The organism is Neobacillus sp. BF23-41 (assembly GCF_041106275.1).
In genome coordinates, this window is the sequence record NZ_JBGBPR010000014.1 from 1 (window position 1) to 115,343 (window position 115,343).

At 37.7% G+C, this 115,343-nt stretch carries 105 protein-coding genes, 2 pseudogenes and 1 riboswitch (1 of these 108 running past the window's edge); of the genes and pseudogenes, 22 read left to right on the plus strand and 85 right to left on the minus strand.

Annotated elements, in window-relative coordinates:
* From AB7942_RS19735 to AB7942_RS19750, 4 genes are all read right to left on the minus strand, one after another.
* Nucleotides 1-227 (minus strand): HTH domain-containing protein (locus tag AB7942_RS19735; RefSeq protein WP_369448186.1); only part of this gene is annotated, 227 nt, incomplete at its 3' end.
* A 191-nt stretch (nucleotides 228-418) separates the two neighbouring features.
* A complete protein-coding gene (locus AB7942_RS19740) occupies nucleotides 419-1,681 on the minus strand; it encodes a sensor histidine kinase (RefSeq protein WP_369448187.1) in 1,263 nt (420 codons plus the stop codon).
* Between the two features lie 9 nt (nucleotides 1,682-1,690).
* A complete protein-coding gene (locus AB7942_RS19745; RefSeq protein WP_088086808.1) occupies nucleotides 1,691-2,362 on the minus strand; it encodes a response regulator transcription factor in 672 nt (223 codons plus the stop codon).
* Between the two features lie 128 nt (nucleotides 2,363-2,490).
* Complete coding sequence (locus AB7942_RS19750; protein ID WP_369448188.1) at nucleotides 2,491-3,456, minus strand: efflux RND transporter periplasmic adaptor subunit; 966 nt, start codon at nucleotides 3,454-3,456, stop codon at nucleotides 2,491-2,493.
* A gap of 279 nt (nucleotides 3,457-3,735) precedes the next feature.
* On the opposite strand from AB7942_RS19750, the gene AB7942_RS19755 reads away from it, so the two are divergent.
* Nucleotides 3,736-5,217 carry a TerD family protein gene (locus AB7942_RS19755; RefSeq protein ID WP_369448189.1) on the plus strand — a complete coding sequence of 494 codons (1,482 nt, stop codon included), beginning with the start codon at nucleotides 3,736-3,738 and terminating at the stop codon, nucleotides 5,215-5,217.
* A gap of 44 nt (nucleotides 5,218-5,261) precedes the next feature.
* On the opposite strand, the gene selB is transcribed toward AB7942_RS19755, so the two are convergent.
* Nucleotides 5,262-7,145 carry a selenocysteine-specific translation elongation factor gene (gene selB, locus AB7942_RS19760; RefSeq protein WP_369448190.1) on the minus strand — a complete coding sequence of 628 codons (1,884 nt, stop codon included), beginning with the start codon at nucleotides 7,143-7,145 and terminating at the stop codon, nucleotides 5,262-5,264.
* A gap of 448 nt (nucleotides 7,146-7,593) precedes the next feature.
* On the opposite strand from selB, the gene AB7942_RS19765 reads away from it, so the two are divergent.
* The 3 genes from AB7942_RS19765 to AB7942_RS19775 all read left to right on the plus strand — a co-directional run bounded on the left by AB7942_RS19765 (nucleotide 7,594) and on the right by AB7942_RS19775 (nucleotide 10,247).
* Nucleotides 7,594-8,040, plus strand: coding sequence for a DUF6897 domain-containing protein (locus AB7942_RS19765; RefSeq protein WP_088086804.1), 447 nt, complete (start codon nucleotides 7,594-7,596; stop codon nucleotides 8,038-8,040).
* 199 nt (nucleotides 8,041-8,239) lie between these two features.
* Complete coding sequence (locus AB7942_RS19770; protein WP_369448191.1) at nucleotides 8,240-9,895, plus strand: FAD-binding dehydrogenase; 1,656 nt, start codon at nucleotides 8,240-8,242, stop codon at nucleotides 9,893-9,895.
* Nucleotides 9,896-9,929: 34 nt separating this feature from the next.
* Nucleotides 9,930-10,247, plus strand: coding sequence for a putative quinol monooxygenase (locus AB7942_RS19775; protein ID WP_369448192.1), 318 nt, complete (start codon nucleotides 9,930-9,932; stop codon nucleotides 10,245-10,247).
* A 106-nt stretch (nucleotides 10,248-10,353) separates the two neighbouring features.
* Here the strand turns inward: AB7942_RS19775 and AB7942_RS19780 are convergent, their stop codons facing one another.
* The 5 genes from AB7942_RS19780 to AB7942_RS19800 all read right to left on the minus strand — a co-directional run bounded on the left by AB7942_RS19780 (nucleotide 10,354) and on the right by AB7942_RS19800 (nucleotide 17,486).
* Complete coding sequence (locus AB7942_RS19780; protein ID WP_369448193.1) at nucleotides 10,354-13,491, minus strand: SbcC/MukB-like Walker B domain-containing protein; 3,138 nt, start codon at nucleotides 13,489-13,491, stop codon at nucleotides 10,354-10,356.
* Nucleotides 13,488-14,633, minus strand: a complete 1,146-nt coding sequence (locus AB7942_RS19785; RefSeq protein ID WP_088086800.1) for an exonuclease SbcCD subunit D — start codon at nucleotides 14,631-14,633, stop codon at nucleotides 13,488-13,490. Before AB7942_RS19785 ends, AB7942_RS19780 begins: the two co-directional genes overlap by 4 nt.
* A 199-nt stretch (nucleotides 14,634-14,832) precedes the next feature.
* Complete coding sequence (locus tag AB7942_RS19790; RefSeq protein WP_007083969.1) at nucleotides 14,833-15,033, minus strand: cold-shock protein; 201 nt, start codon at nucleotides 15,031-15,033, stop codon at nucleotides 14,833-14,835.
* Nucleotides 15,034-15,362: 329 nt separating this feature from the next.
* Nucleotides 15,363-15,716: an ArsR/SmtB family transcription factor gene (locus AB7942_RS19795; protein ID WP_088086799.1), complete on the minus strand. Its 354-nt coding sequence runs from the start codon at nucleotides 15,714-15,716 to the stop codon at nucleotides 15,363-15,365.
* Between the two features lie 21 nt (nucleotides 15,717-15,737).
* Nucleotides 15,738-17,486 carry a SulP family inorganic anion transporter gene (locus tag AB7942_RS19800; protein ID WP_369448194.1) on the minus strand — a complete coding sequence of 583 codons (1,749 nt, stop codon included), beginning with the start codon at nucleotides 17,484-17,486 and terminating at the stop codon, nucleotides 15,738-15,740.
* Nucleotides 17,487-17,838: 352 nt separating this feature from the next.
* Here AB7942_RS19800 and AB7942_RS19805 point away from each other — a divergent pair, with 352 nt between their 5' ends.
* Complete coding sequence (locus AB7942_RS19805) at nucleotides 17,839-18,633, plus strand: TIGR00266 family protein (RefSeq protein ID WP_088086797.1); 795 nt, start codon at nucleotides 17,839-17,841, stop codon at nucleotides 18,631-18,633.
* A 241-nt stretch (nucleotides 18,634-18,874) separates the two neighbouring features.
* On the opposite strand, the gene AB7942_RS19810 is transcribed toward AB7942_RS19805, so the two are convergent.
* From AB7942_RS19810 to AB7942_RS19850, 9 genes are all read right to left on the minus strand, one after another.
* The gene (locus AB7942_RS19810; RefSeq protein ID WP_369448195.1) at nucleotides 18,875-19,363 is read right to left on the minus strand and encodes a DinB family protein; all 489 of its coding nucleotides are present in this window, start codon (nucleotides 19,361-19,363) and stop codon (nucleotides 18,875-18,877) included.
* A gap of 66 nt (nucleotides 19,364-19,429) precedes the next feature.
* Nucleotides 19,430-20,497, minus strand: coding sequence for a DUF3900 domain-containing protein (locus AB7942_RS19815; protein WP_369448196.1), 1,068 nt, complete (start codon nucleotides 20,495-20,497; stop codon nucleotides 19,430-19,432).
* Nucleotides 20,498-20,571: 74 nt separating this feature from the next.
* Complete coding sequence (locus tag AB7942_RS19820) at nucleotides 20,572-21,564, minus strand: ABC transporter permease subunit (protein WP_369448197.1); 993 nt, start codon at nucleotides 21,562-21,564, stop codon at nucleotides 20,572-20,574.
* The gene (locus AB7942_RS19825) at nucleotides 21,561-22,436 is read right to left on the minus strand and encodes an ABC transporter permease subunit (protein WP_369448198.1); all 876 of its coding nucleotides are present in this window, start codon (nucleotides 22,434-22,436) and stop codon (nucleotides 21,561-21,563) included. The genes AB7942_RS19820 and AB7942_RS19825 overlap by 4 nt, the downstream gene beginning before the upstream one ends.
* Before the next feature lie 149 nt (nucleotides 22,437-22,585).
* On the minus strand, nucleotides 22,586-24,046 hold the full coding sequence (locus AB7942_RS19830; RefSeq protein ID WP_369448199.1) for a DUF4153 domain-containing protein: 1,461 nt from the start codon (nucleotides 24,044-24,046) through the stop codon (nucleotides 22,586-22,588).
* Between the two features lie 69 nt (nucleotides 24,047-24,115).
* Nucleotides 24,116-24,751 (minus strand): HAAS signaling domain-containing protein, encoded by a 636-nt coding sequence (locus tag AB7942_RS19835; RefSeq protein ID WP_369448200.1) that lies wholly within the window; start codon nucleotides 24,749-24,751, stop codon nucleotides 24,116-24,118.
* On the minus strand, nucleotides 24,732-25,079 hold the full coding sequence (locus tag AB7942_RS19840; RefSeq protein WP_168243163.1) for a PadR family transcriptional regulator: 348 nt from the start codon (nucleotides 25,077-25,079) through the stop codon (nucleotides 24,732-24,734). The genes AB7942_RS19835 and AB7942_RS19840 overlap by 20 nt, the downstream gene beginning before the upstream one ends.
* Nucleotides 25,080-25,197: 118 nt before the next feature.
* Nucleotides 25,198-25,371, minus strand: a complete 174-nt coding sequence (locus AB7942_RS19845; protein ID WP_369448201.1) for a hypothetical protein — start codon at nucleotides 25,369-25,371, stop codon at nucleotides 25,198-25,200.
* A gap of 136 nt (nucleotides 25,372-25,507) precedes the next feature.
* The gene (locus AB7942_RS19850; protein WP_369448202.1) at nucleotides 25,508-26,950 is read right to left on the minus strand and encodes an amino acid permease; all 1,443 of its coding nucleotides are present in this window, start codon (nucleotides 26,948-26,950) and stop codon (nucleotides 25,508-25,510) included.
* A 492-nt stretch (nucleotides 26,951-27,442) separates the two neighbouring features.
* Here AB7942_RS19850 and AB7942_RS19855 point away from each other — a divergent pair, with 492 nt between their 5' ends.
* Nucleotides 27,443-28,861: a sigma-54 interaction domain-containing protein gene (locus tag AB7942_RS19855; RefSeq protein WP_369448203.1), complete on the plus strand. Its 1,419-nt coding sequence runs from the start codon at nucleotides 27,443-27,445 to the stop codon at nucleotides 28,859-28,861.
* 578 nt (nucleotides 28,862-29,439) lie between these two features.
* Here the strand turns inward: AB7942_RS19855 and AB7942_RS19860 are convergent.
* A complete protein-coding gene (locus AB7942_RS19860; protein ID WP_369448204.1) occupies nucleotides 29,440-30,471 on the minus strand; it encodes a VanW family protein in 1,032 nt (343 codons plus the stop codon).
* A 361-nt stretch (nucleotides 30,472-30,832) separates the two neighbouring features.
* Here AB7942_RS19860 and AB7942_RS19865 point away from each other — a divergent pair, with 361 nt between their 5' ends.
* On the plus strand, nucleotides 30,833-31,996 hold the full coding sequence (locus AB7942_RS19865; protein ID WP_369448205.1) for a polysaccharide deacetylase family protein: 1,164 nt from the start codon (nucleotides 30,833-30,835) through the stop codon (nucleotides 31,994-31,996).
* Between the two features lie 280 nt (nucleotides 31,997-32,276).
* Here the strand turns inward: AB7942_RS19865 and aspA are convergent, their stop codons facing one another.
* Together aspA and AB7942_RS19875 are read right to left on the minus strand one after the other, a co-directional pair.
* The gene (gene aspA / locus AB7942_RS19870; protein ID WP_369448206.1) at nucleotides 32,277-33,695 is read right to left on the minus strand and encodes an aspartate ammonia-lyase; all 1,419 of its coding nucleotides are present in this window, start codon (nucleotides 33,693-33,695) and stop codon (nucleotides 32,277-32,279) included.
* A 312-nt stretch (nucleotides 33,696-34,007) separates the two neighbouring features.
* On the minus strand, nucleotides 34,008-34,430 hold the full coding sequence (locus AB7942_RS19875) for a MarR family winged helix-turn-helix transcriptional regulator (RefSeq protein ID WP_369448207.1): 423 nt from the start codon (nucleotides 34,428-34,430) through the stop codon (nucleotides 34,008-34,010).
* 195 nt (nucleotides 34,431-34,625) lie between these two features.
* Here AB7942_RS19875 and AB7942_RS19880 point away from each other — a divergent pair, with 195 nt between their 5' ends.
* Complete coding sequence (locus tag AB7942_RS19880) at nucleotides 34,626-35,081, plus strand: CBS domain-containing protein (protein WP_335440255.1); 456 nt, start codon at nucleotides 34,626-34,628, stop codon at nucleotides 35,079-35,081.
* Nucleotides 35,082-35,137: 56 nt separating this feature from the next.
* The gene (locus AB7942_RS19885; RefSeq protein ID WP_369448208.1) at nucleotides 35,138-36,382 is read left to right on the plus strand and encodes an MFS transporter; all 1,245 of its coding nucleotides are present in this window, start codon (nucleotides 35,138-35,140) and stop codon (nucleotides 36,380-36,382) included.
* 48 nt (nucleotides 36,383-36,430) lie between these two features.
* Here the strand turns inward: AB7942_RS19885 and AB7942_RS19890 are convergent, their stop codons facing one another.
* The 10 genes from AB7942_RS19890 to AB7942_RS19935 all read right to left on the minus strand — a co-directional run bounded on the left by AB7942_RS19890 (nucleotide 36,431) and on the right by AB7942_RS19935 (nucleotide 50,125).
* Nucleotides 36,431-37,315 carry a YitT family protein gene (locus AB7942_RS19890; protein ID WP_369448209.1) on the minus strand — a complete coding sequence of 295 codons (885 nt, stop codon included), beginning with the start codon at nucleotides 37,313-37,315 and terminating at the stop codon, nucleotides 36,431-36,433.
* Between the two features lie 238 nt (nucleotides 37,316-37,553).
* A complete protein-coding gene (locus AB7942_RS19895; protein ID WP_369448210.1) occupies nucleotides 37,554-38,279 on the minus strand; it encodes a sirohydrochlorin chelatase in 726 nt (241 codons plus the stop codon).
* Between the two features lie 28 nt (nucleotides 38,280-38,307).
* Complete coding sequence (cysC, locus tag AB7942_RS19900) at nucleotides 38,308-38,907, minus strand: adenylyl-sulfate kinase (RefSeq protein WP_369448211.1); 600 nt, start codon at nucleotides 38,905-38,907, stop codon at nucleotides 38,308-38,310.
* A gap of 16 nt (nucleotides 38,908-38,923) precedes the next feature.
* On the minus strand, nucleotides 38,924-40,072 hold the full coding sequence (gene sat / locus AB7942_RS19905; protein ID WP_369448212.1) for a sulfate adenylyltransferase: 1,149 nt from the start codon (nucleotides 40,070-40,072) through the stop codon (nucleotides 38,924-38,926).
* A 5-nt stretch (nucleotides 40,073-40,077) separates the two neighbouring features.
* Complete coding sequence (locus tag AB7942_RS19910) at nucleotides 40,078-41,094, minus strand: sulfate permease (protein ID WP_483310889.1); 1,017 nt, start codon at nucleotides 41,092-41,094, stop codon at nucleotides 40,078-40,080.
* A gap of 89 nt (nucleotides 41,095-41,183) precedes the next feature.
* Complete coding sequence (locus AB7942_RS19915) at nucleotides 41,184-41,900, minus strand: phosphoadenylyl-sulfate reductase (protein ID WP_369448213.1); 717 nt, start codon at nucleotides 41,898-41,900, stop codon at nucleotides 41,184-41,186.
* Nucleotides 41,901-41,979: 79 nt separating this feature from the next.
* Nucleotides 41,980-42,135 carry a YezD family protein gene (locus AB7942_RS19920; RefSeq protein WP_285289242.1) on the minus strand — a complete coding sequence of 52 codons (156 nt, stop codon included), beginning with the start codon at nucleotides 42,133-42,135 and terminating at the stop codon, nucleotides 41,980-41,982.
* Between the two features lie 249 nt (nucleotides 42,136-42,384).
* Complete coding sequence (locus AB7942_RS19925; RefSeq protein ID WP_369448214.1) at nucleotides 42,385-44,412, minus strand: YhgE/Pip family protein; 2,028 nt, start codon at nucleotides 44,410-44,412, stop codon at nucleotides 42,385-42,387.
* A 136-nt stretch (nucleotides 44,413-44,548) separates the two neighbouring features.
* The gene (gene ltaS / locus AB7942_RS19930) at nucleotides 44,549-46,501 is read right to left on the minus strand and encodes a lipoteichoic acid synthase (protein ID WP_369448215.1); all 1,953 of its coding nucleotides are present in this window, start codon (nucleotides 46,499-46,501) and stop codon (nucleotides 44,549-44,551) included.
* Between the two features lie 459 nt (nucleotides 46,502-46,960).
* Nucleotides 46,961-50,125 carry an efflux RND transporter permease subunit gene (locus tag AB7942_RS19935; protein ID WP_369448216.1) on the minus strand — a complete coding sequence of 1,055 codons (3,165 nt, stop codon included), beginning with the start codon at nucleotides 50,123-50,125 and terminating at the stop codon, nucleotides 46,961-46,963.
* A 153-nt stretch (nucleotides 50,126-50,278) separates the two neighbouring features.
* Here AB7942_RS19935 and AB7942_RS19940 point away from each other — a divergent pair, with 153 nt between their 5' ends.
* Together AB7942_RS19940 and AB7942_RS19945 are read left to right on the plus strand one after the other, a co-directional pair.
* A complete protein-coding gene (locus tag AB7942_RS19940; RefSeq protein WP_369448217.1) occupies nucleotides 50,279-51,139 on the plus strand; it encodes a TetR/AcrR family transcriptional regulator in 861 nt (286 codons plus the stop codon).
* A gap of 111 nt (nucleotides 51,140-51,250) precedes the next feature.
* Nucleotides 51,251-52,855, plus strand: coding sequence for an MDR family MFS transporter (locus tag AB7942_RS19945; RefSeq protein WP_369448218.1), 1,605 nt, complete (start codon nucleotides 51,251-51,253; stop codon nucleotides 52,853-52,855).
* Between the two features lie 34 nt (nucleotides 52,856-52,889).
* On the opposite strand, the gene splB is transcribed toward AB7942_RS19945, so the two are convergent.
* Both splB and AB7942_RS19955 read right to left on the minus strand, forming a co-directional pair.
* Complete coding sequence (splB, locus tag AB7942_RS19950; protein WP_098932074.1) at nucleotides 52,890-53,918, minus strand: spore photoproduct lyase; 1,029 nt, start codon at nucleotides 53,916-53,918, stop codon at nucleotides 52,890-52,892.
* Nucleotides 53,911-54,159 carry a transcriptional regulator SplA domain-containing protein gene (locus AB7942_RS19955; RefSeq protein WP_369448219.1) on the minus strand — a complete coding sequence of 83 codons (249 nt, stop codon included), beginning with the start codon at nucleotides 54,157-54,159 and terminating at the stop codon, nucleotides 53,911-53,913. Before AB7942_RS19955 ends, splB begins: the two co-directional genes overlap by 8 nt.
* Nucleotides 54,160-54,357: 198 nt before the next feature.
* Here AB7942_RS19955 and AB7942_RS19960 point away from each other — a divergent pair, with 198 nt between their 5' ends.
* Complete coding sequence (locus AB7942_RS19960) at nucleotides 54,358-54,693, plus strand: hypothetical protein (protein WP_088086773.1); 336 nt, start codon at nucleotides 54,358-54,360, stop codon at nucleotides 54,691-54,693.
* A gap of 38 nt (nucleotides 54,694-54,731) precedes the next feature.
* On the opposite strand, the gene brnQ is transcribed toward AB7942_RS19960, so the two are convergent.
* From brnQ to AB7942_RS20040, 16 genes are all read right to left on the minus strand, one after another.
* A complete protein-coding gene (gene brnQ / locus AB7942_RS19965) occupies nucleotides 54,732-56,060 on the minus strand; it encodes a branched-chain amino acid transport system II carrier protein (protein ID WP_369448220.1) in 1,329 nt (442 codons plus the stop codon).
* A gap of 147 nt (nucleotides 56,061-56,207) precedes the next feature.
* Nucleotides 56,208-57,419 (minus strand): GNAT family N-acetyltransferase, encoded by a 1,212-nt coding sequence (locus AB7942_RS19970; RefSeq protein ID WP_369448221.1) that lies wholly within the window; start codon nucleotides 57,417-57,419, stop codon nucleotides 56,208-56,210.
* A gap of 362 nt (nucleotides 57,420-57,781) precedes the next feature.
* On the minus strand, nucleotides 57,782-58,552 hold the full coding sequence (locus AB7942_RS19975) for a L,D-transpeptidase family protein (RefSeq protein ID WP_369448222.1): 771 nt from the start codon (nucleotides 58,550-58,552) through the stop codon (nucleotides 57,782-57,784).
* 591 nt (nucleotides 58,553-59,143) lie between these two features.
* Nucleotides 59,144-59,992, minus strand: coding sequence for a tryptophan 2,3-dioxygenase (kynA, locus tag AB7942_RS19980; protein ID WP_369448223.1), 849 nt, complete (start codon nucleotides 59,990-59,992; stop codon nucleotides 59,144-59,146).
* A 55-nt stretch (nucleotides 59,993-60,047) separates the two neighbouring features.
* Nucleotides 60,048-61,475, minus strand: coding sequence for an amino acid permease (locus tag AB7942_RS19985; RefSeq protein WP_369448224.1), 1,428 nt, complete (start codon nucleotides 61,473-61,475; stop codon nucleotides 60,048-60,050).
* A gap of 24 nt (nucleotides 61,476-61,499) precedes the next feature.
* Nucleotides 61,500-62,771 carry a kynureninase gene (gene kynU / locus AB7942_RS19990; protein ID WP_369448225.1) on the minus strand — a complete coding sequence of 424 codons (1,272 nt, stop codon included), beginning with the start codon at nucleotides 62,769-62,771 and terminating at the stop codon, nucleotides 61,500-61,502.
* A 50-nt stretch (nucleotides 62,772-62,821) separates the two neighbouring features.
* Nucleotides 62,822-63,613 carry a 2-keto-4-pentenoate hydratase gene (locus AB7942_RS19995; RefSeq protein ID WP_369448226.1) on the minus strand — a complete coding sequence of 264 codons (792 nt, stop codon included), beginning with the start codon at nucleotides 63,611-63,613 and terminating at the stop codon, nucleotides 62,822-62,824.
* A gap of 45 nt (nucleotides 63,614-63,658) precedes the next feature.
* Nucleotides 63,659-64,438 carry a 2-keto-4-pentenoate hydratase gene (locus AB7942_RS20000; RefSeq protein ID WP_369448227.1) on the minus strand — a complete coding sequence of 260 codons (780 nt, stop codon included), beginning with the start codon at nucleotides 64,436-64,438 and terminating at the stop codon, nucleotides 63,659-63,661.
* Nucleotides 64,439-64,509: 71 nt separating this feature from the next.
* On the minus strand, nucleotides 64,510-65,988 hold the full coding sequence (locus AB7942_RS20005; protein ID WP_369448228.1) for an aldehyde dehydrogenase: 1,479 nt from the start codon (nucleotides 65,986-65,988) through the stop codon (nucleotides 64,510-64,512).
* On the minus strand, nucleotides 65,969-66,442 hold the full coding sequence (locus tag AB7942_RS20010; RefSeq protein WP_369448296.1) for a RidA family protein: 474 nt from the start codon (nucleotides 66,440-66,442) through the stop codon (nucleotides 65,969-65,971). The genes AB7942_RS20005 and AB7942_RS20010 overlap by 20 nt, the downstream gene beginning before the upstream one ends.
* Before the next feature lie 22 nt (nucleotides 66,443-66,464).
* Nucleotides 66,465-67,469, minus strand: a complete 1,005-nt coding sequence (locus AB7942_RS20015; RefSeq protein WP_369448297.1) for an amidohydrolase family protein — start codon at nucleotides 67,467-67,469, stop codon at nucleotides 66,465-66,467.
* Nucleotides 67,460-67,999 carry a 3-hydroxyanthranilate 3,4-dioxygenase gene (locus tag AB7942_RS20020; protein WP_369448229.1) on the minus strand — a complete coding sequence of 180 codons (540 nt, stop codon included), beginning with the start codon at nucleotides 67,997-67,999 and terminating at the stop codon, nucleotides 67,460-67,462. Before AB7942_RS20020 ends, AB7942_RS20015 begins: the two co-directional genes overlap by 10 nt.
* A 35-nt stretch (nucleotides 68,000-68,034) precedes the next feature.
* Nucleotides 68,035-68,601, minus strand: coding sequence for an NADPH-dependent FMN reductase (locus AB7942_RS20025; protein ID WP_369448230.1), 567 nt, complete (start codon nucleotides 68,599-68,601; stop codon nucleotides 68,035-68,037).
* A 61-nt stretch (nucleotides 68,602-68,662) separates the two neighbouring features.
* Nucleotides 68,663-69,187: an FAD synthetase gene (locus AB7942_RS20030; RefSeq protein WP_369448231.1), complete on the minus strand. Its 525-nt coding sequence runs from the start codon at nucleotides 69,185-69,187 to the stop codon at nucleotides 68,663-68,665.
* A gap of 32 nt (nucleotides 69,188-69,219) precedes the next feature.
* Complete coding sequence (locus AB7942_RS20035; RefSeq protein ID WP_369448232.1) at nucleotides 69,220-70,698, minus strand: 4-hydroxyphenylacetate 3-hydroxylase family protein; 1,479 nt, start codon at nucleotides 70,696-70,698, stop codon at nucleotides 69,220-69,222.
* A gap of 173 nt (nucleotides 70,699-70,871) precedes the next feature.
* Nucleotides 70,872-72,185: an MFS transporter gene (locus tag AB7942_RS20040; protein WP_369448298.1), complete on the minus strand. Its 1,314-nt coding sequence runs from the start codon at nucleotides 72,183-72,185 to the stop codon at nucleotides 70,872-70,874.
* Between the two features lie 372 nt (nucleotides 72,186-72,557).
* On the opposite strand from AB7942_RS20040, the gene AB7942_RS20045 reads away from it, so the two are divergent.
* Together AB7942_RS20045 and AB7942_RS20050 are read left to right on the plus strand one after the other, a co-directional pair.
* Nucleotides 72,558-73,193 (plus strand): Crp/Fnr family transcriptional regulator, encoded by a 636-nt coding sequence (locus AB7942_RS20045; RefSeq protein ID WP_369448233.1) that lies wholly within the window; start codon nucleotides 72,558-72,560, stop codon nucleotides 73,191-73,193.
* Entirely contained in the window at nucleotides 73,190-73,846 is a 657-nt protein-coding gene (locus AB7942_RS20050) for a Crp/Fnr family transcriptional regulator (protein ID WP_369448234.1), read from the plus strand. The genes AB7942_RS20045 and AB7942_RS20050 overlap by 4 nt, the downstream gene beginning before the upstream one ends.
* Nucleotides 73,847-74,175: 329 nt before the next feature.
* On the opposite strand, the gene AB7942_RS20055 is transcribed toward AB7942_RS20050, so the two are convergent.
* From AB7942_RS20055 to AB7942_RS20065, 3 genes are read right to left on the minus strand one after another with little or no spacing between them, the layout of a single operon-like run.
* Nucleotides 74,176-74,574, minus strand: coding sequence for a DoxX family protein (locus tag AB7942_RS20055; RefSeq protein ID WP_369448235.1), 399 nt, complete (start codon nucleotides 74,572-74,574; stop codon nucleotides 74,176-74,178).
* A gap of 53 nt (nucleotides 74,575-74,627) precedes the next feature.
* Nucleotides 74,628-76,499, minus strand: coding sequence for a DHA2 family efflux MFS transporter permease subunit (locus tag AB7942_RS20060; RefSeq protein WP_369448236.1), 1,872 nt, complete (start codon nucleotides 76,497-76,499; stop codon nucleotides 74,628-74,630).
* An 8-nt stretch (nucleotides 76,500-76,507) separates the two neighbouring features.
* Complete coding sequence (locus AB7942_RS20065) at nucleotides 76,508-77,161, minus strand: HlyD family secretion protein (RefSeq protein WP_369448237.1); 654 nt, start codon at nucleotides 77,159-77,161, stop codon at nucleotides 76,508-76,510.
* A 319-nt stretch (nucleotides 77,162-77,480) separates the two neighbouring features.
* Here AB7942_RS20065 and AB7942_RS20070 point away from each other — a divergent pair, with 319 nt between their 5' ends.
* Nucleotides 77,481-78,389 carry a TetR/AcrR family transcriptional regulator gene (locus AB7942_RS20070; protein ID WP_369448238.1) on the plus strand — a complete coding sequence of 303 codons (909 nt, stop codon included), beginning with the start codon at nucleotides 77,481-77,483 and terminating at the stop codon, nucleotides 78,387-78,389.
* Nucleotides 78,390-78,437: 48 nt separating this feature from the next.
* Here the strand turns inward: AB7942_RS20070 and AB7942_RS20075 are convergent, their stop codons facing one another.
* From AB7942_RS20075 to AB7942_RS20115, 9 genes are all read right to left on the minus strand, one after another.
* The gene (locus tag AB7942_RS20075; RefSeq protein ID WP_369448239.1) at nucleotides 78,438-79,361 is read right to left on the minus strand and encodes an AEC family transporter; all 924 of its coding nucleotides are present in this window, start codon (nucleotides 79,359-79,361) and stop codon (nucleotides 78,438-78,440) included.
* A 146-nt stretch (nucleotides 79,362-79,507) separates the two neighbouring features.
* On the minus strand, nucleotides 79,508-79,663 hold the full coding sequence (locus tag AB7942_RS20080) for a hypothetical protein (RefSeq protein WP_369448240.1): 156 nt from the start codon (nucleotides 79,661-79,663) through the stop codon (nucleotides 79,508-79,510).
* Nucleotides 79,664-79,716: 53 nt separating this feature from the next.
* Nucleotides 79,717-81,009, minus strand: coding sequence for a CitMHS family transporter (locus AB7942_RS20085; protein ID WP_088086746.1), 1,293 nt, complete (start codon nucleotides 81,007-81,009; stop codon nucleotides 79,717-79,719).
* Nucleotides 81,010-81,200: 191 nt separating this feature from the next.
* Complete coding sequence (locus tag AB7942_RS20090; RefSeq protein ID WP_369448241.1) at nucleotides 81,201-81,884, minus strand: response regulator; 684 nt, start codon at nucleotides 81,882-81,884, stop codon at nucleotides 81,201-81,203.
* A 4-nt stretch (nucleotides 81,885-81,888) separates the two neighbouring features.
* Nucleotides 81,889-83,421 carry an ATP-binding protein gene (locus AB7942_RS20095; protein WP_369448242.1) on the minus strand — a complete coding sequence of 511 codons (1,533 nt, stop codon included), beginning with the start codon at nucleotides 83,419-83,421 and terminating at the stop codon, nucleotides 81,889-81,891.
* A gap of 208 nt (nucleotides 83,422-83,629) precedes the next feature.
* The gene (locus AB7942_RS20100) at nucleotides 83,630-84,019 is read right to left on the minus strand and encodes an iron chaperone (protein ID WP_369448243.1); all 390 of its coding nucleotides are present in this window, start codon (nucleotides 84,017-84,019) and stop codon (nucleotides 83,630-83,632) included.
* Nucleotides 84,020-84,042: 23 nt separating this feature from the next.
* Nucleotides 84,043-84,780 carry a rhamnogalacturonan acetylesterase gene (locus AB7942_RS20105; protein WP_369448299.1) on the minus strand — a complete coding sequence of 246 codons (738 nt, stop codon included), beginning with the start codon at nucleotides 84,778-84,780 and terminating at the stop codon, nucleotides 84,043-84,045.
* 485 nt (nucleotides 84,781-85,265) lie between these two features.
* Nucleotides 85,266-86,063: a hypothetical protein gene (locus AB7942_RS20110; protein ID WP_369448244.1), complete on the minus strand. Its 798-nt coding sequence runs from the start codon at nucleotides 86,061-86,063 to the stop codon at nucleotides 85,266-85,268.
* A 237-nt stretch (nucleotides 86,064-86,300) separates the two neighbouring features.
* Nucleotides 86,301-87,305, minus strand: a complete 1,005-nt coding sequence (locus tag AB7942_RS20115; RefSeq protein ID WP_369448245.1) for an asparaginase — start codon at nucleotides 87,303-87,305, stop codon at nucleotides 86,301-86,303.
* A 181-nt stretch (nucleotides 87,306-87,486) separates the two neighbouring features.
* On the opposite strand from AB7942_RS20115, the gene AB7942_RS20120 reads away from it, so the two are divergent.
* Nucleotides 87,487-87,828, plus strand: a complete 342-nt coding sequence (locus AB7942_RS20120; protein WP_369448246.1) for a helix-turn-helix domain-containing protein — start codon at nucleotides 87,487-87,489, stop codon at nucleotides 87,826-87,828.
* 32 nt (nucleotides 87,829-87,860) lie between these two features.
* On the opposite strand, the gene AB7942_RS20125 is transcribed toward AB7942_RS20120, so the two are convergent.
* The 8 genes from AB7942_RS20125 to AB7942_RS20160 all read right to left on the minus strand — a co-directional run bounded on the left by AB7942_RS20125 (nucleotide 87,861) and on the right by AB7942_RS20160 (nucleotide 96,401).
* Nucleotides 87,861-90,233, minus strand: a complete 2,373-nt coding sequence (locus AB7942_RS20125) for a polyprenyl synthetase family protein (RefSeq protein WP_483310890.1) — start codon at nucleotides 90,231-90,233, stop codon at nucleotides 87,861-87,863.
* A gap of 317 nt (nucleotides 90,234-90,550) precedes the next feature.
* Nucleotides 90,551-91,510: an aldolase catalytic domain-containing protein gene (locus AB7942_RS20130; RefSeq protein ID WP_088086728.1), complete on the minus strand. Its 960-nt coding sequence runs from the start codon at nucleotides 91,508-91,510 to the stop codon at nucleotides 90,551-90,553.
* A gap of 173 nt (nucleotides 91,511-91,683) precedes the next feature.
* Complete coding sequence (locus AB7942_RS20135; RefSeq protein WP_369448248.1) at nucleotides 91,684-91,848, minus strand: hypothetical protein; 165 nt, start codon at nucleotides 91,846-91,848, stop codon at nucleotides 91,684-91,686.
* A gap of 393 nt (nucleotides 91,849-92,241) precedes the next feature.
* Entirely contained in the window at nucleotides 92,242-92,946 is a 705-nt protein-coding gene (gene chbG / locus AB7942_RS20140) for a chitin disaccharide deacetylase (protein WP_369448249.1), read from the minus strand.
* A gap of 98 nt (nucleotides 92,947-93,044) precedes the next feature.
* Nucleotides 93,045-93,353 (minus strand): PTS lactose/cellobiose transporter subunit IIA, encoded by a 309-nt coding sequence (locus tag AB7942_RS20145; RefSeq protein WP_369448250.1) that lies wholly within the window; start codon nucleotides 93,351-93,353, stop codon nucleotides 93,045-93,047.
* 25 nt (nucleotides 93,354-93,378) lie between these two features.
* On the minus strand, nucleotides 93,379-94,692 hold the full coding sequence (locus AB7942_RS20150) for a 6-phospho-beta-glucosidase (protein ID WP_369448251.1): 1,314 nt from the start codon (nucleotides 94,690-94,692) through the stop codon (nucleotides 93,379-93,381).
* A 27-nt stretch (nucleotides 94,693-94,719) separates the two neighbouring features.
* Nucleotides 94,720-96,087 carry a PTS sugar transporter subunit IIC gene (locus AB7942_RS20155; RefSeq protein WP_369448252.1) on the minus strand — a complete coding sequence of 456 codons (1,368 nt, stop codon included), beginning with the start codon at nucleotides 96,085-96,087 and terminating at the stop codon, nucleotides 94,720-94,722.
* 5 nt (nucleotides 96,088-96,092) lie between these two features.
* Nucleotides 96,093-96,401 (minus strand): PTS sugar transporter subunit IIB, encoded by a 309-nt coding sequence (locus AB7942_RS20160; RefSeq protein WP_088086723.1) that lies wholly within the window; start codon nucleotides 96,399-96,401, stop codon nucleotides 96,093-96,095.
* A gap of 323 nt (nucleotides 96,402-96,724) precedes the next feature.
* Between AB7942_RS20160 and AB7942_RS20165 the strand changes: the two genes are divergently transcribed.
* The gene (locus AB7942_RS20165; protein ID WP_369448253.1) at nucleotides 96,725-97,453 is read left to right on the plus strand and encodes a GntR family transcriptional regulator; all 729 of its coding nucleotides are present in this window, start codon (nucleotides 96,725-96,727) and stop codon (nucleotides 97,451-97,453) included.
* A 117-nt stretch (nucleotides 97,454-97,570) separates the two neighbouring features.
* Here the strand turns inward: AB7942_RS20165 and AB7942_RS20170 are convergent, their stop codons facing one another.
* The 5 genes from AB7942_RS20170 to AB7942_RS20190 all read right to left on the minus strand — a co-directional run bounded on the left by AB7942_RS20170 (nucleotide 97,571) and on the right by AB7942_RS20190 (nucleotide 102,740).
* On the minus strand, nucleotides 97,571-97,942 hold the full coding sequence (locus tag AB7942_RS20170) for a hypothetical protein (RefSeq protein ID WP_369448254.1): 372 nt from the start codon (nucleotides 97,940-97,942) through the stop codon (nucleotides 97,571-97,573).
* A gap of 230 nt (nucleotides 97,943-98,172) precedes the next feature.
* Entirely contained in the window at nucleotides 98,173-99,390 is a 1,218-nt protein-coding gene (locus AB7942_RS20175) for an MFS transporter (protein WP_369448255.1), read from the minus strand.
* Nucleotides 99,391-99,624: 234 nt separating this feature from the next.
* Nucleotides 99,625-100,989, minus strand: coding sequence for an amino acid permease (locus AB7942_RS20180; RefSeq protein WP_369448256.1), 1,365 nt, complete (start codon nucleotides 100,987-100,989; stop codon nucleotides 99,625-99,627).
* A gap of 165 nt (nucleotides 100,990-101,154) precedes the next feature.
* Nucleotides 101,155-101,235: riboswitch (glycine riboswitch) on the minus strand.
* A gap of 270 nt (nucleotides 101,236-101,505) precedes the next feature.
* Complete coding sequence (locus tag AB7942_RS20185; protein WP_369448257.1) at nucleotides 101,506-101,766, minus strand: hypothetical protein; 261 nt, start codon at nucleotides 101,764-101,766, stop codon at nucleotides 101,506-101,508.
* Between the two features lie 176 nt (nucleotides 101,767-101,942).
* Nucleotides 101,943-102,740: a DUF2935 domain-containing protein gene (locus tag AB7942_RS20190; protein ID WP_369448258.1), complete on the minus strand. Its 798-nt coding sequence runs from the start codon at nucleotides 102,738-102,740 to the stop codon at nucleotides 101,943-101,945.
* Nucleotides 102,741-102,989: 249 nt separating this feature from the next.
* Between AB7942_RS20190 and AB7942_RS20195 the strand changes: the two genes are divergently transcribed.
* Nucleotides 102,990-103,544, plus strand: coding sequence for a hypothetical protein (locus AB7942_RS20195; RefSeq protein ID WP_369448259.1), 555 nt, complete (start codon nucleotides 102,990-102,992; stop codon nucleotides 103,542-103,544).
* A 353-nt stretch (nucleotides 103,545-103,897) separates the two neighbouring features.
* On the opposite strand, the gene AB7942_RS20200 is transcribed toward AB7942_RS20195, so the two are convergent.
* From AB7942_RS20200 to AB7942_RS20210, 3 genes are all read right to left on the minus strand, one after another.
* Nucleotides 103,898-104,818: a patatin-like phospholipase family protein gene (locus tag AB7942_RS20200; protein ID WP_369448260.1), complete on the minus strand. Its 921-nt coding sequence runs from the start codon at nucleotides 104,816-104,818 to the stop codon at nucleotides 103,898-103,900.
* Between the two features lie 101 nt (nucleotides 104,819-104,919).
* Nucleotides 104,920-105,354, minus strand: a complete 435-nt coding sequence (locus AB7942_RS20205; protein ID WP_088086715.1) for a hypothetical protein — start codon at nucleotides 105,352-105,354, stop codon at nucleotides 104,920-104,922.
* Between the two features lie 428 nt (nucleotides 105,355-105,782).
* A complete protein-coding gene (locus AB7942_RS20210) occupies nucleotides 105,783-107,003 on the minus strand; it encodes a glycosyl hydrolase family 18 protein (protein ID WP_369448261.1) in 1,221 nt (406 codons plus the stop codon).
* A gap of 90 nt (nucleotides 107,004-107,093) precedes the next feature.
* On the opposite strand from AB7942_RS20210, the gene AB7942_RS20215 reads away from it, so the two are divergent.
* From AB7942_RS20215 to AB7942_RS20230, 4 genes are all read left to right on the plus strand, one after another.
* A complete protein-coding gene (locus AB7942_RS20215; protein ID WP_369448262.1) occupies nucleotides 107,094-107,339 on the plus strand; it encodes a benzoate/H(+) symporter BenE family transporter in 246 nt (81 codons plus the stop codon).
* A 67-nt stretch (nucleotides 107,340-107,406) separates the two neighbouring features.
* Complete coding sequence (locus AB7942_RS20220; protein WP_369448263.1) at nucleotides 107,407-108,537, plus strand: ElyC/SanA/YdcF family protein; 1,131 nt, start codon at nucleotides 107,407-107,409, stop codon at nucleotides 108,535-108,537.
* Nucleotides 108,538-109,107: 570 nt separating this feature from the next.
* Entirely contained in the window at nucleotides 109,108-109,905 is a 798-nt protein-coding gene (gene bacA / locus AB7942_RS20225; RefSeq protein WP_369448264.1) for an undecaprenyl-diphosphate phosphatase, read from the plus strand.
* A 144-nt stretch (nucleotides 109,906-110,049) separates the two neighbouring features.
* Entirely contained in the window at nucleotides 110,050-111,168 is a 1,119-nt protein-coding gene (locus AB7942_RS20230; RefSeq protein ID WP_369448265.1) for an AbrB family transcriptional regulator, read from the plus strand.
* 109 nt (nucleotides 111,169-111,277) lie between these two features.
* Here the strand turns inward: AB7942_RS20230 and AB7942_RS20235 are convergent.
* The 7 genes and pseudogenes from AB7942_RS20235 to AB7942_RS20265 form a co-directional block, all read right to left on the minus strand.
* Nucleotides 111,278-111,495: pseudogene (locus AB7942_RS20235) on the minus strand (1,4-alpha-glucan branching enzyme); the annotation flags it as partial.
* Between the two features lie 374 nt (nucleotides 111,496-111,869).
* Nucleotides 111,870-112,043 (minus strand): hypothetical protein, encoded by a 174-nt coding sequence (locus tag AB7942_RS20240; protein WP_369448266.1) that lies wholly within the window; start codon nucleotides 112,041-112,043, stop codon nucleotides 111,870-111,872.
* A gap of 193 nt (nucleotides 112,044-112,236) precedes the next feature.
* Complete coding sequence (gene sda, locus AB7942_RS20245; protein ID WP_369448267.1) at nucleotides 112,237-112,410, minus strand: sporulation histidine kinase inhibitor Sda; 174 nt, start codon at nucleotides 112,408-112,410, stop codon at nucleotides 112,237-112,239.
* Nucleotides 112,411-112,619: 209 nt separating this feature from the next.
* The gene (locus AB7942_RS20250) at nucleotides 112,620-113,252 is read right to left on the minus strand and encodes a hypothetical protein (protein WP_369448268.1); all 633 of its coding nucleotides are present in this window, start codon (nucleotides 113,250-113,252) and stop codon (nucleotides 112,620-112,622) included.
* Between the two features lie 347 nt (nucleotides 113,253-113,599).
* Entirely contained in the window at nucleotides 113,600-113,971 is a 372-nt protein-coding gene (locus tag AB7942_RS20255; RefSeq protein WP_369448269.1) for a hypothetical protein, read from the minus strand.
* A 333-nt stretch (nucleotides 113,972-114,304) separates the two neighbouring features.
* Nucleotides 114,305-114,901, minus strand: a pseudogene (locus tag AB7942_RS20260) (MFS transporter); the annotation flags it as partial.
* Nucleotides 114,902-115,121: 220 nt separating this feature from the next.
* Nucleotides 115,122-115,343, minus strand: partial view of a flavin reductase family protein gene (locus AB7942_RS20265; protein ID WP_369448270.1) — the final stretch only. It continues 282 nt past the right edge of the window; 222 of the gene's 504 nt are visible here — the last part of the coding sequence; its start codon lies beyond the right edge, outside the window; it ends in the stop codon at nucleotides 115,122-115,124.

A 115,343-nucleotide genomic window follows, 5' to 3' on the forward strand; every position in this document is an offset into this window, starting at 1 on the left:
GCACGCCATCTCTTGCCTGATGCTCTAACTCTGTCAATTCCAATAACGTCTATATCAAATCCACATTCCTCAAATATCTGCCTAGGTAATTTCCCCTTATCATTTTCTACAATAAAAATACGCTTAAATTCATCGGTGTAAGTAATCCCCTTTGGACTAACTGACTTAACAAAAGTGTTATTTGAAAGTAACTTAACTTCTTTTTCTGTAAATACTTTTTTACTCATTTCTAGCTATTCCCCAATCCCCATTTTTTCTTAATTATACAAAAAAGTACCCGATAGGTAGACTTTTTTATAAGTGTCTACACTATCGGGTACATTTTATAAGTAGCCAGATTTTTTATTTTTTAATCTGTCTACCTATTGGGGAGCATATCACTTCATTCGTGTGCTTTTTGTTTATAAAAAAACTAAATTCAATTTTTTTGGGTTTTTGGAAAAGTAATTTCAATTGTTGTCCCTTTACCAAGGGTGCTTTGTACCTTTGCTTTTCCATGATGTTTCTCAATAATCCATTTGGCAATCGACAGGCCCAATCCTGTTCCCTCGGCAGCAGTTCTAGCTTTATCGCTTTGATAGAAGCGGTCAAAGATTTTAGGGATATCCATTTCAGGAATACCAATTCCGTTATCTTTTACTTTAAGGAAAATAGACGAATGAGTATGTCCGCACGAAAGCAGGATCTCTCCTCCTTCAATCGTATTTTTCATCGCATTGTCCAGTAGTATGACAATAAGTTGATGAATTCTCGCTTTATCACCAAAAAAGGTAACAGGTTCAGCTGCTTCTAACCGAAGTGATTTTTCTTGATACATAACAATTTCTTCGTATTGTTGATGGATTTCTTTTAAAAGTTCATTTAGATGGAACGTTTCCTTTTTCACTTCTATTTGGTCAGAGTCCGATCTCGCCAGTGTCAATAAGTTGGTGACTAATTTGGAAAGTCGCCTAGATTCATTTGAAATCGTTGATACATCAAGAATTTTGTCCTGTATCGTTGCAGCGGGAGACCGAAATAGTAAATCCGTTTTTGCTTGGATGACGGCTAATGGGGTTCTTAACTCATGCGAAGCATCGGAAACAAACTCTGTCTGCTTTTGCCAAGCCTTTTTAATCGGGACAAGTGCCTTTCCCGCTAAAAAATAACCAGACGCAACTGCACAAATGATTCCAACTCCCATTCCAATCAGCATTATCAACAATAGTCTTTCGAGTAATTTTTGTTCAGAGTTTACATTACGGATGAATTGAACAGTGATTTTTCCTAATTGAGGATGATCCACTTCGAAAGCAATATACCTAAACGAAAAATCTTCTACATCAACATCCTTAAGGGTATTTAATGTTTTGGGGCGAATCAGCTTCTCATTATCTTGAAAAATTTCAGAATCACGGTTTTGATCCGACATGAGCTGATTATTTTCATCCCAGATTAGGGTTAATATCCGGGGATCTCTCCTTATAAATCTTGGAATTGGCCCCCCATCGTCCCCACGAATTTCGCCTGGTCCCCCCGGCTGCTTTTGAAAATGTTCAATCGATTCATGGAGCGATTGGTTTACATCTCTATATAATTTATTCTCTGTGTAAAAATAAATAACGCTTCCGAGTGCGCTGATAAGTACAATAAAGACTAATGAATTTAAAAATGTCAGCTTAATAAGTGTTTGCCGAAACATGAGATGCCCCTATTCTTCGTTCAACATATAGCCTACGCCACGAATGGTTTTAATATCGGTATGATAGCCTGATGGTTCTAATTTTTTACGGAGGTGGTGCATGAATACCTCAACTATAGCGATTGTTGTATCCGAATCAAAGCCCCATACACGGTCATAGATTTGCTCTTTCGTTAGGATGGCGCCTTTATTCTGAATCAGAAATTCTAATAACTCATATTGCTTGGCCGTGAGTTTTAACTGCTCATCATCGACGACAATATCTCTTTCCTTCCCTAACAATTCAATGCCGCGAAATTGAATGGTTTGATTGGTTGTTAAGCTGCCACTTCTTCTTAATAAGGCACGGATTCTGGCTTTCAATTCTGCTGCTTGAAATGGTTTAACTAAATAATCATCTCCCCCGCTATCTAAGCCTTTGACACGATCTTCGAGGGAATCCCTTGCAGTAAGGAATAGGACAGGAATCTTTAATCCTTCCTTTCGAATCGTACGTAAAACTTCGAACCCATCAATCTCAGGAATCATGACATCTAATACAATAACATCATGGATATTCTGCATCGCTAAAAATAAGGCATCCTCACCATTGGATGCTTGATCCACTTCAAACTCATCTGATAAAAGCTGAACAATCGATTCCAATAAAGGAAGATTATCCTCCACAACTAATAAGCGCATAGTCGATCTCTCCTAAGTTTGTATCTAAAAATAATTATATAGCAAATAAAGCAATCGTAACAAAGGACATGTCCGCTGTTTACCTTTCATTTAAAAGAGATGTTTGGGAAGCTAAAATTACCTCCTGCTTAGTTTCCACCCCTACCGCCAAATTGTCCTTGACCTCCAAAGTTCCGGTTCATTCCGCCCACGTTTCCGATTCCACCAAAAACACTGCTTTGGGAATTACTACTTGAATTATTTGACGAGCTCGCTTTTGCTAATTGAGGTAATTTTACTGTTTCTCCTTCCGATACTCCTTTTGTTATTTCCACATAATCTTCATTTGCTATGCCCGTTTGAACTATATTTTCCTCTGTTCCTGAGGTGTCACTATCTGTACTCTTCGAATTGACTATGACATATTTCTTCTTGTTTGATGTGTATACAGCATCAAGTGGAACATAAAGGGCATTAACTTTACTTTCTGTTAAGATTCTTGCTTCCGCACTCATCCCGACTTTAAGCTGATCTGGTTTGTCAATATGAATGGTAACATCGAAAGTGGAGACTCCGTTCGATGATGTTCCGTCTTCAGAAATGGCAGATACTTTACCAGTAAATACTTGATCAGGAAATGCATTAATGGTTAGGTCAACTGGCTGGTTCTTTTTAATTTTGGATATATCAAGCTCATCAATTTGGACCACGGTTTGTAATTGCTTATAGTTTGTTACATGGGCAACAACTTGTCCATTTGTTACTGGCTCTCCTGCGGAAACTGCGAATGTCGTAAGAACACCAGTGGCGGGAGCTGTTATAGGGTCACTTCCATCCGAAAAAGTAATTAATTCATCTCCTTTGGTTACGTTCTCCCCCACAGCTGCAAGTACTTCATCAACTTCATTATTATTAAACGTTGATTTAATATCTTCACTCGTTACCGCTTGAACTGTCCCCGAACCACTAATGTTGACGTTTAACGTCCCTTTTTGAACAACCGCTGTTCTGACTTGAGCTGACACCGTTTGTGTACCTAACTTTAATGAATCCCATCGATAACCAACGAAACCAACAACGAGTACACTGCCTACAATAATTATCCATTTTTTCATCTATACTTGCTCCTTTTCCCTCCTGAATTCCTCCCAGGAAGCCAAATAATCTAATCTACACCCATTATTATGTTTATTTCTTAACTTTTCCTTAATTGAGAGTAAGATTGACCAGCATGCTTTTTTATGGCTTTATATATTTTTGAAACTTTTTCACTCTTGTCTCGTACATAAAGTAGGGTATAAACAATGAAGATACTTATCTGTTATGAAATTTTTCCCTTTTTCAAAAATACATTTATAATGTACATATGAAATTAATCAAGAGGAGTGAAAAAAGTGGGTGTTACACTAAGCAAGGGGCAAAAAGTAGATTTAACAAAATCTCACCCTGGACTGCAAAACGTCGTTGTCGGCTTGGGTTGGAACATTAGTCAACAAGGGTCCAATTTTGATTTAGATGCTTCTGCATTTTTATTAGGGCAAACTGGAAAAGTGAACAGTGACCAGGATTTTGTGTTTTATAATAATCCGGCAGGTGGAAATGGCTCCATTATCTATAGCGGTGACAATCGAACTGGTGCAGGAGCCCAGGATGATGAGCAGATCAGGATTGATTTAAACAAGGTTCCTTCCCAAATTCATCGGATTGCTTTTACAATTACGATCCATGATGCGCAAGCGAAACGGCAAAATTTCGGACAAATTTCTGATTCTTATGTGCGTATTTTTAATGAGCAAACAAATGAAGAATTATTGAGATTTAACCTTGGACGGGATTTCACGGTTGAAACAGCAATTGTGGCAGCGGAGCTCTACCGTCATAACGGTGAATGGAAGTTTAATGCAATTGCCAGTGGCTTCCAAGGAGGATTAGCTGCTTTATGTGGTAACTTTGGTATTACCGTTGACGCCCCACCTGCAAGTGTGCAAACACCGCCGCCGTCTCAGCCAACAAGTTACCAATCAAGTCCTAATTCATATCAACAGAGTAATCCATACCAACCAAGCCAAACAAATCCTAATTCTTTTCAACAAAGTAATTCATATCAACCAAACCAATCAAGCTCAAATTCGTATCAGCAGCCCATTCATCTTCAGCCAGAATCATCTTATCAGCAGCAGCCTGCCTACGGATATCCGACACAGTCCTATCCTGCTTCAGCAAATTCTCACCAATCGTATGGTGGAGATGATATCATTTGTCCACGCTGCCATTCCTCAAATGTTCGGACAGGAAAGAAAGGGTTCGGTCTTGGTAAAGCAGCAATAGGGGGGTTAATCCTTGGTCCTGTCGGTTTACTGGGTGGTTTTATTGGAAAAAATCAACTAAAGTTCTCATGTAATAGCTGTAGCAACAACTGGTCCCCTTCGCAAACAGATTACGCGGAGTGGGCAAACAATCAAAAGAAAAAAGCACAAGAACTTTTTAATCGATATAAAAGCCAGGATGTACTCGAAGCGGTGGTCGCAGCCTGTGCATTAGTGGCGATGGCAGACGGATACTTGGATGCTTCTGAACGCCAGAAAATGACTGAGTTCGTCCATCAAAGTGAAGAATTACGAGTGTTTGATACAAATAAGGTCCTCCAAAAATTCAATATGTTTGTTTCTAGAATAGAAAATGATCGGATGCTTGGTCGTGCCGAGGCATTTCGTGCCCTTGGAAAAATCAGAACTAAGCCAGAAATTGCTCGTCTTGTCGCTCGTTATTGCATCGCCATTGGCTATGCAGATGGAAATTTTGACAACAATGAAAAACAAATGGTTAGCGATATCTGTCGTGAACTCGGCCTAAACCCTGCAGAGTTTCTATCTTAAAAAGAAAAAAGCCTCTTTCCCATCAAAGGATCGAGGCTTTTTGGCTATTTTTTCCAAACTCGCTTATTTTCCACTCGCTTTGTAAATCCTAATGCATCTAATTTTTCTAAAAACGGAATCATGTATTTTCGTGACAGTTCAAGAACATCTTTTGCATCCCCGACCTCAAATTCAGAACCTGTATGGCTGCGCAGTTTATCCACGGCTTGTTTAAATACTTCCCCATGATAAGCAAACTGTACATCCAATTGGATAAGTAGTTCTTCCTCTTCAAGAAAGCGTCGTAAATCAGCTTCAAGATTGTCAGGAATACCGGCATCAGCAAAATATTCCTTTAGGTTACGAACCTTTAATCCGTCCCTCTGCAATCCATTAATTAGATTTTCAGTCCGCTTCGCCCAGTTTTTTGGTACATGTGGTACAAAACTTGCCAACGAAACAAACTGTCCTTTTCTGTGAAAAATATGATTTGTCATTCCATTTTCCAAAACATAATCTAGCAGTGATTTAGGAAATCTTTTTTGCATTGTTTGCAATAGCTCTGCTTTATTGATCCCAATCTTCATCGAATGAAGTTGATGATAATCCTGCAATCTATCAAAGATATCTTCCTCTATCGAATCGATCAACTGCTGGAGTGTATACTCTTTTCCATCATATAAAACAAATTCTGCTTCCGATAAGTGCTCAATTAAGGTAGATTCATCTAGGGAAGTTCGTTTGATCAACTCATGTAGGGGTAAACTTTTCGCTTCCATTAAAGCAGCAGAAATTCGCTCGTTCGGTGTGCCGACTTTTTTCTTTTCAAGATCCTCGATGGTTTGATTGCCGAACCGGTATTTATCTCCGCGTGGGTCAATCACCCAACCCCCGCCAATCGTCTCTTGCGGGCTTGGCCTGCGTAGAATAAAGCGGTCACCTCGTTTTGTAAGAATTTCATCCTCAAGCCTCAGTTGGCAAAGGATTTCACCATTTTCTTCCTTGATTTCATTGCGGTCAAAAAAGACAATCCGCCCCATTACCTCAGCTGTTCCAAGATGAAGCTTAATGGGCATCCGTTGTTTAACCATATGCTCTAGGTCCTCAACCACACGAATAGCAACATCCAAAGTCTTCGTAACAAGGAAATGTTCAGACGATACAAGCACATCTCCCCGTTCTACCTCTTCCTTTGCAACACTTGAAAGGTTAATCGCCGTCCGTTGTCCAGCAAAGGCCTTCTCGGCCGGATTATGATGTACTTGAATCTGCCGCGCTCTTACCTCAATACCTTTTGGCATAATCTTAAGTGTTTGTCCCTCTTCGACCGTTCCTTCATAAACAGTACCTCGAACTACAGTCCCCTGACCCTTAACCGTGAATACTTGATCAATCGGCAGACGGAAGGCCCCTTTTGCATCTCGCATTTCTTGTTCTTTTAACATTTTGATGATTAATTCTTTAATTTCTTCGATCCCTTTTTTGGAAAGACTGTCTACTAAAACGAACGGTGCTTCCTCAAAGACGGTCCCAGAAAGTTCCTCCAAAATATCATCTTTCACTAGCTCGATAAATTCTTCTTCTACCCGGTCAATTTTTGAAATAGCGATTAAACCATTTTTAACTCCTAAAAATTTCAAAATATCCAAGTGCTCCCTCGTTTGCGGCATAACACCTTCGTCTGCTGCAACGACAAGTACTACTAGATCTATCCCGGCTACACCAGCTATCATCTGCCTGATAAAACGCTCATGTCCTGGAACATCTATTACAGAAATTTGAATTTCATTATCTTCATATAAAGGTGCAAATCCGAGTTCAATTGAAATTTGACGTTCCTTTTCTTCTTTTAAACGATCTGTATCTACATTAGTTAACGCTCTCGTTAACGACGTTTTCCCATGATCTATATGCCCTGCCATACCTATCGTAAAATACCTTTTTTCCAAATTTGCCACCTACTTTATCGTTCTTCCAGTCTACTCTAGCCTAGCCTTTATAGCTCTATTGTTCAAGAGTAGATTTTGCAACATCTACTCTTATCTTTCAATCAAAAAATTTAAAGGAACTAAGGAGTTTCCTTGAAAAAAACTCACTAAAATAACAAAATAATCATTCTGGTCAAATTTAGTTTCTACTAACATCATCCGTGCTTTTTCACCTCCTGCTCTTCCAATCCCCTAAATAATAATAATAATAATAATAATAATAATAATAATAATATTGACGTGTGCATTTGCACACGTCGTTTTTTTCGTTTAAAAAGGGATCATTTTAATTACCTCTTTTTCTCTTAAGTTATAAATAAACAGGCTAATTTATTAGGACAACATCATTCCGTGATACATATAGATGCAGTATAGATATAATTAATTATTTTAAGGGGGAAAATTTTTTATGAATAAAGACATCATGAAATGTTTTATAGGTAAAGTAATCAGAATTGATCGAGGTGGACCAGAATCCAGAATTGGGAAGTTACTGGATGTAAGTGACAATCTTATCGTCCTTCTCACGGAAGAAGATGGGGTCGTTTACTACAATACATCTCATATTAAAAGTTTTACAGATAATATGAAAGAGCAGATGGCATTCAACATTAAAGTTCCAAAAGATTTCAAGTTTAAAAAAGCTGCTAATTTCCAAGACCTTCTTGACACATTGAAATTAAAATGGATAAAAATTAATCGTGGCGGTCCTGAGAAGTTAGAGGGAGTACTCTGTGAGGTAAATAAAGATTTTGTGTTTTTGATCAATAATGGGGAAATTGTGCGCCTTTCTATGTCCCACATTAAAAGTATTAGTTATGGAGTAAAAATTGAAAAGGCAAAATCAAAAAAATAAAAGTCGCGGCATTAATAATGATAAGAAAAGGATGAACCAGATGAATAATTTCCTCATCCTCTTCTTTTGATCTCTCAATTCGTCAATGGATTCTACCTCCAAAATCCTATGTAAGTTATGTTATACTGAATTATATTGATTTTTCAGAAAATAAAACAACACAATAGATAAGTACTTTTAATTAACCGGGGGGATTCATTTGAAATTTGACGTGATCGTGGTTGGTGCAGGTTTAGCTGGTTTAGTGGCTACGGCTGAACTGGCTGAAGCTGGAACAAAAGTGCTGCTATTAGACCAAGAACCCGAAGCGTCTATCGGTGGACAGGCTTGGTGGTCATTTGGAGGTCTATTTCTCATCGATTCACCCGAACAAAGAAGAATGGGCATCAAGGATTCACGGGAACTTGCCTGGCAGGACTGGTTAGGGGCAGCAGGGTTTGATAGAGAAGAAGATGAGGATTATTGGGGGAAAAAGTGGGCCGAGGCCTATGTTGACTTCGCCGCAGGTGAGAAACGTGAATGGCTGTCAGGGATGGGCGTTCGTTTTTTCCCTGTTGTCGGCTGGGCAGAGCGTGGCGGATATACAGCGGAAGGCCATGGCAATTCAGTGCCCCGCTTTCATATTGTATGGGGAACCGGTCCAGGTCTCGTTAAGCCGTTTGAGGATAGAGTCAGACAGGCAATGGAAAAAGGTCTTGTCGATTATCGCCCCCGCCATCGTGTGAATGAATTATTAAAAGAAAATGGTGCCATCATCGGAGTCCGGGGTGAATTACTAGTTCCAAGTATTGCTGCCCGCGGTGAAGCAAGCTCTCGCGAGGTAATTGGAGATTTTGAGTTTCATTCATCCGCCGTAGTGGTGACAAGCGGCGGTATTGGTGGAAACCATGCGTTAATTAGAAAAAATTGGCCGGGACGGCTCGGTAAGGCTCCTCAAAATATGATTTCCGGAGTACCGGAACATGTGGACGGTAGAATGCTTGGAATAACGGAGAAAGCCGGCGGACGTATCGTCAATCGCGACCGGATGTGGCACTATACAGAAGGAATTAAGAACTGGGACCCCGTTTGGCCGATGCATGGTATCCGGATCCTCCCTGGTCCATCCTCGATTTGGCTCGATGCAAAGGGACAGCGTTTTCCTGCGCCAAACTTTCCAGGATTTGATACCTTGGGGACCCTTGAAGCGATTATGAAGTCCGGCTACGATTACTCCTGGTTCATACTAACACAGAAAATTATTGAAAAGGAGTTTGCCTTATCAGGGTCCGAGCAAAATCCTGATCTGACTGGAAAAAGTATTAAAAAAGTATTAGCCCGTATTCTTCCTGGACCCACTGCACCGGTGAAAGCCTTCATGGATAAGGGAGAGGATTTTGTTATTGCGAATACCCTACCTGAACTTGTTGCTGGGATGAACAAACTTACAGGTGATAACTTACTTAATTTCGCCGAAATCCAACGGCAGGTTCTAGCTAGAGACCGGGAGATAGAAAATAAATTTACAAAGGACCTTCAAATTACCGCTTTGCGTGGGGCTCGAAATTATCTTGGAGATAAACTGATAAGAGTGGCATCCCCGCATCGAATTCTCGATCCAAAGATGGGCCCATTAATCGCTGTCCGGTTAAACATTGTTAGTCGGAAAACGCTGGGCGGTCTGCAGACAGATTTATCCGGCAGAGTCCTCGATTCATCAGGAAATCCTGTTCCAGGTCTATACGCAGCTGGAGAGGTTTCAGGGTTTGGCGGAGGTGGAATTCACGGCTATCGCTCGTTGGAAGGAACATTCGTCGGCGGCTGTTTGTTTACAGGAAGACAGGCTGGACGTGCAATTGCTAAAGAATTATCATAGTTATGATGAGAATTTTATTAAAGGAGGTGAAAATATGTCATCATTAGTTTTTATGGCACTTTATCGTCCAAAACCAGGAAATGCAGAGGAATTGAAAGAAGTTCTTAAAGTACATATCCCAACATTAAGAGAAGAAAATTTAATTACAAACAGGGATTTACTAACTCTTCAAGCAGAGGATGGGACGATTATCGAGATCGCTGAATGGGTGTCAACGGAGGCAATTGAAAAAGCACACCAATCGGCTGCTGTCATGGCCGTTTGGGATAAAATTGGTTCCTTAGCAGAATTAATTAGCCTTTCAACACTTGCTGAAGCTCAAGAACGGTTTCCTAATTTTAAGCCTTTATGAGTAATGGATATTTTTAAAGTCCGTAGAAAAACACAAAAAGCAGTGTAATTTCAAGCCATTGAAATCACACTGCTTTTCGGTTTGGCCATGGGAGGCTACCAATGCATTAATTAGTAAACCTAAATTCCGTCCTGCTGCCCGTCTGGTCTGCCATGACCTCTAGTCTGACATCAATTCGTTCTTTTAGTTCTGGAACGTGCGAGATAATTCCAACCAAGCGGCCGCTGCTCTGAATATCCATTAAGGCTTCAATTGCCTGATCCAGGGACTCAGGATCCAGCGTACCAAAGCCTTCATCGATGAACATCGTTTCTAGCGATACCCCGCCGGCATAATTTTGAACTACATCTGCCAGTCCTAGTGCCAGAGATAATGAAGCTTTAAAGCTTTCCCCACCCGATAATGTTTTGACATGCCGTTCCTGGCCCGTATACTGGTCAAACACGAGCAATTCCAAACCGCTTTGCGTATTACCTTTGGATCGATCGGTTTTTCTCAGCAATTGAAAACGGCCAGAGGTCATTTTTCGTAAGCGGCCGTTGGCTTCTCGTAAAATATCATCAAGAAAAGCCGCCAGCACATACCGTTCAAATGTAATTCGGAAGTTATTTTGACCCTCAGCAATTTCATAAAGATGACCAATTAACTTGTACCGTTCTTCTAGAACCTTCATCTGTTCATTCAAGTTTTCCACCCGGCTGTAAATTTCTTCGTTGTCCCGTTTTTTTACAAATAAATTTGTGCTTTGATGATTAAGTGCCTCGATTTCGCTAGTAATTTTCACTAACTCTTGCTTTAATCCCTCAACATCAGGTGTTTTCACGTCGATTAACAGTTCAGTAAGTTCTTTCAAACGGTCAGAAACCGAGCGTAATTCTTCACGGTAGCTGCGGATTTCTGCTTCAAGGCTGCGAATCTCTCCTTCTGTCCGTTTGGAAGCAGCATACATACCGTATTTTTCAAAGCCCTGCTCTGAAAGTTTGTTAATAAAGATTTCCCTTTCCGTTTCGAGCTCTTTGTGTTTACTTGCATGGTGTTTCTCTGCATCTAGTAATCTTGCCGTTTCATTGGAAAGTTTTTCTTTCACTGCCTGGAAGCGCTGCTGTGCTTCTTCGAGCTGTTTAATTAGTATTTCTTGGCGGTTCCGGGATACAGAGACAGCCTTTTCGTATTCCGCTTCCGAGCGAAGATTTTCGGGAATGACTTTCATCATCCGTGAAAGATTGGTCTTCTTTTCGGTGAATTGCACCGTTAACTCATTCATTTGAGCAGAAACATGATGAATGGTGTTTTGTACATTAGTTTTTTCAGTTTCTTTGTTTTCTATTTCCAACCTAACCTTTTCAAGCTGTTTAATCTGTTCAGCAAGCTTTCCTTGAATCTGAACAAGCTGGTTCCTTGCAGTGACACCCTCAATTTTTGTATGAGGTAAATCAGATTCTGTAAAATCTGGCCGATACGTACGTATTTCTTGCAATATTTCATTTACAGCTGCCCTTTGTGCTGCCTCAACTGACTGACTTTGGTAAAAAGCAGCTTCATCTGCTGACTTTTCTTTTTCCCATTTTGCAGATTGAGCCTTAGCTGCCTTCATTTCCTCTTCAGTAGGAATACTGTCATCGTGTTGGATTGCTGGTGAAGGATGATGCTCCGAACCGCAAACAGGACAGCCTTGACCTGATTGAAGCCCTGCTGCTAATATCGCTGCCTGCCCTTGCATCCATTTTCTCTCTAAATTTTCAACCATTGCTCTCGCATCAGCAAATCTAGCCGTCGTATTTTCATAACGGGCGGTGATCGCCTTTAGATTTTGTTCAGCCTTTTGATGTTTTCCGAGCAGAGTTTCATATTTTTCATAACGGTCAAGTTCAGCCTTTATTTTTTCAATTCTTCCCTCATTTTCTAAATAAGTCAGCTTTCCTTTTTCAATTTCTTCCTTCTGCCGATTAAGGAATCCTATTTGTCCTCCTAGTTGTTCAAGAAGTTGTTCGGACTGCATATGCTTTTCTTTCGCAGTTTTTAGTTCAGTATCCTTGTTTTGCGTTTCTTTAAGCAATGCGGCAAACGAATAGACATCCTCTTTCATATTTACTAATCGATTCACCTCATCAAGGGCCGTCTGGCGCTCCCCCTCTCGTTCAAGCTCCCGTTGCAGCTGTTGCTCATGCTGTTTTAAAAGTCCTTCCAATTTTTCCATTTCCATTTGAATCGACTTCAAATTTCCCTCGAGTTGATCAACTTCGCGTTTTAAACGGTGGCACAGTTCCTCCTGCTTTGCTAAAAGGGCAGCCTTTTGTGCAAGTTGAACCTGCTTTTCTTTTTCAATAAATACTTCTTCTTGAGAAACTAGGCTGTCCTTTTGCCCCTTTAATTCCTCTTTCATTTGCAGTTGTTTTAAGATCGCTTCTGCTTCAAAAAGCTGCCCCTTAAGTTTGTCCTGTTCCTGTACCTTTCCTTTTAATTGGTGGTTCAGTTGTTCCAACGCTACACCCATGCCGGCAATTTCTGCTTGTAAAAGCGGCATAATGATCGTGTCATTTACAGAATCGGCATCCAGATACCCAAGAAGCTCTTCATTTGTTACCGAATGAATGCGTCGAATTGCTTCATTTCTTGATTGTATCTGGTCTTCAACAGTCCTTTTTAACTCCGTTGCTTCTTCCTTTAACTTATCTTCTACCATTTTATATAACTGGGTATGGAACAGGCGCTGCAGAATCACTTCTTTATCCTTACTATCTGAGGTGAGGAGTTTACGGAATTCGCCCTGCGGAATCATTAATATTTGCCGGAATTGATTCGCATCAATAAGCATAATTTCCTTAATCTTTTCCTCAACATCATTGATTTTAGAAGCCAGCAGCTTCTTCTCGCCATTTTCTGTCCACATATATAACTCAGCTTTGGCACCTATTTGTGTATAGCCATCACCTTTTTCTTTCTTCTTCAACTGCTGCGGTGACCTTGTAATTGAATACGCTTTGTTACGAAGGGAAAAATCTAGTGAAACTTCGGTTAATACCTCATCTTTGGCAAACTGGCTGCGAAGTTCGGGACCATTACGGTCTTCTCCACTCGCTTTTCCATAAATCGCATAACTAATTGCATCAAAAATGGTTGTTTTCCCGGAACCGGTTTTACCAGAAATGACAAACATCGTACGATTGCCCAGGGCAGTAAAGTCGATTTCTTCACTTCCTGCATAAGGGCCGAAAGCTTGTATCGTCAGTTTTAAAGGTTTCATTTCAATCCCTCTTCCCTAAGCACTTTTTCAATTACATCAGTCATTGCCTCTTTTTTATCCATTGAAAATTCAGAGGTTGTCATTTCTGAGTAAAATTGTTCAAACAACTCAAGCTCCGACTTTTTTTCACTTCGAATTGAAGTGAAAGATTGTTTCTTCTTTAAATCGGTAATATCCAGTTTTCTTTCAAGATGGAGGACGTTCGGATACACTTGACGTAACTTATTAATCGGATCGATTAAGGCTCCTTCATCAAGGAGAGTGATTTTTAAATAATCATGGACGGTTTCTTTTTCATAAAAATAAGGATCAAGTAATTCTTCAAGATGTCCTTCTAGTTCACGCATATCATGTTTAGGTTTAAGCGACCGATAACGTTGTGTAAAGTTACCCTTTTCATCCATTTCAATAATGGAGATCGACTTTCTTTGTTTTGCTTCGGAGAAGGAATATTTTAAGAGGGAACCAGAATATTTCACTTTGTGATGGTTAATTGCCTCTGGACTGTGTAAGTGACCCAGTGCGGTATAGGAAAACGGTTCGAACAATTCGGCGCCAACACAACCTGAGCCGCCTACGGATAAGACTCGTTCAGAATCAGAAGTTTGTCCACCTAAAACAAAGGCATGTCCAACCAAAACATTGGGCTCGTTTGGATTAAGGTGTTCCTCCATTTTTCCTATCAGTGCTTTCATCGCTTCTTGGTGGGAGTGGATCGAATCATCCTGGAGAAGTTGACGGACCATCCCGGGCTCTGCATAAGGAACTAGATAGAAGTTTACTCCATTGATTTGCACAGGAGTGAAGCTTGTTGATAATTTTCCAGAAAGATAAAATTGGCTGTGCTTATACCATGAACTGCCAAAGGAAAGTCTCTCTGCACTATCGTGGTTCCCAGCAATGGCGACAACCGGTGTTTTCAATTCGACATTTATTTTAAAAAGCATTTCATCAAGTAATTCCACGGCATCGGTTGGCGGTACCGAGCGATCATATAAGTCTCCTGCGATGACAACGGCATCGGGCTTTTCTTCAGCAACAATGGCCACAAATTGCTCTAGTACTTCGCGTTGATTCTCTGTCATATAGACCCCATGGACTAATTTTCCTAAATGCCAATCAGCTGTATGGATAAATTTCATCTGCTCACCCCAATTTTTTAATCTGCATCTTTTCCAATAATACTATTATAACAAAATACTTTCAGATATGAGCTTGGAAATGCTAGCAGATTACTGGAACAACGGGTATTTTATACTAGAGGTTATTTAAAGGGAATCTATAAAAATGCAAAAAACAGCCCGGAACTAAAGTACCGGGCTGTTATAGTAGATTACAATATTATTTTTTAGTTACGTTAGCAGCTTGTGGTCCACGAGCTCCTTCAACTACTTCGAAAGATACTTCTTGACCTTCTTCTAAAGTTTTGAAACCTTCTGTTTGGATTGCAGAATAATGAACGAATACGTCGTTACCGTCTTCAGCTTCGATGAATCCAAAACCTTTTTCTGAGTTAAACCATTTTACTTTACCGTTTTTCATGAAAAAAAATCCTCCTATTGGCTTATACACTTAAGCCATGTGTAAATTCACCAAATTACAACGTGATAGCTTTACCTTCATTTCCTCATCCAAACATCGGTTAAAACTTTGAACAAGCTTGTAATATAAATCTAATCTCGTGCAACGGCTGATTAAATTTTAGCATTCTAATAGCCTAAATGTCAATAAAGGACAAAGCAAGATAAACCTACATACTTCTACATTTCTCCCTTATTTTCTGCGGTAATTTCGAGTCAAATCGACATCTCTTCAAAAGGGACTTTTCCATTCAAATGGAAAGATTATAAGAAAAAAATTACCGAAGAAAATTAATTCTTCGGTATTGCTGGCTCTTCCTCATCTTCTTTAAACTTGTCTAGTATTGTGATCGTATCAACGAGATGATTGTTAAATATTTGCCTTGCAACGGCTAACAATTCGATGATCATCGGGTCCTTTAAAGTGTAGATAACTTTGTTGCCCTCTTTCGTTCCAGACACAATATTTTTTGCTCTTAGAATAGTTAACTGCTGTGAAACTGCTGACCCTTCACTGCCAACAAGGGTTTGAATTTCATTTACATTCTTATCCCCTTCGGCAAGAAGTTCTAAAATGCGGATTCTCAAAGGATGCGCTAATGCTTTGAAAAATTCCGCCTTAAATTGTTGCATTTCAAGATTCAAATTGTCCACTCCTATGCTTTTTTAGAAAGTAGCCGTAAGTTTTGCTCTGCTTCCTTCTACTGCCTCAGGAGCTGATAGCTTTTTGCATTCTCTAAATGCGTAATGCTTACAGCCTAGGCACTTATTTTTGTTAATATGCTCAAGTGCATATTGGATGGCTACACCAGTATGTTCAAAAAAATGTTCCTCGCCGATTATTTGATATAATCCTGTCTTTTTCAAGACATTTTCCGGCTGCTGATTTAAACCCGATATCATAATTATACCATTTTTAGAAAAATGACGAACAATACTTGATAACGTTGCTTCTCCGGTTGTATCCATTAAAGGCACCTTACTCATTCGCAACAATAGGATTTTAGGTCGATAATTTATTGTGCTCATGATCGTTTTTTCAAACGTTTCAGCGGCACCGAAAAATAACGGACCCTCCACATTAAATATACTAATTTGTGGACAGTCATTTGTATCAGAGACAATTCCTGTCACTACCTTTTCGTGTTTATGTTTTCGGTTTGGCAAAGCTTTAGCAGTAACCATAACATCACTCATTCTTTTTGCAAAAAGAATGGCAGACATCACTAAGCCAACCTCAACTGCGATAGTCAAATTTACAAAAACGGTTAATAAAAACGTAACCGTTAAGACAAGTGAATCCGTGGATTTTGTTTTTAAAATATGTGAAAATACTTTTCTTTCACTCATATTCCAAGCAACGACCATCAAGATTGGCGCCATACTTGCTAATGGAATATACGATGCATATGGTGCAAAAAATAGCAGGATTAGCAAGACAACAAACCCATGGATAATGCCAGAAAACGGAGAAATCGCTCCATTTTTAATATTTGTCGCAGTCCGAGCAATCGCACCTGTTGCTGGAATTCCGCCAAAAAACGGCGTAATCATATTGGCAATTCCTTGTCCGATTAATTCTTTATTGCTGTTGTGCCTGCTATTGGTCATTCCATCAGCCACCACTGCCGATAACAATGATTCAATACCGCCTAACATTGCAATTATGAATGCAGGCTTTAAGAGCCTGATAATCATTTCTAAATTTATGTTAGGAATATGAAGTTCGGGTAATGTGCTTGGGATTTGACCATAGGCTGTTCCAATCGTTGCAATTTGACTTGGGTAAAATATGGTTGCAATGACCGAGGAAACCACTAAACCAATCAGCGGACCTGGAACTTTTGGTGCAACCTTTGGCGTTACAATGACGGTTACTAAACAAATAGCTGCCGTTAGAATACTGAAAATATTTATCGTATCTAAATGAACAAAAATTTCTTGGGTATTTTTAATAAATTCCTCATGTTTCTTTATTCCCACTAAACCTAAGAAACTAGCAACCTGCCCAATAAATATTGTCACCGCTATCCCTGTTGTAAACCCAATGGTTACTGGTCTAGGAATATATTTAATTAGTGATCCAAGTTTAAATACTCCCATTAATAGCAGAATAATACCGGCCATAAATCCAGCGACGAGGAGATTATCATAGCCGTATGTCATCACAATCCCAAATAAAATGGGAATAAACGCTCCAGTTGGGCCGCCTATTTGATACTTCGATCCGCCAAATAAGGAAATAAGAATCCCTGCAACAATCGTCGTATAAATTCCATATTCTGGCTTCACTCCTGAAGCAATAGCAAAAGCCATCCCAAGTGGAATTGCGATTACCCCGACAATCAATCCTGAAAGGAGATCCTTTGGTACACTCCTTAAGGAATAATTATGGAATCTTTTGTCAATAAACATATAAACCCTTCTTATCTTCTTATTTTTGTATATCTGATTATTTGAATATATGGTAATTTGAATTATATAGCAAGCTTTTTGTTTTAAAATCTGGAATAATATTTATATAAATACTACTTGTTAGATACTCGTTACCATGTTACAATAGCTAAGCGATGAGCTGAGTTGTGTAAGTCGAGAAACATTCCTTTTTGGAGCACACTATGTGGAGTGTGGTTTTTCGCCTCAATACGCAAAAGACGTCTGTGAAAACAGGCGTCTTTTTATTTTTATTTTATTAAAATTAGCACTTTTTTCCTAAATTTTTTATAATATATATAGATTTGCCATTATAAAAAGTGGCGGGAAAAGTATGAATAACCACGAAATTGATTATAAAATCTATGGAGATGACATGCAGTTTGTTGAAGTAGAGCTCGATCCACAAGAGACAGTTGTTGCTGAAGCAGGAAGCTTTATGATGATGGAAGATGACATACATATGGAGACTATTTTTGGTGATGGCAGCGGCACTAGTCCCGGAAGCGGACTTATGGGTAAGCTGTTCAGCGCTGGTAAACGGGTACTTACCGGTGAAAGCTTGTTCATGACTGCCTTTACCAATAACGGAATCAGCAAGAAACGGGTGTCGTTTGCTTCTCCTTACCCTGGTAAGATTATTCCGATGGACTTAAGCCAATTGGGAGGAAAAATTATCTGCCAAAAGGACGCCTTTCTTGCTGCAGCTAAAGGAGTTGAGGTCGGGATTGAATTCCAACGGAAAATTGGTGCCGGCTTCTTTGGCGGCGAAGGATTTATCATGCAAAAACTCGAAGGTGATGGGCTTGCTTTTGTTCATGCAGGTGGAACGATTATAAAAAAAGACCTTTTGCCAGGCCAGTCTCTGCGCGTGGATACAGGCTGTTTAGTGGCGATGACAAGTAGTGTTAATTATGATATCGAATTTGTAAAAGGAGTTAAAACAGCCTTGTTTGGCGGCGAAGGCTTGTTTTTTGCCACACTCCGCGGTCCTGGTTCCGTTTGGATTCAATCCTTGCCATTTAGCCGTCTGGCAAGCCGTGTTTTTGCTGCGGCACCTTCACGTGGCGGGGCAAAAGACGAAGGCAGTATCGCAAGAGGAATTTTTGATATGTTTAATGGTGACTGATATGGGAGCGGGATCATTTGATCCTGCTTTTTTTGTTTGTGAGGAAGATATTTGTAGATATATGATGAATTATTGTAGATAAAGCTTGGATTTTTGTAGATATATTCTGAATTTGTGAAGATAAACTTGAAATTATGTAGATATATGCTTAAAAAGTGTAGATATCTCATAAAAACACATTTCTCTCATCCACCGGAACAACAAAAACCGAGCATATGCCCGGTTTACTCCGTTAAATCTATTAACTTACACCCTGTTCTTTATCCCATGATCCTTGTATTTTCCGCAATGTGACGATTTGACCAATATGATAGGCATTATGAAGTGTTAGTGAAGATAATGTCGTGATCCATGAACTTTTGGATTCTGGATTAAAGGGTTCGTCTAATTTGTCGTCCTCACATGACTGTATAGTTTCATAACAGTCAGTCATCACATCATTTAAACGAGCTACCGTCTCCTCCCACCCTAAATCGCCTTTATTAAAAAATGTCAAATCATTATTGCCTTCCATTTTAGGATTGGGAATCCCCTTAAATTGGTTTAGGCAGTATTCATTCCAAAACACAAGATGGTTTACCAGTTCCCAAATGGAATTGTCCGATTCTGACTTTTTCCATTCAGCCTGTTTCGGTGTCACCCCTGCAATCGCACTTTGAAAAGAAACAAACCAGCCATTTTTGTTATGAGTAAATAAAAATTGTTCAAGGATTACATCTATTCGACTCACGGACAGCTCTCCCTTAGTTTTATACTAAGATATATTTAAAAACCAAAACAAAATGCCTATTTTTTACTACTGCCCTTGTTTCCTACGAATTTTCTCCAGTACATGCTCAACATCATCCGGTCGCAAAAACTCAATCGGAGAAAAACCTTTTTCAAAAATTACTGAATCGGCTTCCACCATTAATAAATACTTTCCATTCACTTTAGCTAAATGAATTGTATCACCAAAATCAGCTAGTAACCCTTTCACCGAAACGTGATCTAATTTCATTTTTAATTCGAGCTCAGGTGTGTGCTCGATAATTTGCGCAGCGGCTTCAATCACTTGCTCCGTTTCAAAATGTTCCTGCAGCTCTCGCTTTTCACTTGCGGCCCATATCTCCATTGCACCCTCAAACTGCTCTCGTTCTTCACTCTCAGGTTCGAATGCTTCTTCCACATGCCCTCTCACCATCTCCATAACTTGCGTCTTGACGATTTCAGGCATCGACTGAGCATATTCCACATACTTGAGGAAATCCTCAAAATAACGGGCATGGGATGATTGGTTAATTTTTAATTCATGCTCTTCTAATATCCCTTCCTCAGGCATGTATGGATATTGAATTGATTTCATATTTTTCGTTGTAATCGCCATTTCCACATGGCGAATCAGCGTGGATTCATCGGAAATCGAGGCAACCTTTGGCTCAAAATCACATTTTAAAATAAAAACAAAGGGTTCTTCAAAATAGCGCGCTAGTTTGGCTCTCGCCACTAAAAATACCCCGCCGCGAACTGCACTAGTATTTAAATAGGTGTTTACAAATGTTTCTCCTTCAACCAGAAAGGCTTCCTTAGATTCTGCAAAACGAGCACGATTGAAAAGATTATAATTAGGATTCGACGTTAAATCGTGGCCTTCTTCCACGACAAAGTAACCTATTTTGGTTGGAACCTCATCCGCTTTTGGATGTCGCTCCACCTTTCGTTTCACTATTTTAGCAAACTCACCATCAAGAAATTCTTTCAAGGAACTATCTTCGTACTCTTCTTCATCGATTGTTTGATAGTGTTTATATCGTTTATCAGCTTGTTCCCCTTTTCCTTCTACTTGGATCACAAAAAAGGATAAGTACTGCACCTGAAAATCCATCACAATTCACCTTTTTCTTGAAATTCACTTTCACAAGTATAGAAAAGTGCTGGACCTTCGTCAATTTACACAACCTATAGTTTTTGAACAAACTCAAATTTTTTTGAGGAATGGGATTCCATCTTAGGAACCTTTCCCTTTGTTTCTTTCTTTTTCACAACCCTTAAAGCATATAGGTTCTCTTCTAGTTCTTTCTTGATCAAATTCACGATGACTATGACCACAAAAAATCCAACCACGGGACTTAAAATGGACCACGGGGCACGAATAAATTCACTATAATTTTGTCCAATTAAACCTGCCCATTCATTGGAAAGCGTTGCCGGCTTTGGCGGTTCATCAAACCCTAGCACTCCTCCCCGATTTCTCCCACCAAGAAACATTCCAAACAAACCAAGCTGCATCGTTATATGAAGGGTGCTTATAAACTGTTGGACAGTAAATAATAGCCCGTAAGAACGTATATACGGCATCAATTGCTTTCTTACAATATGTAATTTGCCAGCCCCCATTAACTTAGAGCTTTGCACAAAGGAGGTTTTTAATAATCCATCGGTTACATCGGCGGCGAAAATCGTAACCGATGGAAATCCGATAAAAACGAGAATAATAATTTGATAGGTAACAATAGAAGAAATGGCAACATCATTAAAATCTCCCACAATCGGTATCATTAAAATTATCCCAATCAGGATCGATGGGATGTAACGAAAAGTTAGGAAAAAGTCTTTAACATAACTTTTTAAGAATGGCGCCCATAGTGATAGGAAAATTCCGAATATCCCTCCAAGGAATACTCTTAATAAGGCGACTCCAAATGCCGAGATTAATGTAAATTTTGCACCGTAAAGTAATAGCCAGTACATATCCTCGCCATTCCGATTGGTACCCAGCAAATGTTGTGCTGATGGAGGAAACGGTGCCCTGCCAAGTATTTCGCCCTGTTCATTTTTAACGAGCACCTGATGATTGTAATCTTTTGGCCCATAAAAGGGGTACAAAATACTCATTAATAAGAGAATCAAAAGCAACGTGGATCCAATAATAGTTTTTTTATATTTTCTCATAAACTGACTGCCTCCCTCCCTTTGATTAGCTTAGAAATCAACCATCCCACCGCTTCCATTACCAACAGTGGTATCGATAACATTAGTAAGCATACAACGAGTGAAGCAAAATCTCCGCCCATAAAAATAATCTTTAGAAATTGCTGAGTAAACCCATTAATATTAAACAAAAATTCAACCAGAAAAATATTGGATAATAATACCCAAATGATCGTCCGCAGCTGCAAGATTAAGAGTGGAAAAATGTTTCGCAAGATATGCATGAGTAATGTTCTAAGTCTGCCCATTCCCTTTGCCCTCGCGTAAAGGACATATTGCTGGATTTGTTCCTCATTAATGACTTTAATCAGAAACTGCAGGAATAAGAAAAAAGGCAGAAAGGATACAGTCATAATTGGAACAAAATAAGGCTTATGACCAAATATCCCATAGAGTTGTAAAAACTTTAATCCCGTCGTTTTATATAGAGTAATAACAAAAAACTGAAATAAAAAGATTACTAGTAAATCAGGAACAGCTTCGAAAAAATTGATCCCACTTTTCATTCGATTTTTTGCTTTTTCTGGTGAGAGCAAAATTATTATTGCCACAATCATAGCAAGAAAGATTATAAAAAAGAGGCTGATTAGTAGAATCGTCATCGTGTACTGATAACTCTCGGCTATTTCTAATTTCTTAAAAAAAGCTATGTATTGATCACTATTAAATTCCACTAAAAATTGAAAATCTGACTTCATATTGATCCATAGTGTTTTAAAATTAACTATGACACGCTCTTTTCCAATCCCTAATAACGAGGGAAGATTAAAAATAAACAGAAAGCCTGCTAGTATTAATCCAATTCTGATAAGAGCCCGAAATAAACCTTTCATTTTATCCCACCCAATAATTTTATTCTAAAAAAAATACAGTTCTTTTCCATTTTTACATTTAATTAGTAATTTTGCAATATTCCTAATTTATTCAGATTAATAAACATCAACTAAAAGACGATTCGGATCACCGAATCGTCTTCTTTTTACTATTTTATATCCAACTTCTTAAGTTCCGAGAATGCCTGCTCTCGTTTTAGATTATACGATTGCCACGGCAAGCTTTCAGCAAGTGCTTCCTGTTTTCTCTCTAGTAATATTGTTTTTAGTTCAGGTATATTCTTATCTTTTTCATAAAGGTCAATTAATCCTAAAACACCTCTATATGACAAGTTATTAAGGTAATGGACATCAATCTTCCCGATCACCTCGTAACGGTTCATATTTTCTTTCACGACGATCTTATCCAAGTCAATAACTGTAATCGCTGTATAATAGATTAATGAAGTAATAAAATAAAAGTGAAATAACGACAGCTTCTCCACCCAAATCTTCACTAGTGTATACGTAAAGATGACGACTAGGAAAATCATAAACGAATGCACAAGCACCCTAGTGAACGTAAATCCATACGCTTCTTCATACATACTTAACCGTAGGAAGGCGGAACTGAGCATCACGGAACTCGCAAGGACGAGGATGGTCAACATAATTTGTGTTGCTCTCCGCATGAAACTTGTTGCTCGATTAACAAAGGTTAACACGATTACCGTAATCGATAAATTGATGAGTGTCACAAATAAGAGCTCGAAAAATCCTTTTCTAGCGTATTCGGCAAAGGTAAAATCCGCTTGTAATGTTCCGCTGAAAAAATACCTGAATTGTACGACTGTAAACAAAAGATAAACGGCATTGATGATGACAAGTACCGTGATTGCGATAATTCCATCCATCTGAATCCGTTGCTCATTTGACTGTTGTTTTATTTCGTTCATATGTCGATTGTATAGGATTTGCATAAATCCAAAGAATGCGGCGGTTAAGATAAGCATAACAATTAGTCTCATGACGCGTTCAACAGTAATGACTTGGAACCATTGTGGAATGCCGCCAATTAATTGCTCAAACTGAGAATCTGCCGAAATTAGTAAATTCAAGACGACAAAGAGGATTGGCAGTGAAATCGCTATCCCCAGGATTATTTTTTTCCATACTACAAATTTGTCCTCATTAACACCTTGTTTAAAGCCCTTTCCAAATAATGCCGCGAAACTAGCATTATATTTTAGTGCTTGGATAAACTTTGTAATTACAAAAGTAACCAAGGCTGGTTTATTCCATTGAAAATTATTCGGACTGGTGATTAACACTAAATGAAAGATAACTAACCCAGGGATCACCAGTATATTTAAGGCATAAAATAGCACGTTATTATTTAAAAAATAACTGGCTGACAGCAGCCAAATACAACAAAGAATGAGGTAACCTAGTCGTTGATGTGAAAATTGAAAGCGGCGGTAGCGCCAAATAAATACCGAGTAAAAAGCTGAAATAAACACAAAATAGGAGATCCCTACCTCACTGCGAAAGAAAGCTTCTTCACCTAAAATCCCAAGCAATAAACATAAGATTAAAAAAATCCAATCAGATTTTGTAATTTTCATTTCCATCTTCATCCCCCTTTTGTATAGAAATTCTATATATATAGTTTTACTAGGTAGTTATGCAAAAAAAACTGCTTATATCGACGCTTTTCTCCCCCAACGATAGCCAATCCAGCTGACTGGGTATAGAATGATGGTAAAAATGATACAAGCAATAATAAATGTCTTGGTTAATAACGGAGCAAACCAAGAATGTGGAATAATCTGAAAAACTGTTAGGACCATTAATAGCAAATTTGGCATAAGCGATAGTAAAAACGTTTTTCTAAGGAGCACTCTTCCATTATGCCCAAATCCCTTTCCGATTTCATAACCTAACAAGGCCCAAAAGAACATATACAAAAAAGCAATTAAGGTTGGAATCGAGGTTAAATGATTCCATAGAACAGAAAGCCATTCCCACTGAAAGATATTGTGAGCCAAGGTTAGTAAACTGCCTCCCCCGAAAAAAAGAACATTTAAGAGGATAAACACCCATTTCATATTACTTGGAGTGACAGAAAACTCTTCTCTCCATACTTGGACAATTTCTTCCGGGCTACCAAACCGGGATACTATCAGGTCAAAAACCGTATCCTCATCCTGACATTCCGATTCCATTAGAATTTCATCGATATGTGACGCATATTCACGGAGAATCTCCTCTTTATCTAATTGGTTCCCTAGCCCCTTTGCCAGTTGTTCAAGAAACCTATTCTTCGGCCGTTCCATGCTTCGATCTCCCTATCACTTTGTTCATCACTTTAACAAAGTCCTGCCATTCACGTGTTTTTTCACCTAATAATTCCTTTCCAGCTGTGGTTATCTTGTAATATTTTCGTGCTGGTCCCTTTTCCTGCTCCTGCCAATAACACTCAATGTACTCTTGCTTTTCAAGCTTGTGAAGTGCAGGATACAGGGTCCCTTCTTTAACACTTAAGTCATTATCACTGCGCTGTTCAAGCTCTTTCACTAATTCATAGCCATACATATCCCGTTCGTTTAATAATTGAAGCAGGATTAAGGAAGTACTGCCTTTCACTAATTCTCGGTTAAACATTTTATCACCTACCTAGATATATTAGGTACATAGAAATTCTATAACAAAGGAATTGTATTGTAAAGAGCTTATAAAAAAATAGTGGTAATTTATTAATCACCACTACCTAAAATGAATCCTATTTTACTCTTCCGTTATTTCTCAGAACCTTAATGTTTTGGTCTCGTTCTCCACCATCAGATAATTCCTCTGAAAACTCAAGTTTTGCTTCACTCCCAACTAATTCTCCATGCTTGATTGTCTTTCGTGGACTATTATTATTGGGTGCAGCTTGTTCATTCCATTTTCCCATCTTCGTCACCTCGATAAATAGTATTTGAAGTTTGCTTTAACTTATCCATTAACAGAAAAAAACTGCACCCCTTATTGTTAGATTAGTGTCCAACAATTCGGGTGCAGCTCATTTTCAAGCGTTTTAACATGGTAAACTAAATTATCATTTTTTTATTTTCATGCAGTTGTAATTCTTGTTCACCTTCACCATCTTGTTCGCGGTTCTTTTTAATTCTAAAATGATAAATTAAATAACAGGCTGCTACAAACGGAACCCCAAGATACAGAGCCAAACGCTGTTCTGAATCAAACGCTAAACTTGCCAATACAATAACGTTTAAGGTTAAGGCAATGATTGGCAGAGCTGGATAAAGCGGCGTTTTGAATTTAAGATCCTTTACATTTCCGCCTTCGCGGATGAATTTTCTACGAAAGGCAATTTGTGAAGCTGTGATTGAAATCCAACCGACCTGGGCACCTAATCCTGCGACGGAAAGCAGCCAAACAAATACTGTTTCTTCGGCAAAGAAGCCTGACAGTAAGGATAATAAGGCGATCCCGATCGTTAAAACAAGCGCGTTGATTGGTACTCCTTGTTTATTTACTTTTGCAAGTGCAGGACTAGTCATTTTCTCTTTAGACATGGCATACAACATTCGTGTTGCTGCATACAGTCCTGAGTTTGCAACAGAAAGTAACGCCGTCAGAATAACAAAGTTCATAATGTCTGCTGCATATGGAATTCCAATACTATCAAACACGACAACAAACGGACTTTCCACGACTCCAGCTTGTTTCATAGGAATTAAACTGGCTAATACAAATATCGCTAAAACGAAGAAAAATAGCGTTCTCCAAACTGTTTGTTTAATCGATTTCGGAATGGTCTTTTCAGGTTCTTCACTTTCACCTGCAGCTATCCCGATTAATTCTGTGCCCTGAAACGAAAAGTTAACTGCAATCATTGTAATAATTAAGGCAGTAAAACCATGTGGTAATAAACCATGTGCGGTGAAATTAGAGAAAAACGGTGCTGGTTGTCCACCTTTCAAGTGAATTAAACCAAACATCGCCGCTCCACCAAGAACGATAAATGCGATGATAGCGAATATTTTAATACTTGAAAACCAAAATTCGGTTTCGCCAAATGCGCGTGCTGAAAGTGCATTTAGTGAAAATAATACTATGGCAAAAATTGCACACCAAATCCAAATAGGTGAATGAGGAAACCATCTTTGCATAAGCTGTCCGGCAGATAATAACTCTAATGCTACAGTTACAGACCAGCCTAACCAATAAAGCCATCCGAGTGCAAATCCAGTACCAGGACCAATAAATTTCGTGGTATACGTTTGAAATGAACCAGATACCGGCATGGCCACAGATAATTCACCGAGACATAGCATGGTTAAAAACATGATCATGCCGCCGACAATATAAGAAAGAATGGCACCCGTTGGTCCTGCTTGGCTAATTGTGTAGCCGGAACCTAAGAAAAGACCTGATCCAATTACCCCACCTAAAGAGATCATAAATAAATGTCTCGTCTTCATCGTTCTTTTTAATTCATGATTTGAATTATTTCCTTGCAAATTCATTAAATATCCCCCTTTTCCAAGAATGCGCTTTCAACCCTTTTAACACGAAATAATAGGATAATTTTCTACCTAAAATGGCAACTTTAAAATAGAACCTTTTGCATTAGAAATTATACGGAAATAGTAGCCTATTTTCAATAGCTAATATTAGCTAATAATTTCTAAATTATCGCTATATTTCAAAATATTAAAATGCAAGTTTCATGCCAAAATTAATATGCCTATTTGTGAGCATTTTTTGAACAAATAGGCAAAATATTTTTGCATGATTAATAAATATTTTGCACCTATACCGCCAAAATAATTTTTCCACAAAAAAGGAAAGAGTATTTATCTAGCAAAAATTACCACATTGAGAAATAATCTGATAAACGCCAATATTCTTTGCAAATTTCCACGATTTCTCTATGAAACTGCAAAACTATTTTGCATTATTACGTTTTATTTGGTTAAATAGGTGCATAAGGGATAAAACAAAGGGAATGAATCACAATGGAGAAAACAAAACAAACAGCCAATTACTTACTTTATGTAAATCGAATGTATAAACGGATCTTGGACGAGGTGGATGTTGGTGTCCATGCTGTAGATGAAACTGGAAAAACGATTATTTATAATAAAAAAATGATGCAAATGGAATCGATGGACCTTCAAGACGTTATTGATAAAAACCTATTAGATGTGTTTATGTTTAAAGACGATCAATCAAGTACTCTTGTAAAAGCGCTGCACGAAGGAAAAGAAACGAGTAACGTAAAACAAACCTATTTTAACAATAAAGGTCGAGAAATTACGACAATAAACAATACTATCCCCATTTATTCGGAAGAAAAACTCCAAGGAGCAGTTGAAATTGCCAATGATGTTACAAAACTAGAACGATTAATTAAAGGCAATATGAATAAAGGATCGACCCGATACACGTTTGATAAAATCATCGGAAATAGCCGTGCCATTAAGGAAGTAATCGAATCAGCTAAACGTGCGACCCGAACTTCCTCCTATGTTTTGATTGTCGGAGATACAGGTACCGGGAAAGAACTTTTCGCCCAAAGTATTCACAACGGGAGCGGGCGATTATCTGCACCATTTATTTCTCAAAACTGTGCAGCCCTTCCTGATAATTTAATCGAAAGCCTCCTATTTGGGACAAAGCGTGGTGCCTTCACTGGTGCTGTCGATACCCCGGGATTATTTGAACAGGCAAATGGTGGAACACTTTTGCTAGATGAGATTAACTCATTAAATTTAAATCTTCAGGCAAAGTTACTTCGTGTTCTTCAGGAAAAGACCATTCGGCGAATCGGTGATACGAAGGATACACCTGTTGATGTACGGGTTATTGCCAATATGAATGAAGATCCGATCGATGCTATTGCCAATAATCGGATGCGTAAAGATTTATATTATCGGCTTGGCGTCGTAACTATTTTTGTCCCACCCTTAAAAGAGCGCAAGGAAGATATACCATTATTAGTCCAAAACTTTATTGAAAAATACAATGAACTTTTTCAGATGAATGTAAAAGGTTTGTCAGAGGAAGTTAAACAGTCTTTCTTTGAGTATGACTGGCTGGGCAATGTTCGTGAGCTTGAGCATATTATTGAAGCAGCTATGAATATTATGATCGATGAAGAATGGATCATGTACACCCATTTACCCTACCAATATAGAAGCAAAATGCAGATGAAAGAAAGAATGATCCCTCTTTCTACAGTTGATAACTTTATAAAAGAAAATGCAGAGATAGCTGTTCCCTTAAAACAACAAATGGAGTTATTTGAAAAATCTTATATTGACCATGTATTAGCTAAAAATAATTTTAATGTTTCTAAGTCAGCCCAACTACTTGGACTAAGTCGGCAAAGTTTACAGTATCGAATGAAAAAATTAAACATTACAGTGAAATAGGATGAATACGATTTTATGAAGGTGGAGAGCAATGATGCTTTCCACTTTTTTTATTTTCATTGTAAAACCACTCACAAAAATGACTTTTTTTACATAAAATTATTATAGAAAAGTATTGAAGTTTGATAAATGGAAAATTGTATATTTCAATCGTTTCCCTATTTGCAATAAAATAATACAAGCATAATAATTCCATTTTTTCTCCATACTAAGAAGAAAAAAGATGAGGTGAATAAAATGGGACTACTCAACTCTTTTAACCAGTGGAAAGAGACTAAATACCAGAATCATGTCTCGAATATGAAAGACCAGGGCAAATGTCCTGATTGTTATGGTCGAGGCTATACCGTGTACCCTTATAATGAATTTGCATACTTTAATTCGTTTGAATGCCCGGGATGCCAAGGCAGTGGTCAATATACAGATTGGGAGGAAATGAGGTAATACTGTAAAACGGTAACCCATTAAAAATAAACATAAAAAATCCCTTCATCAAATCCGTTTTCTCGGTTCAATGAAGGGATTCTTTCTGACTTTAATGGTATCTTTTCATGTGGCAAACTTCACATTCTTACTAGTTAGATACCTTTCTTTACTTGGTCTTGGAAGGCTGTTGATGTCCTTACCTCTACTGTTAGTGACCCATTTCTTACAATTGCCTTTAATATTAAAGGTACACCAGATGTATTTTGAAATCTAAAATCTTTGCCGCCATAGGATACGGTTGCATCTCTTCCTTTTGGCACGTAACCGACCTTTAAGGAATGATGATGTTTTTCTACATAAGTTACAGCTATTTGATCGATTGCATTATACAAAGTAGAAGAAGTTTGGCAAATGCCTCCGCCATATCCCTCGACTAATTTCCCGTAATTAATCTCTTGTGCTTTTTGGTACCCGTGCTCCGCATCACTCGGGCCAACTGTCGTATTGTATGAAAAATAATCATTCGTTCCAAGGATTACATTATTTATCGCTTCTGCTGATAGTTCAATATTTTTCGTTCTTCCCTCAACACCACTATTAAAATAAGTAGTATATGAGGCAATTACCACTTCATCTAAATGGGCCGCGTCTTCGTTTTCATATCCACTTGCAGTAATATATAAAGGAATCTCTACATCGCCGCCTTTTTCTGATACCAGCATAATCTTTTCAGCCAATTCTTCTTCATCAAGGATTGTTTGAGGTGTTCCTTTGATCACCTGACCATTTCCATCCAGCTTATCAAGAACCATTCGTTTATCGTACCCAGGTGTCGATTGAGATCCCCGCGCTAATTCTCTGGTCAATTTTGCAATTTCAACTTTATAATTTTCAGGATTAGTTATATACCCTAAATCCTTCGTATTAAAAGTTTTTACCTTGTCTTTCGTGTTCGGATCTATAATATTTACATATACAGGCCTTGCCTCTTCCCGTTTTCGTTCTTCTTCACGTTTCTTTGCTTCTGCCAGTTTTTTTTCTTCTTGTAATTTTTTCTCTTTTTCACTCTTTTGTTGCACTTCTGCTGCCTTTGCCTCTTTTTCTTTTGCGGTTTGTTCCGTACATCCAGTTCCTATTAAACAAACTGCTACTAATAGTGAAATTACCCAATTATGCTTCGCCATTTTATCCTACTTGACCCCTTTTTTTATAGCTCTATGCCCTTTTATAAATAGTTAGACGATACCCATTGAATTTTGTTTCATCTGACTCTCCTATTCTATTCCATTTTTAATTACAATTTCCTGCAAAAAAGTTGGAAATTATAATATAAAAATAATAAACAAGATGAAGTTTGTATAAATCGTAGTCTTTTTTTAAAGGTGCGTGGCAACTAAGCCCATTTCCTCATATGGTATAAATAAAGCAGAAATCAATTAAATATCAATACCACTTTAGTCCCCTCTTTGACTTCAGCACCAAATTATTCCTTGTACTAAACGATTTCTGCACCCTGGTCAGAACGAAAATAAAGGGGGAATTACCATGACAGAAATCTTAATACTTATTAGCATTCTTTTATTTTCAGCATCTCTTGTTTTAGGAGTAATTTCTCATGCCCATCGAACAAGAGGAAAAGGAATTTATTATACTCTGGCAACAATCTGTTTGCTATGCGTTGTTTTCCTGTTGTTTTTTCACGACAGGAACCTGCCTGCCTTAAGTGGAAAAACAGTTGATTCTCCTAAAACAGAGATACCTTCAGGTTCCGGACAAAATAATGGAACCGATTCAGGAAATGAAAATCCACCCGACATCGAAAACCCTCCATCCGAGGAACCAGCAAAAGAAGAACCTAATCAACCTAACCCCACTACTCCCGAACAAATTATTGTGGGTGATAACAACACAGTTGACTACAAGGTCGTTAAAGGCGATACATTATTCTCCATCGCCAAACGAGCAAATGTGACTGTAGAAAAAATTAAGCAATGGAACCGTCTCCCTTCCGATGTCATCTATGTGGGTCAAATATTGAAGCTTTATGGGAAGAGTGTAGAGCCGGCACAACCTGCAGATCCACCAAAGCAGGATCCCCCACCTACAACAGCTTCATCTGTGATTATTTCAAACGGCAGCCTCCAGCAGAAAAAAATCGCATTAACCTTTGATGCCGGAAGTGATGCAGTGGGCATTGGGATACTCGATGTGTTGAAAAAGCATAATGTCAAAGCCACCTTCTTCCTTACCGGTAAATGGGTTGTGAAATATCCAAACCTCGCTAAAAGAATTGCCGATGAAGGACATGATATAGGTAACCATTCTTATTCCCATCCGGACGCAGTAAAAACGACAGCTAGTGCATTTAAAAAGGATATCATCAAAGCTGAAGAAGCAATCAAGAATGCAACGGGAAAATCACCCCAACCGTATTTTCGCTTTCCATTCGGATCATATAATTCATCCGCTCTTAAAACAGCAGGCGAAGCTGGGTACCCGTACAGCATCCAGTGGTCACTTGATACGATAGACTGGCAGCAGCCGGCTACTGGGGTAATCATCTCCCGGATTAAAACTGGAGCAAGCAACGGTGACATCATCCTCATGCATATCGGTGGAATAAACACACCGGAAGCTGTTGATCAAGTAATTCCATGGCTAAAAGCCCAAGGGTACCAACTGGTTCCATTGAGCGATCTATTAAAGTAAAAAAATAGTGCCTGACACTCAATACGTAATGTAGCGGGTGTCAGGCACTCCTTATTTAAAAGAATAATATTTTTGTAAAGGCTGTGTTAAAGGTTATTATTGATTTTATAGCCAAGTTGATTGGAGCGGAAGGCGCGTAGACTCCTGCGGGAGGACGGGGCAGGGGAGACCCCGCAGGCGCGCTTAGCGCCGAGGAGGCTCCCCGGACCGCCCGCGGAAAGCGAAGCGCCTGGTGCGGAAATCAACACCCAAGTATAACCGAGTCTTTGTAAAATGAACTTTAATCTCTATCTAAAAGAGCAGCACCTGCGATTCCAGGTTTGGTCATTTCATATATATTCAAAATAAGATCTAATTCCTCTTCGCTTAGCACATCATATTTCAGGCATAATTCACGAACAGACTTGCCAGTTATAGTTGCTTCTCTTGCGATTCTCGCAGCCACTTCATAGCCAAGGTGTGGATTAACCGCTGTAATAATACCTACGCTTTTTTCAACATTCTCTTTTAAGCGAGCCTCATTAGCCTCAATCCCTACAAGACAATGATCCGTAAACGATCGGAATCCGTTGTTCATAATACTAATAGATTGAAGTAAGTTAAAGACTAATACAGGTTCCATGACGTTCAATTCAAGCTGGCCTGCTTCTGAAGCTAAACAAATGGTATGATCGTTTCCAATCACCTGAAAGGCAATTTGATTAATCAGTTCCGGCATAACAGGGTTTACTTTTCCAGGCATTATCGAAGATCCTGGCTGACGGGCTGGAAGGGAAATCTCAGCAAGGCCAGCACGAGGACCTGATGCCATTAACCGAAGGTCATTGGCGATTTTTGACATGTTCATCATACACACCTTTAATGCTGCTGAAACTTCGGTATAGGCATCCGTATTTTGCGTAGCATCAACCAAATGTTCTGCATTGACCAACGGTAATCCACTGATTTCTGTAAGCTGTTTGACGACATCTATTATATATTTTGGGTCTGCATTTAATCCTGTTCCTACTGCTGTTGCTCCCATGTTCACTTCATATAAATTCCCCCGAGAAAGATTGACCCGTTTAATATCCCGTTCAAGCACTCGGGAGTAAGCCTCAAATTCCTGACCTAATCGAATTGGAACTGCATCCTGAAGATGGGTTCGACCCATTTTGATAACGTTTTCAAATTGCTTAGCTTTATCCTTAAAGACCTTAAGCATATCCTGCATAGTCTCTAGCAATTTTTCAAGTAACCTGAGTGTTGCTATATGAATAGCTGTAGGAAATACATCATTCGTTGATTGCGACATATTCACATGTGTATTGGGACTTAAATGCATATAAGCACCTTTTTCATGACCAAGTAACTCTAGTGCACGGTTGGCAATCACTTCATTAGCGTTCATATTCATTGATGTCCCTGCTCCACCTTGGATCGGGTCAACGATAAACTGATTGTTCCATTTACCTTCAATTATTTCATCAGCTGCTTGGCTAATAACGTTGCCAAGTCCACTATACAGCCTCTTCGTATTCATATTGGCAATTGCAGCCGCTTTTTTAACCATCGCGAGGGCGATTATTAACTCCTCATGAATTCGATAACCTGTAATTGGAAAATTTTCAACTGCCCTTAATGTTTGAATCCCATAATATGCATCTACAGGGATCTCTTTTTTGCCTAAGAAGTCTTGTTCAATTCTTTTAGTGTCCATGATAATTTGTCTCCCACCCTTTATAGTAAACAGTCGATATTAAAATTTTTTCACACAAAAATAATACCAGTTTAATCAACCAATGTCTCTCTTTTTACAGATATAGCTGAAATTGCTTTATTAATGTTACACTTTTTTAAAAAAATCCCTGCATACGAACTTCCTTTTGAGAGTTTTATAGAGCTTTTATCGCCGCTTAAGGCCCGATATAAAAAAGAGGTTGATCCAAAAATTGTTTATCACAACTTTTTGGATTACCTCTATTTTCTATAAACTAGAATCTTACTCTTTTTTTCGTTTTATAATCAAATATTAATTAAAGGCCCGATTGAATTTTTCCAAAAGTACTCCGAATACTTCACGTTCCTCATCAGACCAATCTTCCAAAAGTTCGGCAATTCTCTTTAAACGTGCCTGTTTATAATCGAATAATTCCTTTGTCCCCTGCTCTGTTAATTGTAGGGAATATGCTCTCCCATCCAATGGATCGGGAATTCTGTACAAATAACCTTTATGCTCTAAACCCGCTGCCTGCCTGCTGATGGTAGATATATCTAATTTAAATTCCTCCGCTATAACTTTAACCCCTGCTGCACCCTTCGTTTTGATGCGATGAAGGATTAAATAGGCTGATCTATCAAGATTCCCGAATTTTTTATTATTCGAAATTGAAGTAGTTCGGCGAATCATAATCGCTAGTTCAAGTTCGATCATTTCTAAAGTATGTTCATCCATTTATTTCTTACCTCACTGTCAACCTTATTTCCTCATAATAATTATGATAACATACTCGCATTATCATTAGTAATCACAGCCTGCCGCCATCGCAAAATCACTATTGACGTAGTGGAAATTTGTTGTATAATACAATTATATACTTTCATCATACAACTAAATCAAAAAGATGGAAACTAACAATAGGAGGAGATTATGAAAGCCCACGATATCATGATTACCCAAGTGCAGAAAGTAATGGAAAGTGATACTGTTCAGTCTGTTATTGAAAAATTTATTGACTATCGTATCAGCGGCCTTCCAGTTGTCAACGACAGAAACGAAATTGTTGCATTCGTAAGTGACGGGGACATACTGCGTTATATAGGCAAGCATGAAGACAGAGTGGTTGACAATTTCTACTATGCTTTTGTAATAAAAATGGATGAAGAGAGTTTTGAAGAAAGAGAACAGCGAATATTGAGTTTAAATGTTATGGAAATTGCCAAAAGAAAGGTTTATAAAGTTTCTTGGGATGAGGAACTTGAAAACATTTCTGCAATTTTAGGAAAAAAACAAATTAAAAAAGTTCCAGTTGAGCGAAATGGGGTATTAGTCGGAATCATTAGCCGTGGGGATGTTATCAGGAATTCCTTTAAGTCATTACTCTAACACTTTATTATCGAACACGGTGCCTCAGGAAAAATAAAACATTAGGGGGAAGTTAAATGTCATCAACAACAGAAACTAATATATCAGCACCACGACAGATATCAGCAGCAACAACTGGTAAGGTAAGTCTACTTAGTCAACCAAAAGCAGTTTGGGCTGTATTTTTTGCAAGTATTATCGCGTTCATGGGATTGGGTCTTGTTGATCCTATTTTGCCGGCAATCGCCGAACAATTAAAAGCCTCACATAGTGAAGTAACTCTACTTTTCACTAGCTATAATGCAGTTATGGCGGTTGCCATGCTTATTACTGGGGTGATATCGTCAAGGCTTGGCATCAAATGGACATTACTTACTGGAATCGTGATCATTGCAGTATTCTCGGCACTTGGCGGATTTTCAAACGGGATTTGGACACTTGTTGGGCTTAGAGGCGGCTGGGGCCTTGGAAATGCACTGTTTGTGGCTACAGCTTTATCCGCGATCGTGTCGCTTTCAAATAGTGGGACGGCAAAAGCGATTATTTTGTATGAAGCAGCAATCGGTCTTGGAATTTCAGTGGGACCTCTGCTAGGCGGTTGGCTTGGCGCTATGTCATGGCGGGGGCCGTTTCTTGGGGTTGCTACTTTAATGGTAATTGCCTTTATTGGCCTCTTTATCCTGATGCCAAAATCAACTACTGCAAATGTTAAAATAGCTCGAACTTCTTTATTGGATCCGTTCCGCGCATTAAAGCATCGTTCACTTTTAGTTTTCGGTATTGCAGCCGCACTCTACAACTTTGGCTTCTTCACCTTGCTGGCTTATGCACCATTTGTCATGGGCTTAGATGAACACGGTCTAGGCTACGTATTCCTTGGATGGGGAATCTTACTGGCTGTCACCTCTGTTTTTATGGCGCCAAAACTTACCGAATGGTTTGGAACCATAAAATCAATGTGTATTATGTTAATTTTGTTTGCTCTCCTTTTAGTCGTTATGGGGATGTGGACGTCGACACAATGGGTGTTAATCGCCGCTGTTATTCTAGCAGGTGCATTATTAGGCAATAACAATACCCTGATCACCACAGCTGTGATGAATGCAGCCCCGGTTGAGCGTTCAACAGCATCTGCTGCATACAGCTTCCTCCGTTTTATTGGAGGTGCGATTGCTCCCTTTACTGCCGGAAAACTTGCCGAAATTTATAATCCAAGTGTTCCATTTCTTGTTGGTGCGGGGTTTGTCATCGTTTCGGTCCTTTTTATTTGGGTTAATAATAAACATGTGAAGCATGTGGATGATATTGGTTTAGGCCACTAATGATAGTTGAAGGATCTGTGATTCATTTGCAGATCCTTTTATTTATTGTTAATGAATATCCTTTTTCTTAAATCGGCCTCCACGGACTTCTGAAATGTCTGCTATAGCTAAAAAGGCTGTCGGATCAATATCCTCTACAATTGTGGTTAATTTAGATTCTTCCAACCTCGTGATAATGCTGAAAATGACCTTCTTGCTATCTCCAGTAAAGGCACCTTGACCCTTAATGTAAGTAACCCCTCTTCCCAGTCTGGCATTGATAGCATTTCCAATTTCTTCTGCCTCATCACTAATAATCCAAACAGATTTGGACTCTTCTAATCCTGCAACAACAGCATCTATCGCTTTAGATGCAATAACATAGGCTAACAGAGAGTACATCGCCCGGTCCCAACTAAACACAAAACCGGCAGCTCCTAAGATAAAGATATTGATAAACATGATGATCTGGCCAACTGAAAATGGGACCTTTTTAGTGATCACAAGTGCCAATATTTCTGTCCCGTCTAACGCTCCGCCATTTCGGATGACGATTCCTACGCCCATACCCAGAATCATCCCCCCAAAAACAGTAGCAAGGAGAATATCATCTGTAAATGCAGGAATCGGGTGGAAAAATGATACAAAAATAGATAAAACGATTATTCCATAAACAGTAGAAAATGCAAAGGTTTTCCCCAACTGTTTATATCCCATATAAACAAAAGGCAAGTTTAAAATGAAGATGAAAATCCCTAATTTCCATCCAATTATATGGGCAAGCATAATTGAAATACCTGTAATGCCGCCATCAATAACATGGTTAGGAACTAAAAAAATCTCTAACCCGGTAGCCATAAGAATGGCTCCAATTGTAATAGCAATGGTTCGAAGAATAACTTTTCGAAGTGGTAACTTGCGGTGTTGAATTTTTTCATTTATAAGTTCTGTCACAAAATCACATCTTTTCGTTAGATTTTCCCATTTTATTATCCCCTGCTTTAGCCTCTCTTCTAATAGATTTATTTATGTAAGAGATATTTACATTTACACCTTTATTATAACATTTATCCTATTAAAAAGTGAACTTTAGTTCAGGTTTTAAGATCATTTATATAATATAATTCCAAATAAATAGCTAATAATCCATTGGACTATTAGCTAATGTGCTTTAATAATACTTAGCGTATTTTTAACATCCTGCAACCCGTTCAATGATGATATCCTCAATGACTCGATGTTTGCTAAGTGAACCTGTGTGGATAATTTGCTGATCAAGATTTTGTCTCATGCTGACCTTTTGATCGACTTCAGTTAAAAGTAGACCGGAAAATAATAAATAAGGAACAACGATTATTTTTCCAGTTGAATTTTTGGAAATAGCCTCAAGACCTACTGGGAACTTGGGCTCAGTTGCAGCCAAATAACAAACAGAAACAAGTTTCGTTCTGAGGCGTTCCTGAATCCCTTCAGATATCTGTGCGAAGGCAGTGTGAATGCTCAGGTCACTGCTTCCTCTTCCAACAATTAAAATGGAATCCTCCGAAGATAAATCTACGACAGTATTCCTAACGAGTTCAGCAATTCCATCGAGAATCCGCCCCTGGACACCAAAAGGATTCCTTATTTTCACTTCGATTTTCGGAAACCGCTTCTGAAGAGAAGTAAGTGCACGAGGAATATCTTCTTTAATGTGACCTGCTGCCAACAAGAACAGGGGAATGACTGTAATTTCAGTCGCTCCCCTAATCACACAGCGCCGAAAGCCTTCCTCAATACTTGGTTCGGTCAACTCAAGAAAACTCATTTCCTGAATAGAAACATCAATTCGTTCCATTACTCTATTTATGAAGGAATTTGCTTCCTCTGCTCCTTCTTTTGAGCGTGTGCCGTGGCCAATGTAAAGAATCCCTCTCATTCTCGCTGCCCCTTTATTAATTCATCATTTAGATAATTTTTTTCTCTCTTAAATAAGCAAAGACTTGTTCCACTGCCTCTTCCACACTTACCTGATCAGAACGAAGTGTGATTTCCGGTTGTTCTGGCGCTTCATAAGGTGAATCGATTCCCGTGAAATCTTTAATTTCGCCACGACGCGCTTTCGCATAGAGTTGCTTAGGATCGCGACGTTCACATTCCTCGATTGGACATTGGACGAAAACTTCAATAAATTCACCGTCTTCAAATAAAGCCCGCACTTGCTCACGATCAGAGCGAAATGGTGAAATAAAGGCGGTGGTCACCACTTTGCCGCTGTCGACAAACAACTTGGCAACTTCGCCAATTCTTCGGATATTTTCAGTTCGGTCATAATCGGAAAAACCAAGATCCTTGTTTAAACCGTGGCGAATATTATCACCATCGAGGACATATTCATTGATTCCCTGACGGAACAATTCGTTCGATACAGCATTTGCGATAGTTGATTTTCCCGATCCTGAGAGTCCCGTAAACCAGAGTACACAGCTTCCGTGACCATTTTTTTCACGCCGAATTTTTTTGGAAATAGATGTTTCATGCCAAGTAATATTCGTTGGTTTAGACATTGATTTATTTTCCTCCTTACACTGTTGCTTTTTCTTTCATTCCCTCAATTAACACTTCAACAACTTCTTTGCGGCTAAAGGTAGACGGTGGAAGTACTCCTGCTCGTAGCATCTCTCTCACCTTTGTTCCAGAAAGAATCACTCTGTCTTCCTTGCTATGCGGACAAGTTTTATCTGAAGCCATTCCTTCGCATTTATTGCAATAGAAGCTATGTTCAAAGAACAAAGGCTTGATACCAAGTTCTTCTTCTGTAAAATTACTGAAAATATGCTGGGCATCGTAAGTTCCGTAATAATTTCCAACTCCTGCATGGTCACGACCAACAATAAAATGGGTGCAACCAAAGTTTTTACGGGCAAGTGCATGGAAAATGGCTTCCCTTGGTCCTGCATATCGCATAGCTGCTGGATACACACCAAGTTGGACTCGTTCGCTAGGATAATAATTCTCTAGTAAAACACGGTAACTTTTCAAACGGACATCCGCAGGGACATCATCTGACTTTGTTTCGCCAACAAGCGGGTTGACGAACAAGCCATCGACCGTTTCAAGGGCAGCTTTTTGAATGTACTCATGTGCACGATGAATAGGATTTCTTGTTTGGAAACCTACAACAGTCTTCCAGCCCTTTTCTTCAAAAATGGCCCGTGTTTCCTTCGGTTCAAACCACACATCACCGAATACTCCTTTTTCGGCTTTTTTTACTAGTACAACTTCCCCAGCAACGTAAACAGGTCCTCTTTCGTAAAGACGTTTCACACCAGGGTGGGCAAGTTCCTCTGTTTTATATACTTCAAGTGCTTCTTTGTCTAAATCAGGTTCATACCATTCTGAAACCCTAATAACACCATAGACTTCCTTGTTAAATGAAAGTTTGTACTCTTCTCCTGCCACAAGTGTTTCAGCAACACCGTAAGATACGGGCAATGTTACAGGGATAGACCAGATGGTATTGTCTGCTAAACGCATATTGCTCACGACAGATTCATAGTCTTTTTGGCCGAGAAAGCCCTTTAAAGGACTGAATAATCCGATTCCAATTAATTCTAGGTCACTTAATGCAATTGCATCAATTTCAATTTCCTTTTCGATTGTGGTAAGATTGTAATTTGGGTCGAACGCTTGAATAAGTTTTCCTCCATGAGGTTTTGGTAAGTATGACATTTTGATCAACCTTTCTCTACAAATTTTAATTTATTCGCTACCTTCGTATTCGGGACTCCTACCTTTGAAGGTGATTTCTTCATTAGGAACAATACGCCAAATACGGAGATTAAAACACCTATCATTGCAATAATTGGATAGAAGTTCTGTTCAATCACCAATTGAATAATGGTGTATGAAAGTACCATCGATAAAACAGGAGATACAATCCAAACAGTTAATAGCTGAACCACAATATCTTTTTTTAGAACTGCTTTTCCATATTTGGCAAAGCCAATACCGATAATGGAGGAAGTGGTAATTTGCGTTAATGGGACAGGAATACCAAACAGCGAAGCAGCAGTAACAATACTTGCTCCAGTACCTGAAATTACACAACCTTCTTCTATCCTGAGAGTCGTTATTTTTTTTCCATTGGTTTCAATCACCCGGTTACCTAGAAAGAAGGCACCTAGTGCAACGGCTAGACCGCCCCAGATGACCGCATCTCCCTTATGCATTAATCCTGCGGCAACAAGTGGTCCAACTGCATTTGCTACATTATTCATTCCAGCGGAGAAGGCTTCAAACAAGCCCATAAGTACAACAATGATTGCTAATATAGGACCAGCTTTTGACTTCTCCATCCATGTTTTAATGAATGGTCGCCTCAATAGTGATGCAGCCAAAATGGCAATAACAAATGCAGCAAAAGGAGTAAGCAGCCAAAACATTGCTATCCACAAAACCTTGCCTACAAAAACCGATTGATATACTACACCTGCCCCAATAACTGATCCTACTGCCACTTCGCTGGTCGAAAGAGGAATCCCAAAAATGTTGGCTAGGAATAATGATAATGCTGCTGAGGCAAGCACAATCAAGGCAATCGCCGTCGTAAAAGTACTGCTAGGGACAATCCCGCTCCCGATAGTCTTTACGACTTCCTCTCCACCTAGCCAAGCACCTAGGAAAACTGCAATGGCACATAGAGCCAATGCCTTTCTTTTTGCTATTACACCGGCTCCATAGGATATACCCATCGACGCTGCAGCACCACTAGCACCAATATTTACTGCAAAAAATAATCCTATTGAAACCGCAATTATGGTAAGCGTAGGAATGACCTCCTTTACTTAGAGTGCAAACCGCACTCCGTTTTACTGCTGCCCGTCCAACGCCCGTCTCGGGAATCACCATTTGTTCCGACGGCCTGTGTACATGGGAAACAGCCAATACTTGGATAGTTTTGATCATGTAATTGGTTATATGGGAGGTCTCTTTCCCTGATGTACGACCAAACCTCATCCCACGTCCAATGAATTAATGGACAGATTTTTATATTTTTAAATTTATCATCTTTGTTAACGAATTGCGTATCCTTCCTTGTTGGCGACTGTTCTCTCCGAAGACCTGAAATCCATGCATCTTTTGGAGTTAATGCCTCGCGCAGAGGGATGACCTTTCTGATTTGGCAGCATTGGTTTGAATCACGTTTCCATAATGCCGAGCCATATTCTGCTGCTTGTTGGTCTAAACTCAAATCAGGGGTTTTTCGCTCGATTTGTAACTCTGGAAAACGAGCTTCAATCTTATCAATCACTTCATACGTTTCAGGAAAGTGGAGCCCTGTATCTAAAAAAACAATCTGAGCATCTTTTTTTACCTGATAAATCAAATCGATTAATACAATTGCTTCAGCACCAAAACTGGATGCATAGATAATTTTCCCTTCAGGATAATTGCTATATGCCCACTCTAAAACAGACCTGGCACCCTTAGTCTCATCCTGAATAGAGAAGTTTTCCGAGATTTCACTCCAATTATTATAAGTCACTGCTTTTGTCATCCTCTATGGACCCCCTTTGTCAAAATAGAAAGGCTGTCTCCCACCACAAAAAGGTGTAGACCGCCTCAAGTTTTTCTAGTCAGCGAATTTTATTTGATTGAAGACGAACCTTTTCATTTTTCTCAATTTGTACTATTTTTCCATCCTGAACTACTAGTGTAATAGATCCATATTTTAATGTGTCCAGCATACGTTCAATATGTTCCTTTACTTCTTGCCATTCTGAACCTTCCAGTTGATTCGCCTCCCTTTCAAAAACCGCCAATCCACTCAGGAAATGCGATTTAAACCTTATCTCCCACCAGGTTGCTTGGCTTAATTGGACCAGTCTCCTCAGCCAAACTTGATAAGAATATTTAATATTAAAATTAATCCTACCATACACATAGGAATTGTCAATATGATTTATTACAATATTTAAAAAATCCTAGACTGATCACATATAAAAAAAGAGGCAGACAATTGTCCACCTCTATTGCACTAACTAAGGAATGATCTTAGTCGTTCTGGCCTTTTCTGCTGTTTGTTGAATCCGTTTGCTTAAAGGTTTTTTTAATATCAATGCTACAAGAAAACTAATGAATACAAAGACCATTAATGAAAGGATATCTTTAATAACCACCTCTTTGATCATTCCACCGACCGTTTCACGGAGCATGCTTACCGCATACGTAAACGGCATAAAGGGGTTTAATTTTTGAAAAAAGGAAGAGGTCAAACTAACTGGAAACGTAGCTCCCGAACTAGATATTTGCAGGACTAAGAAAAGGATTGCTAAACCTTTTCCAATATTTCCGAACACCGAACATAAGGAATACGTAATCATAACAAACACGATACTGATAAAAATGCTTAAAAGTACAAACCAAAGTTTGTCCACAGCATACGTGTGAATTAAAAACAAATCACCCAGAGCTACAATGGCTGCTTGGAAGATGCCGATCGTCAGAAATGTTAGCAGCCTCCCTAAATAGATTTGGTAGCTTTTGTATCTATTCTCAGGGTCATCGACATCTACTTTTAAGGAAGCAATCAGGAGAGTAGCCCCGACCCATAGAGCCAGCATCGTATAAAAAGGGGTCATCGCCGATCCATAATTCGGGATAGGAAATAACCTTTTCGTTTTCAATAGGATTGGGCTCGATAAAAAGTTACTTTCCTTTTGTGGATCATGTTTAAGAAATTGGATTAAATCATTTATATTCACACTGCCTTCAAACTTACGGATTTTATCGGCCGCACTTCTAATTTTTGTTTCAAATTCAGGTAAGTCATTTCGAGCTAAGTCCGCTGCTTTATGAACAACTTTTACAAGTTCGGGAAGCCTAGTTTGAACAAGATTACTGGCTCTTCGAATGTCTTCCTCCACTTTTGGCAAATCATTCCGCACAAACTCAGCCGCCTTATGTAGTTTCTGTTCAACCTTGGGCAAATCATTTTTAAAAAATAAGGCTGCTGAATTTATACCCCGAGTTGCTTCGTCCACTTTCTGTTGAATGCCAGTCCGAGTGTCATGGATGCTACTATGGATTTTTACTAACTCCTCGTACAATTGGTCTAATTGCTCTTGATTTGCTGTAGTATCTACCTGTTTTGTATCCTTTACGCTATCGATTGCTTGGTTAAGTTTCGTTTCTATCTCATTTAAATTCGATCCTACTTCTGAAATGATATCGGTGGTACGCTGCATATCAGTAAGTTTCCCTTGTAGTACGATCACTTTGTCCCCGGCGTCCTTTATAAGTGGCAAACTAGCTTCAACTTTCAAGATACTGGTGCCGGCCTGCTGGATTTCGGGAATTCTTTGTTCAAGCTCAATAATTTTCTGTCCCTTTGCTTGTATTTCAGGCAGCCTCTTCTCCAGTTCAATCGCCTTTTTTCCCATTTCCTCTATCTGCGGTAATGCTTTTTCTAATTCAAAGATTTGTTTCTCAACATTATAAATGGAAGGCAATGCTTGCTCAAGCTCAATACCTGCTCTATAAAATAAAGAGAATAACTCATTTCCTACCGTTTTAATAAACGCCTGACTAATTTGCGAAGTAACACTCGATGCCCCTGAGTTTGCAATTTTTGGGGCCACGGCATTGATTTTTTCGTTAACAGCGAACTCTATATTTGGTTTTTGAGGGTTCACTTCTAAAATACTCGTAAGTTTCTTTGAAAAATCCTTTGGGATAATGAGATATGCATAGTAGTCCCCTTTCTCTACGCCACTCTGTGCATCCCTCCGATTCACAAAAACCCAACCAAGCTGGTGATTTTTTTTTAGGCCTTTTACAGTATCATTTCCAACATTAAATTTCTTCCCACGAATTTCCGCTCCTTCATCCTCGTTGCTAACGGCCACCCGAATCCCCGATGTATTGCCGTAAGGGTCCCACATCGATTTGATATTAACCCATGCATAGGCAGAAGGCAGGATCATTAGTGCCCCAATTAACAAAACTACAGTTGGAACCCTAAATATATTTCTCCAATCTGTTTGGTAAATATGAAAAATCTTCCCCACTATTTCCCTCACCTTTCACTAGTAGTCCATGATCTTATCTTCCTACTATCTACAGGAAAAGATTCAGGAAATAGAAACGAAATGCACAAAGAGGGCTGCCTAAGAAAATTTACTTAGGCAGCCCTCTTTGGTTTACTTACTTATTGGGTTCCACATCAGTCGTGGGATTATAGTTATATTTTGAACGGTCGACAGGAATAAACGTTTCAGGTTTGTAGAAACGTAATAAATCTCCATTGACAACTTTATCTGAAAGCTTTAATTTATATTCGACGATTTTCTGATCTTTCTTAGCTTCTTCGGTTTTAGCTTTATCTATTTTCATTCCCGTTTTGGAATCATAGAACTTACCATCAATAGAGGTGATAGTTGAACTTACAAAGCCTCCATTTCTGAAAGGAACTACATCATCATGCTGCTCAGATAATAGGTCGGTTCCAAATTGGACATATTCTTTTGTGTCCGTGCCAAGCAAGTGAAGAAGTGTTGGAAGAAGATCGATTTGACCACCGTATTCGTGGTTTACTCCACCTTCCATTCCTGGGACACGAATAAATAAAGGCACGCGCTGTAATCCACTATTTTCAAATGGTGTAATTTCTTTTCCCATTACCTGTGCCATTGCTTTATTATGATTTTCTGAAATACCATAATGGTCCCCGTACATCACAATAATGGAACGATCATATAAACCTGATTTTTTCAGGTAGTCAAAGAATTGCTTCAATGCTTCGTCCGCATATCGTGCAGTTTGAAAATACCCATCAACCGATTTATCACCCGTTGTACCTGGTGCAATCGTTGCGTCTTCTTCATTAATCGGATACGGATAATGATTCGAGACGGTAATAAATTTTGTATAGAATGGCTCTGGTAAAGATTCCAAAAGTGGAATCGATTGTTCATAAAATGGCTTATCCATCAGTCCATACTCAGCTAGATCTTTAGAATCTATTTTATAGTAGTTTGAATCAAAGAACTTGTTAAAACCAAATGATTTATAAATTTCATTACGATTCCAGAAGCTACCTGAATTCCCGTGAAATACAGCAGACGTATAGCCTTGCTGACCTAGTATTGCGGGAGCAGCCTCATAGGTGTTTAAACCTTTTGTCGTATATGCTGACCCTTGAGGTAATCCATATAATGAATTTTCTAACATAAATTCAGCATCCGACGTTTTACCTTGTCCAGTTTGATGGAAGAAATTATCAAAGTAAAGCGTATTTTGATCTTTCGTTAATGAATTTAAAAATGGTGTTACTTCTTCCCCATTCAACTTGTAATTAATAAGGAAGTTTTGCATTGATTCAAGATGAAGATAGATTACATTCATTCCTTTTCCAGCACCAAAGTAAGCTGGATTTGGCTTTGCATAATTCGATTTTGTATAGTTAACGACTTCAGTAATATCATCACTGCTCGCCATAACCCTTTGAGCGGATGCTTTCGTACTTTGAACGGCATCATAAATTGTGTAATTGTACATACCTAAATATTTCACGATATAGTTTCGGTCAAATCCTCTTGTTAATAATTGAGGACGGTCCGTTTCAGCTAGGGCTAGATTCGCACTAGAAATCGCAAGAGCCATTGAGAATAATGCTGCGACTTTCCCACGATTCATGTCATTAGCCTCTATTTTCACAAAACGAGAAACAAGTAAGGCAGCCAAAATAATGATATCAATGAAGAATAAAAAATCATACGGTTTTAATAGGGACGTCACACTTCCGCTTACATCGCCAAAATTTTGTGTCTGCGTTAATGTTGGTAAAGTAATAAAATCATTAAAGAAACGGTAAAATATGATATTCGCATATAATAAAATCGATAAAAGAAAATCGATGACAATCAGCCCGATATACTTTTTTCTACCTTTTAAAAAGAAAGAAAGTCCTAAGAAAAGTAAGGCAGATCCGAGCGGATTGATAAATAATAGAAACTTCTGAAGTGAATTTTCTATTCCTAAGTCAAATTGCGTTAACTGAACGATATATGTTTTTATCCATAGGAAAAACACAGTCAAAAAGAAAAAGCCAACATATTTATTAAAAATACTTTGACCTTTTTGCAATAAGTTATTCATATAGCACCTGCCTTGTAGTCTATTATTATATAATTTTAGTCATTATTTTAAATATAATGGGTGGATACTGTTCCCAATAGTCTATCATCTATATTAGCATTTAAATATGAACAATCCATGAATATTTTAGAAATAATCAAATTGGGCAACACAAAAATATTACTATACTCCATTTTTTTTAAATGTCAAGGTCTCATATAAATTAAGGCTCTGTTAAATTGGCTGTTGATTTCCGCTCCAGGCACTTCGCTTTCCGCGGGCGGTCCGGGGAGCCTCCTCGGCGCTAAGCGCCTGCGGGGTCTCCCCTGCCCCGTCCTCCCGCAGTAGTCTTCGTGCCTTCCGCTCCAATCAACATGGTTATAAAAATCAACAATGACCTTTAATTCAGCCTAAAAATAAAGGAAGCTGATTCATTGATCTAAATGATCTACGAATCAGCTTCTAATATTTTTATTTCAATTATACAGCTTTTTCTATCTGCTTCTTTTCTTTTCGCTTAAGTTTCATCAGCGTTTCATACACAATCGGTACAATTACTAATGTAAGCAGCGTCGAACTTGTCAGTCCACCGATGACCGTGACACCTAATCCCTTCGAAATTAGTCCACTTCCCTCCATACCGACTGCTAGTGGTATAAGTGCACCAATTGTCGCAATAGCTGTCATAAGAATAGGACGAAGGCGTGTTCCAGCTGCTTCAAGAATGGCCTCTCTTGTTGAAAGTCCATCATTCTCTTTATGAATAACACGGTCGATTAATACAATTGCATTCGTTACAACAATACCAATTAACATTAAGGCACCAATCATAGCAGAAACACTTAAGGTTTCACCAGAGATCAATAACCCTAAAAGACCGCCGATAATCGTAAATGGTAAAGAGAATAGAATCGCTAACGGTGCTAACCCTCCACCAAATGTAATAACGAGAACTAAATAGACAATCGCAATGGCTGCAAGCATAGCTAAGCCTAACTGTGTAAATGATTCTGCAATATCTTCCGTAACCCCGCCTACTGAAATATCGACGGATGATGGAAGTTTTAATTTGTCGACTTTCTTTTGAACCGCAGCTGAAACTTTAGAGACATCTTTGGTAGTAATTTCAGCACTAACACTTGCATAGATACGACCATCTCGTCTTGTAATGGTATCAGATGTATTTCCCTGTTTTATATCGATGACATCCTTAATAGGGACTGCCATACCCATAGGGGATTGAATTGTCTTATCAGTAAGTTCATTAATATCTTCAAAATCATCTTTCTCAACTTCTAAATAGACATTCATTTCTTTGCCGTCTTTTTTAATTGTTGTCAATACTTGACGCTGTCCATTACCAGCTAGTTCCATGCCAACTTGCGCAGCAGTAAGTCCTAATTGACTTAACTTTTTCTGATCAGCTACTAAGGTATACTCTTCATAAGTATCCGCAATACTAGTTTTCACATTTCTAAGTGAATCATTTTGTTTTAAAATTTTTGAAATATTGTTTACGACTGGTTCAATATCATTCATATTGTCCCCAAATACATTAAACGACAGAGCATTGGATGATCCCATACCTGAAAAATCCTGACTAGCCCATTCGCCTTTATCTTTTCTTTTGTTCAAATCTTTGATCACATTTTCAGTTTCTTGTGAAAAGTTTTTTGTATCTTTATTATATTCAACAAAAAACATCGCCGAATTACTTTGACCTGGATTCATTGGATTTTCTCCACCAACGGAAAACTGAATTGTTTTAACTCCTGCTCTGTTCTCGAAAAATCCCTCTGCTTCGGTTGCAATCCGTTCAACTTCATCCAATGTTTCACCAGGTGCTGGTTTATAAGTGGCAACAACCATTTTTTGTTCATCAGATGGAAGGAAACTTACCCCGATTACTGGTACAAGGAACAAACTGCCTACTAATAACAGAATAGCTAAACCGAAAGTAATGATTTTATGGTTTAATGACCAATTGAGAACCTTTTTATATCCCAATGCTAATTTACCTGGTTTATTTTCCACATGTTCTTGTTTCATTGATATGCCCTTTTTAAATAAGGAATGAGCCATCATCGGAACAATCGTAATGGCTACTAATAGAGATGCCATTAATGCGAATACGATGGTTAATGCAAAAGGTAAAAACATTTCCCCTACAGGCCCTTTTACTAAGCCTAATGGAAGGAACACAGCAATTGTTACTATTGTGGATGAAAAAATGGGCATAAACATTTCTCTAGTGGCGGCGACAATTAATTCTTTACCACTTAAAGTTTCATTTTTAAGTGACATCCGTCTAAAAATGTTTTCGATGACAACAATCGAATCATCAATGACTCGGCCGATCGCTACTGTCATTGCTCCAAGTGTCATCATATTAAGCGTAATATCCATTTGTTTTAACAGTAATATCGCAATTAATATGGATAATGGAATCGATATAACTGAAATTATCGTTGTGCGGAAATTTCTTAAGAAAAGCAAAATTATAATCATGGCGAAAATTGCACCAAATATGGCTTTATTCAGCATTGTTGAAACTGATTCTTCGATCGGTTTCCCCTGATCAAAAATGGTAGTAACCTTTAAGCCATCAATCTTACCTTCAAAATCACTTAATTTTTCTTTGACGGCGTTCACAACGTCCACTGTATTTGCGTCTTGTGCACTTGTAATCTGCACTCCGATGGACTCTTCTCCATTTGTCCTAGAAATAGATTCCGCTTTCCCAATTACCTCAATTGTGGCAATATCTTTTAGTTCTATAGTAGGGATAGCTGCAGGTGCTTGTGCAGATTGTTTGCCTTGGGTAACTTGGCCTCCAGTCATACCTTGTTGTCCCTGGTTTTGTTGACTGCCCGTCATTCCTTGTTGGGTGCCACCTACCGATGGAATGACGGGAATTTTAATTGCTTTTAAGTCGTCTATTGTAGTAACATTACCATCCATAACAACGGACTTTTGTGTATCTTTAAACGTGTATAATCCTAATGGAATGGTTACATCAGAAGCTTTGATCAAATTTTTTACCGTCTCTTCAGATAAGCCATATTCCTTTAATTTAGTCTGATTAAATTTCAATTGAACTTCGTCAACCTGTTGACCTGAAATTTGAACGGTAGATACCCCTTCAATACCTTCAAGTTCTGGAACAATCTCTTCTTCAGCTGTTTTTGTTAATTCTGCCAAAGATTGTTTGGAATTTGTAATACTTAATGACATGACTGGGAATGCAGAAAAACTCATCCGGGAAACTTTAGGTTCATCTACTCCGTCCGGAAGTTTCAGATTGCTCAATGCTTCCTTCACTTCATTTTGAGCTTTTTCCATATCTTTATCAAAATTGTATTCTATCTGTATAGATGAAGCATTTTGAAACGAAGAGGAACTAACAACAGAAACCCCGTCTAAATTCTCCACTCGTTTTTCAATCGGTTCTGTAACTTTTTCAGCTACTTGTTCTGGCGTCGCACCAGGATATACCGCCAAAACTGAAACAAGTGGTGTGTTGATATTTGGAATAGTTTCGAGTTTCATGTTCATCCCCGAATACAATCCAGCAATTGTAATAATAATGGTTAACAGCCATACGGCAAATTTGTTCTTCAATGAAAACTGAATGATTTTCTTCATATTTCGCTCCTTCTTATACATTGTTGACATTTTGGTCTGATTCGAATAGGATTGACTATACGGTCATAACAGATTTAATCATACTGACCAACCGGTCATAAGTCAAGAAATATTCATTATGGCATAGGAACATCAATTAATGGAGGGTTTATTTTGACAGAAAAGGAGAAAGTTATTATAAAATCAGGGATGAAGCTTTTTGCTCAAAAAGGTTTTTCCTCGACGTCTATACAAGAAATTGCTACTGAAAGTAATATTTCTAAAGGAGCTTTCTATTTACATTTTAAGTCCAAAGATGATTTATTACTCGCAATTCTGGAATATATATTTGAAACGATTGAATCAAGTAGATTAGTTTTTGAAAACCAAGATTTATCGCCCCGAGAAAAATTCATTAAACAAATCTCTGCTTTTTTCGGAACCTTTATCGGACATAAAGAGTTTTTAACAATGCTCTCCAAAGAACAAGCGATCCCAAGGAATGAAGAAATTAAAAAGCTATTTTTTAAAAAGCGCTTTGAATTCCATTTATTATATCGCAAAGGATTAGTTTCTATTTATGGATCAAACACAGAGCCTTACTCAATTGATCTGGCATTTATTCTTGAAGGGTTTTTTCAATCGTATGTAGGGTTATTGATAATGGAACCAGCGGAGTTTGAGATTGAAGAGTTATCCCACTTTTTAATGCGAAGGATGGATAGTATCGTAAAAGATATTTCAAACGAAGAACCCTTCTTAACTGAGGAAAAGCTGGGAAACATTATCAAAAACTCTAAGCAATGTTTTGAACCTGTAAATCTAAATAATATTGTTGAAAAGATGAGAAATGAAATCGATTCAATGGAAAATAGAGAAGCGTTGGAAATTTCACTGGATGTCCTTGAAGAAGAAATGAGTAAACATAGCCCTCGTCTTCCTGTCATTAAAGGGATGCTTTCTAACTTTAAAGGAATTCTTGCACTTGAAAAATACACCAAGGAAATTGCTGATTTTTATGACTTTGACATATAGAGGATATGTTTCAACTATCCTTTACTATAAAAATGATTGACTGACCAGCCAGTTTTATTGTATATTTTATGACGGTACTTAATTAATAACATCCAGTTAGGAGAAAAATATATGAATATAGAAGAAAAACAGATAAATACAAAATTAATCATTACCGGCTTAATTATTGGTATGTTTTTCAGTGCTTTAGAACAAACCATCGTAGGAACAGCCATGCCTACGATTATTTCGGAATTAAATGGCTTTACCATTTTTGCATGGGTTACTACTGCCTATATGATCACATCGACAACGGTTGTCCCGATCGTTGGTAAACTATCTGACTTGTACGGTAGAAGGTTCCTCTATTTAATCGGAACGATTATCTTTATTATTGGTTCAGGTCTGTGTGCAACTGCAACATCTATGGAACAACTAGTCATCTATAGAGGTCTTCAGGGTATCGGCGGCGGGATGATTATGCCCCTTTCTCAGACAATCATTGGGGACATCTTTACAGCTGAACAACGGGCTAAATGGCAAGGGATTTTTGGTGGGCTGTTTGGGTTAAGTTCAGTTATCGGTCCTTTCTTAGGCGGACTTATTGTTGATAGCATTAGCTGGCACTGGATTTTCCTGATTAACGTTCCCTTTGGACTTCTTTCCGCTATCTTAATCTTTATGGGATTCAAAAACGAAACAGTTGCAAGTAAAGGCAAAGTTAATATTGATTATTTAGGGATTATCACATTAATTCCTGCCATTGTCCTATTATTGCTAGGTTTGACATTCGGAGGGGATAAATTTGAATGGGCCTCAACCACATCTTTCCTTATTTTCGGTGGTTCCATTATACTGCTTATCATTTTCGGTTTCATTGAACGAAAAGCAATTGAACCAATCTTGGATCTTTCATTTTTTAAAAACCGAACATTTGCAACGATGAATGCTTTAGGATTTTTACTTGGTCTTGGTATGTTTGGGGCCATTATGTTCGTACCTATGTACATGCAAGGTATTCTTGGCGTTTCACCAACCCAGGCTGGTTCTACTATGACTCCAATGATGATTGCTTTAATTGCTGCAAGTATAATTGGCGGGCAACTATTACTAAGATTTAGCTTTCGCTCAGTACTAACAGCAGGTATGCTGCTTGGTGCTTTAGGATTCTTTTTAATGAGTACAATGGGGATCGATTCAAACGAATACACTGCTTATGCATATATGGTTGTTCTTGGTTTAGGGATGGGCTTAGTTATGCCTACATTAATGATTGCGATTCAAAATGAATTTCCAAAATCCCAACTGGGGACTGTTACATCAGCTTCCACCTTCTTTCGCTCCATAGGTGGAACAATTGGGATTACCGTTTTAAATTCAATCATGAATCACACACTTAAAGGAGAAATGGTTACTGCAGCTAATGGTACTGAAAATCCAATTGCACACCAAGCATTAACAGCTCTTTCAGAAAAAACGGATTCATTATTTAGTTTACTACTCAATCCGAGTCTTTTAAAAATGCCTGAAGATATCCAAAATAGCGTGATTCATGCTATTCAAATTGCCTGGTCCGATTCTTTTTCTACGGTTTTCTTGACAGGGCTCATCTTTATCGCAGTCGGGGTTTTTGTGGCTCTTGCTGTTGGCAAAGGTCGTATAAAACGAGATAACGAGCTTAATGAGAGCGGCGAACAACAAGTGACATCGTTTAATCGAGATGCAACTGAATCATAAGATGAAGAGGGATTCCAATTGAATCCCTCTTTTTCTATGTGAAATATTCTATTTTTGCTTGCGGAAAATAGGTGTTAATATATCTGCCAAGAGTATCTTTTATATCTTCTTGCTCTTCATTCGTATAGACGAATTTTCCAATCCCGTAGCGTCCCCATTTCCATTTACGTTTGGTCTCATCTAATTCAAGTTTTGTCATCGGGTAATTTTTTTGAATCACACGCTTAGCTGGTTTTGTAAAACGATGCTGAATCATTTCAAAGGTTAAATCCTGTTTAGCCGACTCCGGAAGTTCCGCCTCCAGCTTTTCTAACATTTCTTTATATCCTTCCTTCCATCCCTCATGCAGATATATCGGGGCAATAATGAAACCTAAAGGAAACCCAGCGCCTGCCACTTTACCTGCTGCCACTATTCTATCGGGCAGTCTTGATGTTCCCGGTTCAAAGTTCTTGATAATATAATCGTCATTGACACTAAAGCGAAAACGAGTTTTTCCATTGTGTTTAGCATCAAGTAAATGGTCTACATGTGCAAATTTAGTTACAAAGCGGAGCTTGCCATATTCAGACTGTCCGAAAAACTCTATCGCCTTTTTTAATGTATGGGTCAAATGGTCAACGCCCACGATATCGGAAGTACAGGAGGCTTCAAACCTGGTTGGTTCAGGTGCACGTTCTTTCATGTAATTCTCTGCAGCCTCAAAAATATCTTCAAGATTGACATAGGTACGAATATAAGGTTTACTGCCCATAGTTGTCTGTAAATAGCAATAATGGCAATGGCCCATACATCCTGTCACAAACGGGATGGCATATTCTGCAGATGGTTTGGAGGTATCAAACTTTAATGTTTTCCTTACCCCAATGACCAACGTGGATTTAGCGGTGCGGTATTTTTGAAAATCATTATCTCCAGGTAAGTTTCTTATTTGATTGTGTGAAGTTGTTTCCCTTATTTCAATGCCCATATGTTCAAATTTGGCAATTAACTCTTTCCCAAGTGGATATTCCAGTGCACTTGGTTCAACGTAAACGAGTTGAGGAACAAAAGGCTTAACCATAATAATCCCCCATCTCTGCCATTCCAAAAGCCTCCTGATAAGCAGATTCCGCCTCATGTGCCGACGAATAGACAGCAATTTCATCTGTTAAAGGGTAATAGGTTTCGTAGACAAAAAGTGCTAGTTGATCAGGGTTCTCAGGATTCTGCACAACTGCGGCTTCTTGGATATTGGCTACATCCTGTGCATGCGGGTTCCGAATAATTATATGAACGATTTGTCCTGGTTGGTATGATTCCATTTTTCCACCTAATCCTTTCATATCTAGGTTTTCTATTGATATTATTCTCCAGAGGAGATTTTTAAGTGGAACGAAATATTTCCATTTCAAACGTGGAACCTACAGCTTTAATGGAAGAACATTGATTGAAGAATAAATTTAGTATCTGAGGGAAATGTAATGATAGGTTTGTAAAATATCATCTAGGGGATGCTGCAAGTGGCAATTTTTGTGTATCAGACATTTGAGATCAAACAGGATAAATTTAAAGAAGGTATTGAAAATTTAAAGGAACTAAAAACATTCAGAAATGAGAATTATGATCAAAATGTCGAGATTTTAACACCCGTTTCAGGTGAGGATCATACATATGCACTACTTACCAAATATGAAGGCTTAGCTGAAATGGAATTACAAAACAAAAAAATGTTTGAGGATGAAGAATACTTAAAGCTTATTGGAGACTTTTTCCTACAAAATATTGTTCAAGGCAGTATGTATACGCAAATTTACCGCGCTCTAAGTGAGAAAAAAGCCGACAAAAAACACGGTTAGAATCAGCCGTGTTTTTTAATGTTCATTATTATCTTCTATTACCTCGAATGGTTTTTGTTTTCTGATGAGGTACCACTTAACGTCCCAATAAGATACCCCACTATTAAACCAATTAGTGCTGGGACTATCCAACCAAGTCCTTCCGAATATAAAGGAAAAATTTCTAGTACCCCACTCCATTTATTTGCGAGGAAAGTTTTATTAATCGTATCTATGATACTAAAAAGAGCAACAAAACTTACAACATAGATATAAATCTGCGGATATCTTTTAATAAAATCATCGATGAGGCCTAAAAAGATAATTACGATCGCCAACGGGTAGATCATCCCAAGTATCGGAACGGAAATCTTTAATATTTGCGTTAATCCTAAATTTGCAATGGCGGTACTCAGAACAGATAAGATAATAACCCACTTCTTATAATCTATTTTTGGAATGGCATTTGCGAAAAATTGACTGCAGGAAGTAACTAAACCAATGGACACGCAGAAACATGCAATTGTAAAAACTAAGCCTAAAATTAAGGTGCCGCTTTGACCAAATAAGTGAGTCATTACATTGGATAATATTTGTGCCCCATTTTCCGTTTGTCCTAAAGACGAACTTGCCGCCCCTAAATACCCTAATATCAGATAAATCACGGTTAGCAGTAATCCAGCACCTAATCCTGCGTACATCATGTATAAAGATCTTTTTTTGTTGTCGTGGACACCTTGTGCTTTTAATGTGTTTGCTATCACGATACCAAAAGCTAAAGCAGCCAGTGCATCCATAGTTAAATAACCATCTAACACCCCTTGAAATACAGGATTTGTCTCATAATTTCCCTTCGGTACTGCAAATGTACCTATTGGGTCAATTAAGCTCTTTATAAAAATAATCGTAATTAATGCCAAAAGAATAGGAGTCAATAATTTCCCGAAAAGGTCAATAAGTTTCGACGGAAACATACACAACCATGCCACTAATCCAAAAAAGATGATGCTATACACTAACAAAGAAACAGGGTTGCCTACTAAATGTCCTGGCAAAAAAGGAGCTAACCCCATTTCAAACGCAAGACTCCCTGCACGAGGAATAGCTAGTCCAGGTCCGATAGCGATATAAATCAAAAATGGGAAAATGAATGCAAAAAAAGGATGAACCCTTTGGTTTAGCTCGTTAAAGCTTCCTGCCTTTGCAACCGCTATAACGCCTAAAATAGGTAGTCCAACAGCTGAAACTATAAAACCAGCAAGAGCTGTCCAAAGATGCGTACCCGCTGATTGCCCCAGAAAAGGTGGAAATATAAGGTTACCTGCACCGAAAAACATTGAAAAAAGCATAAAACTAATAAAGACAATTTGTTTGGCAGAAAAATTCATTAAAAATCTCCTTTAAGATAAAAATATTATTCCATAATAATAAACTATATTTGCCCTTTGTTGGTATATTTATTTTTAACAACTAATTAATAAAAATCCTCTTCCTTATTTTTTCGAAAGAGGAAATTAACTGTTTCTTTATCTAATTCAAAAATAATCTGAGAAATAGGGAGTCTGTCGTTCAATTAAATTCTCCAATATTTCCACGGTTTGGTCATTGCTGGTTAATCGGCCGATCGCTGCCAAATAGGATGGTCGTTTGTACCCGAGTAACATTGTCGTCAGTGTCTGGATATCAACAGCCACTAGAGGCTGATCCTCACTTTGAGTCAGTTCTCCCTGACCTGCGGCGGAAACATGGAGTGTGAATAATCCCTCGTTCCACTCAAGTAGTGGATCATTAAGCAATATTGTCAGGTTTATATCTATGCCTAGTGCTCTAAACGGGTATTGATTTATAAACTGTTTAACATCCACAATTCTTGCCATAAAATAGGGTGCGATTGTTTCTTTAATATCCCCGTCTTCCAGCCAAAATGCCAAGGGTTCATCTGTATAGATAGCTCCGACAACTTTTGATACCATAGAAAAATGGGCACTGATGAAATTCCAGAGTCCGATCCGCGTCTCTTCATTCATATAGACCATTTCTTTGATATGAAGCACATCATGAGATATCCAGTACAACAAATACCCTTGCGGCTGGTGGGAACTATCATAATAAACAGCTGCCGTTAATTCCTCCAAATCCCATCTCCAATACTCATCCCAAGCTAAATTATTTCGAATCATGGCTACATGTCGTTTACTAGAAAAGAGCTTGTAAACCGTTTTAATGTCTGGATGATCTGTAGTTAGCCTATCAACATAGCCAGAGACTTTTTTTACCCTCGGCAATTGATAATCTTTTATTTCAAAGGTCATCTTATCGGAAATAATCTCCCAACCTCTTTTCCGATAAAAAGGTAATGAATATGGATATAAATAGGTAATCGATTGTTTTCTTTCTTTCATATCTGCGAGCGCTTGCCAAATCAACTTATTCATTAATCCCAAATTTGCGTATTCCGGATAGGTGCCTACACCTGTCAATCCTCCCATTTCAAATGTTCGTCCAAAAATATTTACTTGAAAGGGATAGACAGCTACTTGGGAGATCAATTTTTCACCATCAAACCACCCCAACACATCTGCCTGTTCCAAAACAGGCAGTTTTGCTAAGGCTATTTCACGTTCCTCCCAACCCACCGTTTGCAGGTCTTTTTTGGTTACTTGGAACACATAACGCAATAACTCGTTGAACTGACGCCAATGCTTTGGTTCCACTTTCTCCATCTTGAGCCTGTCCAATCGACTCATACCATTACCTCCAAAAATTTAAAATCTTACTCTATGTAAAGGTTTTTATATTAAATTTGTGTAATTTTCTTCTTTTTCATCCGTTTTATTTTTGGTAATAATAAAGTGTTTTTTTTTTATTGTCTATACAAAAAAAGTTGCTCATCAATTGGAGCAACTAGTTAATATTTATTATTTAGGCTCTGTTAAACTGGGCTGTTGATTTCCGCTCCAGGCGCTTCGCTTTCCGCGGGCCGTCCGGGGAGCCTCCTCGGCGCTAAGCGCCTGTGGGGTCTCCCCTGCCCCGTCCTCCCGCAGGAGTCTCGCGCCTTCCGCTCCAATCAACTTGGCTATAAAATCAACAGTGACCTTTAACACAGCCATTATTTAATTCCGAGCGCTTTTTTCGTGGCTGGCCCCACAACCCCATCAACTGTTAATTTACGGGCCTGTTGAAATTTGCGGACGGCACTATCTGTGTTTGCTCCAAAGACACCATCCACACCATTCGTACTGTATCCAAGTGAGGTCAGCTTGCGCTGAAGCTCTTGGACGGCAGGACCCCGACTGCCTTTTTTAAGGATTTCTCCACTGGAACTAACAGGAACAGATGGTGCACTAGACCCGCCATTAACTTTATACCCATTGGCTGCCGCAATTGCATTGAAAGATTTACCTGACGATGTGATGATAACTGTGGTACCTGTTGGCACCTGATTAAACAGCCATTCAACCTCATTATCATACATCCGAATACAGCCACTGCTGACGTACCCTCCAATGGAGGCTGGATTGTTGTTGCCATGAATTGCATATGTCGTTCCCCATGTTCCCCGGGCGTTCAAACCAAGCCAGCGGTTACCTAGAGGATTACGTGGATCTCCACCAGGAATGTGTCCCTTATAGTAAGGCCTGTTCTTAATCTTAACTACAATCTTGAACCTGCCTTCTGGTGTATACGATTTTTGTCTCCCTGTTCCTACTTTGAACTGTTTTATAAACTTACCATTTTCAAAGTATGCGAGCCGATTGATAGTCTTGTTAATGATAATAAATTTTCCACTGGAAGCTGCAGAACCTGTCGGGACACCAACAAACAAACTAGACAACATAAAAAAGGTAAATACAAAAAGAAGCAACCACTTTTTTGGCAATCTAACCCCTCCAATACGACATAATTACTCATCCGTGTATCCTATGTCGGAAGGGCTTGTACACATTACAAATTTATTTAAGATATTACAAATTGGGCAAAAATTAGGTAATATTGCCTCTTCTTTTTAAATATATTTTTTGGATATATAGTAAAATATCATCAAATAATAAGATAAAAATTAACCTAGGTGATACTCATGAAACAGATGATTTTTTTATATTTACCAAATAACACTAGTTTATGTAATAAGTACGCATCTAAATATTAATGGATCCTACCGATGTAATTAGAAAAACCGGGCAAAAAAAGTTCAGTCCTTAGTCTACTGAATTTTCCTTTGGCAACAGACATCAGATGATTCCTTTGATTAACGGTGATCTGTTTTTCTCCTCCTAAGAGCATCAACGGTTCCTATGGTTACCAATGAACTGATTTTTCTTCCTTCACAGGCATCAGATGCTTTCTATGGTTACCGTTGAACCAGTCTACCTTCCTCACTGGAATCAGAAATACCTATTAGTCTTATAAAAAAACCGCAAGACCTTATAACAAGGTTTTGCGGCCAATTGTACCTAAGACGCTATTCAAACTAAAGCTTCGTTCTTAAACTCCAAAGCTCTGGGAAAAATTGTTGGTCTAGTACTCGTTTTAAATAGGTCACACCAGATGACCCACCTGTCCCCTGCTTATGACCGATGATTCTTTCCACCGTACTCATATGATTAAAGCGCCATAATTGCTGTTGATTGCCAATATCGACTAACTTCTCTGCCAACTCGTATAGATCCCAGTATTGATCGACATTTCGATAGACTGTTAGCCATGCTTCTTCAACGCTGGCATTCGGTTCGTAGTTTTTGGACAAATCCCGATGTCGAGCCTCATGATCGATAGGTAATCCGCGTGCAACGAGTGCCTGTATCGCAGCATCATAAATACTTGGTTGATGAAGGGCCTCTTGCATTTTTTCGTATAACTCGGTTTGATGTTGATAGACTGCTAATGTATGGACATTTTTGTTTCCTAAGGCAAATTCAATCAAACGGTTCTGGTAAGACTGGAACCCTGACGATTGACCCAATTTATCCCGAAACTCCAAGTATTCAGCAGGTGTCAAAGTAGAAAGAACACTCCAAGACTGAATTAATTGCTGTTGTATTCTTGAAACACGCGACAGGATTTTGAATGATGGCTCCAAATCGTTGTTTTGTATATACTTAATTGCCGCTGTCAATTCATGAATGATTAATTTCATCCATAATTCACTGGCTTGATGGATAACGATAAATAACATTTCATCATGGTGATCGGACTGCCGATGCTGACTGGTTAAGATTTTATCAAGATGGAGATAATCCCCGTATGACATCGCTTTTTGAAAATCGGTTTGAATCTCTTTCTCAAGCCCAGGGTTTGTGTTTTTTTCTTGTGAATTCATTGTATTAGACCTCCATCATTCTATCGTAGTTAATTTATTATGAGAATTTACCACGTTAATTTACCTTTTTGTTAAGAATAGCATCAGACTCGTTCTTCTCAGGATTGTTTCTCCTTTTTTTAAGAATAAAGTAAGCCGCTGTTAAAAACAGTAACCAAGGAATACCGAATTGAAGCATGATTTTAAAACCTGTAAACCATGTGGTGATCATTAAACTCAGTAGAAGTACCGCTCCTAATATCGTCAAATATGGAAAACCAACCATTTTAACTGGCAATTTCCGGCCGCCTGCCTTCTCCCACTTTTTTCGGAAAAACAAATGAGAAACAAACACCATAAACCATGTGAAGATAGCACCGAACATGGAGATTCCCATCATAAAGGCGTACGACGAGTCAGGTAATAATGCGTTTACCGCTGCAGCAAGAAATATCCCCAATGTAGAAATGGCAAGAGCACTTAACGGTACTCCATTTTTGCTTAATTTACCCAAAAAGGCAGGTGCATAATTTCCTCGTGATAGAGAAAACATCATTCGTGTCGAAGCATAAAGCTGACTATTCATGGCCGAGAGAGCCGCTGTTAAAATTATAAAATTCATAATACCACTTGCACCTGGAATATTTAAGAGTTCCATCACTTTTACGAAAGGACTTTCCTCCACTCCGGCTGATTTCCAAGGAACAATCATTAACATGATGCCAAGAGTAATAATATAAAATGTCGATAAACGGAAGACGGTTGCTTTGAGAGCTTTCGGTACGGCAACATCTGGGTCCTTCGCTTCTCCAGCAGTAACGGCGATCAATTCCGTCCCTAAAAAGCTAAATAGAGAAATAAAGATAGCGACCCACATTCCCCACATGCCGAACGGTAAGAAACCACCTTCATTAACGAAGTTCTCAGGTCCCATTTCCGGCTTAGCAGACCCTCCAATGAAAACATATGCTCCAAGAAGAATGAATCCAACGATGGCACTAATTTTGATCATCGAAAACCAATACTCAAATGTTGCAAAGGTATTGACACTTGTTGCATTTACATAAATTAGGACAGCGGCGAACAATAAAATCCATACAAACCCAGGAACATCTGAAAACCAATACTTCATATATACTGCAATTGCACTTACTTCTACCCCAACGGCAAGAACGTTTGCAATCCAATAGGAATAGCGGACCAGATAACCTGCGAACGGGCTTATATACTTCTCAGATATGGTTCCAAACGACCCTGAGGTTGGATGGGCCACCGTCATTTCTGATAAACATCCCATTAAAAGTAAGACAATAAAGGCACCAATCGCGTAACTGATTAATACGCTTGGGCCAGCAGTACTGATGGCAAGTCCACTACCTAGGAAAAGGCCCGTTCCAATCGCACATCCCATAGCTATCATTGTAAGTTGATTTGTTTTTAATTCACGCTTTAACCCTTTTTCTGAGCCATTTCCATTTTTTAAATAAGTTTTATTGTTCGCCATATAATTCCTCCTCGTTCCATTAGGTTAAGCAACGACTTCTCGTTCATTCTTAAACTTTTCATATTGCTTTTCAGTCATAATTTTCTTAAGAATTTGGACCACTTCCCAAACCTCTGTATACGAGGTATAAAGTGCAACTGGTGCAAGACGAATAATGTTTGGAGCTCGGAAATCAGGAATGACATCATTTTCTTTCAACGCTTTACAAATACGTGCCGCTTCTTTATGCTCTAAACTTACATGACCACCACGACGGATATCGTCGCAAGGATTTCCAATCGTGAATCCGAAGTCATGCAGCTCTTGATTAATTAAATCCATTAAATATTGATTGATATTTAAAGACTTAGCACGGATATTTTCAATCCCTGCTTCTGCAAAAATCTCCAGAGCTCCAAGTAAGGGTGCAAGACTCAACACATGTGGTGTCCCGATTTGATAGGCTCCCGCTGAATCAGCAGGTGTTAACGAATGCTCCATGTCGAATTGTTTGTCTTTTTTGGAACCAAACCAGCCAGCCAATCCAGGGGCTGTGCCAAAATGTTTGGAATTCACATATAATCCTCCAACACTTCCTGGACCACCATTTAAATGTTTATAATTGCACCAATACGCAAAATCAACGCCCCATTCAGTAAACGAATGAGGAATCGCTCCGATCGAATGACATCCATCAAAACCGATTAATATCCCTCTTCTGTTCGCTTCAGCTGTCAGGCGCTTCATATCCAAGATTTGCCCGCTTCGATAGAGTACCGTTGGCAAAATGATAAGCGCAATTTCATCAGTCATCGCTTCGATAATATCTTCTTCCTCTAAAAAGCGCCCATCCCGGCTTTTTACACGAATAAGATGTGTCTCGGGATCAAATCCATGAATGCGAAGCTGACTTTGAAGTGCATAAATATCTGATGGAAAGGTTAATTCGTCAGCCAATATTTTAGTCCTTGTCCCTTCTGGCTTATAAAAAGTAGCAACTAACTGATGCAAATTGACAGTTGTGGAACCTGTTACAATCACTTCATTTGCTGAACCACCTACTAGAGGAGCCATCATCTCTCCTAATTTTTCCGATAAAAAAAACCAAGGGTGGTTCCCACTCGTCCAACCGTCAATTCCATGCTCTTTCCAATCATTTAAAGACTCCAACAGCGTCCGTTCTGCTCTTTTCGAAAGCAGCCCCAATGAATTCCCGTCCATATAAATGGAATTCGGCTTTATGTAAAATTCTTCTCGAAATCTGTTAAGTATATCTTCTTGATCCAATTGTTTTGCATACTCTAAAGTGTAAAGCATCGTATTCCTCCTCGAATCTTGTGTCATTTTAATTAGGGCGTGAAGGGAGGCTATGATTTGCAGGAGAATGAGACACTGCCTAAATCCGCAAATTGTGCCAAAATCGTATCACCTGGTTGAAAGCTAATCGCTTCCGTTATCGCACCGCTAAGAACGATATCACCTTTCTTTAATCCCCTTCCAGTTTCTCCGAGCTTGTTTACAGCCCAAGCAACCGCAGCAGCTGGATCTCCTAATACGGCAGCACTGGTCCCAGTTGTTGCAACCTCTGAATTCTTAGACATGTATACGCCAATTTCTTTCAGGTTTAGAGCATCCGGCGATACCCATTTGTTCCCTACTATAAATTTTGAGGAAGAACAGTTATCCGCAACGACGTCTACGAGAGTAAACTTGAAATCTAAATAACGACTATCAATAATCTCGATCGCTGGTGCTACATATTTCGTAACCTTTAAAATATCTTCGGCTGTAACGCTAGTCCCTTGGATGTCTTCATTAATCAAAAAAGCAATTTCAGGTTCTGCCTTAGGATGGATGAGACTGCTAAATTGTAGTGGTTCCCATTCAGGTGCAAGCATATCATCCATTAAATAGCCGTAGATGGCTTCATGGACACCCATCATATCCTGCTTTGCCTTACTCGTTAAACCAAGTTTTACACCAATTCTTCGAAGTCCCTCCTTTTCTTTTTGCTCGATTAATTTTTGTTGTATTTCATAGGCATGATCAAATGTTAGATCTGGGTAACTAGTGGTGATTTTCTCGACTTCCCGCTTTTCCTTTTCTGCAGCTAATAGGTAGTCTACGATTTCTTGTTCTGTTCCCTGCAAAATTGTCATAATGGAACCTCCAGGTTTAATATTTTTATTCATGAAAAAACTCGTTTACTCAAAAGTTACAGATACAGTACCTAGTGGGCCAAAATCAGCCAAAATCGTGTCGCCTTCTTTTACTGCAATCGCACCAGAAAGTGCTCCGGGAAGAATTAACTCACCTGCTTTAAGAGTAATCCCAAATTCATGCAATTTATTGGCTAACCATGCGACGGCTTGGGCGGGGTGTCCTAGAGCAGCAGTTCCAGTTCCCGAAGCCAAAAGCTCATCATTTTTATAAAGGACCATTCCTTGGGTTCGCAAATCCAAGCCTTCAATCGTGCTCAGCTTTTTCCCAACAACTACTCTCGCTGACGAGCCATTATCTGCCACCGTATCAACCAATTTGATTTTCCAATCAGAAATACGGCTGTCAATAATCTCGATGGTAGGTACTACATATTTGGTAGCCATTAACACATCTAGATAATTCACATTTGGACCAACTAAGTCTTGTTCTAAAATAAAACCAATTTCCGCTTCAACCTTCGGACTGATAAATTCAGCAATTTTTACCGTTGCATCATCCTCTATTTTCATAGTATCTAACAGGTGGCCGTAATCAGGCTCATCGACGCCAAGCATTTGCTGCATTGCTTTACTTGTCAGCCCAACCTTTTTCCCAATTATTTCATTTCCTGCTTCTAACTTTTTACCGATTACTTCAAGTTGGATTTGATAAGCATCACTTACAGTCAGCTCGGAAAAGCGTTCCGTCAGCGGTGCAACAGAAAATTGATGATTTTCAGCATCGATTAATTCATTCGCAATCTTTTCTACTAATACTCCCATTTCTTCCTACACCTTCCTTTTCTATATTAATAGATAAAAAGTGGCCATTCAGCCACCTTTTACTTTCAAACCTATAATTTCATTGTAATTGTCTTGGCCTCAGTGTAAAATTCAAAACTATGACGTCCGCCTTCACGACCAATACCACTCGCCTTTGAACCACCAAATGGCGTTCTTAAATCACGATAGTACCAGCAATTGATCCAGAATAAGCCTGAATCGATTTGAGAAGCTACACGATGAGCTCGTCTTAAATCATTTGACCAAACGACTCCCGCCAAACCATAAATCGAATCGTTGGCAATTTGAATCGCTTCCTCTTCCGTTTTAAATGGAATGACGACTAATACCGGGCCAAAGATTTCTTCTTGTGCAACTCTCATTTTGTTATTTACATCATAGAGCACGGTTGGCTCGTAAAAGTTTCCTTGTGACAATCCTGCCACACGCTTACCGCCTACAGCAAGTTTCGCACCTTCAGAAATTCCAATTTGCACATAGTTGTCAACCGTTTCTAAGTGACCTTTTGATATAAGCGCACCCATATCAGTACTTTCATCCAATGGATCGCCCACTTTGATGTTCTTAGCAGCAGTAACAAATTTTTCTAGGAATTTATCATAAACCGATTCTTGCACCAATAGTCGAGAACCGGCTAAGCAGATTTCCCCTTGATTTCTAAAAATTGCTTCGATTGAGCCTGCGACTGCTTCATCTAAGTCGGCATCCTCAAATACGATATTAGCGGATTTACCACCTAATTCTAATGATACCGGAATTAACTGGGATGCTGCATTTCTCATAACTGTTTTACCAGTGGAACTCTCCCCGACAAAAGAAATCCTGCGAACGTATGGATGAGTGGTCATTGCCGTTCCTACTGTTCCACCTGGACCTGTTAGTATATTCAACACGCCTGGCGGTAATCCTGCTTCGTTGGCAATTTCACCTAACATGACCGCACTGAGTGGTGTATAGGAAGCAGGCTTAACGATCACCGTATTACCAGCAGCCAACGCAGCAGAGACTTTCCAAGTCATTTGCATGAATGGTAAATTCCAAGGAATGATCAAGCTTGTGACACCTGCTGGTGCATATTTGGTATAGCTCATATGCTTGGATTGTTCGAAATGCTCGTGATTAATGTATTTTGCCATTTCTGCAAAGAATCTTAAGTTTGATGCGGCGCGCGGGATATCAAAATCTCTGCTTTCTCTAATGGGCTTACCCACATCTAATGTTTCAATTAGTGCTAACTCCTCGACTCGTTCCATGACAAGATCTGACATTCTGCACAGGATCTTTGCTCTTTCTTCTACTGGCATTTTACTCCAAATACCACTATCATAGGTACGCTTTGCGACCTGAATCGCTCTTTCTACATCTTGCTCACTTGCACTAGCGACAGCAGCTAATTTTTGATTCGTGGCTGGATTAATCGTGTCAAAGGTTGCTCCTGAAATAGCGCTTACATATTCTCCATTAATAAACAGCTTGGCATCGTTAATTTGAAGTTGTTTTTCTAGGACTTTACTCACCGAGTTCACCATCCTCAACTTCTACAATCATCTCAACTTCAACAGCGTTATTATGTGGCAGCTGGGACATCCCTACTGCTGATCTCGCATGCCTTCCCTTTTCACCAAACACTTCTACCAACAAATCGGAGGATCCATTCATGACTTTAGGATGGTCTTTAAAATCGTGCGTGCTGTTGACCATACCAAGGATTTTGACAATCCTTTTCACTTTGCTAAGGTCACCCAGTTCATTCTTGACCACTGCTAATAGATTAAGCATACATTGTCTTGCTGCTTGATAGCCTACTTCTATCGATACATCTTCACCAAGTTTTCCACGGTATTCATCTGTACCTTGTCCTGATGTGAAAATAAGATTCCCTGTCCGTACACAGCTTACATAATTACCAGATGCGGGGCGGAGTGCTGGAAGCTTTAATCCAAGTTCCTCTAATCTCTCTTCTGGGGTGATCACCTTGTCTATCATCTTCTCATCTCATTTCCTATTAAATTAATAAATTAACCGGTATATTTAAAAATCTTAGTGCATTTTCACCTAACATGGCTCTTTTCTGTTCTTCGCTTAGTGTTAAGGTGTCATCAATAATCTTCCCTGGTGGAGTTTCCCGAAGTAAGAATGGGTAATCCGATCCCATGATGACTTGTTCAGCACCAAATTTTTCGACTAAGAATTTAATATTTACAGGGTTATTTACGATTGAATCATAGAAAAATTTCTTGGCATAAAAACTTGGAGGATGCTCCGTGAGCTGCAAATGCGGCCAAACATTCCAACCATGATCAAGTCTAGGGAGAATGTAAGGAAGTGACCCGCCTCCATGAGAAAAACAAATTTTAAGTTTTGGAAATTTCTCGATGACACCTCCTAGGATTAGACTTGCTGCAGCCAATGCTGTTTCACTTGGCATTCCAACCGTATACATTAAATTATGGGAGGAAAAACGATCTCCACCTAGTGTTTCCCATGGATGAACAAATATTGGAACATTCCATTTCTCACACATCGCAAAGAAATCAATTAATGATTCATCGTCTAAATTTTTGCCATTAATGTTTGTGCCAATCTCAATCCCTTTTAAGCCAAGTTGATGTATACAGCGGTCTAGTTCACGAATCGCTTCTTCGACATTTTGCAGCGGAACCGTCCCTAAACCAATAAACTTGGTGGGATGCTGGGCTACTGTTTCAGCGATGAAATCATTTTGAAATCTAGCCATAACTACCGCTTCTTCTGTAGGCGCCCAATAGGAAAACGTTACAGGTATTGGCGATAAAACTTGTATATCTACATTTTCTACATCCATATCGTGAATCCTTTTTTCTGGACTCCAAACTTGGTCGGTCACTTCTCGAAAAACCTTCCCAGCCACCATTATATTAGCACCGCAAGAGCAGGTAGGCTGGAGGACTGGCCACTTGTCGTTTTGGTACTTTTTTGCAAAATCAGGGAAATTTTCAGGGATGATATGTGTATGAAAATCTACTCGCATTTCCATTCACTCGCTTCTTCTGGCATAATATGTCCACAGTTCTTACAAGAGCGAAGCTCTAAATTACTGTTAAATCCATGAATCGCTTCTTTTACCTGGACTTCAATATTTGTCAATTGGACGGTAACGCGGTGCATTTCATGATCACATTCATCACAGAACCAAACAAAATCCTCTAATTCACCTTCACCCCTGTCACGTTCAATTACGATCCCGATTGTATCAGCGACCCGATGTGGGGAGTGGGGAACATTTGGAGGGAGATGAAATACTTCTCCTTCTCTCACTGTAATTACTTCTCTTTTACCTTCCGCATTAATAATTTCAACGTAGCAATCACCTTTTAATTGATAAAATATCTCTTCAGATGGGTCCACATGAAAATCACGTCGTTTGTTTGGACCTCCGAGGACCATGAACATTAGTTCAGAATCCTTCCAAACTACCTTATTATTTACTGGCGGCTTAAGTAAATCCTTATTTTCTTCAATAAATCCCCAAAGGTTAATTGGTTTTAATGGGTTTGTCATAGAAATCTTCTCCTCTCAACTTTAAATACAAAAGCTTATCCATTTATTGTTGCAAATTTTTCCTCTGTTGATTTTAATGCCTCCTGCATGTAGACCACTTCTTTGGCTAAAGCAGTAATTCTTGTTAGAACCTCAGAATCGATGATTTCATTTTCTTCATTAAAATGATCGTTATTGACATAGACATAGCCTGGTGCCACAAAGGATCGGAAAAATCCTGCGATCGGCTTCAATTGATTTTCGATAACAAGGTAATGCTGGTATGTACCACCTGTTGCAACAAAACCGATTACTTTGTTGCGAATATCCTTTGGATTGATTAAATCAAACAAATTTTTTAGTGGGCCAGATAAAGATCCCTGGAATATCGGTGTTCCGATTATATAGAAGTCAGCAGATTTAACAATATCGAGAACTTTTTTCGTGTCACCTGTATAGTTCGAAGGATTTCGTCCATCACAGAACTGAACATCATACTCTCTTAAATCCAACAATTCTACTTCAACGTTAGGATGATGTTTCTTTACATCCTCTAATACCTTTTGAACAACAATACTTGTTTTTGCCCCAATAATTGTGCCTGAAATTCCTAATAACTTCATAGAATGAACTCCTTTCTAATGCTGAGTAGATTTCACTTTGCCTCAAAAACTTTAATTTCATTTACTGTCCTAATAATGAGTAGGACTGTTGGAAATCTCCCTCTGAAATTAACTGGCGGATTCTCGTCGATGAAATAAGTTTACCGCCGTTACAATAAACAGGGGGGGTAATATTGATATGAAAATACTTTTCTAAAAGATTTACATCCCCTGCTCTGTTTTTTCCAAAATGAAAATCTGAACCGACTGTAACCTCTGCCGGGTTTAACTTAGACAATTCACAGATAAAATCTCCAGGTGGCCGGGTCGCATACCATTCATCAAAGCTGGCAACAATGACATAATCTACACCTAACTTCGCAATCCTGCTGACCTTTTCCTGAATTGGTGACAAAATTTGAGCGCCCTTAAAAAAATTTCGAGGAGGCGGGTCGAAAGTATATACAACGCTAGGAACCTGATAAACCCGACTCTTTTCCACAGCTTGCTTAATCACAGCTTGATGTCCTTTATGGACTCCATCAAAAGCACCAATGGCAATCACCGAACCAGATAATGTCAAAACTCCATCTTTTAGCGTTTGCATCGTTCACACCTCCTCTTACTTTTGATTTACTTTTATAAGCTTGTAACCTCATTTTTTCGATTAAATATTTTCATTGCTTCATCAGCCAGCTCAAAGGAATTCTGCTTTTTGTGGTTGTTATAGAAAATCGCTCTTTTACGTATTGGATCGCCAGTATAATAGCGTTCGTATTGAAGAACTCTTTGTCCAAATGCCTCGCCGCATAAATCCCATGCTAGCTTAAAGAGATGAACGCGTTCTTCCGCTGAAACTCCCTCTCTTCCAAGATAATACTTCTCTAAATCCTCTCTTAATTCCGGATTCTCGAAATCGGCATCTGTAGGAGACATTAATAGTCCACCTGCACCAATGATTTGCATAACCTCAATCGCCCGTGGGTACATTTTTGGCAGCAATCCTCGAATTGTTTCTAGTGGTGCATAGGCTGGCATCGCTTCCCCAGTAGCAGTTACTTCATGTTCATACTCTGAAATTCTGAGTAATGCCCTAATCGATTCAACCGATTGGACTAATTCTCCTAAATCATTTTGTACATTTAGGTAGGCATCAACACCGATGGAGTCGGCGATTTTGCAAGCCACTTCGGTTGCAAATTGTAGTTTGATTAACCCTCTTACACCAGACTGATGAGCTGGCTGCTGAGCGATTCCTGTTTTCGGATAGAGTAAATTTGCTGCTTCAACATTGTTATAAAGGAATACACGATCCCAAGGTACTAAAACATCATTAAAGACTAAGACCGCATCCATTTCTTCGAATCTTGATGCTAATGGGTGGTCGTATACCGAACGCTGTCCATCCTGCATTGCTTCACGGCAGATAACGCGAAGACCAGGAGTATCAAGTGGTAGTGCAAACGCAAGTGCATAGCGCTCATCACCAGGCTTAAATCCAGGAAAAGAATAAACAATTACTTCGTCAGTAATCGGTGCAAGGGTAGCTAACATTTTCGCTCCTCTTACAATTAAGCCATCAGGTGTTTCTTTAACAGCACCTAGATGGGTAAACATATCCTGTTGTTCGTGTGATGATTTGCTGCGGTCATTTTGCGGATTAATAATTGCATGTGTTAAAAATAGATCATTATCGCGGATATGCTTATAATATGATCGAATGTTTTTTCCCCATTCAGGATTGTATTTGTCCAGGAACTCCGAATTGCTCGCCATGGATGTAACGACCACATTTAAGAAATCAGGTGTTCTTCCCATTAAACCAAACGTCGCTTTGGCAAACTCTTCGAAATTTCTTCTCCGTGCTTGTAAATCTTGATAGCTTTTTGGTACCAAGAATGCATTGGAGATTCTTTCTCCCGTTTCTTCACAAATATGAGTTATGTCCTCTTGATATTTGGAGTCATGCTGCATATCGTATAGCTTTGCAATTTGAAGAATTGGCTGATGAAAAACTGGCTCTTCAAAGATATTTTTTACTTTTTTTCCTGATAACCAAACTTCTGGATTTCGGGATTTTAATGCCTTGATATATTGTGCTCCTGTACGAATTCCCATAAAACATCCTCCTTTAATTTCATATTTTCATTATAAAATTGATTTTTTTGAGTCATTGTAGTCTGATTAACATTTTTTCTAAAAAAATAAAATTTTCATTTTATTAAAATAAATAAAGCAACTCACATCATTCTGAATACAAATGATGTGAGTTGCTTTTCTTTTAATATATGCTAGATCTTCATATCCCCTTTTTTAGGGATAAACAAAATAGTGATTGATGCAAGAACTCCTGCTGCGGCAAAAAGATAAAAATTAATGGAAAAATCCAAATTTGAGCTCATAAAAAATCCAATAAGAATAGGTCCAGAAATAGCACCAATCCTACCAAATCCAAGTGCCCATCCTAGTGCAGTGGCCCGATTTTCTGCTTCGAAATATTTGGAAATATAGGCATTGAGAATAAGTGTTGTCCCAATCGTCCCAAACCCTGCAACACCCACTAAGCAATACACTAGTAACATCGATGATTTGATACTAAGTAGTGCAATTGAGACCCCAGCTAAGAAATAGGAAATACTGATAATATTTTTAGAGCCAAAGCGGTCAGCTGCCGTTCCCGCTATTAATGCACCAATGGCTGCTGATAGGTTGAGCATCAGTAAAAATCCTAAGCTTGGTCCAAGAGGGTATCCAGCCTCTCTCATCATTTTCGGAAGCCATGTACTCAAACCATAAATCATAAGCAGACCTAAAAAGAAGGTAACCCAAAAAAACATCGTAGCCCTAATATTTGTCCGTGCAAAAAGACTTGCGATTGCAGCAAATTTGTTCGTTGATCCTTTGTTTTCAACCTTCAAATTGCCTTGGATAAAATCATCAGGAAGATTAAATTTTTTGGCGATACTTTTAGCTTCAACAAGCTTTTTCTTTGCCATAAGGAAACTAATCGACTCAGGGAGAAATTTTATAAGAAAAGGAATCACTAAAAGTGGTGTGACACCAATCCAAAACAATAATCTCCATCCATAATCCTCCAAAAGAAACATTGAAAATAATGCACCAAGGACTCCTCCAATTGGATAACCTGTATACATAATTGCGTAAAGTTTAGATCGATGTTGTACAGGAGAATACTCGATTGTTAAAGCCGAAGCTGTAGGTATTACTCCCCCTAGTCCTAGACCACCTAATAAACGAAAGAAACCAAACATTTCTGGAGAGGTAGATAGTGCTACAAGACACATTGATAAGGAAAATACAGCGATACAGCAGATTAAGGTCAGTTTTCGACCAATCATATCGGTAATTGTCCCTACACAAATGGCACCGATCAGCATTCCCATTAAAGCATAGCTTCCGATAGCTCCTGCCTGTGCAGGTGTCATACTCCAGTCTTTGTATTCCATTAATGACGGTAACACAGCCCCATAAATCCCCAAATCATAGCCATCTGCTAACATCGCAAACCAGCACAACACAACAACAAGTAATGTTGCTTTAGGCATACTCTTTAATGAAAGATTAGTAGTATTTTGCTCAATCATTTTCTTTTTCGATAAATCTTGAGCTGCTTCTGATTGTACTTCCTGGTTCATCAAACCATCCCCTTTTAGAATTTCACCAATAGTCACAATTGTTTTTCCTAGATGTACCCTCTCTCTCCTCCTCCTTATCAATTATCTTTTGGCTGAATATTTCGAATTCATCACCCAATATTGATTTTATATCCTGAATCTTTTACACTGTTGTTAAGTTGTTAACATAAATAAACTTTTTCTTAAGTACAAATGTAAGCGTTGCCAAAAAATTACCACTTGAGGCTCCAATTAAGAACAAAGCATTTTGATTAATTTACATATTTCCTAGATTTACAGTTTTATTGTTTTTTTCATCTATTTCACTTAGGAGTTGATTAGTTGGCAATCTTGTTTGACAGTGATATTAATTGGGAATCATGCTTGCAGTTTGGTATTAGACAATTCTTCAAAGAGAAATCATCTATTTACCAGCAAGGGACGATCGGGGATGGATTTTATTATATCCAAAAGGGATTAATTAAAGTAACGACTACCACTTCGATTGGAAAAGAGCGTATGTTAAACATCGCTATTCCCGGGCAGCTATTAGGAGTTCAAGCGATGGACCGACAGCCACATTTTACTACCGCAACGGCAGTAAATGACTCTATTCTCTATTTTTTCTCATGTGAACATTTTCAAAAATTAATTGAAGCTCAACCTTCTATCCTTAACATTTTTATCAAAACAGTTATTCATAAAATGCACATATTAGCTGATAAAATTTATTTGGACTCGCTCACACCAGAACAGCAACTGTCGGTGATACTACTAAATATTTGTTACGAATTTAAGAATTATGAAGTTCCTCTCACACAACAAGACCTTACAAAATGCACAGGCTTAACGAGAATCACCTTATATAAGATTTTAAAACAATGGAAAGAAGAAGAAATCATTGAGATTCATGGAAAAAAATTTTCAATAAAGAAACCGGACGAATTAAAAAAGCTTCTTGGAAAGGTGTTGGCATGAAAAATCTTCGATACTCTTGGCGGCCTTTTTTAAAATATGGGAAAAAACTAGATGTTGAAGAAAATGAAGTCGTGTACCATCAGGGAAGTGAAGGCAAGGGCTTTTTCTACTTAGCAAAGGGTGGAATAAAGATTACCCTCCTTTCTCATGAAGGGGTGGAGCGAACGGTGAATTATGTTCCTGAAGGGATGTTGTTTGGGGAACATGGTGCTAGAAATGAACCCTATTTAACCTCTGCCATTTCAAACGGTCGATCTGAAATCTATTTTTTCTCTGATGAGGCTTTATTGATGATTTGTAAAGAACAACCTGAGGCAGCTTGTATTTTTACCAATTCATTAATCTATAAATTTAGGATTCTGGCAGAAATTATAGCTTTTCTCAATGCCCCTGTTGAACAACAAATGGCTCATTTCCTTTTAAAAATGGTAAGCGAAAATGGTAGTTTTTCAATCAATCAAACATCGTTTGCTAGCTACATAGGGACCTCTCGGATTACGGTAAATAAAATACTTAATAAGTGGAAGAACCAACAATGGATCCAAATCTCAAACCGTACGATCGACATCCTAGATATCAATCGATTAAAAGAACTAAGAGACTCTGGTGCGATAAACATATCAAACTTGGATATTTTAATGTTAACAATTTAAGTATTCTTTTATGATTTTCAAATGATTTACTAGATATTGAAAGAAGCATGCTCCAGTATGGATTCATGCTTTTTTCTAAAATAAATAGATACACAAAAAGATTTTATAAGAAAGCGAACCCATCACAGACTGAACTTTTCATTTTCGAAGAAGCAGGTCATATGCCAAATATTGAGCACCAAGATAAATAAAATCAATTACTCTTAGAGTTTTTGCACCGTGTGGGATAAGTGGAATATACATAGGGAAAAAGTAAAAAATCCGGGTGAATTCTTAGTAGAATTCACCCGGATTATATTTAGAGTAGGACAAATTCATTAATTTGTGCCTTATGGCTTATAAAATAATACGTAATCCCCGGGTCCAATTAGGGCCACCCCAAGGACAACAGCAATCAAAATGAAGTTGTATTCATAGCCTCCTTCAGTAAGCCAAAAGCCATTTTTGAGATGGACGGTAAAAATCGCGTCAATCATAACGATAATGATTAGTATTGCCCCAAGCCATGTCAGCAAGCCAGCCGAAAAAAGGAGACCTCCAATTAGTTCGAATAATCCCGCTAAAATCGCCCAAGTTATTCCACCCGTCTTGATTCCGATCGACTCTAACCATTGACCGAACTTGACTGGACCCGGTCCACCGAACCAGCCAAATAACTTTTGGGCTCCATGTCCTACAAACGTAAGACCAACAGCCAATCGAATAATGAAAAGACCTAAATCTGCCATTTTTTAATCCTACTTTCAATGGAAATTAAATGAGTGGACCTTGATTTCCACGACTATTCTTTAACTCGTGACCGTTTAATAAAGAATGATAGAATCAAAGCTACAAATGCAATTCCCGTTGCAACCATAAAGGTATCATTAATTCCATCAATTGTAGCTTGTTGCATGGTCTGACCATAAATCAAAAAGGTGGCAAGCTGCCTTCCCGCATCTGCCGGCATGTGTGTTAAAGCCCCCAAACCCTGCCCAAGATGCGCAAAATTACTAGCTATAAAAGGATTGGAGCTTGTGATTACACTACCATACTCACCTGCGTGCATTCCTTGCCTTGTTGTCATGACAGTAACTAGAAACGCCGTCCCAATACTTCCAGCCACCTGCCTTGCCGTATTTGAGGCAGCCGTTCCATGCGCCCCCAGTTGTCGAGGTAATTGGTTAAGACCTTCTGTCATGACTGTCATCATAATGAAGGACATACCAAACATCCGCATCACATATAGAAAAAGAATATGGCTATAGCTTGTAGTCATACTAAGACTGGTAAATCCCCATGAAGTAATTACCGTAATGGTTAAGCCGATTACCGCAAGCCATTTTGAACCGATTTTATCAAAAAGAGCACCGGCAATTGGTGACATAATTCCCATCACGATTGCACCTGGAAGCATCAATAAACCGGATTGTAATGCCGTAAAGCCGCGAATATTTTGCAAATAAATCGGGAGTAAGATCATTGCACCAAACATAGCCATATTAACAAACATACTTATTATGGTCGTCAGCGAGAAAATATCATATTTAAAGACCCGTAAATCAAGCATTGGTTTCTCGGTAGTCAGTTCACGCCAGACAAAGGCGATAAATGAAATAGTACCTATGATTAATGCTGATACTACGATTGTACTGGTCCAGCCATTATTCCCTGCTTCACTAAAGCCATATAACAAGAACCCGAAACCTAATGTCGAAAATAAAAATCCTGGGAAATCAAATTTAGGATTCGTTACCTTGGTTACGTCTTTCATCCACATGAAGCTAAGAATTAAATCAAGGACTCCGATTGGAATGACAATGTCAAACAATAATCTCCATGAATAATGTCCAATGAGCCACCCGGATAATGTAGGACCAATTGCAGGTGCAAATATCATAACTACACCCATAATTCCCATTGCCTTTCCACGTTTTTCTGGAGGAAATATTGTGAAAAAAACAGTCATTAACAGGGGCATAATAATACCAGCCCCACACGCTTGGATGATCCTTCCAATCATCAGCATACTAAAGTTGGCTGATAAGGAACAAACTAACGACCCTAAGGTGAATAGAAAAACAGCCGCAATCAATAGCTTCCTTGTTCCAAACTTTTCAATAAGATAGGCTGAAATAGGAATAGCGATCCCGTTCACTAACATATAACCGGTTGAAAGCCATTGAACGGTACTTGCAGAAATACCTAAATCATTCATAATATGTGGGATGGCCACATTAAGTAAGGTTTGATTTAGAATGGCAACAAAAGCACCGATCAGCAGAGCCGCAAGTAATTTTCCTGTTCCTGCATGGTTTTTTGCGTCTTTAACTGGTTGTATTGGCTGGTTCATTTCTTCTTTCTGCTGAACCTCAATTTCTACGTTTTTCAATGCTGATTCAGAAATAGCTGAATCTTCAAGCGTTTTTTCCAATTGATCTGATAAATCTTGTTGATAATTCTTCTGGACTTTTGTATCACTCTGTTCCGTTCGAGTACTACTTTCCTTAAACTCTTCAACCTTAAAATCAGTTTTACCAATATTCTCCTTAACCTCTTGCCTCATCATTTTCGTTTGATCATGGTTGGTTTTTTTTTGTTTCATCATCCTAAAATTGATGAAAAGCAATAACAACATGGCTAGTGTAACATAAACCGTGATATATATTGACATATTATCACCTACTTCTGAATTCGCACGGTTACGTTCATGCCCGGAACAATTGCAACACCTTTATTATCATCTATCGTTACTTTAACTGGAACGACTTGAGTAACTTTTGTGTAATTACCTGTCGTATTTGAACTTGGTAATAGAGAAAATGTTCCCGCTGTCGCTAAGCCGATTTGTTGGACTTTCCCTTTTAACGTGCTATTTGGAAAAGCATCCACATAGATATCGACATCTTGACCTACAGCAATTTCGTCGATGTCCGTTTCGTCAATATTTGCTGTAACCCATAATTTAGTTAGATCATATACTTGTGCCAGCGGCGTTCCTGCAGCAACAAAGGAATTTTGCACGGCATTATTTTGTACAATCGTTCCATCTGTTGGAAGTGTAACGTTCATATTTTCAGGTGTTCCATCTTTCCCTGTTGTTGTGATTTTTCCTATAGTTGAATCCTTCGTAAAACGGTCACCAACATTGCCTTTCCAATCAGTTAATTTCCCGGATGCAGGAGCAGCTATGGTTACTTGTTGGCCAGCAATTTGCGCATTATCTGTCGTTAAATAGTTGGCAGTTCGATTGTAATAGGCATACCCCCCTACACCTGCTCCGACTAATACAAGTAACATAATAATGTTCAATAAAAGTAAACGTTTCGTGCTCATTAACCTTACTCCTCCTCTAGTGCGCTTTGATAAAACCCATTTTTGCAAATGTATTAGTTCATCCATTCATACCTCATAGCTAAATAAGAATTTTCCATTTGTTGGTTACGTTCTTTTCTCTGACATGTACATTATTCTCCTTTTTCATAAAATTTGTACTTAAAGTATATTTTTGTACTTTAATTATAGAACCTATCCTACCATTTTCAGAATACTCAAGCAAGAAATAAATAGACCATTAGTACAAAAGTATACTAATGGTCTATTGTGGTATAATTAAAATAGAGAAAAAGACAGACTTGACATAAGGGGAAAAAGGATGAATAAGAAAAAAAGGAATGTCATAGATAAAGCACATGAACTATTTATTGAAAAGGGCTATCACGCTACATCCATTCAAGATATCTTGAATCATAGCGGAATTTCAAAGGGATCTTTTTATAATTATTTTATTTCCAAAGGGGAATTGTTTAAAGCGGTTTATAATCTTATACTAGATAACATGAAAATGGAGAGAGATAAATTACTCATTGGGGAAGACATTACAGACAAGGACATTTTCATTGAACAGGTCCATTTTATGATAGAACATAACAGAAAAAATAAATTAAATCAGCTCATTGAGGATGTGCTCGTATCTAATGAACCAGAGCTGATTAAATTTATAAAGCAAGGGAGGTATTTATATTTAAAATGGATATATGAACGTTTTTTAAATATTTTCCCAAACAACCAAGCAAAATATATGATCGATTGTGCCGTTCTTTATTCAGGAATGATGGAACATATTTTGAATACAAGTAATGTATTGCACGGAACGATACCATTACGCCAAATTGCTGCTTACTGTTTGGAGCGTGTTATGACGATTCTGGATGATATAAGTAGAAAGGACATCCAATTATTCGTACCAGAGGATATAAATCAACTACTTCCAAAATCAGATTACCATGATTTTTTTAATAATGAATTTTCCATGGCCACATTGAATGTAAAAAAAGTGATTGAAAAGAAATTTGAAGCGAAAAATCCTAAAAGTGCCACGTATATAAATTTGCTATATTTTATACAAGAAGAACTGATGAATAATAAAGAAGATCCTAGAGAATTTTTAATTGAAAGTGCATTAACTACATTGAAAACAGTAAGTGAAATAAATAACACAAATGAATTTAACAGGTACGAGCAAATGTTAGCAAAAATGAATTTTTACCCAATAATTATCTAGTATAGTAAACAACGAGACCGTTTAAATAAATAAACGGTCTTCACAAGGTTAAAATAAAATTGTGGATAAAAAAACAACAGTGGTTACAGTAATCATGCTTAGTAAAGTAGACATCAAAACAACTTGTGCTGCGTATTCTGGATGATTTCCATATTCTAAAGCGAAAAGAGCACTGTTTCTTGAAGTTGGGAACGAGCTTGCTATAAATAAAGCCTGTGCCGTCGTTCCATCCAATTTTAAAAGTAATATAATGATCATCGCGATGGAGGGAGAAAGTATTAAACGGCCAAAGAGACTTAGAATAAGTGAGATGGAGAATCGATTTATTTTTAAAAAAGCACTTTGTGCACCGAGCGTAACCAGTGCCACAGCCACAAAGGCATTTGAAATATTGTCAATCGGAGTCCACAAGTATTTTGGTATTTTGATAGAAAGTGAATTAAAAACCAAGCCTAACAAAAAGGCATAAACAACTGGATTTTTCATAAATACTTTCATTGCTTGTAAACCTTTGTAATTTACTCTAATTGAATTAAACAACCCATATGTATTGGTAAGAAGATTTTGATAAATCATAACCACCACTTGAATGGATAAACCAAGAGGATTATCCTGAAATACAAGTTGACTTACAGGTAACCCAAAATTCCCAGAATTGTTTAGTATCACACTGTTTTTGAAGGTCGAAGATAGTCTATTATCAAATTTGGCTAATTGAGATATGATGGTACTGAAGAAAATAAGACAAAGACTTTGGATTAATAAGAAAGTAAGAATATTTAAGACTGTTTCTCCCTCCATTTTAGTCTGATAAATGTTGACAAAACTTACAGCAGGCATGAGCAAATAGTTATTTAATTTTGATAATGTATTCATATCAAATGTAATTTTTCGATGTAAAAACGCACCAATTCCAATAAGACAAAAAACAGGTAAAATGACATTTAATATGATAAGAAGTAAAACACTCAAAAATTTCCCTCCAATTAAAACCTAATGCAGTGGGACTGCTATACTGCAGCATATTGATACATAAGAAACCTCCTTGCTTTGTTGGAGTTTCCCACAAAGCAAAGAGGTTACACAGTCTGTTTAATAGTACCTATATACTTGAAAGTTTAAGATATTTTAGTATCGTTATAATAAATAACCTCTGAGAGAATCTTACAACCTTTTACTTTATTAAAAGCATCTAAAGCTTCTTTTTCTGTATTATATTCAAACAACGCAGGGATTTTTCCTTCTGAATAGACAGTGAGTATCCACATCATCATTCATCTCCAGTCAAATTATTAAATGATTTTCATGAGAATTCAGCAAATTTTAATTAAAAGGGAAAAATGGACAAAATTATAGCAACAAAAATCATAGCCGCTGTGGATCCACAGGCCCATTTTAAGAATGCTCTCTGCAAGTCTCCGAAATCTTCTCCAACCATACCGACTAATAAGTAAGTCGAAGGTACGAGTGGACTTAATAAATGTACAGGCATCCCCATGAGTGACGCTCGTCCAATTGCAGCCGGATCAATTCCATATACACTTCCTGCCTTGGCAAGTAATGGCAAAACTCCGTAGTAAAATGCATCGTTGGACATAAAAAATGTTAAAGGTGCACTGATAATCGCAGTAATCATTGCAAAATGGGAGCCCAAAGCATCTGGAATATGAGAGATCATCGTAGTTGCCATAGCATCTACCATTTTCGTTCCAGAAAGAATACCTGTAAAAATACCTGCAGCAAACACCATTGACACAACTGATAGTGCATTATCAGCGTAGTGCATAATCCGTTCTTTTTGTTCATTTAGATTTGGATAATTGATGGTGATCGCAATTGCAAATCCAATCATAAATAATACCGTTGTAGGCAGCATTTCTTGGATTAGTGCAACTAAAAGCAGAATAGTTAGCAGATAGTTTACAAGAATTAATTTGGGACGTTTAAGGAAAGCAGCCTCAGATGTAGCTGCCATCAAAGACAATGTGCTATAATCAATTTCCATAACACCTATCCGTTTACGCTCTTTTCTACCAAGACAGTAGGCCATAAATAATACAAACAACACTCCCCCCACCATACTAGGAATTACGGGAGTAAAAATATCTCCCATCTCTAGATGTAATGCTGTCATTGCTCTAGCTGTTGGTCCTCCCCAAGGAAGAAGGTTCATAACACCTGAAGATGATACAGCGATTCCTGCAAGTACCAATGGTTTCATGCCAATACGTTTATACAAAGGAAGCATGGCAGAAATGGTGATCATATATGTAGTTGTTCCGTCACCATCAAGGGAGATTATTAACGCAAGAACTGCTGTTCCAATCGCTATTTTTACGGGATCCCCTTTAACTACCTTCAAAATCGTTGAAATGATAGGATCAAAAACCCCTGCATCTATCATGATTCCAAAGAAGAGAATCGCAAATAGAATCATGATTCCTGTTGGTGCCACGCTTTTTATACCTTCAAGCGCCATTGGTCCCATTTCTTTTCCGAATCCGCCTATCAATGCAAATACAGCAGGTATCACCATTAGAGCAATCATTGCGGATAAGCGTTTTGTCATAATTAATACCATAAAAATAATAATCATTAAAAATCCTAAAGTTGCCAGCATCTCTTCCACCCCTTTTGTTAGTAAATTAATAATAATCTAAATATTCTAAGGTGAAAACGTTTCCAAAATAAAGTTATTATCGTACATTAATCTATATTTTGTTCATATTGTTCACGGTAGAATTCTATCTGACTACTGGAGTTTCCTTAAATGGTTTGCACATAAAAAAAGGATGCCTTTAGGCACCCTTACTAAACAGGATAATATTTTCTTTCCGGCCTCCCGACAATACCATAAACCACTTCCGCTTTTGCTTCCTTAATGGAGGATAGATATTCTAAATATCGACGTGCAGTAATCCGTGATGCTCCAATTTCCTTTCCCACTTCTTCAGCTGAAAGGCCTTGTTTATTAATTAGAAGTACGTTTTTCACCTTTCCAAGTGTGATTTCATCAATTCCTTTAGGTAATCCCGTGCCCCTTCCCACCTTTTCAATCTTTTTATTTCCGAACAGGAGGTCTACATAATTCTGGTCTACATCTTGTTGGGAAGTTAGGAGGGAGTGCTTTTTTATATATTCTAAAATGACTTCGTCAAATCTTTCTCTATTTACAGGTTTAATCAAATAATTTTCTACTCCGTAGCTTAATGCTTTTTCTAGAAAAACTTTATCTGTCGCTGCTGTGATCATAATAATACTAACCCTTGGAAAACGATCTCGGATAATTGGAAGGAGATCGGATCCCAGCATATCAGGCATATACACATCCAGAATCAATAAATCAGGGGTCTTATCCGTTAGAATTTGAAGTGTCTGATCACCATTCAATGATTTACCAACAACATCTATTTCATTAAACTTTGTTAAAAATTTTTCATGTATATCGGCAATTCGAAAATCATCTTCAGCAATGGCTACTTTTATCCTAGTCAAGTGTTTATCTCCTCTCGTATTCCTTTGGAAGGTAAACTGTAAAGACAGTCCCACTTTCCGGGGTACTTTGCACCTCAATCATCCCATTCATTTCTAACACTGCCTCCTCAGCATTCGATAGGCCAAATCCCCTTGGCTCATCTCCTTTTTTAGAAGTATAGCCCCTGCCAAATAGAAGCGGAATTTCTTTTTCAGTAAGCCCCTTCCCATTATCAGCAATCTCAAAAATGATATCGCTGCCTATATCAGTAACGAAAAATTTCACTGTCGGAGAATCGAAACCATAGACAGCTTCGAAGGCATTGTCTATTAAGTTTCCAAGAATGACTATTAGATTGGATAGCTTAAAATGGGATGGCAGTGCCTCTAATTGGCTGTCCGATACAACCTCAAACTTTACTTTCTTTTCTGAGGCTTTTCCCAGTTTCCCTAAAAGGATGGCCTGTACTTTTGTATCTTTAATATGGTTAAAAACAATAGAATTCTGAAATTGCAATACCTGTGTTTCCGTTTGAATCATATCTATAGCTTGTTCATATTCCTCGAGCTGTAATAGGCCTGATAAGACATATAATTTATTTGTAAACTCATGTGTTTGTGCACGAAGATCTTCCGAATATCTTTTTACTTCCGATATGGTGTTGACCATTTGCTCTATTTCTGTTTTATCACGAAAAGAAGCAACCACTCTACTTACCCCATTCTCATCAAAGAGTGGCGTACAATTGACGATAACTGTTTTATCTTTCCAGACCATTTCTTTATCTGCTTGTGGATTTCCAGACTTTAAAACTTCATATAAATAGTCAGAAGGAAACAGCCCATCTACTTTTAAATTACGGACTGTGCCATTAATATGTAAAAGTCTCTTTGCAGGCTGGTTCATCATCGTGATAAATCCATGTTTATCTATGGCTAATATCCCTTCTTTCACTCCATGAAGCACTGCATTTTTTTCTTTATATAATGCGGCAATTTCATAGGGTTCGAGACCCATCGTGTCTTTGCGGATATTCCGCCCGAGCAGAATACTGCCTAAAAGAGAAATCAAAAGGGCGAACAGGGAAACAAGAAGTACCTTGGTAACATTATTCATAATTTGTTGATGGACATCTTCAAGAAGAAATCCAACCGAAACGATTCCAATCACTTCTCCCTCTTTATTCATAATAGGAGATTTTCCTCTTATAGAAGGCCCGAGTGAACCCTTTGCCTTGGATACATAATATTCTCCATTTTTAAGTGCTCTTTGGTTATCTCCCCCCTTCATCTTCTTCCCAATCAAAGCTGTTTGAGGATGCGAATATCTTGTACCCTCTTTGTTTCCTATGACAACAAATTCTGCACCGGTTTCTTTGCGAATCTTTTCAGCTAGCGGTTGAATGGTTTTGGAAGGATCACTTGTTTGAAACGCAGCGATAATGTTCGGTATGAATGAAACCGTTTTTGAAATTTCCAATGCCATCCTGCCCTTGTTTTCCTCTATTTCTTTACTTTCCATATAGCTGAAAAATGTTGTCAGCAGCAGGATCAACAATAATCCCAGTAATAGAACCAGCCCAAATATTTTTGTATGTAGTGATATTTTTTTATTTTTCAGGCAGCATACCTCCTGTTAAACTCAATGGGATAAATACAAAGTCCATTATATCTTTTATATTAGAAGATTTCTTTATGAAAGCCCTGCCATAAAAAAAAAGAAACTATCACATGATAGTTCCAGAAATATTTTTAAGTTAAAGTTATTATTTCTTCTTTTTCAGTTTGTCCTCAGCTCGCTTCATATTTTCTGCAACTCTAAATTTGACAATCTCGCTTATTAATATATAAGGAAGCGGCTTTTCTATCGGAAATTGCACTGAACCTTTAGCACCTTTGTATTGCGATAATTCATCCTTAAATGCAGCAATTCCACTCGAAGTTGGGTAAAAACCGATATGATTTTTATACGCTGCGAAATGCACCAGATTTCCACGTAAAGCAAACGTAGGCATTTGATAACTAATCTTTTCTTCTGCATCCGGGGCCGATTCTTTTATTACTTTTCTTAACGTATTAAGTTTTTCCTGAACATCAGGGGGAAATTGTTGGATGTATTCATCAATTGAATTAAAAATTAATTTGTTTCCTTCCATGATATCTCCTTAATGTTTCTTTCTTATTTTAAAATGTGATTACGAAGCGGCACTAGCATAGATTCCTCTATGCCTTCAAGCACAAGACGGGCAGTCTTCTCAGCACCAGCCTCCTGAAAATGAGTGTTATCATGTACACCATTCGGATAATTCTTGTTCTCTTTAGCATCCAGCCAGAGGAAAACATCCTTTGTTCTTGCTGGTCCAAGTTCTTGGAACAATGCCTTGCTTTTGGCAGTAAGGTCAATGACAAGTACATTTTCTTCCATTCCAAGCTCCTTCATGGCAGCAGGATACTCCCCATGCGTATCACGCGCTCTTCCTTTTTCAGAAAAACGCCGGCGTTCAACAGGTGTCACTAGAACAGGAATGGCTTGTTTAGCGCGGGCACCGTCAATATATTGTTTTAAATACCTTTTATAGGTTGAATAGGGCTCCGTATAACGGGTTGGATCCTCTTTTTTTTCATCATTATGACCAAATTGAATCAACAGGTAATCCCCCTTCTCAATCTGATCTAAGATTGATTTGAGTCTCCCTTCATCAATAAAACTTTTTGAACTCCTGCCAGATGAGGCCTCATTTTTAACGACAATCTTATCATCGAAAAACCGATTTAAAACCTGTCCCCAGCCTGCCCTGGGTGCTAACGAGCTGGAATAATCAGAAACAGTCGAATCTCCGGCCAGATAAACGGTAATTATGTGTTTGTGGGTGTTTTCGTTATTTGTACTTGTAGCAACGTTGTCTCCAAAGATCATGCAGATAACTAATAATAACAAGGATACCCATAGCATTTTTTCCTTAAGCTTTTGCCACATGATGTTCCTCCTAGATGCTAATTACTTTAATATTGGCTATGTTAAACTTGCCTGTTGATTTCCGTTCCAGGCGCTTCGCTTTCCGCGGGTACTAACCGCCTCCTCGTCGCTGCGCTCCTGCGGGGTCTCCCCTGCCCCGTCCTCCCGCAGGAGTCTTCGCGCCTTCCACTCCAAATCAACAGGGTGCCAAAATCAACAATAGGCTTTAACATAGCCTTAATATTAATAATATTAGTTAGATCATACTTAATGAGCGAAAAGACCTCTTATCATTCTTCCTTCTTTATAAATTTTTATTTAATTTTTCTTGTTTCTAAAACTTATAGCAAGGACAAAAAAGTCGTCAATAGGGGAATTGGCGACATAAGATATGAAAAAAGATTGGGTTCGGTTGTCAATAGAGGTTATTGACAACCGAACCCAATCTATTTCAATTTGATACTATTTCTAAAATAATCATAATCGGTTTTAATGAAATGAAAGGCTGTTGCATTACCGCCGTGATCTGGGTGAGTTATTTTTAATAATTGTTTATATCTGGTTAAAACTTCTTTATCGCTCGCCATTTTTGAAAGACCTAATTTTTGACGATAATCATTCGTGTTAGGTGAAGAAGGGGGAACGTCATGTGTCTTATCAGTACCTCTTTTGTTTCCTTTAAAAAGTTCTTCTTTTAATTTTAACAATTCATTAGTTAAATCAATATTTTCTTTAAGTAATTTCTTGGTTTCCTTTTGTAATTCACTTTTCTCATTCTTTAGGTTGGCAATTTCTTTATGTAAAATATCTCTTTGCTTAATTAAATTGGTTATGGACGTCTTATGAAGATGTTCAATTCCTTTTATATGTTCATCCTGTGCTTTTATTCTTATTTTCAATTGGTGGACGATCTTATCCTGATCTGACGGACTAATAATTAATCCCTTGGAATCTGTTTCATTTTGCTGGTTTTTTGTTTTATCATTTCCAGTCCCCACGGTTTGAATCTTACCATCACGCAGCAAGCGACGAACAATTTGAAATGCGATGCTATCTGTTACACCTGCATCCTTTAACATGTTAAAAACTTGATCTGTATTATCAATTATGTACCCTGTATCCCGTTGTCCTGTTCCCTCGTAGTTAATCTTTCTTTCACGGAGCCACCGTCTAACCGTTTGAATACTAGTATCTTCAGTGACTCCTGCTTCCATTAACAAATCAAAAGCTTGATCCGTGTTCACGATCTTCCTTCTTTCCTTGCATTTATTATTTATACTATAGGAGTAAATATATAAAGTGAATGGATAAAAAAGACTATAATAGAAGTCCTCTAGAGAATTGAATTTGAGTGAGCAAGGACGCTTTCAGTACCAATTTCCTAGTTGAATTTTGGAGATGTTTATTCAAATAAAGGAAGTAATTGATCCATACAACCAGCCATTCGTAGCAACGAGACCGTTCAAATAATTAAACGGTCTTCAATCTACTTTTTCGTTATCAGTTGTTAAATCCCAGGAAATGGGGGTTTCGATGATCTTCTTTACTTCTTTACAATCATTTGTTTTTCCAAGTGCCCACATAAGCTTAGAAACAATAGCTTCGGTGTTCATATCACCTGATAGTGTGACATTATATTGTGCTGCCTTCCTTCCAACCTCATAGAGATAAAGGTCTTCCCCTTCCTCTAAGCATTGAGTAGTAATGATAACGGTTATACCAGCTTCAGTTAATTCTTTAATCTTAGGTAATAAGTTACGGTCCTCAAATGGAAGTCCCCCATTACCAAAACTTTCAATAATGACGCCTCGATAGCAAGTTTTCACAAAGTCAAATACTTCAGGCTTTGTTCCTGGAAACAATTTTAAAACAAATACATCAGGAGAAATACGTGTATCTACACTTAATTCTTGATGCATCTTCTCCGGTTTGAAATAGTATTTAACAATGTCCCCAGTTATATATGCAACATAAGGATGGTTAATACTTTCAAAAGCGTCATAACTTTTCGTTCTAATTTTGACTGCACGGGTTCCAATTATAACTCGTCCATCAAAGACAACAAAAACCCCACCAATATCTTCACATGCAAATCGAATCGAATCCGCAACATTTTTTACGGCATCGGTTCGACTAAAGCTAATTGGAACTTGGGATCCAGTTACAACAACCGGTTTTTGTAACCCTTGCAGCATATAGGATAACGCTGAGGAAGTATAAGCTAGTGTATCAGTACCATGAGTAATGACAAATCCATCATACATAGTGTAATTATCGGCTATTGCATTTGCCATCATTACCCAATGTTCTGGTTGCATATTTGTACTATCTCTATTCATAAGAATTTTGCACGTTACCTCTATTGATTCAGATACATTCAGGCAATATCGGAGTAATTCATCAGGAGACATTCCAGGAACTAGACCTTCATTGCCCTCCACCGATGCGATTGTTCCCCCTGTTGCAAGTAATAATATTCTTTTCATCCTTATCCCCCCGTTTTTCTTTTATATCTATGCGTACGCGTTTTGCGAATTAATATAACTGATTATAAAGCTATTAATGTAATAAAATCAATCGTTGTTTTCATTTCGCGTACATATTTCTTTTTAAACGATTTTTTCTATGATATAATCAAGCAAAAAAACATGGGGGAAGGGAACGAGAGTGTTAAAACGATTAGTAGACCTTAGAAAACATAAAAAGTGGTCAATGCAGGAAACAGCCGATCAGCTGGGCATTGCCAAAAGTACCTATGCAGGCTATGAATCCGGGTATAGAGAGCCTTCTTTACATGCTTTATCTCTTATGGCCGAATTATTTGATACAACAGTTGATTTTCTCTTAAATCGAGTTGACGAAGAAAAAATAAAGCTTGAATTAAACTGCGTATTACAGTCGGGTAACAGTTTAATTTATCTCGATGGTACTCCATTAACTGAAGAAGAACTTTGTGATTTTATTGCCTTTACCAGGACAAAACGTCAAGTAAAACAAACAATGGTTTAAACATCTTTTAAATATAACAATATGACAAACTATTAATGATCACGGTTAACTATATAATTTAATAAATGCTTCAGAAAAGTGATATTGCGTGGCATCTCTTGCAACGCTTCCATTGCTAGACAGTATTGTTCCCACATCTCTTTTCTAGCACCATCCTGACCTAGGATTGACACAAAAGTAGAACTGTTGTTTTCAGCATCTTTGCCAATCGGTTTTCCGAGTAAGATCAGATCTCCTTCCACATCAAGCAGGTCATCTTTTATCTGAAACGCAATACCAGCATGTTGGGCGAATTTTTTCAAAGCTTCAATTTCGATTTCATTTGCGTGGGCGAGGATTGCAGGCATGATTAGGGAAGCTTCAAATGCTATTCCAGTTTTATAAAAACACATCAAATTCAATTGTTCCAGTGTTAATTGTTTCCCTTTAGAATCCAAATCCATCGCCTGTCCCTTACACATAACAGCTGTCATTTGAGCTGAGTATTTAATCAAGTTAAGCACCGATTTCGAATCGAATTGATCAAGAGATGCTTGTTCTTCAATTGCCTTTTGGGTCAGAAACAGTCCAGTTAATTCTGCTATGGCAATGTTATAAACCGAATGTATTGCTTTACGCCCCCGACGGGTAGAGGAATTATCCTGTGATGGCAGATCGTCGAAGATTAAGGATGCCGTATGCATGTATTCTAATGATCGTAGAAGTGGTACGATGGCCGAACTATTTAATCCATATTCGTTAACGCCCATGACCCAGGTCATTATTGGCCTCAATCGCTTCCCGTCACCTTCCAGACTGTAATTTGCAGCATCAATTATTGGCTCAACTTCTTCAATTTTAGGGATATTTAAGACGTTGTTGATCTGATTACGGACAGTTTTAATCGTTTCTAAAAAGTCTTCCTGCTCCTTCCGTTCATTTTTCAAAATGGTAATCATATGATCCCGAAGTAGTTTATCAAAGAAATCTACATCATCTGCTTTACGAACCATATTTTGAATCACACGATTAAACTTTGGAACTCCTGAAAAAAATAATTTCATAACTTCGTTGTATTTTTCAGTTCCCATTCGTTCTTTAAATCTCTTAAGACCATTTATAGCACGATCAAGAATCACCTCACAGGCCTTGTGATCTGAGTGATATACCTTATGGATCAAATTAGAAATGACCGTCCAGTATAATTCAAAAGGATTGATAAGATCGAATCGCTTTTCATGATACTTCAGATAATAGGTATAGGGGGTTACCCTGTCTTCTTTCAAGTCTTCATACATATCTGCAAAATCATCCGCAAGCTGGTTGTATATGCCATAATAGAATGTTCGGGTGTCAAAGCCTTCATCCTCCGGAGCACTGATAACTGAACGGACAATCAATCGGGAAGAAGAGGATTTTAAAATGACCGGAATGTATAACTCTTCATTCGTGTAATTTGCGTTGGATAGATCCTTTAAACGGTCCACTTCCTGTGAATAAAAAAACACATAGGCCTGCTCGAAAAATTTTTTGCTGGTCTCTGGCCTCAAATGAGATTTAATATACTCAAAGGCATCTCGGAGTTCTGAATGAATATATCGGATTAGGTTTACGTTTTTCCCAGACCACTCACCCAATTCCGGTACATTTCCTGTGATAAGGGTGGTACGAATCAAATCGGAATATTGTTTTTCTTCATTAGCAGATAAGACTTTGGCATCCAGAAGATCGTCAATAAATGGATAGGTTAAACCATAGGAATAGCCGAGCCTAATTGCATCATCAAGTTTCTTCATTCGTTCTTCAGGCGATATCTCATCGCCCATCTCTTCAACTTCATGCATAATTACCCCAGCAATGATTTTAATAAGCTTTCGCTGAGCATTCTCAGCATCCATTCCCGTTGGAATATTGGAGGATACAGTTTTTAATTTGTTTAGCACCCAAATCATCGTGGATTCGATGCCTTCTTTCTGGGCGATTCGGTACAACCCGGCCATGCTAAACGTCTCAGAATTGACACTAAGGTTTGTTGAGGTAGACTGAATTAGGTGATTTTTTAAACTGTCAACAACACGCCGTACCCTATTCTGTGTCTCAGTTGAGTCCAGAGCTTTGCCTAGGTCCCGCATGAAAATATAAGAGATGCTACGATCCAAGTAATTATCAAGTTTGCCGGTGTAATTGAGCCATTGGATATAATTGTGATATGCTCGATTATCAGGTTTTCCCTTTCGACGTGAAAAAAAGGATAATATCGAATGGTGATGAATATGGTTGTGTTTCCAAGATTGAATATCTTTTGTTAGGACAGGAACAAAGGTCTTTTGCATGACCTGTTTATGAAGTGATTTAAAATAATGAGCAGCCTTCTGCTCAGCTAGCTGATAACATGCATCGGCATTTTTTATTAACTCCTCATCCATACTGTACATTACCTCTTCTTAAGGTTGTCTTATACATGTTTTGCAATATAATTCAAACCGAGATTATAAATCCAAGCGTTTTTCTTTAAAACTATCAAAATATATTTATTTATAATCATAAAATAACATCTTTAGACTCAAAAAGTATAATATTTCCTTTCATATTATAATTCCGCGAATTGTAAATAATACCTTCATTAATCTTTTCTTTTTTAACTTGGCTGTTGATGTCCGCTCCAGGCGCGTGCGGTCAGGGGAGCCTCCTCGGCGCTAATAAAAAAACACCTCAAATATAGAGGTGCTTTAAGCAATTTAACCTATTTTAAAGTTGTAGCCACTGTACTTTCAGGTGATGTTACTTTGTCATAAAAATCTACGAATTGATCACGTTCAGCACTATCACGGTATGCCATGGCAACACGTGGATGTTCATTAAGAACACCTGAAATCATATAAGGAATGATAAAGCCCCACTCCCACTTTTCACGCATTTCGAGCATGTGCTTCTCAATGACTCCAAGAACTGGCTTAATCTCATAGCTTGATTTTTGGATGTAGCTAACAAGAAGCTCTGTGTTACAGTTACCTGCTGCCCGACCCATGCCATATACAGACGAATCGAGATATGTAACCCCATTTCGCATCGCAGTTAATGTATTGGCAAAAGCTAACTGCATATTGTTATGTGTGTGAATTCCAAGCTGTTTGTTAGGGATCAACGCTTTGAACTTTTTCACTTGGTGCTCAATATCTACAGGGTCTAAGCTTCCAAAGGAATCAACGATATAGACCACATCTACAGGGCTTTCCTTCACCAATTCAAAAGCTTTGATCAACTGTTGTTCAGGAACACTTGATAATGCCATAATGTTCAGTGACGTCTCATATCCCAAATCATGGAACATTTGGACAAGTTCTAAGCCTTTATCTACTTCACGGATATAGCACGCTACGCGAATCATATCTAAAACACTTTGTTCACGAGGTAGAATATCATTGGGATCTACACGCCCAATATCAACTAAAGCCGATAGCTTCGTGAACTTTTTGACAGGGATAATTTCTTTCAGGAAGTTATCATCAAGAAATCGCCATGGATTGGGCTCTGTCGCTTTAAGAAGCTTTGGAGAATTTTTATAGCCAATCTCCATGTATTCAACACCCGCTTCACTTAGGCCGTTATACAAGTCTTGAACAAATTCGACACTGAAATCCCAATTATTAACTAATCCTCCATCACGAATGGTACAGTCTAAAATTTTGCTACGAGTTTCCATGATCGTCATTTCCCCCTGTTTATTCCACTTTTCTCATATTATTTCATACTTTTATGCTTTTAATTACTAAAATTTTCTTATTGTGTTTATAACACGTATTATCCGGAGGTGTCAACCTATTTTCCGAAAATTCGCTTTATCAAAAGTAACCAATTATATTCTTCCCCATGTCATTAATACTTACCTAACTTTAGTCCTCTTTGTATTAAAACAGGGTATTCCTCATGGATATGCTTAATTTCTTCAAGCTGATTTTTTAGCATCTCTTGGTTTTCCGGTAACAGATTCTGTTTTATTAATAGTTCGATCAGTTCAATTCTTAGCTGCTGTAAGTTCACGCATGTGCTTATCTCCCTTAAATAAAATAAAAAAGAGTCTACTCATCCCAAAACAAGGGACGAAGAGACTCTCCGCGATACCACCCTATTTGATAGGCTAGAATTGCCCATCCACTCAATAAATAAGCTCATGAAACTGCATTTGTAATTCATACTCTTGTACACCTGGATTTGCACCATCCATCCAGTCTCTATTTGCTGTGTAGTAGGTACTACTAAGAATGCTGAGCTTTGAATCTATTTTCTTTTACACCAAAAAGCTTAAATACTTAAATGCTTAAACGCTTTTAAGCGTTAAAGTAATATTAACAAAATACTACTAATTTATCATTCTGTCAATTGTTAATGTAAATTTTTAATTTCAGCTCTTTCTAAGTAAACCCGTCGAACAAGTTACACTAAAATGATGTTTTTAGGTAGATTAACTGATGTTAGAATTTCTAGCTCTGTTAATCTCTGATAGGTATAAGAAGACCCGTTTAATAGGTTATTATCTAAGTATGCAGGGTGACACATAACTTCAACTGTTATGCCATCTTTAATACGATCTTTCAACTTTGAAAAATAGTCCGGTGTAACACCTTCACCATAGAAATCAAACAATGATACGTCAGAGAAAGAGTCCACACCAGTAATGGGGATGTATCCATTTTTCCTTACTGGCAGCCCGAATTTAACTGATAATTTCTTAACCACAGGATACATTTCTTTCAAGGTATGAACATGGTGATGGCTATCGAGATGGGTTGGTTTAAGTCCTGAATCGAAAAATCGGTCGATTTGAGCGGTCCACTCAGCTTCCAGTTCATCTAAAGAAATATCTTCAGGATTGAAAGTGGACAAGGGTTTAAAAAGTCCATTAACATCAACCAATGAGGGCGCCTTGTCTACTAATGGTTTGCCACATGTTAGCACAAGGTGAATTCCTACCCGCAATCCTGGATTTTTTTTAGCCAATTGAATGGCATGCTCTGTTCCAGCCATATTCATCATCATTGTTGTTGATTTTACAATTCCATATAAATAGCTGTCGATTATTCCATGATTTACGCCTCGACTAAACCCGAAGTCGTCCGCGTTAACGATTAATTTTATCATGATTTATTCATCCTTAAGGTTTTGGACTAAACATTGCGATATCCTAATTATCCATGAACGATTGACAATTTAGAGAAAGTTTTACATTTTAGGTTCTTTCATTTGATTCTTTGATACAGTTCAACCATTTCTACAGCCAAATCCTTTACTGTCATCGCATTCATTAAATGATCTTGTGCGTGAACCATTAGAAGTGAGATTTCCGTTTTTTCTCCTCTTATCTCTCCTTGAATGAGCGATGTCTGGATATGATGTGCCTCATTCATGGCATTGTCTGCTTCCCTCAATTTTTGTCTAGCTCCTTCAAAATCCCCTTGCTTTGCTGCCTGCATGGCTTCCATCGCAGCGCTCCTGCCGTTGCCGCCATGGAGTATAATTTGAAAGATTACTGCCTCTAAATTTTCCATTTTACTTCCCTCTTTTTTTAGATAATTAATGAAACTGGGGTAGGTATTCTTTATGTGCCTCGAGCATTTCGTCCAAAATGACTTTTGCCACGCGATCGCTTGGTACAAGTGGGTTGATTGTCATAGCCAGTAATGCCATTGCATAATCCCCGCTTATTGCCGCTTCAATCGCTACCCTTTCAAATGATTTCATTTGCTGAACAAGCCCACGAACTTGTATAGGCAGATCACCCACGGCAATCGGTTTCGGTCCGTCCTTTGTAATGATACAGCTGATTTCGACAGCAGCATCAAAAGGGAGACCTGCAATAGCCCCGTTATTGATTGTGTTAACAGCCTGAATGTCACGTTTATCCGTATACATTGAGTGGATAAGTCTTACAGCTGCATCACTATAATAGGCGCCGCCTCTCATCTCTAATTGAGGCGGCTTAATGGCTAAATGAGGGTCTTTATATAACTCAAATAGCTCTTCTTCCAGCTTTTTAACAACCTCTGCACGTGTTCCGCCCTCTTTATAGTTTTTCAATTCTTTTTCCAGCATATCTCCAGATTTATAATAGTAATTGTGATAAGGACATGGTAAAACATCTAATGCCCTCAAGAACTCAGGCTCCCACCCCATTGCATGAATGTTTTGCATCGTTATACTTTTCTCGGGATCATTAATTAAAGAAATCACCTTATCCTTTACGGATACACCATCGACAAAAACATCCAATCCGTATACCATGTGGTTTAATCCAGCAAAATCGATTCTTACTCTGTTATGGTCTACTTCTAATAGTCTTGCAACGCCCATTTCCATACCAATCGGCACATTACACAATCCTACCACTCTATCAATATTACTGTAACGAAGGACTGCCTCTGTGACCATCCCGGCAGGATTTGTAAAGTTTATGAGCCAGGCTTTCGGACAAAACTCCTCCATTTCCCGGCAAATATCAAGAATAACAGGAATAGTTCTTAATGCTTTAAATAAACCTCCTGGTCCATTTGTTTCCTGACCAAGTACACCGTGCTTTAACGGAATACTCTCATCCTTCTTGCGTGCATCAAGCAACCCTACTCGAAATTGAGTAGTTACGAAATCAGCAGACTTTAAAGCTTCTTTACGATCAAACGTCAAATAGATCTTTATCGGAACCCCTGCTTTTTCTACCATTCTTTTGGCAAGATTACCGACAATTTCAAGCTTATCCTTTCCATTTTCAACATCTACCAACCATAATTCACGCACTGGCAGTTCATTATAATATTTAATAAATCCTTCAATAAGTTCAGGGGTATAGCTCGAGCCCCCGCCTATCGTTACGATTTTTAAACCGTCTTTCATTTTTTAACACCTCTGCTTGAATTTTATCTACATATTTAAGGTATCAGTAGGTTTGGTTGTTTCACCCATTTCTCTCCTTGCATCAATGCGTCCCTGAGCAATGACAAAAGGCAGATAAATAACGACAGAAATGCACAAATTCACTGCAGCTAAAATAGCGCCGGAAACATGCCCGCCTGTTGCTAATAATCCTCCTATAATTGCAGGTGTTACCCAAGGGATATCAGCCACTACTGGATGAACCAAACCTAAACTAATGGATGTATAGGCTACGATTGTCATGATGATTGGTCCTAGTATAAACGGAATGAACCAGATGGGATTTAATACAATGGGCAATCCAAAAAGAATGGGTTCATTGATTTGGAAAATCCCAGGAGGTGTTCCTAATGCGAGTAATTGTTTATTACGTTTCCGCCCTGCAATAAACATGGCTACAATTAAACCTAAAGTTGCACCTGAACCTCCCAGATAAACAAATGCATCCAAGAATGAACCAGAAAGAATATGGTATTCACTTAATTCTTTAACACCTTTTGCATACATATTCACATTTTCTTGCCCTAACTTGGTCATTAAAGGAGTTGTAATTCCCCCAAGTATGTTTGGACCGTGAAGACCAAGAATCCAAAATCCATGTACCAAGGATACGATTAAAATAGCAAACCACATAGAATCTACCGCACCAGTAAGCGGTGATACGAGTACTTTATTGATCCAGTCATTTAAATAAGCACCATCGCTAATAAACTTTCGTAAAACAAGGCCAAATAAACTAATGGTAAAAATGGTTGCCATTCCTGGAAGGAGCTTAGCAAATGAACGTGAAACCGCTGGCGGAACTCCATCAGGCAATTTAATCACCAAAAACTTGACTTTAGCTAAACGAACAAAAATTTCAGTGGCTACAATGGCTACAATAATACCGGTGAATAAGGCAGTGGCATTAAAATAATTCCAGCCAATAAAACCCCACGCTCCCCCTGTTACAGCTTCACCGCCCTCAGGAGTTATCGACACGTTAGCAACTTGAGGAATCAGGACAAAGAAAGATGCACCAGCTACAAGCATTGCTTCGAAACCATCATCCCCATAGGATCTTGCCAGCTTATAAGCTATTCCAAACACCGCAAATATCGTCATGAAGGCAAGGGTACCCCACCAGATATCTGAGCCTAAAGTTTTCCAAGTTTCACCGAAAATAGATATCATTAATTTTTCATAATATTTACCAATGCCAGGTACAGATCCTAGGTTGTTTAATAACACGGCTAACGAACCAATCATGGTAATCGCGATCATTCCTACCAAAGCGTCACGAATAGCAAGAAGGTGCCTGTTGTTCCCTAGCTTATTTGCGAAAGGCATTATAAATTTATCGATAAAATTCATCATGTTACCTACTCCCCTTTTATTAGATTAATTGCCTGCTTCAAAACTTCCTCTCCATTACAAAGGCCGTAATGCTTCGGATTAATAGAATCTACCGGAATACCAATCTTTTCTCCTGCCTTTTTAAGCTGGGTAAGCATATAGCGAACTTGTGGACCAAGAAGCAATACGTCTGCCTTGTTTATCTGGTCATTTATTTCAGTGGATCCTACTGCCCAAATTTTACAATCTATCCCTTGTGATTTGGCGCTTGCTTCCATTTTGGAAACCAATAGACTCGTAGACATACCAGCGGAACAGCATAATAAAATGTTCATCAATATCCCCCTTTAAGAAAGCGGTTACATAAATTAATAAAATTGCAAATGAGTTCGACTTTTCGAAAAAGATGCTTAACATTAATAATGCTTATAACTAATCTTCCTCCCCCTTTAGAAGTAAACATGTAGCTTATTTCAAAAAGTAGTAAAAGGTTTTTATAATCTTATTGTAATAACAATTCTGAATATTTACAATACATTTCTCACTAATTTGTTATTATTTTTAAAATTTGTTATTACAAATATAAATAATTGTACTTTTATAGTACCTTTAAGAGCTATTTTTTGTTAATCTATAGGTATTGAGGGGGAAGTCCACTATGATAGAAGATGCAAAAGACGGAAGTGCTCTGCACCTTAAGGTAAAAGATGCAATCATTCAATTGATTAACGACGGGGAATATAAACCAGACTCACAACTTCCGACGGAGGCTGAATTTTGCGAAAAATATGGTGTAAGCAGGACAACTGTACGAACTGCCCTACAACAATTAACGATGGAGGGTTATGTTTATCGTAAACGAGGAAGCGGAACTTTTGTTTCCGCAAACAAGGTAAAACAAATTTTAACAACGACGGTTGACCACTTTTCGAGTCAAATTTCCATGCAGGGAAAAAAACCATTAATCAAAGTAGGACAATTAGAAGTAATACCAGCAGATGAGTATCTTAGTGAACAATTAAAGATCCAAGAGGGAGAACCAGTTAATGTCCTAGAGCGGATACGTTATGTAAATGAAGAACCGATACAGTTTGAAACTGCCTTTTTACCCTGGTATAAAACCCCAGCTTTAAATAAACAGGGTTGTGAAAATTCATTATATAAACTTTTGGAAACACAATTTGGTTTAAAAATAAACAAGACAATTGAAAGCCTCGAATTGTTTATTGCAGATCAAGAGGCAGCAGAAAAACTACATATCTGTGTTGGTGACCCCTGCTTTGCGCTCGATACCTTTGCATATCTTCAAGATGGTTCCATCATCGAATATTCAAAAACAATCTATCGTGGAGATTTGGCCCATTTTGTCATTGAAAGAAATTACTAACGATTTATATATAAAACAGTAGATTAACGTGAAAAAGGATTGGTCATATCGAAAATCGCCTCCAATAATTGGCATTGGCATTATTAATACCAATGCCTTAGTTAAAAAAAGGAGGCCTTAGGACCAATGATACGGTTTTCCCTGCCTGCTAAATGATTGACTGAGATCCTTTAATGTGTAAACTCTAGCCGTTAAGAGAAATAAATCATTGTAGTTATTATGGATGTATTCATCAATAATCTCGATTCCTTCTATAAATTGATCAACTAAATAATACGTGTACTTTTCATCCCAGGAAAACTTATTGATTCTTAAAAGCTCATCTGCTAGTATTTGAAACTTAAACTCCTCAATCAGGAGTTTTATTTGAAACAATTTATCCGGATTAAACCTAAAACTGTTTTTATTTTCATGGCTTTTCTGAACATATTTTATAAAACCATTGATATTTTCAGCCAACATATTCGCTTTTTGCATCTCGAAGTTCAATTTGTCCTCTCCTCAATGTCTAATTTCCAACCCATCTTTAAAAAGAGTGTATGTCTTGGGAGGGAATAATGACACCAACAAAACCAAATGTCTCGAAAAAATTCCTTATTAATGAAAGAATCAGGAAAAAGTGAAACATCTTCATAAAAAAGAGGCACAAATCCAATTTGATTTGCAGCCTCAATTTAGTTTAGATTTTATTATTTTATGAAGAAGCTTTAAGAGTCAATTCACACTGCTTTAGATAAAGTAATGTTTTGATCTTGATTATCTTTTCTTTTTTTCAAACTAACCATTGCTATAAAGGAGATACAGTAGAGTACAGCAAGATATCCCATTGCGATCGTCACATTAGCATGCTGCAGGATATATCCTACTAAAATAGGAGATAATCCCCCTAATGCTCTACCGAAGTTAAAGATAGTATTGGTTGCTGTGCTGCGAATTTCTACTGGATAATAATTGCTTATTAATGCACCGTAACCAGCAAACATTCCATTCGAGAAGAATCCTACAATCGCACCGCCGATTAAAAGACCCGCACTTCCTGACGCAAAGGAGAATAAAAAGACTGCGATTGCGGAAGCGAATAAGAAGATTCCGAATGACCGCTTCATTCCAAGTCGATCCATAAACTGTCCAAAAGTTAACATACCTGCAATCATTCCCGCAGCTGTACTAATCGTCCAAAGAGCCGAGTTTGAAACTGATAATCCCTGGGATTGTTGAAGCATGGATGGCAGCCAAATCATCAAGCCATTATAACCTGCAATTTGGACCGTTGCCATGATAGCTAAAGCAATCGTCGTAACTGAAGTTCTTGGAGTAGCAAACAATTGCTTTAAATTCCCTTGCTTTGGCACAAGTTGTTTTTTCTTTTGTGATGCCAGCCACACGGGTGATTCGTCTAATTTTTTTCGGACGATAAAGGCGAATATAACCGGAACCAATCCGATGAAAAACAATCCTCTCCATCCCCAAGCAGGCAGGATCATGGCACTAAGAAGTGCAGCCAGAATCACACCGTATTGTGCACCGATGCTAACATAAGAAGAAGCGCGTCCTTGTTTATTCTTTGGCCATGCTTCAGCCACAAGCGCCATACCAATTCCGTATTCCCCACCTGCGCCTAAGCCGGCAATAAACCTAAAGATGTATACTTGTTCAATATTTACGGCTAAACCAGTTAATGCCGTTCCGATAGCAAATAGTAGAATCGTATAGGTAAATATTTTAACTCTCCCAAATTTATCTGCTAAGATACCGAAAATGATTCCTCCAGCGAGCATACCTAAATTGGTAATCGAAGAAATAAGACCTCCAGCAACCATGTCAATATGAAACTCTGCAATAATCATCGACATCGCAAAGGAGATAAACATGATATCCATGCCCTCTAATGTTAAACCTGCTACTGATGCAACTACTGTTTTTTTACGATAATCCATTTTTGTCGTTCTCCTTTCAAGCCTCACAGGACTTTGATTAAAAGATTATGGGCAAAAATAAAATGCCCTTTCATCCAAAGGACAAAAGGGCATTCATATACATAATTAGTATGATGAAGTTTACTTTTGCCTTTTTGGCCTCTCTGGACCAAATTAAAGGAATTTAATTTCATCTAATAGTAACACGATACATTTCATGTGACAATATTTTTATTATATTGCAAGAATTCTACTTTACGCAGATATTCTAATATTTTTTCCCTTTGTCCTTTTAAATGAATACACTATGAATAAAAGAATGAACCATAATGGTGTCATTAATAAAGCGACACGAGTTGATTCTGCAAATAGCATAATAATGAGAATAAATGCAAATAACGTGAGAACAAGATAATTAATAAATGGGGTAAATGGTGCTTTAAAAATCGACTTTTCATGTAAATCTGGGCGTGATTTCTTATATCGCAGATGACAAATTAAGATAATGCTCCAAACCCAAATAAAACAAATCGCACTAATCGTTGTCACGATACCAAAGGCTTGTTCTGGAATCAGCTTACTTAAAAGAGCTCCGACGGATAGAACAAGTGCAGATATAAATAATGCGTTACTCGGTACATGATTTTTATTTAATTTAGCAAAATTCGCGGGTCCCTGTTGATGATTACTTAAATTAAATAATATGCGGCTCGTTGAAAACAATCCACTGTTACAGGCAGACGCAGCAGATGTTAAGACGACAAAATTAATAATTCCTGCAGCAATCGGAATACCAACTAAACTAAACGTTTTTACAAAAGGACTGTTTGCTGCATTCAGTTGCGTCCATGGATTGATGCATAAAAGGATAATAAGGGCTCCCACATAGAAAAACAGTATTCTTAAAGGTATTTTATTTATTGCAGATGGGATATTTTTTTGTGGATTCGATGTTTCGGCTGCTGATACACCTACTAATTCAACACCTACAAATGCAAAGACAACCATTTGAAAAGAAAGTAAGAAACCTGACATTCCATTTGGGAAAAGACCACCATGGCTCCATAGATTTTTTACTGTAACCGTTCCTGAATCTGTTTGAAATCCAATAATTAACAAAATGACCCCTATGATGATTAAAGCAAGAATGGTGATCACTTTAATTAAAGCAAACCAAAACTCTAATTCTCCAAATAGCTTTACTGTTAATAAATTTAGTCCCAATAATAGAATTAAACAGACTATAGCAGGTACCCATTGTGGGATATCGAACCAATATTGTACATATACACCAACAGCAATAATATCAGCCATTGCTGTCATAATCCAACAAAACCAATACGTCCATCCAGTTACATAACCAGCCCACGGTCCAATATAATCCTCAGCGAAGTCCGTAAATGATTGATAGCCCTTATTTGATAAAAGAAGTTCTCCTAATGCCCTCATTACAAAAAAACATGCGATACCCACAATTAAGTAGGCAAAAATGATAGATGGACCTGCTAACTGAATGGCTTTCCCTGAACCTAGGAATAAACCTGTACCAATCGTACCTCCAATCGCAATCAGTTGTACGTGCCGATTTTTTAAATCTCTTTTTAATTCTTGTTGTGCCACTTCATTTGCCCCCTCATTTAGTAATAATTTCCTTTGTCCATTATGTGAAATTATGAACAATGAGTTAAACTCCGTAAAAAAAGAGATTGGAATTTCTCCAATCTCATCGGTCATAAGAATAACAAATAATATCCATTACTCTTTTGTTAGAATAACAAATAAAACTCGTACTCTTCTGTCCTTTTGCCTGAGATTGTGAACCCTTCGGCGCCGCAGATTTCCTGCGGTCTCTCCAGAAGCTGCTCCTGCTATAGTTTGATCCATAGCAATCATAGCTTGCTTAGTATTTAATTTATGTAGAAGAACAAATGGTTCAAAATCCCCCGCTAAAAAAGTTATGCATTAAAACATCTTATCTCACAAACTAAATTATTGTTAAATAATTTCTAATTTTAGTAGTATTCAATTACTTTGTCAATAATTAATTTCGGAAAATCTAGATTAATGGAGTAACAAAAAATGAACCCACTGCAAAGGATTGGGTTCATTTTTATCGTAATCCTTGATTCTGCATCTTTAATCTCCTAGTACCAAAAAATATTGAATATGATTTGCTGAGATGGGAGTAACCGCGATTATACGATAGCCGATACTTAGTAATTGCGACAAAGTTTCCGCACAATTGTGACGTGGAGGCTCAATCGGAGCATGGAAACTTTTATAAAGATTAATAAATTGATTATTATTTGTACAGTGAAGCAAGATCACATGTCTACCAGTCCATGCTTGACCGATCATTGGTTGTGGTTGTGTTTGTATTTCCCTTTTGATACTCATAATGAACACCCTCAAGTATTGATACAATAGAATATGGAAATAACCCTGTCCAATGTTCTTGGAAAATAAGGAAGTTTTTTTATATGATCCAGATATCTCCATAACAGCAAAAAGGGGTGTTTGCTTAAACTCCCCCTCACCTTTTATTAGTTATTATTTTTGGCAGTTTTGTGAACTCACTCCATACGTCGAGGTTTTGCAGGATTACAATTCGGTGAGTCAAGATTTGCCGATTCTGCTAATTTCATAAGATAATAACATTCTTCACGGTACATATGATCCGCCATTAGGGGGGCGAATGTTCCTAATGCTTGCTTACTTAGTCTGAGTTCTTCTATTTCATGTAGAAAATTTTGAAATAACTTTATTTCCAATTGGCTTTCTAAATTCATTCTTTCCAAAGCAGGAAACGAAGTTAAATTAGTTCTTAAATATCCTGCTAGTTCGACTGCTTTAAGGTAAAAGTCTTCAAAATTCTTCCTAAATGTATTACTTTTCTCTATGAGCTTCTTTTCAACACTATCTAAATTAGAGAAAATTGCCTCAGAATGACCCGAAGCATCTAATAACCATAAAAGATGATGATGTAGTTCATGGTAAACAGGTGGAACTTCCCCTGCTTTTAGGTGTATTAAAATTCTTAAGTATTCCTCTAATTCATTGACCATATGATTGATAAAGGTTGGCGAAAGGTGAATTTTTATTTTCCCAATCAGATGTTTTCTTAATAAGTCCAATTTAAATTCCCGTAATCTTATAACCTCTGTTTCAGCTTCGATTGTTAATGTCACTAAATCTGAGGAATTTGCACGATCCAGAAGCTTGTCAAAAACTCGAATAAAAGATGCTGCCTTTTCAATTTCCGCTTTTTGAACGGGTGCAAGGGCTTCGAAAATAAACCTTGAATGATCACCTAATATTTGGAGCCAAAAACGATGTTCAAATCTTGCTGTTCTCGCAAAGACATCATTCATGTTTATTCCTCCCAATAAGAAATACCCACACTATTTTGATGTTTATTCCTCTGATTTGCTACTTATGACCAATGACATACTGGTTTAAATTCCAAAAATTTCAATTTAATCTATTAATCTCCTTTCTTCATCACTATTATAGCCATTTCCTTCCATATAGTGCATTACCTATACTTCATTCAGAAAAATTCTAATAAAAAAAGGAATTCTCAGCGTTTTATAGAAGTGTTAAATTGGAGGTGTAGTGTTATGACGATAATATATTCACCTAGTAACGTACAGGAATTGCTTGGAATTGATGGCAATACATTACGGAAGTATGCCACTCTCTTGGAAGGACATGGGTATCAAGTTCAGCGTAATAACAGAGGACATAGAACCTATTTTGAAAAAGATGTTATCGCATTCCGTAAATTAATCGAATTCAGTAAGCAAGAAGGTATGACGATGGACCATTCAGCCGAAGCAGTGATGACATGGATCTCTGAAGAAAATAAAACGGTAACACTTTTGGAAGAAGTGCCGTTACAGACAACTAATGATGGCGATACTGAGCAGAATACTAACACTAATGAGTTATTGGATCGTATAGAACATTTGGAGCAAGTAAACTTAGATTTAATCAAACATTTGAAGGAGAAGGCAGTACGAGAAGCTCAGCTAGAAGAAAAGATTAATCTAATTTTGAAGTATGTTGAACGTATGGAGCAATTGGAAAAGGAACGAAGTAAAATGATTGAGGAAGAAACCAGAAAGCAAATCGCAGTCGCCGAGCAAAGGAAATGGTGGAAATGGTGGAAATGAGAAAAGCCGTGCTTAGAATGAACTGCCCCGTAAATGTTAGTTTAGTGTCTAACATTTACAGGGCAGTTCAGAATAGCATGGCCTTTTTTACAAACATAAGTCAAACAATGAAAATTTTTTTCTTTTATTAAAAGAAGTTAACAGTTCATTTAAAATGAGGAATATCGACAACTTTTTCAATATACCTTGTTTATAATGATTTAAGTATTGAAGTGTAAAAAATTGAGGAGGAAACTAATGGACGTTCTACTCTATATCGGTACGAATCTATTAGGTGCTCTTGCTATTGTGCACCTGATTACATTCACTTTTAATCTATTTTCTAAATAAAGTTCGAGAAATGGCCTTTTCAGCTACTTATTCTTTAATCTTTGCATTCTTTTAACCTTATATTGTTCAAAATCCCACTTCGATAAAAATTCTTTTGTAGAAGAATAGCCTGACATATAGAGAAAATCGATTTCAGCCGTATCCAATTCAAAATCAGTAGCGTTGATGTCACCAGTTGGAATTTGAATGGTACGTTCAATCGTCTCTTTATTCAAATGTAGTAGATCATGGGCTTGAATCATCGTTTTAAATATATTTTTAAAAAGGTGGAGGGGCGTTGGTATTACTGGATCTATGTTAACTTTATCTTTCACAAAACGGAAGCCGAACGTTGGAAACCGAGGGTTTTCCGTATCAAATATCCATATTGGAAAGTTACTAAGTAAACCACCATCTAAAATGTAGGACTTTTTACTGTCTTTTGATTTCCAAATAACCGGACGGAAGAAAAATGGGAGAGAGGCACTCATCATAACTGCGGTTGAAACCTTAAAATCAGCAGGAGTCATCCCATAACGATCCAAATCATCTGGCAAAACAAGCATTTGGCCATTCGTAACATCAGAAGCGATGATCTTCAATTTTTCCTCTGGAAGATCCGCAAATGTCTTAATTCCTTTTTCTATAAGAAGTGAATCCATCCAGATTTCCAAGTAATCGTTTTTATAAATTCCAAGATGAATCATTAGTTCTAATAAGGTACCAAAAATCGGAATTCGATTCAAGTACGATCTACCTCGTAGCTTTGAAAAATCTAGTTTGCTCAAATGATCTCTAATTTCATAGCTTTTGTAGCCGCTTGCCAAAAGAGCAGCGATTACAGCTCCTGCTGATGTTCCAGCTAATCTTTGCCATTCTACTTTTTCCTCTTCCATTGCTTGAATCGCTCCAATAAAAGCAATTCCCCTAGCCCCACCACCTTCAAAAACAGCATCCGCCTTCATTTTTTTCCACCTCACGAGTAATATATTTTAAACTGCTAAGATAGTTGATTAACGACGGAAAAGAAGTTTTCCTGACAAAACCCCATAAGTAAAAAAGATGATTACATATTGGTTAATTGGCCCTTTATTAAAGTTTTATCTAATTCACGTACTTTATCATATGACTGTAACAGTTGTTCCGGTACCAATGTTCTCCCGTATTCCCAAGCATTCGTTTCAATTTCAGATTTAAGCTTCTCTATTTCTTCATCTTCACCATACATTAGAATCCTAAGATCATGTTTGTTTTTTTTAAAATCCAAGTAATACCCAATCACATGATAAAGAATAATTCTAACAAAGTTTTCATCTATCTCTTTAATTCTAATTTTGTTGATATAACCGTTAACTTGTAGATAATTAAATTTTATAGTATTTGTCGATACGTTATAACTCATAGGTACAGTGAGATTATTGTTAAATTCATAGTCAATATTTAAATTATGCTTATCTAATGTATCATTTATGATCTTTTCAATGTTCCTTATATAAAGCATTTTACTATCACTCCCTTTTAAGAACTATTTCATCCAGTGGTATCATTATTTCCTTTTACATCCTACCTTTATATTGATAAATAGTATTCATATGGACATTAATATGCTGTAATTATATTTTTATAGTATCCCGATTACGAAAAAACTTCGAAAGCCATATTTACCATTTCTTTCTACCTCAGCTACTATTTTAATAGTAATATAGGACCTTTGTTAAAATAATTTTAATATATAGGATTTTCAACTTGTCTGTTGATTTGCGCTCCAGGCCAGTTAGCAGGGATAATCAATAAATAAAAATCGAGATTTTGGATCAGACAAAATGAAAAATTGCCGAGAAATGAACCTTTCTCGACAATCTGAGCAGATCAATTGGATCTGCTTTTTTATATGTCTTACATTCTGTAGGGAAAATTCATTCAAGATCATCATTTTTTTACTTTTATTGTCTCGGGTATGGCCTTCCAGTACATAGGGTCTTCTAAGCCGAGTCGCCAAATGCCGATTCCTTGTAAGTTATATTTTTCTACAAGGTTTAGTTTAGACTGCAGACTGTCACTATTCTCAAACCAAGCCTCGTGGATATGTTTTTTTTGATCTACATAATTGTAATGAGGTGTTTGCGTACGAGGGTCCCACAAAATTTCAGCTTTATATTTTGTTTTATGCTCCATTAACAGTGCATAGGAGCTATATAAAGCTTTATTAGCTGTTTTGTCCCAGTCCCATCCATAACCAGCGATACCGAGTAAAATTTTTGATTTTGGGACTCCTTTATTCAAAGCATAACGAATCGTTGCTTCTGTCCAATCAGCCGACGCCGTTGACCCGGGTGTTGTGTTTGCGTTGTGTTCATCGTAGGTCATAATCATTAATCGATCTGCAAATAGACCAAGTTTTGCGTAATCAAACCACGGTGACCAGGGATTAGCACGCGAATCACCTGTGTTTGCCGGGACGGAAACCGTCACTACTTTCCCATCACGATGCAGTGTATCAGACAATTTTTTAATCATTAGACTAAAAGAATCTCGGTCTGTCAAATACAAATTTTCCATGTCTATATTAATTCCGTCATAACTGAACTGATTTATTTCATTTCGTAAATTTTGAATGAAAACACTTCGGTTTTTATCGTTATCGAGTACATTACTCGCTACTTGCTTGCCCTTCTCCGTGGTTTCATAAAAGAGGTTGTGAACAACTAGATATACCTTCACCTGTTTTTCATGAGCGCTTAGAATAACCTTTTTCTTTTGAGCTGCTGTAACGGAATCTATCAGACTGCCTGGACGTTTATCATCAAGCTTGTACCAAAAGGGTGCAATGATGCTTATATTGTTGAATTGCGAGTTAAATGTAGGCTGAGAACCGGGAAAACTGCCTTCCTGTTCTGTGTAAAAGCCTAAAACTTCACGAGAGATTTTATTAGTATTATGTCCCTGAACTCTCTGGTCGTTCGTTTCTGAGTAACCTGGATGAAAATCCTGCATTTTCACTGGCGATGGCTTTTCGAGACTGTAAGTATTTTCTCGAACACTATTTAGACTACCATTTTTTCTTTGTGAATGACTGCAGGATGACATCATTAGTAAAAAGACCATGCCTAAAGAAATTATGGTGAATAACTGATAATAGTTCCGCGACACCTATTACACCTACTTCTCTAATTTGTTTATTTCTTAAGTTGATAAGAAAAGTTATAATTTATTCACGGCAAATTTTTAAGTCCTTCCTCATTGATTAAAATGCTGGGTGGGCTGGCCATGATTAATGTCCTAACTGACTCTTTGAAGATATGCTATTCAGCGCGTTTTAAAACAGGTGCTGTATTTTCATTTTTGATTACTATTTCTGGAATTTTGCTCTTCCATATCGGGGCACCTTTTTGGGGATTGGTAGGAGGAACCTTAGCTGAAAAAAACAGGTCAAACTCTTGGCCTGTTTTTACATGTTCTTATATTGTTATTTATTTATTGGAATAAAAGATTCTTATTTTTGAAACATTAGAAAGGAGAAATTTAATTTTAAACTGAAAGTAGGAAGGCAACAATGATATGTTTGAAAAAAGCAATCTGTTTGTCACTAGCAATTGTTTTGAGTTCTTTAACATTTACAACTGCATATGCAACAAATGGTACCACACAAGAGCCCCCAAATATTAGTTCATTAAAACATGATGAAGCCACGTCATATCGAATCAAGCAGCTTGAGGATATCTCAATGTACTATTATTGGCATGGTGGAGACATTAAGAAAGCTGAAACAGAAATATTTAAGGGTATTACCTTAAAGGGTAAATATGATGTTGTTGAAAATGCATTTATCCAAGCAACGTTACTGGATCCTTACAGCATTGATTTGAAATTTTCATTAGCATCTACACAAATTATTCAGAAAAAGCTTCCGGAAGCTTTTCTAACTTATAAACAAATATTAAATTTAGACCCGAATCATTTTAATACCAATCTAGTTTATGGGGTCTACTCTCGTATAAATGGAGACGAAAAAACGTATAATCGTTCCATTTCAAAGTTAATAAGAATCGATTCGAATAAAGCAAAGGAATACGTTCAAAAAATTAAGCGAACTGAAAATACGATGAAAGAAAAATTTAATGTTGATGTTCCAGCAAACCTGCCATCAAAAGATCATGCCATCGTCATATTGGGATACGCTCTTGGGGAAGATGCATCCATGAAACCACCACTCATTGAGCGATTAAAAGCCGGACTTGCGATTGCGAATAAATATCCAAACTCAAAAATCATAGTATCTGGCGGAGTTCCAAAACAAGGGATTACAGAAGCGGATGCCATGAGCAAGTGGCTCATTTCACAAGGAGTTGCAAAAGAAAGAATCATCCTTGAAAATAATTCTACAGATACAGTAGAAAATGGATTATTCTCAACTGCTATTCTTGAAAAAGAGAAATTAAAGGATGTTACTCTCGTCACCAGTGCCAGCCATATGAGAAGAGCTTTAAGTGTTTTTAAAGAAGCCAGTGACTTTTATGATAAAATGAATGGCAAAAAAACTGACAGAAATTTTACTAATATGGTCTATTTGGATTATCCTTCTCTTGCTGAAGCCCAAAAAGTACCTAATGATGAAAAGCTTGTGATTTATCGGGACCTTTTTAGAACCTCAGGAATCTGGCAATACCCTGGTCTACAAAGATAAGATTAAATCTAGGACTTCACTTCATCAACAACCATAAAAATATGTGGTAAATCATAATGATTGGTCAAAAACAGTTCATCTTAATGAGTTGTTTTTGGCCTTGATTCTAATTACACTTTCTTAATTACTAGAACAAACTGCCCAATACAAGTCATAAAAAAACCAAATGAGTTGGTTCGTAGTTTAAGCAAACCAAAACTTTAGGCGCATTGGTCAATTTTCACTTCATTTTTGATTTGTTTGAACTACGTCATCTGCAACTTCTTTATCATTGTCGCTTTTTTCATTCTGACTTTGTTTAACACTATCGTCAGCTACTTCCTTATCGTTATCTTGTTTTTGATGATCTTGGACTTCATTATCGTCATTTTGACCATTTTCGCCTTCCTGTTTATCTTGATCAGGGGTAATGTTAAACTTATGTAATTTTTTTGTTTGAACTTGAAATAAATAAACTTTTGATACTATACTTCCTTATACATAGAATCAAATTTTTGTATTCTCTTAGAAAAGGAGCAGTATCTTCTTGAAAGAAAACTAAGAAACAAATGAAGGGAAGAAGGAAAATCAATGAACGAACATATCATCGCCTTTATTTTAGGAATTGTAGAGGGATTTACAGAATTTTTGCCTGTATCATCTACAGGTCACTTGATTTTAGTGGGAAGCTTGTTAGGGTTTACAGGGCAAAAGGCAAATACCTTTGAAGTAATTATACAACTTGGCTCCATGCTTGCTATCTTAGTATTGTATTGGAAAAGATACCTTTCTCTTTTAAACTTTAGCACAATTGGAAAACCAGTAAAAAAGTTAGATGCCATCCACATTATTTTAGGTGTTATACCTGCTGCAGTAGCAGGGCTATTGTTACATGACTTTATAAAAACCCAACTTTTTTCTCCCAAAGTTGTAGTAATCAGTCTAGTTGCGGGAGCGATTTTGATGATTTTTGCAGAAAAAAAACATGGAAATTTCAATTCTACCACTGTTGATGAATTGAGTTACAAGCAAGCTTTAACCATTGGACTATTTCAATGCTTAGCAGTGATACCTGGTTTTTCTCGTGCCGGGTCGACAATATCAGGTGGATTACTAGCTGGAGCAAATCATAAAACTGCAGCCGAATTTTCCTTTTTAATTGCACTTCCTATTATGGTGGGCGCAACAGGTTTGGATTTTATTAAGAGCTTGCATTTTTTACATGCAAGCGACATACCCTTGTTCGCTATCGGTTTTATCACTGCATTTGTCGTAGCAATGTTTGTAGCAGTCGTGTTCCTTAAATTAATAGAAAAAATTGGTCTAACAGTTTTTGCATATTACCGAATAGTGTTGGCCGGCTTATTCTATTTATTTGTAATTCTTTAAAGCAAACTCAGTACACATGGAAAGCCAGTCCCCTACTATTATGGGGTCTGGCTTTTTTAACTTTCATTTATTTTGACTAAAAAACATTATTTTGGAAAGATTAAACAATTAGTAAATTCAACAAAAGGATGTAGATAATTCATCATGCAAAAACTACAAACATTAAAACAAAACATTCTCTATATTCTGCTCAGTGCGTTTGGTGGCATTACTCTATCTTTTTCTGGAATCCCAATGGCATGGATGTTGGGAAGTTTATTTCTAGCAAGCATCCTAGCCAGTTTGCATTTGAAAGGATTACAATTCCAAAGAGATAAAAATGGATTACACCCATTTTGGCCTCAATTTGGACAATTGATTTTAGGTATTCAATTAAGCCAAACATTTAATTTATCGATTATGGATACATTGGAAGATTATTTCTTAATTATTATTATCATGCTTATTTCTTCCATTACCATTGCAATTCTCTCAGGTCTCATGTTAGGGCGGTTCAATAACGTAAATATGATGACCAGCCTTTTTGGCACTACCCCCGGTGGTATTTCTGCTATGCCAACAATTGCAGACGAAATTGGGGCCAATGCATTGATCGTAAGTATTATTCAAACAATACGTGTGTTACTTGTCGTAAGTTTAATACCAATTATATCTCAAGTAGTTAATTCCCACTCTGTCATGATTTCTACAAACAGCACGCAAGGCCAACTTTCATCTAACGCCTTACTTAATACAGGAATAATAATTATTGGAGCATACTTGGGTGCTAAAGTAGGAAAAAAAATAAAAATGCCTGCTCCCTGGCTTGTGGGTAGTATGCTTGGAGCTGGTATTATTCATTTAATTTGCCCACTCTTTATTATTGGTGACAGTGTTGGCTCCATTTACTGGCCACAAGAAATTATTATCTTCGCCCAAGTTTTAATTGGCACCAATATTGGTTCGAGGGTGAATTTTTCTATGTTCAAAGGATTAGGCCAAGCAATTATAGTTGGTCTGCTTACTTCTCTTTGCATAATTGTTTCTATATTGGTCCTCTCTTTTCTAATATCTGAAATGACCCATATTTCTTTTGTAACCTGCATGCTTGCCTTTGCACCAGGAGGGGTGGCTGAGATGGCAACCACCGCTATTGCCCTCCATGCCGACACTACCTTTGTTGTTGCCGTTCAATCACTAAGATTAATTAGCATCCTTACCATTTTACCGCCAATTTTTCGATTCTTAAATAACCGCACAATTATCAAATCTTATCATCGGTAGTTAAATGAGAACCGAACAGAATGGAAAAAATTCACGCTTTTGGCCTTCAAATTTAGTCCGCCAGTAGGTTCTCATAGAATTCGTTGTATTTCTTAGCGGATTGTAGCCATGATAAAAAATAGTGCGGAATGCCATATCGACTTGTCGGCGAAAAGTATCCTGTTCCTTGATATCCCCAAGAACAATCATATGGATGTTCGAGAAGAGGCAGTTCAATGTGTGTGGGAAGTTATGCTCTAGCACGTATGGAATTAGTTCATCCGCTAACTCCTTATACGTATAAAACACTTCTTCACCCTTTATCTTCCAAGAACCTAAATGAACCTCTGTCATCTTTCGTCTATAATTCAATAATTCGGACAAGTTCGTCGATAATATCATTTAAATTCATCATTCTTGTATCTTTACCTAAAATGAAAGAAGTTTTATACATTAATGTTTTTTCTTGATCATTCACTAAAATTGCCACCTCTCAATAGAATGATTATATTAATAATCTAACTGGCTAATGGTAACCTAATCTCAATCAACGTTCCTTCAAATAATGGGAGCATGTTTGGGAAATAGTTCTTCCAATTAACTACGGAAATTCAAATCCTAGATAACGAAAAATACCCATCCAAGTTTAAATGGATGGGGCTGTTATAACCTAATATTGCTTCATTTCAATTGTAAGGTTAATAGTCTCGCTTGCTCAATTTCTATTCTTGATTTGGCCATCTGTCATTTTTTTTTGATTCTATAACATTAACAAGTTCTTCTATAATATCGTTTAAACTCATAGTGCTTGTATCTTTTCTTAAAATGATAGAAGTTTTAAATAGTAAAGCTTTTTCTTGTTCACTCATAAATATAGTTTTTTCTTGTTCATTCATAAAAATTCCTCCATTTTTAATAGAATGCTGAATTTTAATTCTATATGGTAAAACCCAACTTATTCTTGGAAGATCTCTGAATAAAGAATACATTTATCTGAAGGACTAAAGATACTTCTTACGGTACGAGTAATCTATGACTGAAAAACATTAAACTTATATACAAGAAAAAATATTGTACTAACTTCAAATTCTAATCTGATAGATTATACTGATTTAAAATTTTTCTATAATCATTTTTGGGTGATTCATTAATAATACGTGTATCTAACTCATTAGCTAAGAGTATAATAAAGTCTTTGCAAAGATTTAACTTAATAGCAGAATTAAATGCTTCTAGCAATTGTTCAGTGCTAAGGTTATGCATACTTGTTTCACTCCACTTTACTACAAATACCTTCTTTCAAGTTAGAATATGAAGAGGGAATACTCCGTTGTAAAATGTCATCAGCAATTAAGAAATTAAAAAAGCAGCGTGCCGTGAAGGTAAAGCTGCTTTTTTTGTACGATATAGGATATTTATTAACAAAGAAGGGCTCATCCGATTAAGAATGTGTTTTCCTTTAGATATGTACCTTATTTCATTGGAGCAACAAGTACACGCACGCTATCTTCCAATCGATGGGCAATATTTTGATGAGTTTTTCTAGCTTGTTTTAAATAGTTGTCTGTGACAGCTTCCCAAGCATTCAGTGCTTCATTTGTATATTCAATGAATGCCTCGCTATTTTGTTCAAAAAGCTTCTCAGTTTTTTCAATTAAATCAAAGGCTGAGTTAATTGGAGTTAAAGAAAGCTCCTCTAATTTACTAGCTGCTTCACTTACATGACTTTTTAAAGATTCAGTCACTTCATGAGTAGATTCATTTGTTTTAAAAATGTTGTTTTGGAATAACCCTTTACGCAAATCGCCATTTAATTTTGTTGTTTGCTCAAAAAGACCCTTTAACGTTTTGAGGTATACTCCATTGAACTTTGTTGTTTCTTTTATAGCCTGTAAGTAAAGTTCTTGGCGTTGTTCTCTATAATCTCTAGTACGAGATACGGCACCTTCAAATTGATCCCAAAATGTTTCAATAAATGAATCCGTAACATAGCTTGGTTCATTTTGCTCCTCTACTTTTGGAATCTCAGCTTTCGGAACCTCTACTTTTGGAACCTCCACTTTATTAACTTCCTTTTTTAGGACTTCTTCTTTTTGATGAATCATCTTTTGGACCATCTTCGTTCCTCCTCATTTACTTTGTAAATTTCTCTATTTTATCCTCCCTATGAAACGGAGGTATGTAGAGCTCAAGAAAACTAGAATAACATTTTAAAAAATTGATCGAGCATGGATTGGTATAGCTCGAGTTGCCTTGCATGATTACAACTCAACAAAATTTCTATATATGTATTTTACACATAGAGGCCACATTTCGTCAATTGCATATAAACAATAAAATGAATAAAATTTAATAATGCATCTATTTTTTGACTATTAAGGGTGCTTAAAGTACTTATCTCCAGTAAAATCAATAGCGCGATGAGCTGTTTTTTAACGAACGCTAACGCCCGTTATATAAAAAATGGTGGCCTGGAATTATTTTCTACGCCACCATTCACGACATCAAGTAAATTATTAGAAATCTTCATTTCAGTTGCTTTAATCAATGACATTAAGGAGGATATTAAATTATCTACAATTGTAACTGAATCAAATTTAACTAAATCAATTATCGGGTCTAATACATTGATTTCTAGTGATCGTTTATCCACAATAGAGTCTAAATAAACGATGACTAATTTCTGTTCATTAAAATGAATAATTCTTTCTTTTATCTCGTCAGAGTGAAACAATGCGTCTTTTAATTGCTTTAAATTGACATCAACATTCTTTGTTAATTGTTGCTGTTTACTAATTGGTGGAGATGATTGTACTGATGTCATTTTTTCTCCTTAATATTAAATCAGAATTTTTATTACTATCTACAAGAATATAAAAAGTAATACCAAAATTATTCCAATTAATTATTGTGAAAGGTTATAAATGAAAGAAGGCAATATCAAAAAACCGCACGAGTGAAAAAATCACCGTGCGGTTAAAGTGTAGTAGATTAAATATAATGGATTAAAATTTTTACAAAATAGTGGAATATTAAACCTTTTCAATATATTTAGTCTTACCCCATTTCGGCTGACGCTTATGCATTTTGATTATTTGTTCGATACTGTTTTGGTGTTACATGATACCTATCCATAAAGATCTTATAAAAGTATCCTTTATAATTGAAAACCAATTAATGTAACAATTAGTCCAGATAAAATACTTTTTCTTAATCCAAATTTCTTTACCATTTTAGGTACAAACATCAAGCCAATAATTATTGGTAACATGGATGCAATACTCAAGATTCCTATAAGATCAGGGTTATCCAAAATATAAGTAACATAATATATTTTTACACTAGTTGTTGTTTGTCTTAAGAACATTATCAGGTACAAAAGGAGTGCTAAAATAAAGTATTTATTTGAAAACAATGCTTTAAGAATCGGTCCAAAAGATGTCTTTTGCTCTACACTAACCTTTTTAGCAACGTTTCGTTCTTTTGTAAACCAACCAGTAACCATCAAAGGAATTGCGCAGAGTAATTCATATATAGCCGCAGTAATTGTCCAACCACTTTGTCCGCCGCCAAATGTATCTACAAGAACAGTTGTAAAAGATGTAATTAATTTTGCCGCAGCAATAGCAAAGATATAACGAATACTACCAAGAGATACACGCTCGCTAGGATCACTGGTCATAAAAGAAGTAAGTGATGAGTATGCAACGTTATTAGAAGTAAATAAAACTACTGAAATAAGTAAGTACAAAACAAATACATAAACATATACGCTTCAGCAATTTCATTTGAACAAATTTTCCTTTCACCACTTTCTAAAGAGCCTGGAAAGCATAGTTTATGTCTAGCACCTGAGTAAACCTCCAATACGAGTATGTCCATCAAAAGTAAAGATTACTATTTTTTCCCAAAATCAACCACTTTTTATATCCCCTTGGAAAAGGGATTAAGTGTTTCACTCAACCCTTTTATTTTTATTTAGTTTCCGGGTAAAATTCAGCTGGAATTGGTCCGAATTGTCTGCGGTGATACAACATCGGATCCTTTTCGTCCTTTTGAATATTAGTTACTTCTCCAATTAAGATCGTATGGTCACCTGCTTCGACCGTCTTAAGTGTTTCGCACTCAAGGACTGCAAACGCACCTTCAATAATCGGTAATTGATTTTCGGAAAGTTCCCACTTGCATGTACTAAA

Bases quoted from the DNA above. Each gene is read 5' to 3' on its own strand.
- AB7942_RS20255 (WP_369448269.1), bottom strand. From the start codon at position 113,971: ATGACATCAGTACAATCATCTCCACCAATTAGTAAACAGCAACAATTA.
- AB7942_RS20025 (WP_369448230.1), bottom strand. From the start codon at position 68,601: ATGAAGTTATTAGGAATTTCAGGCACAATTATTGGGGCAAAAACAAGT.
- AB7942_RS19970 (WP_369448221.1), bottom strand. From the start codon at position 57,419: ATGAGTCGATTGGACAGGCTCAAGATGGAGAAAGTGGAACCAAAGCAT.
- AB7942_RS20125 (WP_483310890.1), bottom strand. From the start codon at position 90,233: ATGGATGAGGAGTTAATAAAAAATGCCGATGCATGTTATCAGCTAGCT.
- AB7942_RS19955 (WP_369448219.1), bottom strand. From the start codon at position 54,159: ATGGAATCATACCAACCAGGACAAATCGTTCATATAATTATTCGGAAC.
- AB7942_RS20035 (WP_369448232.1), bottom strand. From the start codon at position 70,698: ATGGGAATTCGTACAGGAGCACAATATATCAAGGCATTAAAATCCCGA.
- AB7942_RS19880 (WP_335440255.1), top strand. From the start codon at position 34,626: ATGAAAGCCCACGATATCATGATTACCCAAGTGCAGAAAGTAATGGAA.
- bacA (WP_369448264.1), top strand. From the start codon at position 109,108: ATGAACGAACATATCATCGCCTTTATTTTAGGAATTGTAGAGGGATTT.
- AB7942_RS20150 (WP_369448251.1), bottom strand. From the start codon at position 94,692: ATGAAAGACGGTTTAAAAATCGTAACGATAGGCGGGGGCTCGAGCTAT.
- sat (WP_369448212.1), bottom strand. From the start codon at position 40,072: ATGTCATACTTACCAAAACCTCATGGAGGAAAACTTATTCAAGCGTTC.
- sda (WP_369448267.1), bottom strand. From the start codon at position 112,410: ATGCATAACCTTAGCACTGAACAATTGCTAGAAGCATTTAATTCTGCT.
- AB7942_RS19935 (WP_369448216.1), bottom strand. From the start codon at position 50,125: ATGAAGAAAATCATTCAGTTTTCATTGAAGAACAAATTTGCCGTATGG.
- AB7942_RS19765 (WP_088086804.1), top strand. From the start codon at position 7,594: ATGAATAAAGACATCATGAAATGTTTTATAGGTAAAGTAATCAGAATT.
- AB7942_RS20050 (WP_369448234.1), top strand. From the start codon at position 73,190: ATGAAAAATCTTCGATACTCTTGGCGGCCTTTTTTAAAATATGGGAAA.
- AB7942_RS20065 (WP_369448237.1), bottom strand. From the start codon at position 77,161: ATGAGCACGAAACGTTTACTTTTATTGAACATTATTATGTTACTTGTA.
- AB7942_RS20175 (WP_369448255.1), bottom strand. From the start codon at position 99,390: ATGGATTATCGTAAAAAAACAGTAGTTGCATCAGTAGCAGGTTTAACA.
- AB7942_RS19915 (WP_369448213.1), bottom strand. From the start codon at position 41,900: ATGACAAAAGCAGTGACTTATAATAATTGGAGTGAAATCTCGGAAAAC.
- AB7942_RS19740 (WP_369448187.1), bottom strand. From the start codon at position 1,681: ATGTTTCGGCAAACACTTATTAAGCTGACATTTTTAAATTCATTAGTC.
- AB7942_RS20205 (WP_088086715.1), bottom strand. From the start codon at position 105,354: ATGCTTTATATAAGGAACATTGAAAAGATCATAAATGATACATTAGAT.
- AB7942_RS19780 (WP_369448193.1), bottom strand. From the start codon at position 13,491: ATGAAACCTTTAAAACTGACGATACAAGCTTTCGGCCCTTATGCAGGA.
- AB7942_RS19895 (WP_369448210.1), bottom strand. From the start codon at position 38,279: ATGAGAGGGATTCTTTACATTGGCCACGGCACACGCTCAAAAGAAGGA.
- chbG (WP_369448249.1), bottom strand. From the start codon at position 92,946: ATGATAAAATTAATCGTTAACGCGGACGACTTCGGGTTTAGTCGAGGC.
- AB7942_RS20200 (WP_369448260.1), bottom strand. From the start codon at position 104,818: ATGAAGGCGGATGCTGTTTTTGAAGGTGGTGGGGCTAGGGGAATTGCT.
- AB7942_RS20145 (WP_369448250.1), bottom strand. From the start codon at position 93,353: ATGGAAAATTTAGAGGCAGTAATCTTTCAAATTATACTCCATGGCGGC.
- AB7942_RS19820 (WP_369448197.1), bottom strand. From the start codon at position 21,564: ATGAGAAAATATAAAAAAACTATTATTGGATCCACGTTGCTTTTGATT.
- AB7942_RS20055 (WP_369448235.1), bottom strand. From the start codon at position 74,574: ATGGCAGATTTAGGTCTTTTCATTATTCGATTGGCTGTTGGTCTTACG.
- AB7942_RS19840 (WP_168243163.1), bottom strand. From the start codon at position 25,079: ATGTTTAACCGAGAATTAGTGAAAGGCAGTACTTCCTTAATCCTGCTT.
- ltaS (WP_369448215.1), bottom strand. From the start codon at position 46,501: ATGAATAACTTATTGCAAAAAGGTCAAAGTATTTTTAATAAATATGTT.
- AB7942_RS19995 (WP_369448226.1), bottom strand. From the start codon at position 63,613: ATGACAATTTTGCAGGGAACAGAACAAGAAATCGTAGACTACCTATTA.
- AB7942_RS19745 (WP_088086808.1), bottom strand. From the start codon at position 2,362: ATGCGCTTATTAGTTGTGGAGGATAATCTTCCTTTATTGGAATCGATT.
- splB (WP_098932074.1), bottom strand. From the start codon at position 53,918: ATGGTTAAGCCTTTTGTTCCTCAACTCGTTTACGTTGAACCAAGTGCA.
- AB7942_RS20085 (WP_088086746.1), bottom strand. From the start codon at position 81,009: ATGCTGGCAACTTTAGGATTTTTAATGATTATTATTTTTATGGTATTA.
- AB7942_RS20230 (WP_369448265.1), top strand. From the start codon at position 110,050: ATGCAAAAACTACAAACATTAAAACAAAACATTCTCTATATTCTGCTC.
- AB7942_RS20070 (WP_369448238.1), top strand. From the start codon at position 77,481: ATGAATAAGAAAAAAAGGAATGTCATAGATAAAGCACATGAACTATTT.
- AB7942_RS20080 (WP_369448240.1), bottom strand. From the start codon at position 79,663: ATGATGATGTGGATACTCACTGTCTATTCAGAAGGAAAAATCCCTGCG.
- AB7942_RS19775 (WP_369448192.1), top strand. From the start codon at position 9,930: ATGTCATCATTAGTTTTTATGGCACTTTATCGTCCAAAACCAGGAAAT.
- AB7942_RS20040 (WP_369448298.1), bottom strand. From the start codon at position 72,185: ATGATTGAGCAAAATACTACTAATCTTTCATTAAAGAGTATGCCTAAA.
- AB7942_RS20250 (WP_369448268.1), bottom strand. From the start codon at position 113,252: ATGATTCATCAAAAAGAAGAAGTCCTAAAAAAGGAAGTTAATAAAGTG.
- AB7942_RS20185 (WP_369448257.1), bottom strand. From the start codon at position 101,766: ATGAGTATCAAAAGGGAAATACAAACACAACCACAACCAATGATCGGT.
- cysC (WP_369448211.1), bottom strand. From the start codon at position 38,907: ATGTCTAAACCAACGAATATTACTTGGCATGAAACATCTATTTCCAAA.
- AB7942_RS19825 (WP_369448198.1), bottom strand. From the start codon at position 22,436: ATGAAAGGTTTATTTCGGGCTCTTATCAGAATTGGATTAATACTAGCA.
- AB7942_RS19790 (WP_007083969.1), bottom strand. From the start codon at position 15,033: ATGAAAAACGGTAAAGTAAAATGGTTTAACTCAGAAAAAGGTTTTGGA.
- AB7942_RS19845 (WP_369448201.1), bottom strand. From the start codon at position 25,371: ATGGGAAAATGGAATGAACAAGCTGCACCCAATAATAATAGTCCACGA.
- kynA (WP_369448223.1), bottom strand. From the start codon at position 59,992: ATGAATTCACAAGAAAAAAACACAAACCCTGGGCTTGAGAAAGAGATT.
- AB7942_RS20165 (WP_369448253.1), top strand. From the start codon at position 96,725: ATGATAGAAGATGCAAAAGACGGAAGTGCTCTGCACCTTAAGGTAAAA.
- AB7942_RS20115 (WP_369448245.1), bottom strand. From the start codon at position 87,305: ATGAAAAGAATATTATTACTTGCAACAGGGGGAACAATCGCATCGGTG.
- AB7942_RS20100 (WP_369448243.1), bottom strand. From the start codon at position 84,019: ATGGAAGGAAACAAATTAATTTTTAATTCAATTGATGAATACATCCAA.
- AB7942_RS20005 (WP_369448228.1), bottom strand. From the start codon at position 65,988: ATGGTGAACTCGGTGAGTAAAGTCCTAGAAAAACAACTTCAAATTAAC.
- AB7942_RS20015 (WP_369448297.1), bottom strand. From the start codon at position 67,469: ATGCGAGTAGATTTTCATACACATATCATCCCTGAAAATTTCCCTGAT.
- AB7942_RS20060 (WP_369448236.1), bottom strand. From the start codon at position 76,499: ATGTCAATATATATCACGGTTTATGTTACACTAGCCATGTTGTTATTG.
- AB7942_RS20105 (WP_369448299.1), bottom strand. From the start codon at position 84,780: ATGATCTTTGGAGACAACGTTGCTACAAGTACAAATAACGAAAACACC.
- AB7942_RS20130 (WP_088086728.1), bottom strand. From the start codon at position 91,510: ATGGAAACTCGTAGCAAAATTTTAGACTGTACCATTCGTGATGGAGGA.
- AB7942_RS19985 (WP_369448224.1), bottom strand. From the start codon at position 61,475: ATGGCGAACAATAAAACTTATTTAAAAAATGGAAATGGCTCAGAAAAA.
- AB7942_RS20030 (WP_369448231.1), bottom strand. From the start codon at position 69,187: ATGCAAACGCTAAAAGATGGAGTTTTGACATTATCTGGTTCGGTGATT.
- AB7942_RS20000 (WP_369448227.1), bottom strand. From the start codon at position 64,438: ATGGGAGTATTAGTAGAAAAGATTGCGAATGAATTAATCGATGCTGAA.
- AB7942_RS19800 (WP_369448194.1), bottom strand. From the start codon at position 17,486: ATGTTTATTGACAAAAGATTCCATAATTATTCCTTAAGGAGTGTACCA.
- AB7942_RS19860 (WP_369448204.1), bottom strand. From the start codon at position 30,471: ATGGCGAAGCATAATTGGGTAATTTCACTATTAGTAGCAGTTTGTTTA.
- AB7942_RS20195 (WP_369448259.1), top strand. From the start codon at position 102,990: ATGACGATAATATATTCACCTAGTAACGTACAGGAATTGCTTGGAATT.
- AB7942_RS20020 (WP_369448229.1), bottom strand. From the start codon at position 67,999: ATGACAAACCCATTAAAACCAATTAACCTTTGGGGATTTATTGAAGAA.
- AB7942_RS19805 (WP_088086797.1), top strand. From the start codon at position 17,839: ATGAATAACCACGAAATTGATTATAAAATCTATGGAGATGACATGCAG.
- AB7942_RS19855 (WP_369448203.1), top strand. From the start codon at position 27,443: ATGGAGAAAACAAAACAAACAGCCAATTACTTACTTTATGTAAATCGA.
- AB7942_RS19750 (WP_369448188.1), bottom strand. From the start codon at position 3,456: ATGAAAAAATGGATAATTATTGTAGGCAGTGTACTCGTTGTTGGTTTC.
- AB7942_RS20190 (WP_369448258.1), bottom strand. From the start codon at position 102,740: ATGAATGATGTCTTTGCGAGAACAGCAAGATTTGAACATCGTTTTTGG.
- aspA (WP_369448206.1), bottom strand. From the start codon at position 33,695: ATGGACACTAAAAGAATTGAACAAGACTTCTTAGGCAAAAAAGAGATC.
- AB7942_RS20155 (WP_369448252.1), bottom strand. From the start codon at position 96,087: ATGATGAATTTTATCGATAAATTTATAATGCCTTTCGCAAATAAGCTA.
- brnQ (WP_369448220.1), bottom strand. From the start codon at position 56,060: ATGAATTTTTCTGCCAAACAAATTGTCTTTATTAGTTTTATGCTTTTT.
- AB7942_RS20220 (WP_369448263.1), top strand. From the start codon at position 107,407: ATGATATGTTTGAAAAAAGCAATCTGTTTGTCACTAGCAATTGTTTTG.
- AB7942_RS19875 (WP_369448207.1), bottom strand. From the start codon at position 34,430: ATGGATGAACATACTTTAGAAATGATCGAACTTGAACTAGCGATTATG.
- AB7942_RS19945 (WP_369448218.1), top strand. From the start codon at position 51,251: ATGAATATAGAAGAAAAACAGATAAATACAAAATTAATCATTACCGGC.
- AB7942_RS19785 (WP_088086800.1), bottom strand. From the start codon at position 14,633: ATGAAATTTATCCATACAGCTGATTGGCATTTAGGAAAATTAGTCCAT.
- AB7942_RS19865 (WP_369448205.1), top strand. From the start codon at position 30,833: ATGACAGAAATCTTAATACTTATTAGCATTCTTTTATTTTCAGCATCT.
- AB7942_RS19830 (WP_369448199.1), bottom strand. From the start codon at position 24,046: ATGGAAATGAAAATTACAAAATCTGATTGGATTTTTTTAATCTTATGT.
- AB7942_RS19910 (WP_483310889.1), bottom strand. From the start codon at position 41,094: ATGGGTATATCCTATGGAGCCGGTGTAATAGCAAAAAGAAAGGCATTG.
- AB7942_RS20160 (WP_088086723.1), bottom strand. From the start codon at position 96,401: ATGAACATTTTATTATGCTGTTCCGCTGGTATGTCTACGAGTCTATTG.
- AB7942_RS19850 (WP_369448202.1), bottom strand. From the start codon at position 26,950: ATGAATTTGCAAGGAAATAATTCAAATCATGAATTAAAAAGAACGATG.
- kynU (WP_369448225.1), bottom strand. From the start codon at position 62,771: ATGCTTTACACTTTAGAGTATGCAAAACAATTGGATCAAGAAGATATA.
- AB7942_RS19885 (WP_369448208.1), top strand. From the start codon at position 35,138: ATGTCATCAACAACAGAAACTAATATATCAGCACCACGACAGATATCA.
- AB7942_RS19835 (WP_369448200.1), bottom strand. From the start codon at position 24,751: ATGGAACGGCCGAAGAATAGGTTTCTTGAACAACTGGCAAAGGGGCTA.
- AB7942_RS20240 (WP_369448266.1), bottom strand. From the start codon at position 112,043: ATGAATGAACAAGAAAAAACTATATTTATGAGTGAACAAGAAAAAGCT.
- AB7942_RS19815 (WP_369448196.1), bottom strand. From the start codon at position 20,497: ATGGATTTTCAGGTGCAGTACTTATCCTTTTTTGTGATCCAAGTAGAA.